The sequence below is a fragment of the Amycolatopsis jiangsuensis genome, assembly GCF_014204865.1.
GTDB lineage: Bacteria > Actinomycetota > Actinomycetes > Mycobacteriales > Pseudonocardiaceae > Amycolatopsis > Amycolatopsis jiangsuensis.
This window is the reverse complement of the sequence record NZ_JACHMG010000001.1, coordinates 3,516,178-3,628,532: the sequence shown is the minus strand read 5'-3', so window position 1 is coordinate 3,628,532 and position 112,355 is coordinate 3,516,178. Positions and strand designations below refer to the sequence as shown.

The window sequence follows — 112,355 nt, the reverse complement described above, 5'->3', positions numbered from 1 at the left end:
TCTCCGCCACCACCGGGCGACGGCGGTCGCCACCGGTCTCGTCGCGGTGGCCGGCATGGCGCTGGTGGTCGCCATGGCCGCGTTGCTCGGCACCGGGCGCTCCCGCGGCACCGCCGCCGCGGACCGTGACTTCCTCACGCAGTTCCCGCTGATCCTGGGTGGCTGGGTGGTCGCGATCGTCGTGTTCGCGATGGTGTCCACGATCAGCGTCACCCTCGACGGCCGCGCCGGTGAGCTCGGCGGCCTCCGGCTGATCGGTGCCGGGCCCCGGCAGGTGCGGGTCCTCGTCTCGGCGGAGACGTTCGTGATCTGTGCCGTGGCCGCGCTGCCGGGACTCGGCCTCGGTCACCTCCTCGGCTGGTCGCTGCTGCGGGGAGTGCGCGGCGCCGGGCTGACCGATCCGGCCACGGTCTACGCGCCGGGTTTCGTCCTGCCCGTCGCCGGGATCGTCGTGGTGCTCGGCGCCGGCGTGCTGGCGGGGTGGATCGGCAGCCGCGGGACGGCCCGGCGCAGCCCGGTCGACGCGGGAGAACCGGCACGGCGCGGGTCGCGACCGGTCGTCCGGCGGCGGATGGTCGCGGCCGTGCTGATCCTCGCGGGCCTCGGCTCGGCCTCCGCCGTGCTGGCGCTGCCCGGCGACAGCATCGCGACCACGGCGACGACCGGTCCGGCCACGGTCCTGACGGCGATCGGACTCGCGGTACTGGCCCCGGAACTGGTGGCCTCGGCCCACCGGCTGCTGCGGCTGGCCGCCCCGCGCGACCGCGGCGCCGGAGCCCACCTCGCCACGGTGAACCTGGCCGCAGCACCCGAGCGGATGCGTCCGGCCGTCACCTTCCTGACGCTGCTGGTGGGAGTCTCGGCCGGAACGCTGGCCATGCAGGGGATCGAGAACCGGCACGTCACGGCCGACAGCACCGCGCGGGTCCTGGCATCGATCAACTACCTCGTGGTCGTCCTCATCGGAGTGTTCATGGCGATCGCCCTGACGAACAACCTGGTCGCCGCGATCGGCCGCCGCCGAGGCGAGTTCGCCGTGCTCGCCCTGATCGGTTCGACCGGCAGGCAGGTTCGTGGCGTGCTGCTGCGTGAAACGGCGGCGGCCACCGTCACCGCGGTCGTGACCGCGACAGTCGGGGCGATCGGGTGCGTGGTGCCCTTCGCCGTGGTGAAGACGGGCAGCCCGGCGGCGGCGTTCGCTGTCGGCCCGTACCTGCTCAGCATGGTGTTCGGCGCAGCTGTCGCGCTGCTCGTGACGGCGTTCTCGGGTGCCCGCGCTGTCCGCGCGGTGGCGGTGCCGGCGTGAAGGCCGTGGTGCCCTCGAGTACTCCGTCGGGATGACCAGTGGGCATGATCATGCCCGAGTCGGGGGACGCGCGTGCGACGATGAAAAGGATACGGTGGTCCGCCTTTACTCGCGCTTTGCATGGGGGAGCGACGTCATGCCTGGTCCGTCTGTGCCGGCACCCGAGGAACCTGGCCGCGCACCATGGTGAATCCGCTGATCGCCGAGCGCGAGGACTCCACCACGGCCTACTCCGGCATTTCGCTGGCGGAGTCGGCGAACGATCTGAAGCAGGGGATCGAGAAGGGCGACTGGGCCGCGGTCGCGATGGGTGCCGTCGGTACGGCGCTCGACGCGCTGTCGATGGCCATGGACCCGTTCGGCGCGGTCCTCGCCGCCGGGGTGGGCTGGTTGATGGAGCACGTCGGCCCGCTCTCCGACGCGCTCGACGGACTGACCGGTGACGCGGACCAGATCAAGTCGCAGGCCGAGACCTGGGCCAACGCCGCCAAGGAACTCGGCGCCATCGGCACGGATCTGTCCGCTCTGGTGGAGGCGGACCTGCAGTCGTGGACCGGGGAAGCGGCCGACGCGTACCGGCAGCGGACCAAGGACATGGTCGATCTCCTGACCGCCGCGCAGAAGGGCTGTGAAGGAGCCTCCAGCGGGGTGCAGACCGCGGGCGAGGTCGTCGCCGCCGTCCGCAGCCTCGTCCGCGACATCATCGCCGAGCTCATCGGTCACCTGATCAGCTGGGCGCTGCAGGTCCTGTTCACCCTCGGCATCGGCATGACCTGGGTGGTGCCGCAGGTCGCGGCCGCGGTCGCGAAGACGGCATCGCAGATCGCCAGTATCACCACCAAGCTCGTCAAGGCGCTCAAAGGCCTGATGCCGCTGCTCAAGCGGGCCGGTTCGCTGTTCGACGAGGCGGGCGCGGCGATGCGCAAGATCAAGGGCGGCAAGGCCGACGCGCCGCCCCCGCCCAGGGACATCAACGGCAAGGGCGGCAACGACCGCGGGCTGGACACCAAGAAGGACGACGACGGAACCGACATCTCCAGTGCCGGCAACGACGGCAACCACAACTCCGGCAACGGCAACAACTCCGGCAACAACTCCGGCGGCGGCAACCCGAGGAACGACGACCAGACCGACGTCAGCGGCACCGGCGACCGGGGCGGCGACCGCGACCGGGGTGGCGGCGGCAACGACACCACCGGCAAGGACGGCAAAGACGGCAAGGACGACCGTTCGACGTCGGGCGATGCGAAGAACACCTGCGGTGACCCCATCGACGTGGCCACCGGCGAGGTCGTCATGACGCAGGTCGACGTGACGTTGCCCGGTGACGGCGGGGACCTGCAGCTCTCCCGCACACATCTGTCGTCCTACACCGGCGGCCGGTGGTTCGGTCCGTCGTGGACGTCCACTGTGGACCAGCGGCTGGAACTCGACGGCAGCCGCGTCCGGTTCTACTCCGAGGACGGGATGGTGCTGACCTACCCCGTTCCGGCCGGCGAACCAGTGCTGCCCGAGCAGGGGCCGCGGCACCGGCTGGCCCGTACACCGGAGGGGTACCGGCTTTCGTTCGGCGATCGTGAGCTGCACTTCGCCGGCAGCGGCGCCGTCCTGCCGCTGGTGGCCATCGAGCAGGGCGGCAGCCGTACCGAGTTCGGCTACGCCGCCGACGGCACGCCCGCGAAGCTCCGTCGTGACGACGGCGTCGAGCTCACGATCAGCACCGAGCAGGGGCGGATCGTCGCGTTCGGGGCTCCGGAGCAGGCGCCGCTGGTGCGCTTCTCCTACAACCGGCTCGGCCAGCTGAGCACCATCGCGGACTTCGCCGGCCGCCCCCAGCGGCTCGACTACGACTTCGGTCACCGGCTCGTCGGCTGGCAGGACCGCACCGGCACCTGGTACCGCTACGTCTACGACGGTGCCGGTCGCTGCGTCCGGGCAGTGGGGGCGAACGGCTACTACAACGCGACGTTCGTCTACGAGCCCGGCACGACCCGGCACACCGACGCCACCGGGCACACCTGGAGCTACCGGTTCAACGACGCCAAGCAACTGATCGAGCGCGTCGATCCGCTCGGCAACTCCCGGCGCTATCAGTGGAACCGGCGTGACGAGCTGCTGTCCCAAGTGGACGAAATCGGCCGGGAGACCGGTTACGAGTACGACGACGGCGAACTGGTGGCCGTGCACCATCCGGGAGGATCCACGGTACGGGTGGCGCCGGCCGAGGGCGGCGAGACACTTCTCCGGGCCGGCGAAGGCACGGACGAGATCCAGCGGGTGGTCCCGGCCTCGGATCCGGCGGCCACTCTCGTCGAAGCCGGGATCGCCGCGGACCTTCCCGGGGCTCCCGACCCGTTCGAGGACGACCCCGTCACCGGCCGTTCCGCTCGCCCCGGCGATCGCGACCTGTTCGGCCGGCCTCGCCTCGTGCACACGGCTTCCGGTGGTGCGGCGAGGCTCGGCTGGACGGCCGACGGCCGCCGCGCCTGGCGGCTCGGCCCGCACGGTGCCCGCGAGACCTGGGTGCACGACGCCGAAGGCCAGGTCGTGGAGTACCGCGACGCGGGCGGGGCCGCGCGCCGCCGCAAGTACGGTCCGTTCGGACTCGTGCTGGAGGAGACCGACACCGCGGGTGCGCGCACGCTGTTCACCTACGACGGCGAGCTGCGGCTCACCTCGGTGACCAACCCGAGCGGACTCGTCTGGCAGTACGTCTACGACGCCGCCGGCAGGCTCGTCGAGGAGATCGACTACGACGGCCGCAGGCTCGCCTACACCTACGACGCGGCGGGTCAGCTGCGCCGGATGACCAACGGCATGGGTGTTCCGACCGAGTACGACTACGACGTCCACGGCAACGTGGTGGTGCGGCGCACCCCGGACGACCTCACGCTCTACGAGTACGACGCGCTCGGCAGGTTGACGGTCGCCGAGAACACCGAATCGCGGGTCGAGATCGTCCGTGACGGCAGCGACCGGGTCATCACCGACACGATCAACGGGATCGGGGTGTGCTGGCGTCACGACGGCGAGAAGCTCGTCCGCCGGACCTCGTCCGGTGTGGACAGTGAGTGGCGGTTCGGCGAGTCGGGGCTGCCGCGGTCGCTGCGGATCGCCGGTCACGACGTCGAATTCGCCTACGACGACGTGGAACGGGAGAGCACGCGCAGCGTCGACGGAACCGTGGTGCTCCAGCGGCGGTTCGACGCGGAGGACCGGCTCGCCGAGGAGGACGTCGCGGGCGTCGGCCTGCGCACCTACAGTTACCGCCCGGACGGCAGGCTCGCCGCGGTCGGCGACGCGATCCGGCCGTGGCAGCTCTCGTTCGACAACGCCGGCCGCGTCAGCGAGGCGCGCGGGCCGGCCGGCGTCGAACAGTTCACCTACGACGCGGCGGGCACCATGACCTCGGCGGTGACGCCGTCGTTGCCGGGGCCGCGGACGTACGCGGGCAACTGGATCGTCTCCGCCGGCGACACCTACTACAGCGCCGACGCGCAGGGCCGGGTCACCGGACGGTACGACACCAGCCGGCAGGGCGGGCCGTCCTGCACCTACGCGTGGGACCACCTCGACCGTCTCCGCTCCGCGGTCACCCCCGACGGCGCGCTCTGGACCTACCACTACGACCCGCTCGGACGGCGCTTCGCGAAGCGCCGCTTCGCCGCCGGGGAAGGCGGCGAGGCCGAACTCACCGACGACTTCCGGTTCCTGTGGAACGAGATGACCCTCGTCGAACGAGTCGAGTACCGGCCCGCGGACAACTCCTACCGGATCCTCACGTGGGAGCACCTCTACGACGACGATCGCCCGGTCGTCCAGGTCGAGACCGCGGGTCCCGGTTCTCCCGCCCGGTTCCGTGCGGTGATCACCTCACCGGCCGGAAAGCCGACCGAGCTGCTGGACGAGCACGGCGCGCTGGTGTGGCAGGACCGCAGCAGCTTCTGGGGCGCGCCGCTGCCCGGCGCCGACTCCGCGGCGATCCCGCTGGCGTTTCCCGGTCAGCACCGTGACGAGGAGACCGGGCTGCACTACAACGTGTACCGGTACTACGACCCGCAGACCACGCGCTACCTCAGCCAGGATCCGATCGGCCTCGCGGCCGCGCCCAACCCGGTCGGCTATGTCGACCAGCCGCTGCTCGTCGGTGATCCGCTCGGGCTCGTGGGCACCTGTGGTGCCACCGGTCCGCAGGGCGGGACGCGTTCCCTTCCGGGACCACCGCCGCGACGTAGGGAGTTCCGGGAGCGCACCGACTTCCGGCACGACGTGGACAGCATGACGAAGGAGGAGTTCGAGCGGTTCAAACCCCAGCTCGACGAAATGCTGAAGGCGGACAAGCACTTCTTCTGGTCCGGTGGCTTCCTCGACCGGCGGCGGGCTCCCGGCGACACCAGCGACCCGTATCTCGGCCCGCTGCAGGACCGGGCCACCCAGATCGCGAGGCAGCACGGCGGCAACACCCTCGAAGGCACGTTGTACGACAACAAGATCAAAATGCCCGGCTGGGTCAACGATCCCAACGACCCGAGGAAAGCGCTCGTCGAGGAGAAGTGGAAGTACGTCTCGGAGCGGTGGGCCAACAACAGCCCGGGAAGCGCCCATGTCGTGTTCCCCGGCAGGCCCGACGCGCATTCACGCATCGACCTGTCCTCCAAAGAGAGCGGCCCGGACGACATCTATTCCCACCGCCGCGAAGGCAACGTGTGGGACACCATCGAGTACCCGCGGCTGCGGGACAACGGGATCACGGACATCACCAAGTACGACTCCGAGACCGGCAACGCCCGGCCCTACCGGCATCGCGCCTGAGGCGTGCCCGGCCTCAGCGGAAGCGCGCGATCCGAAGTGGACGGAGCCGGGCGAGCGCGGCGGCGACCTCGTAGCGGCGTGGGACGACGTAGTCGCCGAGGTAGCCGTGGCCGATCGCGTCGGCGCCGTTCGCGAGGTCGTCCTCCAGCCGGTCGAGGAATTCGGCGACCGTGCGCTCGCCGTCGAACAGACCCGTTTCGACGCCGTGGGCCAGGGCGAGCCCGATGCCCATGACCTGGCCGGGGTCCACGAGCTGTTCGACGGCGCGCAGGTCGATGTCGGCCTCGCCGTAGGTGAGCGTGTCGATGCCGCGCTGCTTCACCTTGCGGCGTCCCTTCACCTCCGGGGACAGCGACCTCGGCGCGCACACCCTGTGCCGCACAGCGGGGAAGCCTTTCGCCTCAACGGTTCTGGTCTCCACACGCAGCTGCGCGGCGCGTGCGGTGACGTCCTCCGGCTCGTACGCGGCCATCATGAGCACGCGGTCGGCGACGTCGAGGTAGTCGCCGGAGCCGCCCATCACGAGCACCGTCGACACGCCGTGCTCGGCGTGCAGCGGACGCACGAGGTCGACGAACGGCGTGAGCGGCTCGTTGCCCTTCGCGACGAGCTCCTGCATGCGGCCGTCCCGGATCATCAGGTTGGTCGCGGCGGTGTCCTCGTCGATCAGCAGCACCTCGGCACCCGCTTCGAGTGCCTCGACGGTGGTGGCCGCCTGTGAGGTCGAACCGGAGGCGTTGGACGTGGAGAAGTCCCGCGTGTCCGCGCCGGTCGGCAGCTCGCCGACGAAGGCACTGACGTCGACGCGCTGCACGCTGCGTCCGTCCTCGGCACGGACCTTCACGGTCGCGGCCCGGCTGGCCACAAGCTCGCGGCCGTCGCCGGGGACGTGGTCGTACACCCCCCGTTCGAGCGCGCGCAGCAGTGTCGACTTGCCGTGGAATCCGCCGCCGACGATGAGCGTGATGCCCTCCGCGATGCCCATGCCGGTGACCGTGCCGCGATTCGGCAGCTCCACCGTGACGCGCATCGACTCGGGTGAACGGAACGCGACGCCGTCGGTGAGCGGCCGGTCGTCGGTTCCGCTGCGGCGCGCGAGCATGGCGCCGTCGGCCACGAACGCGACCAGTCCCAGCTCGGGCAGCGCGCGGCGCAGCGCATCGCTGTCCTCGACCGAGTCGACGAACGCTGCGAGCAGCTCCGGGTCGAGCGCGGCGTAGCGCAGTGTCTCGACGGCGCGAGGCAGCTGCTCGCACAACGCTTTACGCGCGCTGTGCCCGTCGATGCGACGGCGCGGGCCGGGCAGGTCGATGCCGAGGTGGATCGTCAGCGCACCGTCGTGGACGCGCAGCGCGCTGCGGTCGAGCACCTGCTGCCCGCCGACGTCGGCCCTCAGCAACGTGCCGCGCAGGCTCGCGCCCAGTGTGCGCAACAGCTGGTCGGCGAGCGCCCGCGCTCGAACCGGCGTGTCCCACAGCTCGCGGGGGAAGCCCGCGTGCGCGGCGGGCACGCGTACCTCGACGCGGCTCGCCGGTGCGAACGGGTCCGTCTGCGCCTTGCGGATGTCGACGGTGTAGCCGTCGCCGCGCCAGGCGCCCTGCAGGCTCTTGTACCGGCCGTAGCTCTGCCCGTCGAGCGAGGTGAGCCGCCGGGCGAGGTCGGAGAGCGTGGTGCGTGAGGACTGTGCGTGTGTCATCGCTGCCCACGGTACGTGACGCCGGCTGCCGGGCTCAGACGAACAGCGACAGCACCAGCGTGCCGGCCAGTCCGATCACCGACTGGAGGGACAGCATCAGCGTCCAGGTGCGGAAGGTCTGCTTGACCGTCAGCTGGAAGTACTCCTTGAACAGCCAGAACCCGGAGTCGTTGACGTGCGACAGCATGACCGCTCCGGACGCGGTCGCGAGCACCAGCAGTTCCGGGGACAGCCCCGGGGTCGCCGCGGCGATGGGCGCGACGATGCCCGCCGCGGTGACCGTGGCGACGGTCGCCGAGCCGAGGCAGATCCGCAGCAGCGCCGCGATGATCCAGGCGAGCACCAGTGCGGGGATGTGCCAGCCCTTGGCGAACGACACGATCACGTCGCTCACCCCGGTCTTGGCCAGCATTTCCGCGAGCCCGCCGCCGGCGCCGACGATGAGCAGCACCGGCCCGACGGTCTTCAGCCCGCTCGCCGCGATGCCCTGCAGCTGCCCGGCACGCAGGCCGGACGACCGGCCGAGGCCGATCATCGCGGCCACGACCGACAGCAGCAGCGCCACCACCGGATCGTCGCAGAAGGAGAAGATCGTGTGCGCGACGCTGCCCTCGGCGGTGTTGTCGACGCCGAACGCGCCGACCACCAGCAGCACCGGCGGCAGCAGCACGACACCGAGTGCGAGCCACAGCGGCGGCCGCCGTTCGGCCTTCTCCTCGGTGCCCGCGGCCGGTCCCGCGTCCAGGTCCGGTGTGGGACCGAACCAGCGGCGCGTGAACCGGGTCAGCAGCGGGCCGCACAGGATCAGCGTCGGCACGGCGATGATCAGCCCGAAAGCCAGCGTGAGACCGAAGCTCGCGTGGTAGGCGCTGACCGCGGCGGTCGGCGCCGGGTGCGGCGGCAGCAGGCCGTGCGCGGTGTACAGCCCGGCGGCCAGCGGCATGCCGATGAACAGCAGGTGGCTGCCGGTGCGGCGGGCCAGCGCGTACGCCAGCGGCACGAGCATCACGAAGCTGACGTCGAAGATGTTGGGCAGCCCGATGATCAGCGCCGCGACCCCGATGCTGATCGGGATCCACTTCACCGGGCGGTGACCGATGAACGCGTCCGCGATCCGGCTCGCGCCGCCGGTGCCGGTGATGATCGCGCCCAGCAACGAGCCGAGCCCGATCACCGGTGCAGTGTCCGACAGCGTGTCGCCGAAACCGGATTCGAATGCCCCGACCGTGCCGTCGACCCCTAGGCCGCTCGCGAACCCGAGCAGCACGGCGCCGAGCAGCAGCGCGAGGAACGGGTTCATCTTCAGCTTCGCGATCGCGACCACGACCAGCACGATCGCGATCCCGGCGAAGACCAGGTGCAGTTCCCCGGCGGTCATCGGCCCTCACCCGCCGCGTGGAAGAGAGCGGCCGCCGTCTCGTCGTAGCCGGTCACGTCGGCGAAGCCGAGCAGGTGCCCGGCGGGCACGTCGCGGACCAGCCGGGCGCCGCCGAGCAGGTAGAACGGCAGCGTGTCGCCCGGTTCGGCGGGCCGGATCACCGGATCGATCCCGGCGACCTCGTGGTGGTGGCCCTCGACCGCGAAGGTGTCTCCGGCCTGGAAGGCGCGCCCGGTGCGGCCGGCGAGGACCGCGTGCCGCGCCGGCGGGGCCGGGTCGGGTCCGTGGGCCGCGGCGAGGATGGTGAGCGGGGTTTCGACGCCCATCAGGTGGTAGGGCCAGTAGATGCAGGCGTACCGGCCGTCGCGGCTGACCACGTGGCCCTTGCCCGCGAGCAGTTGCCACGTCTCGGGGTCGTTGGTGCGCACCACGGCGAACACGCCACCGGCGAAGCTCGCTTCACCGGGCAGCCGCAGGGCGGAGAAAACGTCGACCGAACGCGGGGTGCCGATCAGGCCGCCGTGCTCGCGCTCGGCGTAGACGTCGGCCAGTTCGGCGGGCCGCGCGACCGGGTAATGCAGGCTCTCGGTGTCCGGCAGCGCCCCGGTGTACTGGGACACCACGGTCATCTCGCAGTAGTCGGCAGCCGCGCGGCGTTTGAGACCGGCGACCAGTTCGGCCCGGCGTTCGAGGGTGTTTTCGCTCAGCTCCAGCAGCTCCGCCATGCCGGGGGCGTCGATCGTCGTATCCAGCTGGGTGAGCTTGCCGGTGGCGGGGTCGAAGACGAGGTCGTACTCGCTGGACTTGCCCAGCGCGACGACCTCCAGGCCGACGCGTTCGACCCAGGCCAGCAGGCGGATGAGGTTCGCGGGCTGGTCGCCGTCGCCGGGCAGGTAACGGACGCCGGCCGCGGCGGCCTCCCGTGCCAGCGCGACACCCGCGACCGTCTCGATCTCCTTGCTCACCATGACGACGTGGCATCCGGCGGCGATCGCGGCCCGCGCGTACCCGACTCCCGCGGTGACGCGCCCGGTCGCCTCGACGAGAACGTCCACTTCGGACCAGTCCACTCCCGACCCGCCGGGCACCACGGCGACGCCGGTCAGCCCCAGCTCGGCGAGCATCGTGTGCACGCCTGCGGTGTCCGGGTCCACCAGCACGGCCGGGGTCAGCCCGGGAACCGCTTTCAGCTGGGCCAGAAGCGTGCGGCCGTAGCCGCCGTGCGCCCCGGTGAGGGCGACCCGGAGGGGTGCGCCACGGGTGTCGGTCTCGTGCTGGATCACCATCGGTCCTCGCTGTACTCGCTGTGTGCCGCCACTGTAACATCGGTCGTATAAATTATTCAAAGAAGTTCACATGGCGTCACGTATGCTGTCGGGAACAGTGGCAGAGCGGAGGGAAACCGTGGTCAGGATCGGCGTGGTGGCCGACGACTTCACCGGCGCGACGGACATCGCGGCGGCCTACGCGTCGCGCGGCAGACGGTCCGTCGTGCTCACGGGCCCGGGCGAACCGCCGGAGGGCAACGACGTCGTCGTGGCCGCGCTGAAGACCCGGACAGCGCCGGTCGCCGAGGCCGTCGAAGCGTCGCTGGCCGCCTGCGAACGCCTGCGCGCGCTGGGCTGCGAGCGGTTCGTGTTCAAGTACTGCTCCACGTTCGACTCCACCGACCGCGGCAACATCGGCCCGGTGCTCGACGCGCTGGCCGAGCGCACCGGCGCGGAGCACGTGGTCGTCGCGCCGGCTTTCCCCGGCAACGGCCGCACGATCCGGGACGGCTTGCTGTACGTCGGCGACGTCCTGCTCGAGGACTCGCCCATGCGGCACCACCCGCTCACGCCGATGACCCGTTCGCGCGTCGCCGAGCTGCTGCGTCCGCAGACACGGTACGACGTCGGCGAAATCCACGCGGACATCGTGCGCGCCGGCGCCGCGCAGCTGGCCGGAACACTCGCCGCAGCCGCGGAAAAGTACCTGGTCGTGGACACTCTCACCGACGACGACCTCGTGACGATCGCCGAAGCGACTTCCGGCGACGTGCTCGTGTCCGGCGCGGCGGGACTCGCCTTGGGCAGCGCTCGCGGTGACGCGGACCCGTCCGAGGCTTGGCCGACACCGGCCGGACGACGACTCGTCGTGTGCGGCAGCGCCTCCGCGCGCACTCGTGAGCAGGTCCGTCACGCGGCGGAGAACGGCCAGCCGACGTTGCGTCTCGACGTCGGCGGGCTCGCTTCGGATCCGGGCGGGGTGGTGCGGGACGCCCTCGCATGGTTCACCGCGCAGGACCCGGCGAGCGCGCCGGTGATCTACTCCGTCGGCGACCTGGACGATGTGCGGTCCGGACCGGAAGCCGCTGCGCGGACCGAAGAAGCGCTGTCTCGTATCGTCGAAGCGGCCATCGCTTCGGGGGTCACGCAGTGCGTCGTCGCGGGCGGGGAGACGTCGGGTGCGGTCGTCAACCGGCTCGGCGTGCACGCGCTGCGCATCGGCGGGCTGATCGCTCCCGGAGTCTGCTGGGCCGAGGGCGTCACCGCTGCGGGAGACCGGGTCGCGCTGGCGTTGAAGTCGGGCAACTTCGGTACGCCGGACATGTTCGTCACGGCGTGGGAGGTGCTGCGGTGATCGACGCACTGGTGGCCGCCGGACGACGGCTGGCCGACGCCGGGATCAGCCCGGGCAGCAGCGGAAACCTCAGCGTGCGCGACGGTGAGCACATCCTCGTCACCGGCACCGGCGCGGATCTCGGCCGGCTGGGCGAGGACAGCGTCGCCGTGCTCGACGCCGAGGGTGCGCACGTCGGCGGACCGCGACCGTCCAAAGAGGTCGCCGTGCACCTCGCGATGTACGCGCGCAACCGGGACCATACGGCGGTGGTGCACGTCCACTCGCCGCACGCGGTCGCCGTGGCGTGCCTGCCGCCGTGGTCGGAGACGAGCGCCGTACCGCCGCTGACGCCGTACTTCCTGATGCGTGTCGGCCAGGCGCCGCTGATCGCGTATCGCGCGCCGGGCGATCCCGGACTCGGCGCGCTGCTGGCCGCACCGCCGTTTTCCTTCCGCGCGGCGCTTCTGGCCAACCATGGCCAGGTCACCAGCGGCGCGGACCTCGGCGACGCGCTCACCGCGGCCGTCGAACTGGAGGAGACGTGCCGGATCGTGCTGCTGACCGACGGCCGCCGCCCCCGGCTGCTGGACGCCGGCGCGATCGGCGACCTGACTCGGCGCAACGGAACCGCGTGGGACGCTCGCTAGACTCGACGAGGCGTTAAGGAGGTCGGAGATGACGGACGCACCGCCGCTCATCCCGGAGCAGCGACGGGACCTCATCCTCGGCCACCTGCGCCGCGACTCCGTGCTCAGCTACCGGCAGCTCGCGGCACTCGTGGGCGTGAGCCACATGACGGTCCGCCGCGACGTGGCCGAGCTGGAGCGACAGGGGCGGGTCGTGGCCACCCAGGGCGGCGCGAAGATCGTGGCGCGGCTGGCCGCGGAGCCGCCGCGCACCGAAAAGGCCGGGGCCGACGTCGCGCAGAAGGACGCCATGGCCCGGTACGCGGCCACTCTGGTGCGTGAGTCGATGACGATCTACCTCGACGCGGGCACCACCCTGCAGGCGCTGCGTCCGCACCTGGACGGCTTCGGTGACCTGACCGTGGTCACCAACGATCTCGTCATCGCGGCGTCCTACGTGGACCACCCGTCGATCGAGATCATCACGCTGGGCGGCCGGGTGGAGAAGCGCAACCAGTCCACCGTCGGCCGGTTGCCGGCACTCGCGTTGCGCGAGCTGTCCCTGGACATCGCGTTTCTCAGCACCAGCTCGTGGGACCTGCGCCGCGGGGTCACCATTCCCGCCGAGTCCAAAGTGGATCCCAAACAGGCCGCCGTCGCCGCGGCCGAGACGTCGGTGCTGGTCGCGGCCAGCTCCAAGTACGGAAGCTTCGCCCGGTACCGCATCCTCGGCCTGGCCGAGCTGGACCTGGTGATCACTGACGGCGGTCTGCTGGACGCACAACTGGCGGAGATCGAGGCGGAAAGCGGCGTCGAGGTGCATCGGGCCGGTTGAGCCCGGAGCACGACCCCCGACGCGACGGACAGCTGTTCGTCGCGTCGCGGGCGCCCCTGCGGCCTGGCGTCCCCCTCGCATCGTCCCCGACTTGTGAATCGCTGAAAGCTGTCCTTGCTCGATCCTTGCCTGTTGACAACAGTACGTCAGCCATTAACCTCGTCTATGTGAACGGACACTAGGCCAGGGTGGGCTGATGATCCAACGAGTGCTGGTGGCGGGCGTGGGGATGGTTCCCTTCGCCACGCCCAGGAAGAGCGATCCCTACGACGCGCTGGCGGAGGCCGCCGTCCGGGCCGCGCTCGCCGATGCGGGCACCGAACTGGCGATGGTGCAGCAGGCCTACGCCGGCTATGTGTACGGCGACTCGACCTGTGGGCAGCGGGCGCTGTACCGCGTGGGCATGACCGGCGTGCCGGTGCTCAACGTGAACAACAACTGTTCGACCGGTTCGTCCGCGCTGTTCCTGGCCCGGCAGGCGGTGGCCTCCGGCGCGGCCGACTGTGTGCTCGCGGTCGGGTTCGAACAGATGCAGCGCGGCGCGTTGACCTCGCACTGGGACGACCGTCCGAGCCCCTTCGAGCGCTTCGACACCGTGCTCGACCAGGTCGGGGACCCGGTCGAGGGCGTACCGATGGCGCCCCGCTACTTCGGCAGCGCGGGTGCCGCGTACGCCGATCGCTACGGCGCCCGGCCGGAGACGTTCGCCGCGATCTCGGTCAAGGCGCGCAGGCACGCGGCGAACAACCCCTACGCGGTGTTCCGGGACAGCGTGACGATCGAGCAGGTGCTGGGCGCACCCCACATCTACGGGCCGTTGACCCGGCTGCAGTGCTGCCCGCCGACCTGCGGTGCCGCGGCCGCGGTCGTCACCAGCGAAGAGTTCGCCCGCGCCCATGGTCTCCGCACCGACGTCGCGATTGCGGCGCAGGCGATGACCACCGACACTTCGAGCTCGTTCGAGGGCGACCCGCTGAAACTGGTCGGCTATGACATGAGCGCGGCCGCCGCTCGGCAGGTGTACCAGTCCGCGGGCATCGGCCCGGAGGACATCCCGGTGGTCGAACTGCATGACTGCTTCACCACCAACGAGGTGATCAGCTACGAGGCGCTCGGCCTGACCCCGGAGGGCACCGCGGAGAAGTTCATCGCCGACGGTGACAACACCTACGGCGGCCGCGTGGTGACCAACCCGTCCGGAGGGCTGCTGTCCAAGGGACATCCACTCGGCGCGACCGGCCTGGCGCAGTGCGCCGAGCTGACCTGGCAGCTGCGCGGTGAGGCGGGGCCGCGGCAGGTCGAGGACGTGAACGTGGCGCTGCAGCACAACATCGGCCTCGGTGGCGCGGCCGTCGTGACCCTGTACGAGAAGCTGCGCTGACCATGCCCATCGACGACTCCGTCAAAGGCACGAGGCTCCCGTCGGTCACCATGACGCTGGAAGCCGGGCGGCTGGCGTCCTTCGCCGGGGCGACCGGCCAGCCCGACCCGGTCTACCGCGATCCACTCGCCGCGCGGAATGCGGGCCTGCCCGGCCTTCCGGTGCCGCCGACGTTTCTGTTCGCGATCGAGCTGGAGCAGCCGGACCCGTTCGCCTGGCTCACCGGCCTGGGGGTGGACCTGCGCTGGGTGTTGCACGGCGAGCAGGCGTTCACTTACCACGCCATGGCCTACTCCGGGAACACGCTCGTCGCCTCCCCGCAGATCGCCGACGTTTACCGCAAGAAGGGTGGCGCGTTGCAGTTCGTCGTCAAGCGCACGGCTGTCACCCACGTCGATGGTAGCCCGGTCGCGGATCTGGACAGCGTCATTGTGGTGCGTGAACCGGAGGTGACCTCATGAGCGTCCTCAGCGAAGTCCGGGTCGGCACCGAACTGCCGCCGTTGCGGCTGCCGGCGATCTCCCGGACGACGCTGGCACTGTTCGCCGGTGCTTCCGGCGACCACAATCCCATCCACATCGACCTCGACGTCGCCCGCTCCGCCGGCCTCGACGACGTGTTCGCCCACGGCATGCTCTCCATGGCCTACCTCGGCGGGCTGCTCACCGGCTGGGCCCCGCAGGAACGCATCCGCTCGCTGCGCGTGCGTTTCGCCGCGGTCACCCCGGTACACGGCGAGCCCACCTGTACCGGACGTGTGGTCGCGCTCGCCGGGACCGTGGCCACCGTCGAACTGGCCGTCACGCTGGCCGACGGCACCGTGACCCTCACCGGGGAAGCCACTGTCGACCTCGCACCGGAAAGCTGAAAGGCGTACCGCACATGGGAAAGCTGGACGGGAAGACCGCCATCGTCTCCGGCTCCGGCCGCGGGATCGGCAGGGAGATCGCGCTCAAGCTCGCCGGCGACGGCGCCGCGGTCGTGGTCAACGACCTCGACGAAGCCCCGGCCGAGCAGACAGTCGCCGATATCCGCGACGCCGGTGGGCGGGCCGTCGCCTGCACCGGCAGCGTCACCGACGACGACTTCGCCGACCGGTTCGTCGGCACCGCCACCGAGACCTTCGGCGGGCTGGACATCATCGTCAACAACGCCGGCTACACGTGGGACAGCGTCATCCAGAAGATGTCCGACGAGCAGTGGGACGCCATACTGGACGTGCATCTCAAGGCTCCGTTCCGGATCCTGCGCGCGGCCCAGCCGGTGATCTCCGCGGCGGTGAAACAAGCCCGCCGCGACGGTGAGCCGGTGCCCTGCCGCAAGGTCGTCACCATCTCCTCGATCGCCGGGCTCGGCGGCAACGCCGGACAGGTCAACTACGCCGCCGCCAAGGCCGGGGTCACCGGCCTGACCAAGACACTGGCCAAGGAATGGGGCCGCTACAACGTCACCGTCAACACTGTCGCGTTCGGACTGATCAGGACCCGGCTCACCGAGGCGCCCGCGACCGGCGAGAGCACCATCGACGTGGCCGGCCGGGAGATCCATGTCGGGGTCAACCCCGATCTGCTCGAGACGATGGAGCAGATGATCCCGCTGGGCCGGGCCGGCACCCCCGCCGAGGCCGCGGGCGCGGTGTATCTGCTGTGCCTGCCCGAATCCGACTACGTCAGCGCGCAAACCCTGGTCTGCGGCGGCGGCTTCTTCTTGTGAACGGCGGTCAGCGAGTGAACCCGGGGAGCCGGCGACGGCCGAGCAGCGGGCCGAGGCCGGAGCGCCACCACGGCAGCCAGTAGCCCGGGTGCTGAACGACTCGCTGGGTGAACGGCTGCGGGTCGAAGTACGCGTGGCGGCGTGCGATCAGGCCTGCTTCGGTGAGCCACAGCTTGTCCACGGCCGGCACGCGCACCGACCCACTGCCGATGGTGGCTTCCAGCCGGTGTTCGATGAACAGGATCTCCGCCCGGCCGGACCAGCTCAGCACCGTACTGCGCAGGTCGGGCACGAAGTCCAGCAGCCGCTCGAGTTCGCCCTGCCACCGCCGTTTGCCGGTGCAGGCCGCCAGCAGCGGCTGGACGAGTTCGACGTCCTCGGCGAGGAGGGCGTCGAACGCGCGCGGGTCCGGTTCGGCCCAGGCTGCGGCGAAATCCCGGACGACGGACTCGTGCAGGCTCGGCCAGTCGCTCATCAGAGTGCGCCCAGCTGCGTCATGGCGTCCGCGATGTCCAGGTACGTTTCCTTCTGGTGCACCAGGTTCGCGTTCGTCGTGATCAGGTCGATGCCGCTGAACCGGACGGGCTCGCCGGTCGGCTCGACGGTGACGCCACCGAAAGCCAGGGGAGCGGCCAGGGTGGCGGTGAGCAAGTACCGGTGGGCGAAGAAGCCGTCGCCGTAGTGCAGGCTCTCGGTGGCGAAGTCGATGTCGGGCCAGGCAGTGAGCAGGCCGGCGAAGGCGCCGCGCACGGCTTCGTGTCCGGTGACCTGAGGGGCGCCGAGCAGATGGAGGCGGAACGCGGTGTCCTGGGTGTGCATCGCCATGATGTCGTCGAGGGCATGGGCGTTCCACGCCTTGCCGTAGTCTCGGGCGAGCTGGTGCAGGTCACTGTGGACGGTGGTCACGGGATCCTCCTCGGGCGCTGAGCAGCGCGAGCGTGGTGAACAGTGCGCTGGCGAAGACCAGCAGGGCGGCCTCGAGCGGGCCGACGAAGAACGGGTGTGCCTCGGTGATGTCCACGATGTGGATGACCGCGTGTGCTCCGTTCCAGATCGCGGCCAAGGTCAGCGCAGGCGTCCGCCAGGTGTAGCGCCGGGAGGCGATGAGCAGGCCCAGCCCGAACGTCGCCGCGCAGGCGGCGAAATCGCGGACCAGGTGCGGGTTGGCAGCGCCGAACGGGGCCACGACGGTGCCGAAGGACGACGCGTCGACCGCGGCCCAGCCACCCAGCGCCAGATAGACGATCGCCAAACCGGACAGGACGATCCGCCAGCTTCGTCTGGTCATGACGCGCTCACGCCGGCCGGTGCCGCGGCGAGCACTTCGGCCGCGGCGCGCTCGCCGGAGGTGACCGCGGCGTCCATCGAGCCGTACCAGCGGACGCCGGTTTCCGAGCCGGCCCAGTGCACGCGGCCGTGGGGCTCGCGGATCCAGGGGCCGAACGACGTCCAGGCCCCGGGGACGAGGTTGCTGCAGTAGCAGCCCCTCGTCCACTCGTCCTCGGTCCAGGATGCCTCCAGCAGCTGCCGCGGTGCGCCCGCCCGCGGACCGAACCAGCCGCTGAGACAGTCCTTGACCGCGCTTTCCCGATCCGCCGCCGCCAGGTTCAGCATCTGCTTGGCGTGCCGCCCGACGACGAAACCGAGCAGGACGCCCGGCCGCCCGTCGGGTGGCGAGTTGTCGAACGTCGCGCTGACGGGGAACCGGTCACTCGCGAGCTGCCCGGAAAGCCCGTCGTGACGCCAGAACGGTTCGTCGTAGACCGCGAGGTACTTCAGCGTCGTGCCCTGCGGCATCCGGGCCAGCAGCTGTTCACGGCCCGCGGGCATGGCTGGGGTGAAGTCGATGCGCGCGGCCAGCATCGGGGGCACGGCCACGATCGCCTGCCCGGCCCGGACGGTTCGGCCGTCGGCGTGGACGACGACACCGGAATCGTCCTGGACGATCCGGCGCACCGGCGTCGCCAGCACCGGCGACCGCGGCAGCTGCTCAGCCAGCCGCTGCGCGATCAGCTGGGACCCGCCGGTGAAACGGTCCTGCTGCGCGCCGTTGCGCGTGCCCGCCAGCCGTTGCAGGCTCTCGCCTGCGCTGATGTAGGCCAGCACGTGCAGCAGCGACATCTCGTCCGGCTCCGCCGCCCAGACCACCCGCACCGCGGTCGTCAGCAGTGCGCGAGCCCGGGCGGACCGCAGCCGTCGGTCCATCCATCCGGCCAGCGTCACGGCGTCCCACTCCTGAGCCCGCGGTGCGAGCCACGGCGCTTCGGACGGCACCTGTCGTGCCATCCGGTTCAGTTCCCGTTGGGCCCGAAGGAAACCCAGAGAAGCCAGCGCGCCGGCCGAAGGAGTGAAGTCGCGCCTGCGTCGCAGCCTGCCGTCCAGGTCGAGCAGATGCGCGCCGGTGTTGTGCGTGGCGAACGTGCCGACCCCGACCTCCGCGGCCACGCGCTGGATGGCGTCCTGCCCCGGGCCGGTGAACTGGCCGCCGAGCTCGACGAACCTGCCGTCGCCGACCTCGGCGTTGTGCGTGCGGCCGCCGACCCGGTCGCGGGCTTCCAGCACGCACACCGAACGTCCCGCCCGGGTCAGCTGCCGCGCGGCGGCCAATCCGGCGAGTCCCGCTCCGATCACCACGACATCGGTATCCATGTCACCTCCGGTCCAGGGGATTGACCGACGCGGGCAGCCGCATCCCGAGCCGCCACAGCACCGCGGCGCGGGAGTGCGGCCGCTGCGCCGCCTCGGTGCGCATCAAGTCCAGGAAGCAGGCGGTGAACCCGTCCCGGGGATGACGCGCGACGACTCGTTCGATCGCCGCGCGGGGCAGCTCACGCGCGCGGGTGCCACCGACGTCGAGATGCGCTGCGGCCTGCAGCGCCACAGCTTCGGGTCCCAGGCCGGAGGAGACCCGGACGTTCATGTGCGCGGTGACCGCCTCGGCGGCCCGCTCGGCGAACGCCGTCGGCGCGCCGTAACCGGCCAAGGTGGCGAAGGCGATATCCCCGCCGTGCACGGCGAAGCAGTGCGCTTCGCCGACCCGATACCGTTCGGTGAGCGCGAAGTCGTGCAGCAGGCAGGACACGTACAGCAACTCGTCGTCGACCGCCAGCTCGTCCATTGTGGACAGGATGCTGCCCCACCACCAGCAGCGCAGACAGTGCTCGAACAGTGCTCGCGGGTAGGCCGACTCGGCGAGCGCCACCACGTCCCGTACGAGCGGCGTGTCCGGTGGTTCCCGACCGGCGACGCCCGCCGCCCGGGCGCGAGGGCCGGTCAGCGCGGACAGTTGGCCGACCACCGCGTCCCTGGCGAAGGCCAGGCGGTCCCGCAGGCTGAGTTCTCCCCGGGTGGTGGCAGCCCACTTCCGGCTGCCCAGCGTCGTCCGGCCCGCGGTCATCGGGTTTCGCCGAGCCACGTCGTGAGCGCGGCGGTCACCTCGTCCGGGCGTTCCTCCATGACGTAGTGATCGGCGCCGCGGATCCGGACGAGCGTGGCGCCGGGGATCCGGCGCGCGAGGTCCTCGCCGATCGCGAAGGGGGTCGCCGGGTCCTGGTCGCCCCAGATCACCGTTGTGGGACAACGGATCGAGGAGAGTCCCGCATCGAGTTCCGGACGGGGCCGCACGTCGTAACCGGCGAAGTAGTGCGCGAACCACCGGCGCCCTTCGCGGGTGTCGAGCCAGCCGAGGTAGTGCCCGAGCGTGGCGTGGTCGAAGCAGTCCTTGCGGACGTAGCGGGCCAGCGCGATCCGGTTCATCCCGCCGATCGGCAGCCGGGCGAGGAGTTCCCGGAGCACCGGGCGGCGGCCGAGGATGCCCAGCAGCCCGAACAACTGGTAGTACGGCGCCGGAAAAGTACGGTGCGCCCGGGAGTTCAGGATCGCGAACCGGCCGATCCGCTCGGGATGCCCGAGCACGAAGCCGAGACCGAGGAAGCCGCCGTAGTCGTGGCCGGCGAGATCGACCCGGTCCAGCCCGAGCGCGTCGAGGAGCCTGCCGAGCCGGGCGACCTCGACGTCGTACTCGCAGCCGAGGGCACGGGAACGGCCGGAGGCACCCCAGCCCGGCCAGTCCGGCGCGATCACCCGGCGGCGCGCGGCGAGCGAGCCGATCTGGTGGCGCCAGGTGAGGTGGCTCTGCGGGTAGCCGTGCAGCAGGAGCAGCGGCTCGCCCCGGCCGGCCTCGCGGTAGCGCAGCCGGCATCCGTCGAGGGTCAGTTCTCGCGTGGTCCCGCTGTCGACGGTCATGCCGATCCTCCGTGAATCCACACTTCTTATAGTGATTACAACAACTGTGCCGGTACGGTAGCATCGACACCGGAGTCCTGCAACGATTACAAGAGAGGCCTGATGGACCCTCGCAAGCAACGCACCCTCGACCGCCTGCTCAGTGCCGCGGAGCAGCTGTTCCGCGACCGGTCGGTGGACGAGGTCACCGTCGAGGAGATCGCCGAACGGGCCGGGGTCGCCGTCGGCTCGCTCTACAACAACTTCGGCTCGAAGGCGGGCCTGCACGCCGCGCTCGTCGAGCGTGCGCTCGAGGCCGACCGGCAGCACATGGACCGCGCCTACACCGGGACCCGCACCCCGCTCGCGCAGATCTACGCCGCGGCCGAGGAGTACCTGCAGCTGTACCTCGACCATCCGGAGTACTTCCGGATGCTGGCCTTCCCACGGGATCCGGGCCACTATCCGGCGGGAAGGGAACTCGCCGAACGCCTCGCCGTGACGGTCGACGAGCAGAACCGGCGTCTCGTCGACGCGCTGGTCCGCGGAATCGACTCCGGGCAGCTCCGGCGCGTCGACCCCCGCGAAACCGCCACGGTGCTCTGGGCGGCATGGAACGGCATCATCAGCCTCGGCTGGCGCCCGGACGGTCTCCGCCAGGACGAGCCGCAGCTGCGCAAGCTGCTCGCCGCCGCGACCGACGTCGTCGCGCACGGCCTGCTTCACCGTCCGGAGCCCGCCGCCGACGACCCCGCGAACTGAACGGACCCGGAGACCGGCTATCCGGGACATTCCTGATGTGCGGCGGGTTTCCGGAAACTACCGTCTGTCCGGTGCAGGTGTATGACATCGTCGTCCCGGGTGGCGACGAACTGAAGGAGTCCATCGCGCGGGAACTGTGCCCTGACGAGAACCATGCGCCGCCGTGTCCGGTGCCATGGAGCCTGAGCAGTGCCGAAAACGGTCTGCTGCTCACAGTCTGCGCGGACCAGTCGACAGCCGAGGACGTCGCCCGGCGCGTCGGCGGCCGGCTGCCGGTCCTGGCTGACCCGGACGACTACCCCGAGCTGATCGAGCAGTACCGGATCGAACGAGAATCGCGGAAGTAGCGGCACGACCGGCCACTCCGGGTGTGGTGTGGCCGCTCAGCCCAGGTCCAGCAGGACCTTGCCGATCGTCCCCCGTTCGACGGCGTCGTGGGCGTCCGCAGTGTTGGCCAGGTTGTAGTGGTGCAGCGGAAGTCCGGCCGCTTCTCCCACCCGTAGAGCGTCGTCGGCGAGGGCGGCGGTGAGGTCTTCGACGGCGGCCTGCACCAGTGCTTCGTCCAAGGTGTACAGCACGGCGAACGCGAAGCGCAGGTTCTTGCCCATCGCCGCCTGCGCCGGCAGCATCACCTCGTTGCCACCGTTTTCGGCGTAGATCGCGACCGTGCCGTGGTTTCCGGCCACCGCCAGATCGAGCGCGATGTTGGCAGCCGGGGCGACCTCGGCGATCAGGTCGACCCCGGCCGGTGCGGCGGCCAGGATCTCGGCCGCGGGATCGCCCTCGCGGTAGTTCACCACGTGGTGCGCCCCGGCAGCTCGCGCCAGTGCGGCCTTCTCCGCGGAACTGACGGTGGTGATGACGGTCGCCCCGGCCCAGCGGGCCAGCTGGATCGCGGCGTTGCCGACGGCGCCCGCACCGCCGGCGACGAGCACGGTCTGCCCCGCCAGTGCACCGGCCGCGAGCCGGGGCACGGTGCCGGAGGTCAGCGACCGGTGCGCGGTGATGAACGGGACACCCAAGGCGGCTCCCAGGTCGAAGGACGCGCCATCCGGAAGCGGCACAACACGATTCGCCGGTTGCACGGTCAGTTCCGCGGCGGTGCCGTGCACCGGGCCGGTCCCGGCGAGCAGCAGCCATACGCGGTCGCCGGTACCGACGTGGTCGACGCCCGGCCCGACCGCCTCGACGACGCCCGCGCCGTCGTGCCCCGGCCCGACCTCACCGCCGGGCGTGCTCAGCCCTGTTCCCGCACGGTGTTTCCAGTCCGTCGGGTTCACCCCCGAACGAACGACGCGCACCACCACCTCGCCTGGACCCGCGGTGGGCTCGGGCCGTTCGACAAGCCGCAGAACGGAGGACGGGCCGGTCTCGGAATAAACGATCGCTCGCATATTCCGAACATAGCAGCGCCGGGACCGCTTTCCCCGTCGTTCCCCAGTGCTGTTTCATCCTGGCGAATGAGGCGGACACGCCGCACAACCGCATGCCATGATGACGATCGTGAACGTCGACTGGAGGGAATATCGATGAAACGCGTTCTGACAACGGCAGCGGTGGCTTCGGCCGCGTTCGGCATGCTGCTGGCCGGCGCGGGAACAGCGTCCGCACAGGACCCGTACGCCAAGTACTCCTCGGAATCCGCCTGCCGGACCGCGGGGTTGCAGTACGTGAAGTCCGGTAAGGCGAGCCGGTACGACTGCACCGGCCCGCACTCCGGCAGCGCGGCCGGCCAGAAGTGGTGGCTCTACCTGATCTGAGCACATCTCGAACCCGTGCCGCGGCCCATCACGATGGGCCGCGGCACCTTCGGTTCTGCTGGCTCAGGGAGTGTCGTCGAGCCACGCGACGACGTCGAGTTCGACGCGAAAGGGCGGGACCAGCTGCGCGCCGATCGTCGTGCGGGCGGGACGCAGCTCGGGGAACTCCTCGGTCCAGACCTCGTTGTAGCGCGCGAAGTTCCCGAAATCGGTCAGGTAGGCGGTGACTTTGAGGATCTGGTCCGGTTGCGCGCCGGCCTCGGCCAGCACCCGCCGGACGTTCGCGAAGGCCGCGCGAGCCTCGTCCTGGAAGGCGCCGGTCACCGGCCGCCAGCTCTCGTCCACGCCGACCTGGCCCGACAGCAGCAGGAGATTGCCCTGCCGGCGAAACGACGGCGCGGGCGGCGGGGTGATCGCGTCTTGACTCATCGAAACTCTCCTCGTGCGTGGGAAGGAAGCAGCGTCCCCGGACGGGTCGCTGGTTGATCGTTGCGGCGCCGAGCGGGCAACTGAGCATTCGCGCCGAACCGGCAGACGGCGCCGGCCGGAACCGGCGATGCCGTCCCCGGATTCACCCGCGGCGCAGCGGGTCGAACGGGGCCATCCCGGGTGCGCGGGTCCCGTTCATGATCTGCCCGGCCAGCAGTTTCCCGGTGACCGGTCCCAGCGTCACCCCCCACATGCCGTGGCCGCCCGCGACGTGGACGCCGGCGATCTTCGTCGCACCGATCACCGGCAGGCCGTCGGGCGTCAGCGGCCGGGACCCGACCCACGGTTCGCGCACGTCGTCCCAGTCGGCGTCGAGCAGCGGGCGGATCGAGCGCAGGATGGAGTCCAGGCGCCTGCCGTCGAAGGGCGCGTCCCGGTCGGTGATCTCCATGGTGCCGGTGACGCGGACCCGGTCTCCGTACGGGGTGAGCGTCGCACGGGCACCGGGCAGGTAGACCGGGCCGGTGAGCGGTTCGGCGAGCCGGACGCTGCACGAGTAGCCACGCCCGGCCTGCACCGGCACCCGCACCCCCAGCCGTCGTCCCAGCTGCGGCAACCACGCACCTGTCGCGAGCACGACAGCGTCGGCGCGGTGCGGCGGCCCGGCCCAGGTGTCCACCTGCAGCCCGTCCGGACCGAATCCGATCGACTGCACGTGGGCACCCGTGACGATCTCGCCACCTCGCTCCCGCACCGACCCGGCGAGCGCGTCGAGGAACCGGCCCGGCGCGATGAACCGCTGCCCGTCCAGATGCAGCACCTGCGCGACCCGGCCGGAGAACGGAGCTTCGTGCCCCGCCGAGATCCGGTAGGACACCTCCTGCCCGCCGGCGCGGGCGGCGGCGAGTTCGTGCTCCAATCCCGCGGTGTCCTGGCCCGCCGTGAACCCGATCCGGATGCTCCGCTCGTGGACCTCCGCCGGGACACCGCCCTTGGCCAGTTCGTCGAAGGCGCCGAGGCTTTCCACCGCCAGCGGCGCGAGCGCGGCCATTCCCCGCTGCCACCGGGACGCTGTCGCGTTCCGGGCGAAGCCGGCCAGGAACGCCACCGTGGCCGCGGACAGCCGCCGGTCCACCGCGAGCGGCGAACCCGGGGTGAACAGGCTCCGCACGCCCTCGCGCAGCATCGCCGGCTCCGCGAGCGGCGCCACCATGGCCGGTACGAGGTAGCCGGCGTTGCCCCACGACGCGCCCGCCGCCACCCCCGACCGGTCGAGAACCGTGACTTCCGCGCCGTGCTCCTGCAGGAACCACGCACACGAGAGCCCGACCACCCCGGCTCCCACGACGACAACGCGCCGTGGTGAAGATGTTCCGTTCATATCGACTCCTGAAATGGGTTGCCAGCCGGCAATCGGCGGCAGGGGCTGTTCGGGGACCGCGCCTTCGCCGATCAGCGCCACACGTTTTCCGCCACGCGCAGGAAATTCCCGCCCAAGATCCCGTGGACGGCTTCCGGCGCGTACCCGCGGCCGGCCAGGGCGGCCGTGATCGCGGGCAGGCGCTCCGGCTCGATGAACTCCATGCGGTCCCACTGCGCGTAGCTCGACGGGAACAGGTCGGGGTTCTCGGCGAGCTCGGCATCGGCACTGCCGAAGCAGAAGTCCAGGCCCAGTCCCACGTGCTCCCACCCGACCAGCTCGACGGCATGGTCGAGGTGACGGACGAGCGCCTCGGTGCTCGCGTCGTTGTCGCCGAGGAAGATGCCGACGCCGTCGATGCCGACGACGCCACCGGTGGCCGCACACGCCAGCATCTGGTCGTCCCACACGTTGCGCTCGTGATCGTGCACCGCACGCGCCGCCGTGTGGGAGAGCACGACCGGCGCGGACGACGCCGCGAAGACGTCCATCGACGTGCGGTAGGAACAGTGCGCGGCGTCGACCACCATTCCCACCCGGTTCATCTCGGCCACCACCTCCCGGCCGAACTCCGTCACGCCACCATCGGTCTCGTCGTGGCAGCCCGAACCGGCGGCGTTGCGCTGGTTGTAGGTCAGCAGCATGGTGCGCACACCGAGGTCGTAGTAGGTCTGGACCAGGTCGACGCTGCCACCCAACGGGCGGGTGTCTTCCAGGTCGAACGCGACCGCGAGCCGTCCGGTGGCCTTCGCCGTGCGCACGTCCTCGGTCGTACGCGCCAGGACGTAGCGGTCGGGCTCGGCGAGCAGCTGACGCCGGAATCCCGACAGCACCCGGATGGTGTCCGCGATGTCGTGCGGCGCGTAGCCGGCGTTCACCGACACGAACGACGCCCCCGACTCGGCGTACCGCCACAGCTCGTCGACGTCGGTGTCCGGGTCGAGCGGAAGACAGCAGTGCTGCTCCCACACCAGCGCCTGCGCGTGGAGCGTGGCGGAGTCCGGCTGGGTCGTTCGCGTCATCAGTGATGTCCGTTCATACAGGAGGGGCAGCCCGGCAGGCGTTCGCCGTGATGGAGGAATTCCTTGTAGTGGGCCTCTTCCTCCAGCGCGGGAGGAAGGTCCGCGGTCAACAGCGCCTGTTCCGGCAGCGCGTCGAGATCCACCACGGCGCCGTCCTTGATCACGGCGTGGATGCTTTGGTAGTTCTTCGCGCTCTGCAACGGATCCTCGTCGAGCACGACCATGTCGGCGACCTTGCCGGCCTCGAGTGTCCCGAGGTCGTCGTCGACCTGGTAGGCCTCGGCGATGTTGCGGGTCGCCGCGTGCAGCAACGCCATCGGCGACATGCCCTTCTCCTCCATGGCCCTGAGCCAGACGAAGTGACCCGTCGCCAGGCGACCCAGACCCTCGTCCTCGGGCAGTCCGTTCCAGGTCCCCTTGATCATCGGCTCTTTCATGACTTCCGGCGCGAGGATGCCGCCGTCATTGGCGAGGAGAATGGTCGCGCCGGAGCTGATGAGATTGCGGACGTTGGTGTCCGAGGCCTTCCATATCGTCCACTCGTAGTCCGAAATGGACTCCTTCAGGATGTTCAGGCCGTTGTCGGTCAACGGAAAGACGACGGCGCCGCAGTTTCCCTGCGCGAAGAGCTCGAGGGTTTCGCGGGGGATCTCGGTGGGTCCCGTCATGTTGCAGTGCTGGATCAGGTCGCAGCCGGCCTCGATCGCCATCCGCAAGCCCTCGACCGATTGCGCGTGGGCCTGCGCGGTCACGCCGGCACGATGCGCTTCCTCGACGATGACGCGCTGCGTGCGCTCGGAGAATTGGATGAAGGCGCCTGCCGAGGAGCCACCGTGCTCGTTCGAAGCGTATTTGACGAAGTCGATCCCGCGCCCGAGGTACGTGCGAACCTCTTCGCCGACTGCTTCGGGGGTCAGCCACATCAGATGCCGGCCGGTGTTCTCGACCCACGTCGCATTCACCCGGTCCACGAAATGAGTGCTGCCCACACCGGGAATGCGCTTGTTGAAGTCGTCGGAGAACGGGCCCTCGAATCCGATGATGTTACCGGCGCAACGGATACGACTGCCCGGGACCAGCCCCCGGTCGATCCGGTCACGGACCGCCATGAGCGGACCTCGCGGCCCCCAGGTGTCGAAGACTGTCGTCATGCCGCTCTTCAGAGCGACCTGGGCGGCCTCGGTGATCAGCTCCTCGTAGCGCCCCTCGTACCGGATCAGCGTCTCGAGCAGGGCGCTGACCAGCAGATGCACATTGGCGTTCAGCAGCCCGGGAATGATGAACTTCCCGCTGAAGTCGATGGTTTCGGTGTCCGCCGGAATCGACAGGTCAGCCGCGCGACCGATGGCCACGATGCGGCCGTTCTCGGTCAGGATCGCTCGATCGCTGACACCCTCTTCGGAAACGCCGTCGATGACGGTCGCACCGGTCAACAGCAGTGCCATTTCCTTCCTTCCTGATCGACTGCATCCGGTCGCCCGGACGCAGTACGTCGAATAGTCACTTGCCAGTCATTCTCAGCTCGTCACCGCGGCGCCGGCCAGACGGCGGGGGAGAGCCAGGCTGGTGGCGATCGCCCCGAGGCCGACCACCGTCGATATCCAGAAGATCGCGCCGAAGGACGACCACGTGGGCAACGGTGTCCCCTCGATGAGACCGCCGGCCAGGACACTGCCCGACACCTGCGCCCCCAGCGTCCCGCCGACCTGGCGCAGGACCAGGAGGAAGCCGCTCGCGCTGGCCAGCCGCTCCACGGGCACCGAGGACGACACGATGTTCATCGCCTGGGTCAGCCCGATGCCGATGCCGAGCCCGGCCAGTCCCGAGGCGAGCGCGAGCACCGCTGCGTCGTGCCGGGCCAGGAACAGGATCGCCGAGGAGGCCACCACCGGAAGGCAGGACAGGATCATCAACGTCTTGCTCCCGAAGATCCGCTCCAGCCGGCCGGTCAGTGCCGCCGAGACGGCGCCGAGCACTCCCAGTGGCAGCAGCAGCAATCCGGCCGTGGTCGGTGTCCCGCCGAGTCCGTATCCGACGGACGGGGGCGCCGCCACGATGGTCGGGAGCGCGACGTAGACCGCGTAGGTCGCCCAGCCGACGGCGAAGGCGACCACGCAGGTGATGATCACCGCTTTGCCACCGGCGCGAAGATCGACCAGTGGTTGCTCCATTTTCAGCTCTGCCGTCGTGAACGCGGCCAGCAGCACCACGCCCAGCGCGGCGAGCAGGAGGAACTGCGCCGACGACCATCCCCATGCCGGAGCCTCGGTGAGAGCGATCAGCACCGCGAACAACCCGGCGCTGAGCAGGACCGCGCCCACCCAGTCGATCCTGCCCTCGCCGCCGGCCGGGGTGGCGGGGAACACCGGCACGGCCACGATCCCGAGGAGCACCAGCGCGGCCAGCGGGAGCCAGTAGAGCCAATGGTAGGACAGCACCGTCAGCAGCGGGCCGGACAACAGCAGCCCGGCGACCGAGCCCAGCGCGGACATGCCGATGAGCAGGCCGGTACTGGTCTTGGCCTTCTCGGCGGATTGCGTCTCCCGCACCAGGCCGATCGCCAGCGGGGCGAAACCGAGCCCGGCGCCCTGGAGGACCTGACCGATCGCGAGCGGGACGATCGAGGTGGCGAGGGCGCTGAGCAGCACGCCGGCCACGACCACTCCCCACACGACGAAGAAGACCGTCTTCTTGTTGTGGAGTTCGGCCAGTCGTCCGATCAGCGGCGTACTGACCGCGCCGGACAGCAGCAGCCCGGTGAAGACCCAGGTGATCGAAGCGGTCGAAGCGCCCACGCCGGCTTGGATCAGGGGCAGCGCCGGCACGAGCATCGATTCGAGCAGGTTGAGGACGAGGATGACGGTGCCGAGGATCGCCGTGGCGAGAGCCCCGGTTCTCGGGTGCGTTTCGGTGGTGAGCGGGGGTGTCGACATTGACAGCCTCCTCCAGGAGAGCGCGAACGTGGTGGGGTGGCGGATCCGTTCCGGTCAGGCCGTTCTCCGAGCGGAGGGGCGGGTTCGGTCGTCGATCAGCTGGTCTTGGGTATGAAGCGGAGTCCGGTGTGGATGCCGCGTGGTCGTCCGGGCGCCGGAGGGAGGTCGGCGAGGATGCTGAACCGGCCGTAGAAACCGGCGGTGGTGCGCGGGTCGGAGTCCTCGGGCAGGAAGAGGCCGGGGGCGGCCGGCACGTAGGTGACGGTGGACGAGCCGGACGTCCCGTAGCCGTCCAAAGTGCGCTCCAGCTCCTCGTCGTGGAACGGGAAAGCCGTCCGCACGAGCAGGGTGCCGTCGTGGACGCTGATGTTCTTGTCGACGTGGAAGGCGGTGTACCCGCCGGCCATGGAGGGGTCGGCGTCTGCCGGGTCTCCGCCGAACGGCGCGGTCGCCTGCTGCCCGGTGAGGTGCTCGAGCACGGCGGTGTGCAGCTTGTCGTTCAGCAAAGCGTTGGGGCCGCTGACAAAGCTGACGATGACGGCGTCGTGTTCGGGCACGATGCAGAAGCTCGACGCGCCCCCCGGCGAACCGCCACCGTGCCAGGCCGCCGTCGTCCCGGCGATCGGAGTCAGCCACCAGCCGAGGCCCATCGACGGCACCGAGGGGAGTCCGAGGTCGAAGGTCGGGGTCAGCATCGCCGCCGCGAGCTCCTGCGACAGCACCCGCCCGCCGTCCGGCGCGAGGCCACCGGCCAGGTGCATCCGGCCGAAGGCCATCATGTCGGCGACCGTCACGATCGGTGTCCCGCCGGCTCCGGCGGCGGACTCGGGCAGGCTGAACAGCGACGTCGCCCGCAGCTTCCCCGGCTCGTCGGAGGCGTGCGCGCCGATCGCGGTGCGGCGTAAGAACGCCTGGGTCTGGACCGCGGTCGCGTCACGCATGCCGCACGGCTCGAAGAGCTCGGTCTGGATCGCCCTCTCGAACGGAAGCCCGGTCTGCTCCTCGAGGATCCGCGCGGCGAGCACGAATCCGGGGTTGGAGTAGTGAATGCCTGTGCCAGGCTCGAACAGGCAGCCGAAGTCGGGCAGCTGGTCGACGTAGGATCGCGTCGCGTCGCGGCCCCGTACGGCGGCGGGCATCAGGTCATCGGCGTCGATGCCGTTGGTGTGGTTGATCAGCATCCGCACCGTGATGGCCTCGGCCGCATCGGTATCGGCGAGGGTGAACTCGGGAAGGTACCGGCGCGCCGGCGCGTCGAGGTCGACGGTGCCGGCATCCACCAGCCGCAGCAGGGCGGTCGCCGTCAGCACCTTGGTGACCGAGCCGAGCAGCCATCCGGTGTCCGTCGTGAACTCCTGGCCGGTGTTGAGGTTCGCACTGCCGTGGGCGAGCGAGAACTGATCGCCGCCCACCGCGACGCCGACCACTGCCCCGGCGACCCCGGTCGCCGCGGACTGGGCGTCGAGGACTTCGGTGAGATGCGCGCGCAGCGAGTCCAGGTCGACCATGGTCACTTCCTTGGGTCGGGGAGAGCGGACGAGGAGCGCGGGCCATCACTCGGAGCGCACAGCGCGGGTGCGCGCCGGGCAGCATTGCCACCCACGGTGACTGGTCGCGCACTGAATGGCATAGCGTTCCTGGTGGTTCATAGTTATCGTTGATATTTCTTCATTGTGTTGACTATGCCTCGGCTCGTCAAGTCCCTCCCCGCGCGCGTCAGAAGGCCATGGACGGCGAGGCCACGCAGTGGATCACCACTTCGGCGATCTCCGGTCCACCGGAGCGTTCGTGCGCCCGTGTACTGCTGGATTTCGCCTCGCCTGTAAGGAAACTGCGGATATGAGGACCGCAGGGCGTGGCCGGCTCGCTGCTACCATGGCCGAGGCCGTCATCGATCGAGTCGGAGTGTTGAGTCCCATGGCGCGCAAGATCGAAGAGGAACTCGCCGCGGCCCCTCCCGGCCCTCCCGGCGAGGAACGGCAGCAACGCCTCGGGGAGCGGCTTCGCCGGCTGCGTCATCTTCGCAAACTGACGATCGAGCAGGTGGCCGGCGAGGTCGGCCTGTCCATGTCCTTTCTCAGCATGCTCGAACGCGGGCAGGCGGACATTTCGCTCTCGCGATTCTCCCGGCTGGCGGATTTCTACAAGATCAGCGCGAGCGAACTGCTCGTCGAGGACGAGACCACTGCCGGCCCCGCCATCGTCGCCCCCGAGAGCTTGCAGCAGATCGACCGCGGCGCGGGAGTGACCTACCGGCTCCTGAAAAGCGACTACTCCGGTGCGCAGGCCGTGCTCGTCACGTTCGAGCCGGGTGCGTCATTCAGCGAGGTCCTGGCCCACAAGGGCCGCGACTTCGGATGGGTGATCTCCGGCGAGCTGGTCCTGCTCTACAGCGACCGGGAGTACCTCCTCGAGGAACGGCAGTTCGTGGAGTACGACGCCAGCAAGCCGCATGCGCTCCGCAATGACGGTGACCGGCCCGCGGAAATGATCGCGTTCATGAATTCCCCTTACTGGTAGCCGTATCCGCCGGGGAATCAAGGGTGGGGCTTGCTCATGCGCAGGACGAAGGCGACCGCGTCCTCCGGGTGGGTGCCTGGATTCAGGACTTCCCGCAGGAGCAGGCCGCGGATGGCGGCGATCGTGACGGTCGCCAGAGTCAGCGCTTCCTCGGCGCCGGCGCCTTCGCGTTCCGCGAGCGAGGCCAGCATCGTCGTCAGGTCGTCGAGGGAGTCGATGAATTCACCGAAATCTTCCGGGCGGTACGCGGCCAGCCCGGCGACGTGGAAGAAGCCGCGGGAACGGGAGAGCTGCTTCGGGCGGGTGTAGGTCCGCCAGATCGCCACGACGAAATCGTCGAAGGTGCCCTGCCGGGCGGTCTTGAACAGCACCGCGTTGTCACGGGATCGGTGTGCCTTGAGCATGGCTGCCAGAACGCCCGAGTGTGACCCGAAGTGGTACCGCAGGAGGGCGTGACTGGTCTGGGCCCGGGCGGCGACCTCGCGCAGCGACACCTCCGGCGGGGGCAGATCCTCGCCGAACGCGTCGAGAAGCCGAGCCAGGAGACGCTCGCGCGCGTCAGCCTTGCGTTCCGAGCTTGACACGATCACTCCCACAGTTTATCCATTGGAAAAGAATGACTGACGGCGCCCTGGCGCTTCGCCCATCGTCGCGGTCGGCCCGCACCAGTGGAGGACGTCCGATGAGTGCCATGTGGCAGGGTTGCCTTGCCGATACCGACTACTTCGAGATGCGTTCCAGCGGCGGGTCTGAGTACGGCATCTGGGTCACCATGAGGTTCCCCCGCTTTCACGGAGAGCTCCAAGCCATGGTCCGATAGGGCCGGAAGGAGGACATCAGTGGCGGCACCGAAGAAGTACTCCGACGAGTTGCGGGCCCGGGCGGTCCGGCTGTACCGGGAGTCTGACCCGAAGCCGGTGATCCGGAAGCTGGCCGAGCAGCTCGGCGTGCATCACGAGGCGTTGCGGAACTGGATTCGCCAGGACGAGGCCGATTGTGGTGAGCGAGCCGACCGGCCGACCAGTGAGATGGTCGAGGAGAACAAGCAGCTGCGCAAGCGGGTCGCGGACCTGGAGCGGGTCAACGCCGTGCTGCGTGATGCGAGCGCGTATTTCGCCTCCGAGATCGGCCCGACCCGGAGGTGATGATGCGGTTCGTGCGTGAGCATCCGCAGCACCCGGTCGATCTCGTATTGCGGGTTTTGGGTATCGCGTCCTCGACCTTCTACGGATGGCTCAAGCAGGCGAAACAGCCCTCGGCGCGGCGGGTAGCCGACGATGGTCTGGTGGCTGAGATCGTCGATATTCACACCTGCTCGGGCGGTACCTATGGCTCGCCGCGGGTGCACGCGATGTTGCGCCGCCGAGGCATCCAGGTGGGTCGTAAACGTGTCGAGCGGCTGATGCGGCGTGCCGGGTTGCAAGGCGCGTTCCTGCGCAAGAAGTGGCGAACCGGGTCTACTCGGCAGGATCCGCGGGCCACGCCGGCGCCGGACCTGGTCAACCGGGACTTCACCGCGGTCGAGCCGAACCGGTTGTGGGTAGCTGACGCTACCCGGATTGTGACTGGTCAGGGCGTGTTGTGGCTCGCTGCGGTCCGCGATGCGTTCTCCAACCGGATCGTGGGCTGGAAGTGCTCGGATCGCTGCGACACCGAGCTGGTGCTGGGCGCGTTGGAGTATGCGGTGTGGTCGCGGCAGGTCCGGGAAGGCCAGCTGATCCATCATTCGGACAGGGGATCGACCTACACGGCGTTTCGGTTCTCGAACCGGTTGGCGGACAACGGGATCGTACAATCGATGGGCTCGGTCGGTGACAGTTACGACAATGCGTTGATGGAGAACTTCTTCTCCACGCTCAAGACCGAGCTGGTCTACCGGAACAGTTGGCGGACAAGGGAAGAAGCCGAGAACGCCCTGTTCGCCTACATTGATGGCTGGTACAACACCCAGCGGATCCAGAAGAAGCTGGACTGGCACTCGCCCACCGAGTACGAGGCCAGCTACCATCAACCGGCCCCCGCCGGAACCAGATAATCCGCTCTCCGGCCAAGCGGGGGAACCTCACCACGCCACCAGGCTACGACCGCGCCACGACGCGAGTGCCTGCTGTGTATGTGCTCGACGGTAACTGGGCCGTGGGTATGACAGCTCCGCTGATCGTCAGTCAGGCCGACCCCATGCACAAGATTGAGCCGTACCTGCAAGTCAGCGTCGGCTACGCGGGCGAGGAGGCGCAGCACTGGGCGCGGCTGCGCAATCGAGATCTCGTTCCTCCCGGCGAGCCCGTCGCCAAGAAGTTCCTTGATGCGGTGGAGACGGGAGTTCAGGCGGGCAGGATGACGCGGGCAACGCGTTCTTCGAAAGCATCGGCGCGGGCAGTCCTGGTATTGCCAGCGAAGACAGCCAGGTCTTCGCTCAGCTCAAGGAGATGAGTGACAACGCCACCAAACTTCACGTCACGTTCAACGACCGAGAGCTTCTCGGAGACCTGGGCATCTACCAGAACACCGCCACAAACACCGCCGCCATCCTGCACGGCCTCACCTCTCGCGGCGCAGCCGTCACCAGTGCGATCCTGAACGAAACACACCTGACCGGCCTGCAGGCCTCCTTCCTCAGCTACCTCCGAACCTGCCGAGCCTGGGATCGTCCAGTTCGGTGTGGTGCCGAGTGAGGGTGCGGGCGAGTTCGACGGCCAGCAGCAGCCCGTGTTGCGGTCGGCCGCGGTGAAGCTCCCGTGCCGGCGGCGGTAGACGTTCAGTGCGCCGGAGTCCCACCACGAGATGGCAGCCGTCGCTGCGCTCGGTGACCTCGGCGGCCACATCACGCGGTACCTGTGCGCCCTGCGTTGACAGCGTCCGGACAGGGAGACCAGATGTGCCTGCCGTGCCGAGACGGACTCGGCCTCCGTGCGTGCCGGCACCATGGGCGGCCCCCGATTGTCGTGTGCAGTGGCCCGGCTTCGCCGCACCACCCCCCCGGCCGGCCGAGTGGGCACCGGCAGCGGTCCTTGGTGTTCCACGCGGTCACAGCGTGATCGGTTCCGTAGCCGAGCGGATCGCAGTTGACGTATGCCGATATGGGAATATGATGACCGTCATGGCACGAGCAGCGACCACGTCGGACGTCTTCAACGCGATCGCCGAGCCGCGGCGGCGGGAGATTCTGGTGCTGCTGCGGGCAGGCGAGCGGCCGGTGACCGAGGTGGCCGGCGAGCTCGGGATGTCCCAGCCGGGCGCGTCCAAGCACCTGCGGGTGCTGCGGGATGTCGGGCTGGTGCGGGACCGCAAGGCAGGCAAGCAGCGCCTGTACGGCATCGACGCCCGCGGGCTGCGTCCGGTTCACGAGTGGACCGGTGGGTTCGAGCGGTTCTGGAACGAGAGCTTCGACCGGTTGGACGCGTACGTGCAGGACCTCAAGCAGGCAAGGCAGGAGGACTAGGTGATGGGCACGACAGGACCGGGAGCGCCGACGGCCGACCGCGAGATCGTCCTTTCCCGGGTGATCGAGGCCCCGCGAGAGCTGGTGTTCGAGGCGTTCACCGAGGTGCGGCACCTCTCGCGGTGGTGGGGGCCGGACGGATTCACCACCACGACGCGGGCGTTCGAGTTCCGTGTCGGCGGGGAGTGGGACTTCGCGATGCGGGGACCGGACGGGACGGACTATCCCGAGTGGATCCGTTGGACCGAGATCGTCCCGCCGGAGCGGATCTCGTTGCTGCACGGTGAATTCCGCGACGACCCGAACGCCTTCGAGTCGGTGCTGACGTTCGCGCTGCACGGCGCGGCGACCCGGATCGAGATGCGCACGGTGTTCCCCACCGCGGAACTGCGTGACGAGGCGGTCGAGAAGTACCACGCGGTCGAGGGCGGCCAGCAGACCCTGGGCAACCTGGCTGCTTACGTCACCGAGATCGTTTCGAACGGAGCGCAGGGCTGATGGCCGGCAAGGTGTTCTTCAGCGTGTCGATGTCGCTGGACGGGTTCATCGCACCTGAGTCCATTGAGGACTTGATGGGGCAGCAGTGGATGGAACTGCAGCAGTGGATCTTCCCGCAGCGGTTCTTCCGGGAGAACGGCAGGCTGGGCGAGGGCGGGGAGGAGGGCCGCGACAACGACATCGTGCGGGAGCTGTTCGAGCGCACCGGCGCGAGTGTGATGGGCAAGCGCATGTTCGACGCCGGCGCGCAGGCGTGGCCGGAGGATGCGCCGTTCCACACGCAGGTTTTCGTGGTGACGCACGAGAAGCGTGACTCCTGGGAGCGTCCCGGTGGGACCACGTTCCATTTCGTGAACGACGGCATCGAGACCGCGCTCGAGCAGGCCCGCGAGGCAGCGGGCGACCGGGACGTCCGCGTCGCGGGCGGAGGCGCGACGATCCTGCAGTACGTGAATGCCGGCCTGATCGACGAGTTCTCGATCGCGCTGTCACCCGTGCTGTTCGGCACCGGAATCCGCCTGTTCGAAGGCATCGACGCGAGCCGCGTGGCCCTGGAGCCGGTCCGGACGGAGCTTTCCCCGAGGGTGACGCACCTGACCTACACAGTCCGGAAGCGATAGCCACAGCCCGTCCGTCTCGCTGAAAACTACTGGATCCCGAAGCGTCAGCGAGCCGGACGGACCGGGTCAGATCGAAGCCTGTTCCTCCACCGGCAGGCAGATCTCGAATCGCGTGTCGCCAGGTGCCGAGGTCACCTTGATGTCACCCGAATGCCGGTCCACGATGATGCGCCACGAGATGTCCAGTCCGAGTCCGGTTCCCTCACCCACGCCTTTCGTGGTGAAGAACGGCTCGAAGATCCGGTGCCGCGTCTCCTCCGGGATACCCGGACCCGTGTCGCCGATCTCCACCCGGATCTGCTTGTCGACCTGCCACGTGCGCAGGGTCAACGTGCCCCGGCCGCCCATCGCGCACACCGCGTTGTCGATGATGTTGGTCCACACCTGGTTCAGTTCCGCTGCGTATGCCGGGACGCGATCGATCGCACGGTCGTACTCCTTGACCACGCGGATGCCTTCGCCGAGTTTGCCGGACATCATCACCAGCGTGGAGTCGAGTCCTTCGTGGACATCGATGAACTGGTGCGGTGCGCGATCCATCTGCGAGTACTGCTTCGCGGCACCGACGAGGGTGGAAACCCGATGGGTGGAATCCTCGATCTCCCCCATCAGCATCTCCGTCTCGAGCGCGTACGCGAGCCAGCGGATCGCGCCGTCGAGCAGTCCTTCCCCGACCGATTCCAGGACGTGTTCCAAGCTTTCCGTCGTGAGGCCCGCGGCGACGAAAATGCTCGCGAGGTCCCAACCCTGGTCGATCCCACGTGCATCGAACCAGTCACCGATCTCGTCCTCGCGGTCGGCTTGCTGCATCGCGCTGAGTTTCGGCGCGTCACCGACCTGCCGCACGAGCCGCTCCTGCACGTCGAGCAGGAGCTCGAGCAGAGTCGGGTCGATGTCCTTCTTGGCGAGGACCGCCAGCTTGTGCCGCATTCCCGCGACCCGCTCACGCAGGGCTGCCGTGGCCCGCACAGCGGCCGCGGCCGGATTGTTCAGCTCGTGCATGAGCCCGGCCGACAGTTCTCCGAGCGCGACCAGCCGTCGGCGCGAGGACACCAGAGCGTCGTTGTTGCGCCAGCCGAGGTACATCCCCTCCAGCAAGTGCGCGGCCATCGGGAACCACCGGCGGAACTCCACCGCGAACTCGGTCGCGGGCAGGGTGAGGAACGTCAGATCGCTCACCGCGTAAATCGTGGCGCTGTAGGCGGCCTCGCTGTCCTGGTGGGCCAGGAACTGCGTGGCTCCACAATACGAGCCACGCTGATCGGACCGTTTGGTCTCGACCTCGGCGCCGGCCACCTGGCGGGTCATCCGCAGCGCACCGCCGAGCAGCACGTAGAAGCAGGTCGCCGGATCACCCTCGCGGATGACCACGGAGTCACCCTTGAACTCCTCGACCGCGGCGTGCTCTTCGATCCACCCGAGCTGCTCTTCGGAGAGATGTTCGAACAGGAACAAGCTGCGCAGTTCCTCACGCGACAGAGCGGATCCGGTCACTGTTCCTCCAGGTAGCGGTGGACCAGGGTCACGGCCATGGCTCCCTCGCCGACGGCGGAGGCCACCCGTTTCACCGACTGCGAACGGACATCGCCCGCCACGAACACCCCGGGAACGGACGATTCCAGGTAGTGCGGGTCACGGTCCAGGAGCCAGCCCGCCGGCCGCCGGCCGTCCTCGAGCAGGTCCGGCCCGGTACGGATGAAGCCGTGTCCGTCGCGCAGGATCGCTTCCCCGAGCCACCCGGTGCGCGGGGCGGCTCCGATGAAGATGAACAGGTGCCCGGTGCCGAGTGTTTCAGTCACACCGTTTTCGCAGACCGTGATGGATTCGAGGTGATCACTGCCATGAGCTTTGACCACGGTGGTGTGGGTGCGCACGTGGACGTTGTCGATCGCGGTGATCTGCTCGATGAGGTAGTGCGACATCGACGCCTCCAGGGAGGCGCCGCGGACGAGCAGCGTGACGTCGGCGGCATGCCGGGAGAAGAACACCGCGGCCTGTCCGGCGGAATTCGCACCGCCGACGATGTAGATGTGCTCACCCTGGCATTCAGGTGCCTCGGTGGCCGCGGATCCGTAATAGACGCCGCGACCGGTCAGGTCCTCGATGCCTTCGGCCTCGAGCGCGCGGTAGGTGACACCGCTGGCGAGGATCACCGAATGGGCGGCGATCTCGGAGCCGTCGCCGAACGTGACCACGCGGCTCGAGCCGCGTACTTCCAGGCCGGTGACGTCGCGTGCGGTGAGCACCTCGGCGCCGAACTTCTGCGCCTGGCGCCGGGCTCGATCGGTGAGCTGGGCACCGGAGACTCCGTCCGGGAAGCCCAGGTAGTTCTCGATCCGCGAACTGGTGCCAGCCTGGCCGCCGGTGGCCTTCCGCTCGACCAGGACCGTGCGGAGGCCTTCCGAGGCGCCGTACACGGCGGCGCCCAGGCCTGCCGGGCCGCCGCCGATCACTACGAGGTCGTAGAAATCCTGCGCGGGCCGGGTGGACAAACCCACTGCATCGGCGATTTCGCCGCCGGAAGGCTGTTTCAGCACTGTTCCGCCGGGAGTGACCACGACCGGAATGTCGGTCTCGCAGGCGCCGGCGGCCTGCAGGATGCGACCGCCCTCCTCGTCGTCCACGGAGTACCACCGGTAGGGCACCGCGTTGCGGGCGAGGAAGTCCCGGATCCGGAACGACGGCGCCGAGTACCGGTGGCCGACCAGCTTCGTCTGCTCCACCGGACGGTCGCCGACCGCCAGCCAGGCCTCCACGAGGGAATCGATCACCGGGTACAGCTTCTCCTCCGGTGGATCCCACGGCTTGAGCAGGTAGTGGTCGACGTCGACCACGTTGATGGCCTGGATCGCCGCGTCGGTGTCCGCGTAGGCGGTCAGCAGCGCGCGGCGGGCGTGGGGGAACAGGTCCATCGCCTTCTCCAGGAAGACGATGCCGTCCATTTGCGGCATGCGATAGTCGGCGAGGATGGCCGCGACGGAGTCCCCACGCAGCTTGATCTCGCGAAGCGCGTCGAGAGCGTCCGCGCCCGAATCAGCGCGGATCACCCGGTAATCCCTGCCGTAGCGGCGGCGCAGGTCCCGCGCGACCGACCGCGACACAGCGGGGTCGTCGTCCACGGTCATCAGGATCGGCTGGCTCACGGACGACAGCCTACGGCGTGGTGGCGTCTCCGGCGGAGACCGGCGAAAGTGAGGACCGGTGCACGCCGCGGCCGCCACCGCGGCGTGCACCGGTTGTCCGGGTGGTGGCTACGGGTAGCTCACCAGGTTCACCGGCTTCGTCCCGTCCGGAGTCGGGTCGCCGGCGTCGTTGATCACGTGCTGGATGGCGCCTTGGTGGTTCAGCGACACGGTCACCATGCCGTGGAATCGGACGTACGGAGTTTCCGGTGCCTCGAACGCCCGCGCGGCGACCACGGAGGGGTTGCTGCTGAAAAAGCAGTAGCTGCCCAGTCCCCAGGCCTCGTGGCTGGTCACTTCCGGGCTCACCCGGTAGGCGGAATAACCCTTCGCCGAACCGTCCATCCAGCCGGCCTGATCCGGCACGTCATAAGGCATTTCGTTCTGGAAGAAGTAGGTACGGCCGCCCTCTCCGTTCCACACGACCTGGGTCTTCTGGTAGTGCTCGACGAAAAGGCCGTAAGTGGTCACGTCGGCGCCGTTCACCACCAGTCCCGTGTCGGCGGTGTTGATGTCCCATCCGACGTAGCCGCCGTCCGCGGCGTGGTCGGCGCGCCAGATCCACATGTGGTCGCCGATCACGTTGTTGCTGTTGACGACCAGGCTCGTGGTGGCCTTGCCCGCCACCGCGCCGCCGACCCGGAAGTACAGGTCGTGCAGCGAGGTCGGATCCGCCGCATGGTCGGCGCGCGAGCCCGGTTGCCCGACTCGCATGAGTGTGTCCGAGTTCGTGGTACCGGCGTCGATCAGCAGTCCGGCGACCTTCACACCGTCCACGTCGGCGACGTCCATCGCGGTGATTCCCCGGTCGGGGACCAACGTGGCGATGCCGAGGCCGAGCACCACCGTGCCCGGCCGGGTCACCTGCACCGTCTGGTCGAGGTGGTACACGCCGGGAGTGACCAGCAAGTTCTTGCCGGCAGCGAGTGCTGCGTTCATTTCGGCCGCGGTCGTGCCCGGCTTCGTGACGTGGAACTGGCCGATCGGCAACGAGGTCCCGGGTGCCGGGCCGTTCGCCCACGTCACGCCGGCGGTCGCGGTGCGCAGCGCCGGCACGAAGATCCGGTAGTCCCCGTCGTCGACGTAGAGGAACGGCTTCTCCCGCACCACCGGAGTGCCGTCGATCGTGGTGTAGGGCGGGGAAGGGAAGGTCCCGGTCGGCGCTCCGTGCACGCCCAGGAACACCATGTTCCAGTTGGAGCCGCACCAGCTGCCGAACTCCGAATCCCGCGAGATCCACTGCTGCTGCGATCCGGAGCGGACCTGGCCGTCGATCTTCGTGTCCGAGATCCACCCGCCGCTGGACCAGCCGCCGTCATCGAGCTGGAGATCCCCGCGGACGTGCATCCGGCGGTAGGGGCTGGCCTGCGAGACCGCCCAGCGGTCCGCGCCCTCCGCCGGGTTCACCGACAGGTTCTCCGCCCCGCGCCAGAAGTTCTGGGTGGCATTGTTCGGCGGGAACCAGTCGGCCTCCACGTGGACCGCGCCGTTGATGGTGACCGCGTCGGGCGTGCTGCCGAGTCCGAGGACCTGGGTGTAGAAGCCGACGTTGACGTCGTTGAAGTAGGTGCCCGGGGTGAACAGCACGGCGTACCGCTCGTCGCCGAACTGGTTCTTCTCCTGCTGCGCGAAGATGCTGTCCAGTCTGTTCTGGATGCTCTCGCTCGGCATCGACGGATCGAAGATCACGACGTTCGGTCCCAGATCCGGCTGCGTCGCCTTCGGAGAAGTAGTGCCACCCACAGAGGTAAGTGTGAACGATCGAGCGCTGGAGGAATGACAGGCGTACCGCCATGGAGAAGCATCACCGGCCCGCCGTCTCCCCGCACCAGCCCGGTGCCCCGCTCACGAACCAGCCAACGCCGAACGACCCGGGAACGCCCCGCCCCCGCTGGTCACGCCACCATGGCCCGGGCGAGCGCCGCACCGCATCAGGACCTCTCGCCTCCTCCCCGGAGCGAATCCCGCCCCCGTCTCGCGCGCCCGCCTGCAACCGCCACCGTTCTCGCGGAATCGCCAGCTCTGCGCGTTTGTCCCGACGCAGGTGTACAGCTGGACTACCACGTTGGCCACCCCGCCGAGCTATCGCACTCAAGCTTCGGCTGCCCGCACCGAGCGCCCAACGGCACACGCCGGTGGCGTCACCGCCGGCGAATGCACCGTGCATCGTAAGCGCAGAGAGTTATGTGACGAGCACTCTGCGCTCTTGCGTGTCACGCCCACATCTCCTGGCACCGTCGCCGCTGCCGAGCTACCGACCCCCATCGGAACCGGGCCGACCCGGGGTGTAGTCTCTTCCCTACGAGATGCGGAGTACACCTTCGCTTCGGGGCTATGGCGCAGCTGGTAGCGCACCTCACTGGCAGTGAGGGGGTCAGGGGTTCGAGTCCCCTTAGCTCCACCGTGACGAACGCCGCCCTACCTGGTTCAAAGCCGCAGGTAGGGCGTTTTCTTGATGTCATCGAACATTGAGTTTTACAGCGTTGGACTTCCGGCCAGTAGCTGGAGCAAGCCTGGAGCACGGCCTGACCAAGAGCGTGCACGACCAGGAGGGTTTTGCGCTACGCGGGCTGTGCGGTGACGCTGGTGTGCATGACGCCTTGATGGAGTTCGCTACCCGGTGGAGCGATGGTCTCGACCTCCTGACCGAGGATGCCTCGGCTATCGGTGACGTGCTGACGCGCGCGTCCTGCGCGGGCGTGCTGGGCGCGAACCAGGCAGCGGAAGGGTTGCAGTCCATCGACGCGGGTTCTTGGCAGGGCCTGCACGCGGCAACGCTGCGATGGGCTCAGGAGCAGGCGGGCGAGGCGATCGAACGCTGAAACCAGGCTGAGGCGGATACTGAGAAGGTCAAGAGTGACCATGAGACGGCATCCCAGCGTGCCGCAGCCCAAGGCCAGCCTCCGCCCAGTTTCCACGACCCTGGTGGCGCGGGCCGGCAAGCTGCACACGATGTAGTGATGCGCCCCGGGTCTGGTGCAGGTCTCGTTGCCTGTTACCCAGCCCGGGCGGGCTGGGAGGGTTGATCGTAGCGTGACGCCTGGTAGGTGACTTCGATGGCGGCGGGAGTGCGCTGACCGAGCTCGCCGTGGAGACGACGATGGTTGTACCAGTCGACGTATTCTGCGACGGCGATCTCGACATCGCGGACGGATTGCCAGCCGCGGCCGCGGGCGATAGGGTTATGAATCAATTCGCCCTTGAACAGCGAGTTGAATGCCTCGGCCATCGCATTATCGTAGGAATCCCCGCGTGAACCGACCGAGGCGACGACTTCAGCTTCCGCCAAGCGCTCGGTATAGCGGATGGCTCGATATTGAACTCCGCGGTCGGAATGGTGGACGAGGCCGGTGACGTCTTGTCCGGCTCGTTTTCGCGCCCAGATTCCCATCTCCAGAGCGTCGAGGGCGAGGTTTGTGTGCAGGGAAGTCGATACCTGCCAGCCCACGACCATTCGGGAGAAAACATCGATGACGAACGCGGCATACACCCACCCCGAAAACGTCCGGATATAGGTGATGTCCGCGACCCAGAGCTGGTTCGGCCGATCGGCGGTGAAGCGGCGGTCGACCAGGTCCGCTGACGAAGGCGAGGCTGCAGCGATGGTGGTCCTGGGCCGCTTGCCTCGCCGTAGTCCCTGCAGGCCCTTCTGGCGCATCAGCCGCTCGACCGTGCAGCGGGCCACGCGGATTCCCTCTCGGTTGAGCTGGGCATGAATTTTCCGCGCCCCGTAGACGCCGTAATTCTCGCGGAACACGCGCTCAATCTCAGTGAGCAGTTCCGCGTCCCGCGCAGCACGTTTCGACGGTGCACGCTTCTTGGCTGCCCAATACGTTCTCGGGGCGATCTGCACGCCCGCGTCGTTCAAGACCGCGCAGATCGACTCGACCCCGAGCTTCTTCCCCTCAACAACCCGCTCGCGATGGCCGTCGACATAATCGACGACCACCGCGAGCGGAACCTCCCGCCAATGCGCGGAATCGTCCGGAGTTACGTGATTGTGCGGTCGAGCTCCGCAGCGGCGAAAAACGCCGAAGCCGTCTTCAAGATCTCGTTTGCCCGCCGCAGCCCACGCACCTCGCGCTCCAGCTCGGCGATCCGCGCCGCATCGTCGCTGGTGCGACCGGGCACCGCGCCGGCGTCGATCTCGGCGCGCTTGACCCACGTCCGCAAGGCCTCCGGGTGCACGTCCAACTGGCCCGCGACCCGACGGACCGCCGCCATCCGCTGACCCTCGGCCGCGATCGCGTCCAACGCCATCCGCGTCGCCCGCTCACGCAGCTCGTCGCTGTACTTCTTCGGTGCCGGCATCCTCTGCATCCTCCCTGAGATCAGAGCCTGCACAAAACCCGGGGCGCATCAACGAGCACTACTACCGACACGTGTACGCCACGAAGGCGGAACTCGTTGCAGCGATTGACAAGTGGGTCACGTTCTACAACAGTGTGCGGAGGCACTCCGCGATCGGAATGCTCAGTCCCGACACCTACGAGCGGTCGCTGACAGCGGCTGCTTGAACTGCATAAGTCCCTGTCCACTGTTCGCGGTGAACCTCAAACCTCGTCGACGCTGCGGAAGCGCTGACCCGAGCCCATCGTGTGCTCGTACTGGTCTCGGCGTCGCCGCACCCGTCGCTGCTCATCTCGGTTCTTCGCTACGGCTGCTGGGCGTCGCGGCCGACCAGCCGGTGGACGTCGTCTCGACGGTTCAGCAACTCGGCTTGCTCGGGCCGGAGGATGCGATGGGCGTCATCGACTTCCAACGCTACTACCGGGCGACTGTCGACGCTGCCGCGGCCGCCGCTTCAGCCGGTGTCCAGGTGATCGCACTGACCGACACCGAGGTCTCGCCCCTCGCGGCGTCTGCGCAACACACGCTCATCGCACCGTCGGAGAGCCCGACTCCCCGGGCCTCGCTCGCTCCGGCTCTGACACTCGTGGAAGCGCTCATCGCTCTGACCGCGCGCGCCGATCGCGCCCGAGCAGAGGACGCGATGCGGCGCATCGACGCGTCATACGAGGGCCTGCGGACTTTGTCGGTGAGCGGTGATTTCCAGTCAGGCCGCGGAAACGCTCCTGGCAGCCGCGGGACTGTCCCCGCCGCGTGGGGCACCGGTGCGGTGCCGGTTCAGGGATGCAGGACGTACTTGCCGATCGCGCGGCGCTCGCCGAACAGCTGGAGCACCTGGCCGGCGTCGTCGAGGGGCGCGGTCGACGGCGGTCCGGGATGCAGCTCGCCGCGCCACCTTGGCGAGGATGCCTTCCAGCAGCTTTGCGTTGCCCCGGGGTCCGCCGGCTTCGCGCGACCAGTGACCCCAGTCGACGCCCACGACGGAACGATTGCGCAGCAAGACGATGTTCGACGGCAACCGCGGAATGTCCCCGGAGGCGAAGCCGAGTACGCAGAAACGCCCGTCGGTCGCCAGCGCACGTAGGGCGCTTTCCGCCGCGGAACCGCCGACCGGGTCGATGACGACATTCGCGCCGCCACCGGTGGCGGCGCGAATGTCGTCCTTCAGGTTGTCGTAGCCCAGGACCACTTCGGCCCCGGCATCCTTGGCCGCGGCGCGTTTGTCGTCGGTCGAGGCAACCGCGACGACGTGGGCGCCGAGACTGCGCGCCGTATCGATTGCGGCCTGCCCGATGCCGCCACTCGCGCCGAGGACGACGACGTGCTCGCCCGTCGCGATCGTCACGCGGTGCGTGGTCGCGAAGGCCGGCGTCAGGTAGCTCTCCATGGCCGCGGCGACATCGACGGACACCGCGTCCGGCACCGGGACGGCGACCTCGGCAGGCACGACGCTGTGGGACGCGTAGCCGCCGAAGTGGCTGAGCACCGTCGCCACCGTAGTGCCGACAGGCGGGCCTTCGACGCCTTCGCCCGCCGCGACCACCCGCCCCGACACGCAGCTACCTGGCGTGAACGGCAGGGATGGCCTGACCTGGTAATCCCCGCGGACGATCAAGCCGTCCACGAAGCTGGCGCTGACGGCTGTCGCCTCGATGAGGACTTCGCCAGGCCGGTCGCGCTGTCGGTTCCTCGACCACCCGCAGTGCCAGTGGGTCGCCGAATGCCTCGCAGACCACGCGTCGCATGTGTTCCTCCGAATTCGATGGTGCCGGCGGCTACACCTGAGCCATACCGCCGTCGATGCAAAGCTCCGCACCTGTCATGAAACTGCTTTCGTCCGAGGCGAGGAACAGCGCCGCATTGGCGAGCTCCTCCGGGCGCCCGAGGCGGCCAAGAGGAACGTGTGTGGCCATCTGGGCGCGCAGGGCTGTCGGGTCCTGTCCGAAGTACTCGGCCTGCCCGTCGATGATGGGTGTGTCGAACGGGCCCGGGCTCAGCACGTTCACCCGCAGCCCCCGGCCGCCGAACTCGGCCGCCCATACGCGCGCGTAGGAGCGCACCGCCGCCTTCGCCGCGCTGTAGGTGGTCGATCCGGGAAGCCCCTTGAACCCCTGGATCGAGCCCACCAGGATGATCGAGCCGCCGACCGGCATGAGCGGCAGCGCCGTCTGGACGGTGAACATTGTGCCGCGTGCGTTGACATCGAACGTGCGGTCGAAATGGTCCTCGGTCACCTCGCCGAAGGCCGCCCGCTCGATCATGCCCGCATTGGCGACGAGCACGTCGAGACGCCCGCTTTCCCTTCTGATGATCTCGGCCAGACCGTCGAGATCACTCGACGACGTGGCGTCCGCGGCGACCGCCGTGACCCGGCCCTCGATGGAAGCCGTTGCGTCGTCGAGAACTTCCTTCCGGCGGCCGGTGAGGTAGACGTGGGCTCCCTCGGCCGCGAACCTCTCGGCAATCGCCAGGCCGAGGCCCGCGCCGCCACCCGTGACCAGAGCGACCTTGTCGGCGAGACGCATTATTTCTCCTTTTCCCGGCACGAACTGGTACGTGCAGTCCACAAGGTACGCACGCGCCGGGCATAGGAGCAAAGAGTTGGATAGTATGCTCCACATAGGGCACTTCTATGCATCGAGGCGGCTCCGAATGAACCTGCGGCAGTACGAGTACGCGCTGACTGTGGCCGAGGAAGGCAGCATCACGGCGGCGGCCGAGCGGCTGGGGCTGGCCCAGCCGTCCCTGTCCCAGCAGATCGGCACGTTGGAGAAGCAGGTCGGGGTGCGCCTTTTCACGCGGACCCCGCAGGGCATGACGCCGACCGTGGCGGGGCGGGCCTTCCTGGTGGAGGCGGAGGCTGCCGCCACCGCCTCCCGGCGTGCGTTCACCGCCGCTCGCGCGGCCGACGGCGACCTGGCGGGCGAGCTGATCATCGCTGTCTACTTGGGACTCGGGGCCCGCCAGCTCCCACGTGCGCTCGGCGAGCTGCGTCGCCGTCATCCCCATCTGCAGGTCACCATCCACGAGGAGCCCGATCCCACGGACATGGAGCGGCTCGCGCGCCAGGGCACGCTCGACATGGTCCTGGTGCACGAGATCCCGCCGGGCTGCATGTTCGACATTCATGCGCTGGGGAAGGAGTCGTACGTCGCAGTGCTGCCCCAGGACCATCCGCTTCTGCGTCGCGACAAGCCGCTCCCGCTCCAGGAACTCGCGGCCGAAGGGTGGGTGCGCTTTCGCCGCACCAGCAAACACGACGAGTACCTGGCGCGCCTGCTCGCCGACCGCGGCCTCGCCCCGCGGACGGTCGGCCGGGCCTCGCAGATCTCCACCGCGGTGCGGCTCGCCGCGGAAGGCCTCGGCGTCACCATCGCGCCGTCTTCCGCGGTACCCGACGGCTTCCAACACCTGACCCGCCCGCTTCGCCCCGCCCTGTCGGAACCGGTGATCGCGGGCTTGCGCCGCGCTCCGGGCCGGGCGGAGACCGCGTTGCTGGACGAGCTGAAGCGGCAGGACTGGTCGGGCACGGGCGTCAGCGCGTCGAAGCGGTGAGCGTTGCCGCGACGGTCTCGTTGAAGGCCGAGGATCCCATGAGCGCCTGCCCGCCGTCGACGACGATGTGAGCGCCGGTGGCGAAGGCTCCGAGTCGGGCACTCGCCGTGGCTGAGCAAGCCGGCCGGGTTCGCCGCTCTGCTGGTCGAGGTGACGAAGACCGCGCCCATCCCGGCCGCTCGTTCCCACCTCCTTGCACGTGACGCCGGAGCATGCCGGCTGAGGTGGCTGCGGTATCCACCTCGATTCTCTCTGCTGGCACTCGCTCCACAACCGAGGATACGCGAGCTACATGGTCAGTCGGTTTTGTTTTGACGCAACGGCTTTGCCTTGAGTGCGCCTTCGACGCCGAACTCGGGCGAACACGTGGTTGCCATGAGTGCTGCGGGCGGTGCCGGAAGTTATTGCCTTCTCGCCGCCGAGGTTCCCCTTGCTGACTTTCCTTTCTATATCGGTGAAATCGCGGCTTTGCGATCGTCCGGGAGTGGGCCTGGGCGATTGAACCCCAAAGAGTGATGCGGTTCGAACGTGCGTTCGGGCATCCTGGGGTGGTCGGACGGCGTGCGCCGTGTCCGGTCCGAGGCGCGGCCGGGTGAGCGCGCCAGTGCTGAATCAGGGGAGGGAACGTGCGAATCCGGGCAGGGTCAAGGTCATTGCTGCGGTGGTCAGCCAGTTCACTATGTCGACAAAGGGGATCCGGGCCAGCCGGCCAGGCCATTCGTCGGCTGCTGTCGTCAGCACGAGTTCGTCTTCGGCGGTCCGGACTCCGGTCAACCGCAAGCCTTCCGGCAGGTCCGGGAGGGGAAGCACGATCGGTCGGAGCCGGTGGGGAACGGGTTTCGTCCAGCGTCCGATGTGGAGGGTGGTGGGCGTCAGCACCACACCGGATTCGTCGACTTTGGCGGACAGCGTCAGGTATCCCCAACGTGGATGTTTTCGCCACCGCACCCGGAACCCGTTCGTATGCGGGGTTGCGTGCATGGCTGGCCGGGCTCTGGCCACTCGTTCCTGCAGCACGCTTCCGCTCACTGCGATGTGCAACTCCACGGCTGACGGCACGATTGCCGGCGAAGGCAGTCCGCGCAGTCGCACGTCTCTGGCCAGCACGGTCACGCGGCGCAGCGGAATACGGTTCACCGCGGGCTTTTCTTCCGGTTCGGCTGGTGCAGTGGCTCCACTCGGGTGGCCACCGGATTGCCGGGCGGCTCCCGGCGATGCGCCTGTGGTGGCTCCGGCTCGTCGATCGGATGCAGGCGCGTCGCCGGAGGAGCGGCCGTGCCGGGTTCCGGGTTTGGGTGGGTCGCCGGTGGAGTGCTTCGGCCGGGCGCGAGATGTGGCCGTGTCGCTTTCCGGCTGGTCGGCCTGGCTTCGCGCAGGTGTGGCCGGTTCGTGTCCTCGAGACGAGCTGGCCGCGGGCTTCTTGCGCCGAGTGCGGATGTCCGAGTCGTGGCTCCGTCCGGCAACGGGGTCCGCCGGATCGGTGTGCTCCGGCCAGTCGACGTCCTCGGCGACGATGCGCACGTCGCCGATGCGTCCGGTCGCCAGCCGGAGTGAGTCGGCCGGGTAGTCGAGTTCGGTCAGGGTCAGGCCGACCTCGTGGCCTGCCACAGCCGTGGTCAGGCGGCGGCCGACGAGCTGTTCGGTGACCGTGCGAGCGAGCGCGGCCGGCGTCGCGGGCACCTGGGGCAGCAAAGCCCGGCCCGCGGCGGCCAGGCCCGAAAGCTCGGGCCAGGACACCCAGGCGTCGAACCATCGGCCTTCGCTCATCGGGTCATGGTAGGTCCGCCGGCATTCGCTCGCTCTCGGCTGTGGTGCTCGCCGCGTCGCGGAGTGCGTTGTGCCGGTTACAGGCTGCAGAAGAACGGAGGTGATTGCGAGGTGGACTGGCCGGCCGGCGAGGTTAGCCTTGCGGGGTGACTGAGCAACCTGCGGAGCCGTCCGACATCGAGACAGTCGAGGAACGCGCCTACCGCCGGGAGGACTGGTACGCGGAGGAAATCGTCGCACGGCGATTTGTGCGATGCGAGTTTCACGAGCTCGACTTCACCGAGGGCGTCACGCGCGGGACCACGTTCACCGATTGTGTATTCGGGAATGTGCAGTTCAACGCGTCGCGGCACGTGGACTCGGCTTTCACCGGGTGCGTGTTCACCCGGTGCAACCTGTTCGACGCCGAATTCACCGGGTGCAAGCTGATGGGCAGCCGGTTTCGCGAGTGTGATCTTCGGCCGCTGCGCGTGGTCGGTGGCGATTGGTCGTTCGTGGACCTGCATGGCGCCGATCTGCGTGGTGTCACGTTCCACGGCGTGCGGCTGCGTGAGGCGGACCTGGCAGCGGCGAACTGCGCCGGAGCGGTCTTCGCTGACGCCGATCTGTCCGGGGCTGAGCTCCACGAGGTCGATTTCACCCGTGCCGAGCTGCGCGGGAGTGACCTCTCGGCGCTCGATCCGGTACACGCGAAGCTGGCCCGCGCGATCGTGTCGCCGGATCAGGCCACGGTGCTCGTCAGATCGCTCGGCATGCACGTGCGCGGGTAGGATCGCGGCAGTTGCCGGGACGCGGCCACCGGGAGGAGCGCGATGGGAGTCGTCACGCCGGGCTTCACCGGGCGGGCGCGGGGTGACAATCCGAGGGTGCCACCTGGGCAGTACCTCACCGAGGACTTCCCGGTGCTGTCGGTGGGGCCGACTCCGCGGGTGACCACGCGGCAGTGGGAATTCGCCGTGGTGACCGAGCACGGGGAGCGGCGCTCGTGGTCGTGGCCGGAGCTGCTGGCGCTGCCCAGCGAAAAGTTCACTGTGGACATTCACTGCGTGACGCAGTGGTCCAAGCTCGACACCCGGTGGCGGGGTGTGCGTGTGGAGACGCTCATCGGCGACCTCGACACAGCGGCCGACTACGCCATGGCGCATTGCTACGGTGGCTACACCACGAACCTTCCGCTCGCTGACCTTCTCGACGGGCAGGCCTGGATCGCCTACGAGTACGGCGGCAAGCCGCTGACCCCCGAACACGGCGGACCAGCACGGCTGGTGGTGCCGCACCTGTACTTCTGGAAGTCCGCGAAATGGGTGCGCGAGCTGCGGCTGACCGGCAAGGACGATCCGGGGTTCTGGGAAACCGCCGGCTATCACGACTACGGAGATCCATGGCGGGAACAGCGGTATCAGGGCGACTAGCGTGGCAGGTCGCCAGGCTTGCCGCGATCCGGCAGGAGACGGCGACGGCACGCACCCTGGTGTTCGACATTCCCGGCTGGCCAGGGCATCTCGCGGGGCAGCACGTCGACGTGCGGCTCACCGCGGCCGACGGGTACACCGCCCAGCGCAGCTACTCGCTCGCCGCGCCGGCCGAGGGTGGCCGGGTCGAGCTGACCGTGCAACGGGTGCCGGGCGGGGAGGTGTCCGAGCACCTCACCGGTCCCTATGCGATCGGTGACCCGGTGGAGATCCGGGGGCCGATCGGTGGCTGGTTCGTGTGGCGTCCCGCCGATCGGGCACCGGTGCTGCTCGTCGCGGGAGGCGCAGGCATCGTGCCGTTGATGGCGATGGTCCGGGCACGGCGCGCGGCCGGGAGCCGGGCGTTGTTCCGGCTCGTGTACTCGTTGCGGACCCCGGACGAGCTGTACTACGCCGACGAGCTCCGCAAGCCGTACGCCGGGCTCGACATCACCTACGTGTACACGCGCGAGATGCCCGAAGGGCGTGCCGGCATCCCGCGCCGGCTCGACGTCGCCACGCTCAACAGTGCCGCGTGGCCCGCGGACTTCGAGGCCACCAGCTATATCTGCGGTCCGACCGGCTTCGTCGAGACGGCGGCCGACATCCTGCTCTCGCTCGGACGGGATCCACGATCGATCCGGACGGAGCGGTTCGGGCCGAGTCGCGACTGAGGCCGGCCGATCGTCAGGACTGGGCGGGCTTCACGAGCAGTTCGCGCAGGGTGGCGAGCAGTTCCCGGCGGTCGGAGGCGCCGAGCTTGCCGCGGATGCGGGCCATGTGGTGTTCCACGGTCTTGCCGGAGATGAAGAGTTTGCTGCCCGCCTGCTTGTAGGTCAGGCCGTCGACCACCAGGCGCGCGACCTCCAGCTCTCGTTCGCTCAGGACACTGAGCCCAGGGACGGTGCCGGCGGCCGGGGCAGGAGACTCGAGACGACCGGTGGTGCCCTGGAACTGGCGGGCTGCTTCCAGGAGCTGGACCATCGCCTTGCGGTCGGAGGTGCGGATCGCGGCCTGTCCGGCCAGCCGGGCGGCGTCCCAGCAAAGATCGAGCTCGTGCAGCTCCGCGGCGGCTGCGGAGATCTCGTCCGGATCGAAGGCGCCGCCGACCACCGAAAGCCAGCATTTCGCGGCGCGGGCGAGCGCGGCCGGATAGCGTCCACAGTCCGCGAACCCGGCCAGTGCGGAGAGCTGCCGTTCGGCAGCCGCGCGATCCTCCGAAGTGATCGAGGCGTGGAGTTCGTGCCAGCACAGCGAGACCGTCCACAATGGAGGGTAACCGAGCTGGCCGAGCATCGCGTGGGCTCGCTCCAGACGACGGGAGAGTTTCGCGTGCGCGCCGGTTCGCGCGGCGGCGATCGCCAGCTCTCCCAGCGGGAGCAGGGTGAAAAGGTCCACTTGCTGGCGCATGGACGCCTGGTAAGCGCGGTCCCACGACTGCTGGAGGCCGACGAGGTCGCTCGTCCGCCGGGCGATGCCCAGTTCGAGCGTGGCGAAGAACAGCTCGTCGCGGGCTTCCAGCTTGGTGCCGGCCACGGCGTCCCGGTGTTCGGCCGCCGTGGCGAGGTGGCCACCGGTCATGGCGACCCAGCCGAGCAGCAGCCGGTGGCGAGGGACGAGCAGGTCGCCGCCGACTCCGTTGGCCAGCGCGCGCTGCAGTACCGACTCCGCGAGAGCCAGCTCCCCCGAGTGCAGACCGGCGAGCGCGGCGAGCGCGGCCGGGCTGTCCGGCAGCGGCGCTCCGGCGAAGGCCGGTTCGAGCATCGCCGCGGCTCCGACGAGTTCCGGCAGCGCCTCGGTGCCGTGACCGGTCACCGATTCCACTATGCCGTTCGCGGTCCGCGTCACCGCGCCGGTGAACAACGTCGGCGCCACCCCGGGGACAGGAGCTTCCGCGAGCGCGCGTCCACCAGCGACCTGTCCGGTGCCGACGAGCGTGATCGCGGCGAAGGCATCGACCGCGCCGGGCCCGGCCCACCGATAGCTCTCCCCGACGGCGTGACTTCCGGGAAAAGCACGCGGAGAGCGTGAACCGTCGCCGAGGACGCCCTGATCGAGGTAGTGCGGTCCGCCGGAGGCGAGGTCGTCATGCCCGGCGACGAGGCCGACGGTGTGGTGATCGGGGGCCGCGGACAACGAAGTGTCCGGTTGGATCGGAGTCTCGCCGATCGAGGACGCCACCGGCACCTGCGACGGATCAAAGCCCGCCGGTGACGTGGGGTCGGCCGATGCGGCGTGCGCGGATGCTGCGGAATGCGGGACCGAGGGCGCGTGATCGGGCGGCGTCGAGTAGGGCACCGGGGTATCGGCTTGCACTGTGGCATCCGGCGCCGAAGCGTGGGTTGGCGGTGTGGGATAGCTCGCTGAGGCGCGCGCTGGGGGTGGGGGATAGGGCCCCGGAGCTTGGGCGGGCGACGTGGAGTACGTCGCTGGGGTGGGCGCTGCGGAGGAGGGTGCCGCGGCATGGGCTGGTGACGTTGCGCACGGCTGAGGCGGGGTGTGGGTTTCGGTAGGCGCGTGGGGCGCCGACGGGTGGGGTTGCGGCTGGCGCGGTGCGTACGTCGGTGCGGTGATGGAGCGTTGGGTGTTGTCGGTGGCAGCTGCCCAGCGGTAGAGCTCGGCGCTTCGGGCCAGTTCGCCCCGGTGGGCCAGGACGGTGGCGGCTATCTCCGCTCCTGCGGCACGGGACTCCGGGTTCTCGTCGGACAGCATGCCGTCGCCCAGGCGCAGGGCTGTGTCCAAGTCTCCGGACAGTGCCGCGGCTCGGGCCCAGCCGGTGGTGGTCGCTGCGTCATGGGCGCCTGCGTCGGTGGCTGCTTCGAAGAGGCGGGCGGCGAGTTTCAGGTCGTTGGGCAGCGCTTCGTGGGCCGCGGTGGCGAACGCGGTCGCTGCGGAGGCGCCGGAGCTGCCCGCGTCCAGCAGCGCGCACGCGAGGTCGAGTATCGGCAGGCCTCGGCGTAGCTGGGTTTCCACGAGCTGCTGTACGACAGCCAAGCGCCGAGCGGGAGGGGCGTAGGTGCGTACGACTTGCGCGGCGACGGGCAGCAGCGCGTCTTCGGGATCCAGCAGGCCGGTCGCGCGGGCACCGTCCACGACCACGGACAGCGCGTGCGGCGTGCGTTTCAGCAATGCGCACAGCAGGTCCAGATTGCGGCTTGCTCCGGCTTCGGACGCGATGAGGTAACGCAGCACGTCGTCGTCCAGTGCGGCCAAGTCGGTGCGGAAGTCGTCCCATCGATTCGTCACGACGCGTTCGACCAGCCGTGGGACCCCGCCGGTACGGGTATGCAGCGCGGCGGCTTCGGTGGGGTTCACGGTGTGGCCGGTCAGATGGCGGGCGAGTTCGGCGACCTCGTCCACCTCCAGTGCGGGCAGCAGGAACGTTTCGCCCAGGCCACGCAGGGCGTCGGCGCGCGGGTTCGGGCGGTGCGCCACCACGAGCGGGCCGTCGGTGGAGGCGGCCAGCATCGTGAGCTTCGCCAGGTTTTCGTCGTCGAGCTGGTCTGCGTCGTCGATCAGGGTGGCATCGACGCCCGCTGCTCGGTAACCGCGGTCCAGCGCGTCCAGGAGGGCGGTTTTGCCGTAGCCACCGGGAGCGACGACGACCAGCCGGACTGGGGTCGCGGAGGCGTTGTGTCCCGCGAACAGCCGGCGGGCCGCGGGGTGCACGGTGTCGGTTTTCGCCAGCAGTGCGTTCAACAGTGACCTTCACCGGAGGGAGCCGTGGCCGGGCGGCTGCACGAGCTCGGGGCAGGGGGAGGGACGGGATTTCGGTCGGCTGTCGCCGGATGCGACGACAGGGTGGCGATCAGGACGGACGCGGCGATCGCGAGCACGGCGGCCGCGGCGGCGAGCGGACGCCACCGGCGGAACAGTTTCGCGACACCTTCGGGCTCGGGCAGTTCGAACGGGGTGATCTCGACCGGCGGCCGTTCGGGCCGCTCGGGCAGGTCGGCAAGCTCGTCGACGCGCGGCAGCAAAACGGTCTCCGCGCCGGGCCGGACGGACTGGTCGAGGACGTCGTGGCGGCGTGGATCGCGGCCGTGAGGCTGCCGGGCGCGGGAGCCGGTTCGGGACGCTGCGCAAGTGCCGGTACGCCGCTCGGACCGAGTGAGCGCACCGGAACGCTGGTCCGACGGTGCGAGCGCGCCGCCCGGCTCCGCAACGGCGTCGGGCGAGCGCCGGGTTCGGGCGTCGGCGCCGTGCGCGTCGCGGCGCTCCACGTCTGCGCCCTGTGCGTTGCGCCCGCGCGGGTCGGGGCCGTGTACGTCGGCGCCGGGTGCGTTGCGCCCCTGTGTATCGCGGTCGTGTGTGTCTGCGCCGTGTGCGTTGCGGCCTTGCGTGTTGCGACCCGGTGTGTCGGCGCCGCGGTGAGTGTCGCGGCCTTGCGTGTTGCGTCCCCGCGCGTCGGGGCCGTGTGTGTCTGCGCCGTGTGCGTTGCGACCTTGCGCGTTGCGGCCCTGTGTGTCGGTGTCGTGCGCGCCCGGGCCGTGTGCGTCGGGACGATGTGGTGTCCGGGCATCGGGGTCTTGCAGTAGGGCGTCGTCGGTTTCGCGTGGGGCGGCGGGGGCTCGGGTGGCGTCGGGGTGTCGTGGGATGCCCGGGCGCTGGGAGGGTAGGGCGCCGGTTCGTTGCGAGGCCAGGACGGCTGCGCCGGTGGCGGCGGTCAGGGCGGGGTGCGGGTCGGCGAACACCGGGCACGGTAGGCGACTGGGCAGTGTGCCGGGGCCGGGTTCTCCGCAGAAGACGATGCCGGCCAGTGCTTCCGGGGTGACGGCGGCGGCGTGGGCCAGGGCGAACGCGTTGCTCACCGCGGCTGCGGGCGCCACCCCCTCGGTGCTGGTGCGGGAAATCCAGCCACCCGCGCCGGACGAGGTCGCCAGCGTGATCGTGACGCCGTCCGGGCCGAATTCACACACCGCGGCTGTCCGGTCGTCCGGGCCCGGGTGTGGAAGGTGCGCGTACAGCGCGGCGACCGCGCTGGGTACGAGCGTCGCCGCGCGGAAGCCGGCGTCGGCCAGTGCTTGGCGCAGGAGTTCGCGACGGTAACCGCCCCAGTCACCGGGGTGGGTGACGACGAGGTGCTGGGGTGCCGGGCTCGTGCCGTCGTTCGCGAGGTCCGCGACGCCTTCGACGACGACGGTGGTCAGTGATTCCGGGGTGAACGGTTCGCCGCCCACGAACATCGGGACGTCGTCGCCGATGCGACGGTGGAACCCGGTGATCAAGCGGGACGGCTCGCCGGCGCCCGCTCCCGCGGCGGCATCGCCGGTGAGCAGGTAACCCTCGTCGTCGAGGAAGAGCGCGGTCGCGGCGGCGGGGCCGGTGTCACCCAGCCACAGGGGTTCCGGATCGGCCCACCGCTCGCCGTTTCCGTGACGGGTCGCGGCGTGGGTCCGGGCCGGTCCGACATCGATGCCGAGCACGTGGGGCACCGCCGCTTCCTCCCTTCGTCGCAGCAGGGCTGGGCCAGGTGGCGCAATCACGGAACGAGTACGCATCCTCACCCGTTTGAGTTAATCGGGCAAGAGTGGGGTCGGATTTAACCCAACCGGGTTCCGCGTGTCCTATCCCCTAACTCCCTAACGATCTCATATCGACCCCCTAACGGCTGAGCGAGGCGCGACTGGGTGTAAACCCCGATGTGAGCGGGGGTGCCCCCTCCCTACCTTGATCGCCAGCCCGGCCGGGGAGGGTCGGGCTTTCCCCGTAAGACGACAAGTGGAGATCCCCCCCATGGACCCGGTGCAGACTCTGCACGACTTCACGCTCACCCTGCTCAGCGACCCGGCCGCGCTGGCTTCGTTCGGCCAGGACCCGCAGTCGGCGCTCGCCGCCGCCGGGCTCGGTGACATCAGCGCCGCCGATGTGCACGACGTCCTCCCGCTGGTACTCGACTACATCCCGGTGGACAACGCGGCCGCGCTCGGCCAGCTGCCGCAGGCGGGCGACCTGACCGGTGCCGTCTCGGACGGTCCCCAGGGTGCCATCGACCAGCTCCAGGCCCTCACCGCGTCCCTCGGCCTCCCCGCGGTCGGCGCCCCGTCCGTGCCGGGCCTGCCGTCGTTGCCTTCGACCGGCGACCTGGCGAACGTGACCGGCGCCGGTGAGCCTTCGCCGGTGCCGGGGCTTCCGGGTGTCGGTGAGCTGCCTTCGGTGCCGGGGCTGCCGTCGCTGCCCTCGGCCGGTGACGTGCCTGGGCTGCCTGACGTTGGTGGGCTGCCTTCGGTGCCGGGGCTGCCCTCGGCCGGTGACGTGCCTGGGCTGCCTGACGTTGGTGGGCTGCCTTCGGTGCCGGGGCTGCCCTCGGCCGGTGACGTGCCTGGGCTGCCTGATGTCGGTGGGCTTCCTTCGGTGCCCGGGTTGCCGGCTGTCGGCGAGCTGCCCTCGGTGCCCGGCCTGCCCGGTGTTCCGGCCGGCTCGGGTGCGCCGTCCGTGCCGGGTGTGCCGGTCGGTTCGGGTGCGCCCGGGGTGCCGGCGGTGCCGGGGATCCCCGCGGTTCCCGCGGTGCCCGGTCTGCCCACGGGCGACCTGCCGTCCGTGCCGGGGGCCGGCGAGGTGCAGGACGCCATCGGCTCGGTCAGCGGGATTGCGCAGGACCCGGCCAATGTGTTCTCCCTCGGTGACGACCTGTCCCACGGGCTGGACTCCGCCCCGGTCGCGCAAGCAGCCGGTACGGCCGGTATCGCCGGGGCAGCCGGGCAGGCGCAGGACGTAGCCGGGCAGGCGCAGGACGTGGCTGGGCAGGTCGCCGACGCGTCGCCGGTGTCCACCGGTGACGTCGCGGCTGCCGCGCAGCCGGCCGGCGAGATGGCCGACCACCTGGCCGAGGCCGGTGGCGGCGCGGCGGGTCACGTCAGCGACCTGGTCGGCACCGCCACCGGGCACGTCGGCAGCCTGTCCGGCGCGCTCAGCGCGCAGAGCCTGAACCACGTCGCGGACACCGCGACCGATCAGGTCCAGTCGCTCTCGCACAGCGCGCCGGACCTCGGTGCCGAGCGCGCCGGCGCCGACACCGCGGTGCACCACGGCACCGACGCCGGGGTCAGCGCCGTTCACGACACCGTGTCCTCGGTGTCCGACGCCGCTCACGACGGGCTCGGCCTGGACCTGCACGCAGGTGCCGAGACCTCGCACGGCGGCGGCGAGCTGCACCTTTCCCTCTGAACAGAGGCTGAATAGCGCCGTACCGGAGGTGGCTCCGCGGGCTGGGTGCGCCCGCGGAGCCACCACCCGCTTCCGATACTCCCCGTACCTGGGGGACACTGCATCGTCGTGACGGCTCCTGCTTGGCTCGAAGTGCTCGACGAGACCTTGGATGCCTGCCGGGCGCACGGCCGGGCGGACTTGGCGCAGCGGTTGCACCGGCGCCGGGACCGGCCGGCAAGAGGCCCCCGGATCGCGGTGCTGGGGTTCGCCAAACAAGGCAAGGGTTACCTGGTCAACGCGGTGCTCAACGCACCGGTCTGCCCGGTCGGCGACGCACCCACCCCGGCGGTTCCGGTCGAGATCGGCTATGCCGCCGAACCCGGTGCGACGCTCGTCGGGCGTGCCGAGGAACGCGTCGAGGTGCCCGTCGAACGGCTGACCGGAGAGGTCGGCGCGCGGCCTGCCGGCTCGCTGCGGCGTGTCGAGGTCGGCGTGCCGCGGGACCTGCTCTCCGCGGGCCTGGTGCTCGTCGACACGCCCGCGGTCGGGGATCCGCGGTCCCCGAGGACGATGGCCGCACTGGACGTGCTGGCCGACGCGGACGCGGTCGTCCTCGTCTCCGACGCCACGACGGAGCTCGGCCCTGCCGAGCTCGCCCTGGCGCACCACATCCGCACCTGGTGCCCGCACCTCGTGGTGGCGCTGACCAAGATCGATGTCTGTCCCAGCTGGCGGGCGGTCGCCGAACGAAACCGCGCGGCACTGTCCGAGGCGGGAATCGACGCGGCCGTGCTACCGGTGTCCTCGACCGTCCGGTTCGCCGCGGCGAAGGCGGGGGACCAGGAGCTCAACATCCGGTCCGGCTTCCCGGAGCTGCTCGGCTGGATCGCCGGGCAGGTCTCGCAGCCGCCGGAAACCCGCGCCGCGCTGCTGGCCGCGGTGAGCGTGCGGGCCGCGGCCGCCGAGCTCGTGGAGACGTTACGGCTGCGTGCCGAGGCCGCCGGGCAGGAGGCCGGGGTCGACCAGGCCACGTTGCTGCACCGCACGCAGCGCCGGGCCGACGAACTCCGCCGCCGCAACAGCCGCTGGCAGAACCTGCTGTCCGACGAGATCGCCGATCTGCAGTCGGACGCCGAATACGATCTCCGGGAGCGCACCCGGCGGATCGTCGAGACGATCGATGAGACGTTCGACCGGGGTGATCCGGTGAAGGTGTGGGACGAATTCGGCCCCTGGCTGGACCGCACGCTCGCGGAGGCTGTCGAGACCACCTACACCTTCACCGCCGACCGCGCGGAGTGGATCGCGCAGGCCGTGGCGGCGACCTTCGGCGTGCAGTACGACCTCGCGGAGGTGACGCCGCCCGAGTCCGGCGCCGACCAGATCGCGGAGGTCCGGCAGCCGCGCATCGAACGGTTCAAGATCGGCCAGAAGGCGTTCACCGGGCTCCGCGGTTCCTACGGTGGGGTGCTGATGTTCGGACTGGTGACCGGTCTGGCCGGGCTGCCACTGCTCAACCCGATCTCACTGGGTGCCGGGGTGGCGTTCGCCGCGAAGACGATCAGCGACGAGGGCGGGATGCGGCTGCAACGTCGCCAGGCCGTGGCGAAGATGACCGCGCAACGGCATGTCGACGACGTGTTCCTGCGGTTCAGCAAGGACTGCCGCGACGCGATCCGCCATGTGCAGCGGAGGTTGCGGGACCATTTCACCGCGCTTGCCGACGATCTCGCCGACGAGCTGTCGCGCGAGCGCGAGACGATCATCGCCGGTTCGGCCGAGCGGGAACGCCGTACTGCCCGGCTGCGCCGTGAGATCGACCGGCTCGCCGCGTTGCACCAGCGCGCGGGCGAGCTCGGCTTGCGCGCGGGACGGGCACCGAAGGAGCTTTCCGCGTGACCGAGGACGTCCGTACGCTCCTGGCCGACGCGTGCGCATTTTACCGAGACAGCCGGCGCGCGTCTGCGTTGTTGCGCGAAGCTCTCGACCATCTCGACGAGCCGTTGCGCGTAGGCGTCACCGGCGCCGCCGGCTCCGGGAAAACCACGCTTGCGGCAGCGCTCGGTGATTGGCCGTCGCGCGCGCTTCGCGACCTCGAACTCGTGGACGACCCCTCGCCGTCCACTCTCACCGACGCGTCGGTACAGCTGCTTCGACACCTCGAGCCGGACGAGCTGACCACGCTCCGGCCGACAGCGTCTTCGACTTTCGCGCGACAGACTGCGGTCGACACGGTGCTGGTGCTCGCGCGAGCCGACGAGACGGGCGCCGGTCGGATCGACGCGCTGCTCACCGCGAAGCAGCTAGCGCGTCGCGCGTGGCGCGAAGACCCGGTGTGCAGTGGTTTCCAGGGCGTGATCGCCGTGGCCGCGCAGCTCGGGTACGGTGCGCGCGCGTCCACCGACGACGAGTTCGAACTCCTGGCCGCCTTCGCGGCCGTGCCGCGCGAGGAGCTGGAGCGGTATCTGCTTTCCGTTGACGCGTTCACCGATCCGGCTTTCCCTGGTCCGGTGTCGGCGGAGACACGGCGTTCTCTCGTCACGCGGTTCAGCCTGTTCGGAGTGAAGCTCGCGCTCACGTTGATTCGCACGGGTTGTGACAACAGGCTCAAGCTGTCCGCTGAACTCGTGCGTCGCAGCGGGCTCGGCGAACTGCAGGACACCATCGCCGGCTGTTTCGCCGCACGTGCCGAAGCGCTCCGCGCCCGGACGGCGGTCATCAGTTTGGAGACTGTGCTGCAGGCCGAACCACGGCCGTACAGTGATCGCCTCGCTGCGCGCGTCGAGCGGTTTTCGGCGACCGCGCACGACTTTCGTGAGCTACGGCTGATCGCTGACATCCGTGGTGGCCGCACTGCGTTGTCCGGTGAGCCCGCGGAGGAGGCAGTGCAGCTGCTGGGCGCGCAGGGCACAACACCGGAGGAACGCCTCGGCCTCGAAACCGGCAGCGATCCCCAAGACGTTTACGAAGCCGGTCTCGACGCAGTACTCCGCTGGCGGCACGAAGCGGAGCGTCCTGACCGAGCTCCGGCCGAGCGTGCGGCCGCGCACGTAGTGGTGCGCAGTGTCGAAGGGCTGCTGGTGCAGTTCACCGGTTGACGGCGACGGTCGGCCGACGCACCATAGAGCCCTCTATGGTGCCAGTGCCGGCCGAAGGGACTTCAGCATGTCCGCAGACGTCCGTCCCCGATTCCGTTTGCTCGGCGAGCTCCTTTCGCAGTGGGCCGAGCAGCGTGGGGACGATCCGGCGCTCGTCTTCGGCGATCGCACGCGCACCTGGGCAGAGTTCGACGAACGCGTGCGGCGGCTGTCCGCGGCGCTCGCCGGAGCGGGTATCGGGCGCGGCGACCGGGTCGCGTTCGTGGACAAGAACCACCCGGCCGGTGTGGAGGTCACCTTCGCGGCCGCCGGGCTGGGTGCGGCCACCGCGATCGTCAACTGGCGGCTGTCGGCCGACGAACTGGTCTACGTGCTCAACGATTCCGGCGCGCAGATCGTGTTCGCCGGTGCCGAGCTGTTGCCGGTCGTGGCGAGCATTCGAGACCGGCTTCCCGCGGTCCGCGAGGTGGTCGTGGTCGGTGGGGAGGACGACGAGTTCGAGGCGCTGGTGGCCGGCTCGCAGCCGCGTACCGAAGAGTCCGAAGTAGACGAAGACGACGGCGTGCTCGTCCTATACACGAGTGGTACCACGGGATTTCCCAAGGGTGCCGTTCTCACACATCGAAGCGTGCTCGCGCACGGAACGGCGGTGGGCACCGCGTTCCCGCTGGGGCCGGGAGACCGCAATCTGGTTGCCATGCCGCTGTTCCACGTCGGCGGAAGCTGTTACGCGATCCTCGGTTTCCTCTCCGGTGAGCCGACGATCATGACCCGCGAGCCGGACGCGCCGTCGTTGTTCGGCGCGCTCGCCGCGGGCGCCACGCACGCCTTCCTGGTGCCCGCTGTCGTCGCTGCCGTGGTGCAGGCGGGGGAACAGGCGGTCGCCGCGTTCGCCCGCATCAAGTACCTCGGTTACGGGGCTTCACCGATGCCGTTGCCGGTGCTGCGCACAGCGCTGACTGCGTGGCCGGACACGAAGTTCGTGCAGGTGTACGGCATGACCGAGCTGTCCGGCGCAGTGACCACTTTGGACCCGGAGGCGCATCGCGACGCCGCGCACCCGGAGCGCCTGGCGTCCGCGGGCACGCCGGTGCCCGGGGTGGAACTCCGGATCGCCGGGCCGGACGCGACCGGTGAGGTGTGGATCCGCACCGGCCAGCGGATGGCCGGGTACCTCGGCAAACCGGAGGCGACCGCGGAGACGGTCGTGGACGGCTGGGTGCGCACCGGCGACGTCGGGCACCTCGACGAGGGCGGGTTCCTCTTCCTGTCCGACCGGGTCAAGGACATGATCATCACCGGTGGCGAGAACGTGTACTCGCCCGAGGTGGAACGGGTCGTGGCGGAGTTCCCCGGGGTGGCTGAGGTGGCCGTGATCGGTGTGCCCGACGATCGCTGGGGTGAGCAGGTCAAGGCGGTCGTCGCGGCGTCGCCGGGGGAGCGGGTCGATGCGGACGAGCTGATCGCGTACTGCCGCGAGCGGCTGGCGCACTACAAGTGCCCGCGCACGGTGGACGTGCGGGAAGCCTTGCCGCGCAACGCCACCGGCAAGATCCTCAAGCGGACGCTGCGGGAACCGTACTGGCAGGACCGCAGCCGGGGAATCTGATGCCGTCGGTCACGAAGCAGCAGTACTTCGACACGGCGCTGGCCGTGCTGGCTGCCGACGGGTTCGCCGGGCTCACCGTCGGCCGGTTGTGCCGCGACCTCGGCGTGACCAGTGGTTCGTTCTACCACCACTTCGGCGGCTGGCCCGGATTCGTGGACAGCTTGCTGGAATTCTGGGCGCAGCGGCAGGTCCGGATCCTCGCCGCCGGACATTTCGGCAGCGCCGGTCCGGTCGCCGATTTCGCCGCGTTGATGGAATTGACGCTCGGGTTGCCGCACGAAGCCGAGGCGGCGATCCGGGCGTGGTCGATGAACGACGAAACCGTGCGGGCCGCGCAGAAACGCGTGGACGACGCCCGGGTGCGCACGGTCGGCCGGGCGGTGCGTGGCCTGATCGGCGACCGTGCGCTGGCCCGCACTCTCACCTCGCTGGGGCTGGCAATGCTGGTGGGCCACCAGCAACTGCTCGCCGAAGGCACGGATTCCGACCTGGCCGCGTTGCTGGCCGAGTACACCCGGCTGGTGCATTCACGGCGCGCTCAGTGACGCGGTGATCCATAGCGTGCAGACCGGGCAGCCTGCACCACCCTGACCACGTCCGCGTTTTCAGGGCTATCGGCGCACGTTTGCTTCCGCCCACTCGGCGAAGCCGGTGAGCGGCAGGCCGAACGCCCGGGCGTGCGCCGGACGGGCAGGTTGGCCGACTTCGTTGTGCCACGCGTACGCGAGCCCCATTTCCGGCATTCCGGCGGCGAGGGCTTCTTCCGGCGTCAGATCCGGTGCGGTCAGCGGAACTCCGAAAGCCTCCGAGAGCACCTCGGCGACGCGGGTCATCGGAAGCAGCTCTCCGGCAAGATCGAGTTCGACCCGGTCGAACCGCTCCGGCGAAGCGAAGGCCGCGGCGGCAGCGGTACCGATGTCGGCGACGGCGATGAACGGCAGCTCGATGTGCGGGTTGATGATGGTCAGGATGCCGCCCTCGGGACCGCGCGGGAGCAGCGGTGACGGTGGCAGGAGATTCTCCATGAAGAACGCCGGCTTGAGCAGCGTCCAGTGCTCGAATCCGGCCTCCCGGACCCGGTCCTGGAGCGCTGTCTTCGTCTCGTAGTAGTCCTCCATGGCCGCCCAGCGGCCTTCCGTCCAGCCGGGTGCCTCGCGGTGCTCGCCGGCGCCGGACACCGACGTGTGCACGAACTGCCGCACCCCCGCGGCGCGGGCGGCGTCGATCAGGTTGCGTCCTTGGACCCATTCGGAATCGCCCTCGGGGTCGTGAAGATCGGGCATCTGCACGGAGAAGACGCCGCGGACGCCCTCGGCTGCCCGGCGGACCGAATCGAGGTCGAGCAGGTCGCCGGTGACCAGCTCGGCGCCGAGGGCCGCGACGGCGCGGGCTCGGTCGCTCGCCGGATCTCGGACCAGCGCGCGGACCGGCACATCGGCCTCACGCAGGGCGCGAAGGGTGGCGCCGCCCTGTTTGCCGGTGGCGCCGGTGACCAGAACGGGTGCGGAGTCGGACATCGTGAGCTCCTTACAGGAGGTTAAACGGCGGGGTCCGCCACTTACGTCTGCTACCGTACACCTGAAATGGCGGCCCCCGCCGTTTATGGAGGTGTGGCATGGCCGGTCGTCGTGCGGACGCTCTGCGGAACCAGGCGCGGATCCTCGCCGTGGCCGAGCGTGAGGTCGCCGCTCACGGTGCGGAGATCTCGCTGGAACGCGTCGCCCGGGTGGCCGGGGTCGGGTCGGGCACGGTGCGGCGGCACTTCCCTGGCCGGCAAGCGTTGCTGGAGGCCGTTTTCCGCGACCGCATCGACGCGTTGTGCGCCCGCGCCGGTGAGCTGACCGACGTGGCGGACGCGCGGACCGCGTTGCTCGAGTGGCTGGGACTGATCACCGTCTACGAGGCGGAGGCGCGAGGGATGGCGAAGGCGTTGCTGCCCGATCATGGCTCCGCTGCGGACGACGGTTGTGCGACGAAGCTGACCGAGGCCACCGAGCCGCTGCTGTCGCGTGCAGTGCGCGAGGGCGTGGTGGCGCCGGAGGTGACTGCCAAGGAGTTGCTGACGCTGGTCGCCGGCTTCGTGCTCGCAACCGAGGACGATCCATCGGCGGCACGACGGTTGCTCGCGCTTGCCGTGGACGGGATCAGCCCACGCAGGTGAGCGCTACGCGACGGAGGCTGGTTCGTGGTGCCCGGTCTCTCCACGCGTCACCGCTTCGTGTGCGCGAGCGAGCCGCTGGACTGCCTCGGTCAGCAGATCGGGCTGAAGCGTGTAAGGCAGCCGGAGGTTGCGTTCGAACGCGCCGCCGATGCCGAATCTCGGCCCGGCAGCGATGGTCACACCGTATTCGGGGGCGAGCGCGGCCAGCCGTGAACTGATCGGCTTCGGAAACGTCGTCCACAGGGCGAGCCCGCCGGGTGGCCGGGGCACGGCGAGCTGCGGCAGGTGTTCGGCGAGCGCGGTGCGGAGTATGTCCCGCTGTGCACGCAGTTTCTCGAGCTTCCCGGACTGATGGCGGTCCGGCTCGTCCAGCAGGATCGCGGCGGCGAGCTGTTCGAGGACCGGAGTGCCGAGGTCGAGACCGGACCGGATCTGGGCGACGCGCTCCAGTATCGGCGGCCGCGCGCGAATCCAGCCGATCCGCAGCCCGCCCCAGATGCTCTTGGCGGCCGAGCCGATGCTGATCGCGGACGGGTCGTACCGGGCGAACGGCTCCGGAACGGGCTGGTCCAGCGCGAGTTCGGTCATCGTCTCGTCCACGATCACCGGGCAGCCGGCGGAAAGCCCTTCGCGTACCGCCGAAGGCATGCACTGGCCGGTCGGGTTGTGGAAGTCCGGAATGAGGTAGGCCAGTTCCGCGTTGCGGCTCGCCGACCGGAGCTGCCCGGGGTCCCAGCCGTCCGCGGTGAGCGCCACCGGAACCAGCCGGGCACGGGCTTCGGCGAACGTCCGGATCGCGTGCGGATACGTCGGATGGTCGACCACGATCCGGTCGCGCGGGGAGACGAGGGCCCGGGTCAGCAGGGCCAGCGCGTGCTGGGCGCCGTTGGTGATCAGCACCTGGCCGGGCGAGGTGGGCAGGCCGCGGCGCTCGTACCCGCGGGCGACGGCCTCGCGCAGCACCGTGGTCCCGTGCCGGTCGTAGCCGTGGCGGTCGAAATGCCGGGGCAGCTGCTCGAGCGCGCTCGCGTACGCCGCGTGCAGCACCTCGACCGGCGCCGGCGGCGCGGCCACCGACAAGTCGATCGTGCCGTCCGGGGAAGGAGCCGGCCGCGCCGTCCGCCGTCCAGGAAGCCGCACGGTCGCTCGGGATCGCGGGCTGGTGGCGAGGTAGCCGTGATCGGACAAGGTGCGGTACGCGGTGCTCACGGTGGTGCGGCTCGCCGCGAGTGCGGTGGCCAGGTCACGCTCGCCGGGCAGCGCGGAGCCGAGCGGCAGGCGTCCGTCCAGGACCAGCAGCCGCAGCCGGTCGGACAGCCGCTGATGCGCTGGTCCCGGCCCGTTTCGCCAGGTACCGAGCATCCGGGCCACGGCGTGCGCGCTGATCCACATGAGGCCAGTATTGCCGATCTGGCCCTGGGATCGGTAGCCAGATTTCGGCGAGGCTGACGAGATGACCATTCCGATCGCGCGGCTCGGGCCGCTCGCGCAGCTGCGTGCCGGGCGCACGCCGCGCCGGATCTCGCACCTGCTGCTCGGCCTGATCGGCTACGGGGCGTCGGTGATGCTGCTCGTGCGGTCCGGGCTCGGTGCGGCGAGCTGGAACGTGCTCACCGAAGGGATCGCCCGGAGCACGCACCTGTCGTTCGGCTCGGCAACGAACCTGGTCGCGCTGGCGGTGCTCGTCGCGTGGCTACCGATCCGAGAGCTGCCCGGACTCGGCACGGTGCTGAACGTCGCCCTCGTCGGCTTCTCCGCGGACGCCACGGCCCGGGTGCTGCCGCAGCCGCACGGGTTCGCCGCCCAGCTCGGCTACCTGCTCGGCGGGCTCGTCGCGCTGGCCTTCTTCGACGCGCTCTACCTCGGCGCGCAGTTCGGTTCCGGCCCGCGAGACGGGTTGATGACCGGTCTCGTCCGCCTCACCGGCAAGCCGATCGCCGTCGTGCGCACCGCGATCGAGGTCGTGGTCGCGGTGGCCGGCTGGCTGCTCGGGGGAACGGTGGGCTTCGGCACCGTGCTGATCGCGGTGTGCCTCGGCCCGCTCGTGGGATTCCTCCTGCCCCGGGTGACAGTGTCGTTGTCCACAGCGGAGCGGGGCAAGCCATGACGCGGTGTCACTGGTGGTGCGGCGACAGCTGAGGAATGCTGGGGCGGAGTCCGCCGCCCGATCACGGAGAGCCAGCCATGCACCCCAGCCCACCTCGCGCGGGCGTCAAACCTCGCGACGCAACGCAGGAACGGCTGCGCAAGATCAACATCCGCACCCTTGTCCCGCCGCTGGGCGCGGTCGGGATCCTCCTGGTAGTGCTCGAAAGCAAAGCCTGGTGGCATGCCGTGGTGCTGTCGATCGGAGTGGTGGCCGGGCTCGCGATTTTCGTGCTGTGGTCGAGCGGCCACGTCTCGCGCGGTTCGTGGGCCTGTCTCGCGATCACGGCGGCGGTGTGGCCGGTGGGCGCGCTGGCGATGGGCGCGCCCACGGCGTTCTACGGCCTGACAATCGCCGGCTCGCTGCTCATCCCCGAGCTGCCGCGGCACCGTGGCCTGATGGCGGTGGGCATGGTCTGCTACGTCTCCGCGGTGGGTGCGCTGCGTTATGTCACCGCACCGGACAAGCCCGCCACCCTGCTGGCCGAGTTCGTCGTCGTGCCCACCGGGGTCGCCGCGCTGGTGGCGGCGCTGATGTTCGGCAGCAAGAAGTTCTACGACCTGGTCCAGGAACTGGACCAGGCCCGCGAACGGGCGGCGGAGCTGGCGGTGATGCAGGAACGGATGCGCTTCGCCGGGGACCTGCACGATATCCAGGGCCACACGCTGCACGTGGTGAAGCTGAAGATCACGCTCGCGGAGAAGCTGCTGCACCGGGACCTCGACCGAGTACAGGAGGAACTGCGGGAGGTGCACACCCTGGTTGCCGACACGATCACCCAGACCAAGGAACTCGCCTACGCGCAACGACGGCTGAATCTGTCCACCGAGCTGGAGAACGCGAAGAATCTCTTCGAGGCCGCGAGCATCCACGTGCGCGTCGTCCGCGAAGCCGAGGCCGACCCCGGTGTGGGCGAGCTGCTCGGCCAGGTCCTGCGGGAGACGACGACCAACATCCTGCGGCACGCGCAGGCGCGGCAGGTACACATCGTGCTCTCGGAATCGGGGATTTCCATCGTGAACGACGGTGCCGAGGACGGACCGGCCCCGGGCTTGCGAGGGCTTTCCACGCTCCGGCAACGGCTGGTGGACAACGGAGGAGAACTGAAGGTGGAGCAGAATGCCGGCCGGTTCCTGACCGCTGCCGGGTTCCCGCGGGTCCGCCAGGACGCCGTACCGGCGATGTCCGCAGGGGAGGGCAGCCGATGACCACTGTGGTACTCGCCGACGACGAAGCGTTGCTGCGCAAGGCGCTTGCCTCCCTGCTGCCGCTGGAGGGCGACATCACCGTGCTTGCCGAGGCTGAGGACGGTGCCTCGGCCATCCACGCCACCCTGGAGCACGAGCCGGACGTGCTCGTGATCGACCTGGAGATGCCCGGTGTCGACGGTCTCGGTGCAGTGGCGGAGATCCGTCGAACCCGGCCGCAGCAGGTGATCCTCATGCTGACCCGGCACGCGCGGCCGGGCGTGCTGCGCAAAGCGCTGAAACTCGGGGTACAGGGTTTCGTCAGCAAATCCGCCGAGCCCGTGCACATCACGTCGGTGATCACGGCACTGCACGAGGGCAAACGGTGGATCGACCCGGACGTTTCGGCGCTGGCCGTGGTCGACGACTGTCCGCTGACCGATCGCGAGATCGACGTGCTGCGGGGGACCGCCGACGGGTTCTCGGTCGCCGACATCGCCGCGCAGCTGCACCTGGTCGAGGGCACGGTGCGGAACTACCTGTCGAACGCCCTGCAGAAGACCCAGACCAGGACCCGGCACGAGGCCGCCCGGTACGCCCGCGAGCACGATTGGCTGTAGCCGCTCGTCAGGTCGCCGGCGGGACGGTGACCTCCAGATCCTCGCGGCGAAGCCGTTCCCGCCCCACACGCCGAGTGGGAGGAGGGCTTCGTTGAGCGAGCGTCCCGACTCGGTGAGGGAGTACTCGACCTTCGGCGGTACTTCCGCGTAGACCTCGCGGTGCACGAGGCCGTCGGTTTCCATCTCACGCAGGTGCTGGGTGAGCATCTTCTCGCTCACTCCGGGCAGCGCACGACGTAGTTCGGCGAAGCGGCGGATGCCGTGCGCATGCAGCTCCCAGAGGACGAGACCCTTCCACTTGCCGCTCACGACGTCCAGCGCCGCGTCGATGCCGCAGATGTAGGGACCGGACCGCGGTGCCTTGGCCATGGTCGGCGCTCCGCACTGACGAAAAAGTAAGTACCGCAGCATTTTGTGGGTACTTCCCGGAGTGCCCGGTCCCAGCCAGCATGGCGGCATGCCAATCGAAACCACAAGTCCCGCGGTCACCGTGCTCGGCCTCGGCCCCATGGGCCGGGCGATGACCCGGGCACTGCTGGCCGCCGGGTACTCGGTGACAGTGTGGAACCACACGCCGAACCGTGCCGAAGGGGTGGTCGCGGCCGGTGCCCGGCTCGCCGCGACGCCCGCCGAAGCGGTGACGGCCGGAGACCTGGTGATACTCAGCCTCACCGATTACCGCGCGATGACCGACATCCTCGGCGGTGCGACGGAATCTCTGGCCGGCCGTACCTTGGTCAATCTCAGCTCCCGACGTAACGCGCGAAGCATCGACGTGGGCCGAAACGCACGGCGCCGCGTTCCTCGCCGGTGGAGTGATGGTTCCCCCGCCGATGGTCGGCACGGAACAGTCCTACGTGTACTACAGCGGCGACCCGGCCGCTTACGAAACCTACCGGGCGACGCTCGCGCACCTCGGCGAACCACGGTTCCTCGGGAACGACACCGGACGTTCTTCTCACCACATTGTCCGGATTCCTGCATGCGTCCGCGCTGGTCGGTACCGCGGGTGTCAGTGCGGCGGAGTTCCTGCCTGAAGTCATGCAACTGTTCCGTGCGATTCCCGGCATGATCGCCGCGGACGGAGTCGTCGAGTTCTTGCCGCGTGCCGTCCGGGAGCACTACCGGCGAGCCATCGCCGATGGTCATGGTGCGGACGGATGGACCCGGATCATCGACGGCATCCGGGCCCCTCGGAGGTGATTCAGAGCTTGCCCAGCACCCGGGTCACGGTGAGTTCCAGGACCACCCGCCGCGGGTTCGGCCGGGGAGGGCGGTACCGGCGGGCGAAGCGTTCCTCCGCCTCGCGTACCGCCTCGGCTCCTTCGCGCAGGCGCAGCCGGCCCTCCAAAGTGGACCAGACGCGGCCCTCGAACTGACAGACGGCGGCGGCCAGCCCGGCCTCGCCCGCGGCGCGGACCAGGCGGGCCTTGTGTGAGGTACCCGAGGTGATCACCCGGGCGAGTCCGTGGTCGAAGTCCACCGTGACGCCCACCGCGACCACGTGCGGGGTGCCGTCCGGGCGCACGGTGGTGAGCGACGCGTGCCGGCGTTCGGTCCAGAACTGCCGGAAGTCTTCGCCGCGATCGAGGTCCACGGCGAGCACGCTAGCCGACAAAAAACTTCAACTGGATGTTGACCTCTTCAACTGGCAGTTGTAGCGTTCCGTCCACCACGACGCCCCGGGAGGTCCGCATGTCGTCGCCGCTTCGTGCCCGTACCTGGCAGGCCGCCCTGCTGGGTGGGCTGCTCACGCTGGTCACCGCCGCCTGTGGAGGCGGCCCGGACGGGGCCGGCGGCGGACAGCAGTCCGCCGATTCCGGCGCCATCCCGGACAACCAGGCGCTGCTCACCGCGATCAAGGCGGACGCGCGGCTCACCGCCGCGCTGCCGGCGAAGGTCGCCCGGGCGAAGACGCTGCACGTGGCCTCCAACATCCAGTCCGCGCCGAACAACTTCTACTCGGCCGACGGCAAGACCCCGATCGGCTACGAGGTCGACCTGGCCAAGGCGGTCGGAGCGAAGCTCGGCGTCACGGTCACGCACCAGGATCTCGCGTTCGGCTCGCTGATCACGAGCCTGCAGTCCGGCCGGGTCGATCTCACCATGGCCGCGATGAACGACACCGCGGAGCGTCAGCGGCAGATCGACTTCGTCGACTACTTCTCCTCCGGCATCACGATCATGGTCCGCAAGGGCAATCCGGACGCCGTCACCGGGCCGGACACGTTGTGCGGCAAGAAGGTCGCGGTGGTGCAGGGCACCAGCCACCAGAAGTTCGCCGCCGCGCAGAGCACGAAGTGCACCCAGGCGGGCAAGCCGGCGGTGACCGTCACGGCCACCGACAGCGACACGCAGAACCAGAACCAGCTGCGCACCGGGCGGGTTGCGGCGATCCTCAACGACTTGCCCAGCGCGGTCTACATCTCGCGTACCGCGGGCGAGGGCAAGTTCTTCGAGGTCGTTCCGGGGCAGCCGATCGAGGGCGGTCCGTACGGCATCGGGTTCGCCAAGGACAACACCAAGCTGCGGGACGCGGTGAAGCAGGCCCTGCAGGGGCTGATCGACGACGGCACATACGGCAAGATCCTCCAGTCCTGGGGCGTCGAGCAGGGTGCGCTGAAGGAGGCGGCGGTCAATGGCGGGAGCTGAACCGCTGCCGATCGTCCGGCTGCGGCACTGGGGGCGCTGGGTCGCCGCGGTGGTGATCATCGCCCTGCTCGTGCTGCTGGGCTTCGCGCTCGCGCAGGCGCAGATCGACTGGGCTTCGGTGCCGGACTTCGTGTTCTACCGCGTGATGGCGCTCGGGTTGCTCAACACGGTGGTGCTCGCGGTGATCTCGCAGGCCATCGCCATCGTGCTCGGTATCCTGATCGCACTGCTGCGACGCAGTGCCAACCCGGTCGCCCGGTGGTTCGCGGCGGCCTACATCTGGCTCTTCCGCGGCCTTCCGGTGCTGTTGCAGATCCTGATCTGGTACAACCTCGCGTTGATCTTCCCGACCCTCTCGATCCCGCTGCCCTTCGGCGGGTATCTGGTCCACGAGCAGACGAACGTGCTGATCAGCGCCTTCACCGCGGCGTTGCTGGGGCTGGCGCTCAACGAGAGCGCCTACATGGCCGAAATCGTGCGTGCCGGGCTGAACAGTGTCGACAGTGGACAGACGGAAGCGGCCAAGTCGATCGGCATGACGCCGGGTGCGACGCTGCGCCGCGTGGTGCTGCCGCAGGCCATGCGCGTGATCATTCCGCCGACCGGCAACGACTTCATCAACATGCTCAAGGGCACGTCGATGGCGTCGGTGATCGGGGTGACCGAGCTGATCCACGCGGCCAACAACATCTCGTCCAACAACCTGCTGGTGATGGAGACGCTGATCGCGGCGGCGATCTGGTACATGGTCGTGGTCACCGTCGCGGGGGTCGGCCAGCACTACCTGGAGCGGGCGTTCGACGCCGCGGACCGGGGCCCGGCCGCGCGGGCCGGGAAGGCGCTGCGCGGGATGCCGCTGGTGAGGAGTGCCCGTGTCTGAGCCATTGCTGCGCGCGGTGGGCGTGCGCAAGAGTTACGGTCACACCGAGGTGCTCAAGGGCATCGACCTGGACGTCCACAAAGGACAGGTGGTGTGCCTGCTCGGTCCATCCGGCGCCGGGAAGAGCACGTTCCTGCGGTGCCTGAACCACCTCGAGACGATCGACGGTGGCCAGGTGTGGGTGGACGGCGAGCCGATCGGCTTCCGGCTGCGTGGCGGCAAGCTGTACGAGCTGCGGGAGAAGGACGTGGCCCGGCAGCGGCGGGACATCGGCATGGTGTTCCAGCGGTTCAACCTGTTCGCGCACCGCACGGTGCTGGAGAACGTGGTCGAAGGCCCGGTACGGGTCCTCGGCGTCGAACCGGGCAAGGCCCGGGCCGAAGCGCTGGAGCTGCTCGAACGGGTGGGGCTCGCCGAGCGCGGGGACGCCTATCCGGCGCAGCTGTCCGGCGGGCAGCAGCAGCGCGTGGCGATCGCCCGGTCGCTGGCCATGAAGCCGAAGTTGATGCTGTTCGACGAGCCGACCTCGGCGCTCGACCCGGAGCTGGTGGGTGAGGTCCTCGAGGTGATGCGGACGCTGGCTCAGGAGGGGATGACAATGGTGGTCGTGACTCACGAGATGGCCTTCGCGGCCGAAGCCGCGGACGAGGTGGTGTTCCTCGCCGACGGCGCGGTGGTCGAGACCGGACCGCCGGGCAAGGTGCTGAAGGAACCGGAGCACGAGCGCACCCGCCAATTCCTGGCGCGGGTCCTGCCGTGACCCGGATTTCCCCCCGCTACCTGCTGCAGTTCGACGAGTCCGCCGGGTACCTGGACTTCGCCCGGTTCGGCCCGCCCTCGCACGCGGTGCTGGACACCACGGCGAGCCTGCTGGACGCGTCGACGAAAGCCGGTCCGTCCACAGTGGATGAGCTGATGCGGCAGGAAACCCGGGCCAAGGCGGCGGCCGCACGGCTGTCCGGCAGCGACACCGACCACACCGTCCTCCTGCCGCACACCAGTCTCGGGCTGTTCCAGGCGGCGTTCAACAGCCACGGCGAGGTGCTGGTCTCGGCCGGGGAGTTCCCGGCCAACACCTATCCGTGGGCGCGCGCGGAGCAGGCCGGGCGGGTGCGCGTGCGGCGGCTGGAAGGGGGATACGTCACCCCGGAGCGGGTGGCTGCCGCGCTCACGCCGGAGACCTCGGTGGTTTCGGTGAGTGCGGTGGACTTCCGCACGGGTTACCGTGCGGATCTCGGGGCGCTGCGCGAAGTCGTGGGCGACCGGCTGCTGGTCGTGGACGGAATCCAGGGCTTCGGCGTGACCGAGGCACCCTGGGAGGTCGCCGACGTGCTGGTGGCCGGCGGCCAGAAATGGCTGCGGGCGGGCTGGGGCACCGGCTTCGGCGTGCTGTCGGACCGGGCGCTGGAGCGGATGGACCCGATCCTGTCCGGCTGGACCGGCGCGCGGGACCCGGGGCTGTTCGACGACGAGATCCACCCGGCCGACCCGACCGCGGCGAGCTGGTCGATCTCCAACCTCAGCCCGATCACCTCCGGTGCGTTCGCCGCGGCACTCGAACTGGTCGAGGAGGCCGGGGTCGCCGCGATCGCGGGCCGGATCGGCGAACGTGTCGGGGAACTGGAGGACGTGCTGCGCTCGGCCGGCGCGGAGATCGTGTCGGCGACCGAGCGCAGGGCCGGCATTCTGGCTTTCAGCCTGCCCGGCCATCCGGCCGAGCAGGTGGGCGCGACACTGCACGCGGCCGGGATCGCGGCGACGGTCCGCCCCGAGCACATCCGGCTCTCCCCGCACGCGTCCACCCCGGCCACCGCCGCCGACCACCTGCGTTCGGTACTGGAAACGCTTGCCCGGCCACGGAAACCGCTGCCAGCACCGGCGCAGGCGGCCACCGGTGCCACGCACGAACTCCTGGCCGCGCTGGTCCCGGCGGTGGACGGACTGGCCGCGATGCTCGGTCCTGGCAACGAGGTGCTGCTGCACGACCTGTCACGGCTGCCCGACTCGATCGTCGCCATCGCCGGTGACCTCACCGGCCGCACGGTCGGCGGCCCGATGACGGACCTGCTGCTCGGCCTGGTCCGCCGGGGCACCACCCAGGACCTGACGAACTACCGCACGCACGGCCCCGACGGGCGCGCGATCCGGTCGTCCACCCTGTTCCTGCGGGACGCCGAAGGCGTGGCGATCGGCTGCCTGTGCGTGAACAGCGAGCTGCCCGGCGCCGCGCCGGCGGAGACGCCGGTGGGGGACGAGACGTTCCCGCCGGACGTCGACAGCCTGCAGCGGTTCCTCGTGCACCGCGCGATCGGCAAGGCGGGAATCCCGGTGGAGCTGATGAAGAAGCGCCACAAGGCGGCCGTGGTGCGGGAGCTGGACGAGGCGGGGTACTTCCTGATCAAAGACGCGGTGGACCACCTGGCCGGGCACCTGGACGTGACCCGCTACACGATCTACAACTACCTCAACGAGATCCGAGGCTGATCCGGCGGTTCCGCGATGAGCCGCCGGATCAGCTCGTAGGCCGGCTTCGGCTGGTAGTCGTCGCGCAGCAGGCCGAAACGGTTCATCCGCGGGCCGGTGGTGAGGCCGTCTCGCAGCCCGAAGAGTTCATAGGTGTCGATCCGGAGCTGCGAGGCCAGACTTCGCATCGTTTCGGCGACTGTGCCCAGGACGCGGGCTTGGTCTTCCTCGGTGTGCTCGGGGCCGGTCGGCCAGCCGGTTTCGGTGATGTGGATGGGCACTGTCGCGGGAATGCCGAGGGAAGAGGCGGATTCGCGGAACGAGCGGAGTACGTGCGTCACCGCGCCGGGCAGCACCTCCGGCGGAGCCGGGCGGAAGACGTCCGGGAAGAAGTCGAGGCCCACGTAGTCGATCCGCTCCAGCAGCTCCGGGCCGACGTGTGCTCGCACGGACGGCCAGAACGGGTCGCCGGGTAGCGCGACCGCGGCGTTGAAGCCGACGGCCACCTCGGCGCCGAGGCGGTCCCGCTCGGCCACGGCCGCGGCGAGCCCCGCGGCGAGGGCTTCGTAACAGCCCGGACTTCCGCCGTCCAGCGGTGCACCGACGTTGACCTCTTCGCAGACCTGAAGTTTGCCGCCGCCCAGCTCGGCCACTTCTCGTACCGCGGCTCGGATGGCGGTGGCGAAACCGTGTGGATCCGGCTCGTCGCTGCCGTAGCCGAGCACGAGGTCGAGCACCCGGCCGGCGCCGAGGTACGGCGTGGGATCCGGAGGCGTCGCCGGTCGCCCGCTCCGGTAGCCGCGGTAGGTGCGCACGTAGAACCGGCTGGCGCCGGACGACAGGTGCGCCACGGCGGCCGCGGTGCGTTCTACGTCCTCCGGGGGTGCTGGGATGTAGGTGTCCAGGCGCACGAGATCGCTCTGGACCACGCCGGGCCAGATGCCGAAAGTGAACACGGTCCTCCTTGGTTCAAGGTGTTCGTATACGAGTAATGTAGTCGTATACGAACAGTTCCGCTACCCTGGTCGCGTGCCGCAGAACGCTTTGGACAATCCGCTCGTACTGCCGATGCTCGGGCTGCTCGTGGAGAGCCCGCGTCACCAGTACGCCCTGCTGCGCGAGTTGCGTACGCGGTACGCCTTCCTGCCGGTGAAGACCGCGACGGTCTACACGCTGGTGCAAACGCTTGCGCGGCAGGGGCTTGTCGCCGTTGCGGAGGAAGATGAGCGACCGGAAGTCAGCCTGACCGAGGCCGGGTTCGCCGACTTCCGCGAACGCGTGGAGCGGCAGCTGTCGGAGAGCGATCCGAACGTGGGCGCGCGGTTCGTGATCGCGCTCGCATACGTCGGCGTGCTGCCGCGGGAGCGGGCCGTGCGCCTGCTCCGCGACCGGGCGGACGCTCTGCGCGCCGACCGGCGGGCGCTGGCCGAGACGATCGGCAAAGCCGGGCTGGCGGAACTGCAGATGGTCGAGGCGCACTTCCTCGAGTCCCGCCTCCGGCACGACGCCGGCTGGCTCACCCGGCTGGCCACCCGGCTGGAGGCGGGTGAGCTGGACTGACGGTGTGGGTGTGGGTGTGCCGGACTGGGGGTGCGAGTGTCCTGGACTGGCTGTGGGGGTGTGCCGGGCCGAGGGTGCGGGTGTACTGGACTGACGTTGGTGGCCGTGGCCCCACGCCCGCCGCTGTTCTACTCGCGGCGCTGACTGGACCCCGGCGCCGGCTCGACCCCTGGCGCTGACTGGACTCGTGGCGCTGACTGGACCCCGGCGCCGGCTCGAATTCCTGGCGCTGACTGGGCCCGTGGCGCTCGCCGGATTCGTGCCGGTCGCTGCCGGATCTGCCCGGCAGCGACCGGCACGAACTCACGCCAGGAAGTCCTCGACGGCGTCGGCGGCCGCGTCGATGCCGCCGTGTGCGCGGACTTCCTTGCGCAGCGCGGTCAGCCGCTCGGCGACCGCCGGTGAGCCGGCTACTTCGTCGACCGCTGCCCGCAGGGTTTCCGCGGTCAGCTGCTCCGCGGGCAGGTGCTTGCCGACGCCGAGCTCCTCGAGCTTCGCCGCGTTGCCGAACTGATCGACCGCCTGGGGGACGGCGACCGTGGGTACGCCGTACCACAGCGATTCCGTGCAGCTGCCCATCCCGGCGTGTGTGATGAACGCCGAAGCGGCCTCGAGCACGGCCAGCTGCGGCACCCGCTCGTGCACCTCGAAGAACTCCGGAAGCGGGCCGAGATCCTGGGGTGACACGTGCTTACCGATGGTCAGCACGACGTGCCAGCGTCCGTCCGCGAACGCCGCGGTGCACGCGCGGTAGACGTCGAGCTGGTCGGTGTAGGCGGTGCCGAACGACACCAGGAGCACTGGTTTCCCGTCCGCCGGTGGCGTCCAGGTTTCGGCGAGCCGCTGCGGGTCGAGGCAAGGACCGGCGAACCGGACGTTCGCCGGTACGCGCTCGGCGTTCGGCTGCATCGCGCGCGGGATCAGCGACACGATGTGCGCCGGATGGCCGAGCCAGTCCCAGCCGTCCGCATCGATGCCGTTTTCCCGCAGCCACGCGGTGTTCGCCCTGTTGTAGTCCATTCCGGACGGTGAACTGCGGATCGCCTGCAGCGTCTCGGCCATGTCCTGCTCGTAACCGTCCCAGGCGACGAGCGTGGGGGAGAGCTGGACCGCGGGCACGCCGTACCGGTGGCCGAGCAGCGTCGCGCCGAGGCCGCCGATGTCGTAGAGCACCAGGTCCGGCCGGTCACCGTCGAACCGCGCGGTGAGCTGCGGGTGGATGGTGATCGCCTCGTCGAGGAACACGCGCATGGCCGTGCCCGGGTCTTCCGGCCACTCCGAGGCCGGCCCGAACGGGAAGATCGTCGGATGCGTGACGACGTCCGCCCCGGTCCCCGCGACCAGTTCCGCCAGCGGCTCACCGACGACGTAGCTGACCCGGTTCCCGCGCCGCACGAGCTCGCGGATGAGCCCGAGCGAGGGGTAGACGTGGCTGGGCGCACTGCACCCGACCATGACGATGTGTCTGGGCATGGAGAGTCCTTTCCGGACGGAGACTCGCCCGGCGCGCAGAAGAGGGACCGCCCGAACGGCGAGCGGCCCGAAGAGTCACGCCGGAATCAGCGACGGCGCAAACGCACGAAGATCGTCATGCCGGCGACAGTACCGGCGGGCGACGGGCCGGCCAACCGCTTTTCCGGCGTGTGCCGGGCCTGCCCAACCGGGGCTTGCCCAACCGGGTTTCCCGCGGGCGCCGGGCCGACCCAACCGGGTTTACCGCGTGTGCCGGGCCTGCCCAACCTGGGCCCACCTAATACTCCAGCCGGACTTCGTGATCGGGGCTGGTGGGGGGGGGGTGCCTGGAGATGGGTGCGGCCGACAGTTGATCATGGTTGGTTGTGTGGACTTCCCAAGATCGCCTGACGGCCGCAGGTGTGAGCATAGACCCTGTCCGGTGGCGGGCGATGTTCGATGAGCTCATGGGGCGGATCGCGGGCCGGTTCGGGCGGGTCGAACCGCGTCGTGGGGCGGAGAAGTTGTTGCTGGGGTTGATGTCTGAGTTGCCGCGGAAGAATTGCTGGACCATCGCCGAGTATGTCGGGGACCCGAGCCCGGACAGGTTGCAGCATGTGCTGGCGCGGGCGGTGTGGGACGCCGACGCGGTACGCGACGACCTGCGTGACTACGTGGTCGAGCACCTCGGTGAGACTGACGCGGTCCTGATCGTGGACGAGACCGGGGATGTGAAGAAAGGCAGCCACACGGTCGGGACGCAGCGCCAGTACACGGGCACTGCTGGGCGGATCGAGAACTCCCAGGTCGCGGTCTATCTGACCTACGCCACCACCGCGGGACACGCCTTCGTGGACCGGGCCCTGTATCTGCCGAAGTCCTGGACCAGCGACCCCGAACGCTGCCACGCGGCCGGAATCGACGAGAACATCGCGTTCGCGACCAAACCGGCGCTGGCCACCGAGATGATCGCCCGCACCCTCGACGCCGGAATCACGGCGTCCTGGGTGACCGGCGACGAAGTGTATGGCGCCGACCCGCACCTGCGCACGGAACTGGAACACCGTGGTGCCGGCTACGTGCTGGCCATCGGACGCGACCGCCGCGTCGCGACCGGAGTCGGCACCTTCCGCCCCGACGACCTCGCGGGACGGCTGCCGAAACACGTGTGGCAACGCTTCTCCGCCGGTGCGGGCGCGAAAGGACACCGCTACTACGACTGGGCCCTGATCGACATCGACCCTGACACCACACCGGCGGGACACCGGTGGCTGCTGATCCGGCGCAACCGCCGCACGAAAGAACTCGCGTTCTACCGCTGCTTCGCAGCCACTGCCACCGCGCTGCCCGTTCTGGTGCGGGTGGCCGGAACCCGATGGCGCGTCGAGGAATCCTTCCAAACCAGCAAAGGACTCACCGGACTTGACCAGCACCAAGTCCGCCGCTGGACCTCCTGGCACCGCTGGACCATCCTGGCGATGCTCGCCCACGCCTTCCTCACCATCGTTGCCGCCACCGAGCGCACCCGGCAAGCGACCTCGACCGACTGGATTTCCTTGACCTGCAACGAAGTCCAGCACCTATTCGCCACACTCGCCATCACACCGATCACCGACATCGCGCACCGACTACGCTGCTCGATCTGGCGCAGACAACACCAATACCGAGCACGGCAGGCCCACTACCAGCGACAAGCCACCCGAGAACCATGAACATCACGATCTACGGCTGGAGTACTAACCGCTTTTCCGGCGGTCCATCCGCCGGCCACCGCCCTGAAGATCACCCGCAAAGCACTCCGCGACACCCAACACTTTCCACCTCCGTGCACTTTGTGTTACAAAGTTGAGGCAATCACACACTGGGGAGATGCGATGACGGAGGCGTTCAGGCTGACCGGCCTGGTCAAGCGGTTCGGGCCGGTACTGGCGGTGGACCGGGTTTCGGTGCGGGTTTCGCGCGGGGAGGTGGTGGCCTTGCTCGGCCCGAACGGGGCGGGCAAGTCGACCACCGTGGATCTGCTGCTCGGGCTCACCGCGCCGGACGAGGGGGACGTGCGGGTGTTCGGCGGTACGCCGCGGGCGGCGCTCGACTCCGGGCGGATGGCGGCGATGGTGCAGAACGGCTTCCTGCTGCGGGAGCTCACGCCGGCCGAGCTCGTGGGGCTGCATCGGTCGATGTTCCGGAAACCGTTGCCGGTCAAGGAAATTTACGCGCGTTCGGGGATCGGGGAGTTCGCCGGGCGGCGGTGTGGCAAGTTGTCCGGCGGGCAGCTGCAGCGGGTCCGGCACGCGATCGCGCTCGCCGGCGACCCGGAGCTTCTCGTGCTGGACGAGCCGACTGCGGCGCTGGACGTCGACGCGCGCCGTGCGTTCTGGGCTTCGATGCGCGAGTTCACCGGTGGCGGACGCACCGTGCTGTTCGCCACGCACTACCTCGCCGAGGCCGAGGACTACGCCGACCGCGTGGTGCTGCTGCGCCAGGGGAGCGTCGTGGCGGACGGGCCGGTGGGGGAGATCCGCGCGGACGTCACCGGTCGCGTGTTGCGTGCCGTCGTGCCTGGGGCGAGCGAGCCGGCGCTGAGTGCGCTGGACGGGGTCGCCACGGCTCGGGTGCAGGGGGACCGTGCCGAGCTGGCCTGCACCGACTCCGACCGCACCATCCGTGCGTTGCTTCGCGAGTTCCCCGGGGCGAGCGGCATCGAGATCGCCGCCGCCGGGCTGGAGGAGGCGTTCCTCGCGCTGACCGCCGCGCCGGACGCCGGGACGCGGCTGCAGGAGGTGCGCCGATGAACCGGGTCTACCTGCGCCTGGAAATCCTCCGGATCTTCCGCAGTCCGCAGTTCGCGGTGTTCACCATCGTCGTTCCGCTGGGGATGTTCCTGCTCTTCGGCAGCATGTTCGGCGACGAGACCGGGCCGGACGGGGTGAAGACCGGTGTCACGACCATGATCAACATGGCTGCGTACGGCTCGATGAGCGGCGCGCTGTTCACCGGCACGCGGGTGGCCACCGACCGCACCGACGGCTGGCAACGGCAGCTGCGTCTCACGCCGATGCGCGGACCGGGTTACCTGGCGGTGAAGATCGCGTCGGCGATGGCGATGGCGCTGCCGGTCGTCCTGGTGGTCTTCGCGGCCGGCGCGCTGCGTGGAGCACAGCTCAGCGCGGGGCAGTGGCTGCTCACCGGGCTCGCGCTGTGGCTGGGTGCGCTGCCGTTCGCGGTCCTCGGGCTGCTGCTCGGGCTGTACGGCAAGGGTGACACGGTGGGTGCGATGACGGGTGCGCTGATGCTGCCACTCGGCGTGTTCGGCGGGCTGTGGATGCCGCTGGCGTTCCTGCCGCAGTGGATGTCCACGGTCGCGCACTTCCTGCCGACGTACTGGCTCGGCCGGCTCGCCGCGCTGCCGGTCGGCCACGGCGGTGGGTTCGCGCTCGCGGCCGGGGTGCTGGCGGCCTGGCTGGTGCTGCCCGCCCTCGTGGTGGTGCGCCGGTTCCGGCTGGACCCAGGAAAGGTGGCCTGACGTGCTAGCTTCCGTGCTGTCCATGGGCCGGCACGGGGGGAAGGGCTCGGCGTGAGTGAAGACCAGGTGGACGAGGCCGACGACGGGCAGCCGCTGTCGGCGGCCGAGTCGCTGGACCTGATCGCCCGGCAGCACGACCGGACGCGCCGCGAGCTGCGGAGCAGCCCGGCGCGGCTGCTCGGCGTCTGGGCGGTCGCCTGGCTGGTCGGCTGGGGCCTGGTCTACCTGTCCGACGACCGGGTCGCGGGGTTGATGCCGGGCTGGATCGCCTCGGTCGTCGTGGGGGTGCTGTTCGTCGGCGCCGTCGTCCACACGGCCTGGCACAGCACCCGGCCGGGCCGGGGCATCCGGGGGCCGTCGCGGCGGATCGGGCGGATGTACGGCTGGGCGTGGGCGATCTCGTTCCTCGCGATGTATCTGGTCGACCTGCGGCTCACCCTGCTCCTCGGGGACGCGACGGACGTGATCTCGCTGTTGTGGACCGGCACCTCGCTGCTGCTCACCGGGGTGCTCTACCTCGCGGGCGGGATGCTGTGGCAGGACCCGCTGCCCTACACCTTCGGCGCGTGGATCTGCCTGTGCGGCGGCGCGAGCGTGCTGGTCGGCGTGCCGGGCAACTTCCTGGTGCTCTCGCTCGCCGGTGGTGGTGGCTTCGCGGTGGCCGCGCTCGTCTACGTGCTGCGTGCGCGCAAGGGGCGGGAAGCGCGGTGACCGGTCCCGCGCTGCCCGAACTGGATCCGGTGATCCACGCACAGGCCCGGCTGCGGGTCACGGTCGCGCTCGCCGGGCTGCACCGGGCCGACCAGATCACCTTCCCTCGGCTGCAGCAGCTGCTCGACATGACCGCCGGGAACCTCTCCACGCACCTGCGCAAGCTCGAGGACGCCGGATACGTGGAGATCACCAAGGCCTACGAGCACCGCACCCCGGTCACTCTCGTGCGGCTCACCGAACCGGGCCGGACCGCGTTCGAGCAGTACACCGAGGCACTGCACCGGCTGCTGGACGCCGGGGCCTGACGTGTCCCGTTGGATCGTGCACCTGGATCTCGACGCGTTCTACGCCTCGGCCGAGCAGCTGACCCGGCCCACGCTGCGCGGCCGCGCGGTCGTGGTCGGCGGCACCGGGCCGCGTGGGGTAGTGGCCGGGGCGAGTTACGAATCCCGTGCCTACGGCGTGCGCTCGGCGATGCCGATGTCCCAGGCCCGGCGCCTGCTGCCGCCCGGCGGTGTGATCCTCCCCCCGCGGTTCCGGCTGTACGAGCTGCTCAGCAAGCAGGTCTTCGACGTCGTCGGCGAGGCGGCTCCGGTGCTCGAGCGGATCTCGCTGGACGAGGCGTTCGCCGAGCCGCCGGGGCTGGCCGGGGCGTCCGCGGCGGAGGTGACCGAGTTCGCGGAGAAGCTGCGGGCGCGCATCCGCGAGCGGACCGGGCTGACCGCGTCGATCGGGGCGGGCGCCGGCAAACAGGTCGCGAAGATCGGTTCGGACCGCGCGAAGCCGGACGGCCTGCTGGTCGTCGCACCGGGCACCGAACGGGAGTTCCTGGAGCCGCTGCCGGTGCGTGCGCTGTGGGGGATCGGTCCGGTCGCGGAAGCGAAACTCCGCACGATCGGCGTGCTCACCCTCGGACAGCTGGCGGCGTTGCCCGAACAGGACGCCGTGTCGATGCTCGGCGGCGTCGTCGGCCGGGACCTGCGTCGCCTCGCGAGCGGAGTCGACGATCGTCCGGTCGCTGAGCGGGGTGAAGCCAAGCAGGTGAGCGCGGAGACCACCTTCGACATCGATGTGGTCGACTTGCCGCGGCTGCGCACCGAAGTCCGCAAAATCGCCGCTTCAGCGCACGCGCGTCTCGTTAAGGCGGGCCGTGTCGCGCGCACGGTCGTCATCAAGCTTCGGCACACCGACATGAGCACAGTGACCCGTTCGGAAACCACTGCTTCGCCGACAGATGACCTCGAACAACTGGCTGCCACTGCGGAACGGCTGCTGCTCGACCCCACGGAGTTCGGCGGCGTACGGCTGGCAGGCGTCGCGTACAGCGGACTGTCGGTCCCCCACCAGGACGCGTTGTTCACGCTCGCCGTCCCGGCCACAGCTGCGCCGACGGTCACCGAAGCGCCCTCACCGGGTGGCAGCGCGCGGCCGACGTCCTCGGGCTGGCGACCTGGCGACGACGTGGTGCACACCGAGCACGGTGTCGGCTGGGTGCAGGGTGCGGGACACAACCGCGTCACCGTGCGTTTCGAAACACGCACCACCGGCCCCGGCGTGGCGCGCACGTTCGAACAGGCGGATCCGGCCCTCACGCGTGGTCAACCGGCCGACTGCCTGGCCTGAACCGCGTCACGAGGTCCATGACAGGATGTGCGGCGCAGTCGGGCAAAGGGGATGGATGATGACGTACCGCGCACGTGCGGTCACCAACGCACGCTTCGCAGTCGCGGTCGCCGGGGCCAGCTTGATGCTCGCGGCATGCACCAGCGAACCGGCCGCGCAAACGCCCTCGGCGGCGGCGCCGAGCAGCTCGGCCACGCCGCGCCAGGACGGGTTTTCCGTGGTGGCGACCGGAGATGTGCTGATCCACCCGAGACTGACCGAACAGGCGGAGGAAGACGGCGCCGACCGGATCGACTACCGGCCGCTGTTCGCCGGGGTGAAACCGCTCGTGTCCGCGGCCGATCTGGCGATCTGCCACCTCGAGACGCCGCTCGCCCCGGAAGGCGGTCCCTACAGCGGATACCCGTCGTTCAGTGCGCCGCCGGACATCGCGGACGCGTTGCGGGACACCGGCTACGACACCTGCTCCACCGCGTCCAACCACACCCTCGACCAGGGGACCGCCGGGGTCACCCGCACGCTCGACAAGCTCGATGCCACCGGACTGAAGCACACCGGTTCCGCGCGCTCGGCCGACGAGGCCGGGAAGCCGCTGATCCTGGACGTGCACGGGGTGAAGGTCGCGCAGCTGTCGTACTCCTTCGGTTTCAACGGGATCGAGCGGCCGTCCGGAAAACCGTGGCTGGCCAACGAGATCGACGCCGACGAGGTGCTCGACGCGGCGCACGCGGCCAAGCGGGCCGGCGCCGAGGTGGTCATCGCGAGCCTGCACTGGGGCGTCGAATACGACCACGAGGTGACCGACGATCAGCAGCAGCTGGCGGAGAAGCTGATGGCGTCCCCGGATCTGGACCTGATCGTCGGCCACCACGCGCACGTCGTGCAGCCGTTCGGCAAGGTCGCCGGCAAGTGGGTCGCGTTCGGGCTCGGCAACGAGGTCGCCCGGCACGACGAACCCCGCGGCTCCACCGAGGAGGGCGTGGCGGCGCGGTTCCACTTCGCCCGCGACGGCGGTCACTGGACGGTCGACCGCGCCGAATACGTGCCGACGTTGATCGATCTCGGCCCGCCGATCCGGTTGCGGGACCTGACGACCGCGCCGCCGACACCGCAGGGGCGGAAAGCCTTGTCGGACACCGACGAGGTGGTCCTGTCCCGCGGCGCCGGCGACGAAGGGCTCTCCCGCCCCGGGCGCTGACGCCGGTCAGTGGTCCCGGCGGGTGATCAGGCGGGCCAGCGCGGTCAGTTCCGCCGTCGGCCGCGGAGCGGGGCCGGCCGCGGTGAGCGCGGTGAGGGCGTCGGCGAGCAGGCCGTCCGCCTGCGCCCGGCTCCAGCTCCGCCCACCCGCTCTGTCCACAAGGGACGCGGCACGGGCGAGTTCGCGGTCCGGCAACGGTTCCCGGTAGAGCGCGGCCAGTTCGCGACCGGCCGCGGTGCCGGAGGTGAGCGCGGCGACCACCGGCAGCGACTTCTTGCGGCTGCGCAGGTCCGAGTACACCGGCTTCCCGGTCACCGCCGGGTCGCCCCAGATCCCGAGCAGATCGTCCACGTGCTGGAACGCCAGGCCGAGGGACCGCCCGAAACGGCCGAACCGTTCCGTGTGTTCCCCGTGCCCGCCGACGACCAGCACCCCGAGCGTGCACGCCACACTCAGCAACGCCGCCGTCTTGCCCTGCGCCATCCGCACGCACTCCTCGGTGCCCACCTCGGTGCGCTGCTCGAACGCCAGATCCTCGTTCTGGCCGTGCAGCAGGTCGAGGACCGCGGTGCTGAGCAGCCGCGCCGCGGCCGGGCCGTCCGGGGACAGCACGTCGAAGGCCAGGGTGAGCAGCGCGTCCCCGGCGAGCACGGCCGGGCCGGTGCCGAACACCGTCCACGCGGTGGGGCGGTGCCGCCGCGTTTCGTCGCCGTCCATGACGTCGTCGTGCAGCAGCGAGAAATTGTGCACCAGCTCGACCGCGACCGCGGCGCTGATCGCGTCCGCCGGGTCCCCGCCCGCCGCCTCCGCACACAGCAGCACCAGCGCCGGACGCAGCGCCTTGCCTGCGGAGCCGGCCACCGGTTCGCCGCGGGAATCCCACCAGCCGAAGTGGTAGCCGGCGATCCGCCGCATCGACACCGGCAGCCGGTCGACCGCCGCCCGCATCGCCGGTTCCCACCGGCCCCGGCTCCAGTCCAGCACCTCGGCGACCGCACGGGCCCCGGTGCGCGAGTCCACCGTCGTCATCGATTCTCCCCTCCAGGCACCGTGATCAGCGTCCGATCTCCACGTCGTCGAGCACACCCAGCGCGTCCGGCACCAGTACCGCGACGCTGTGGTACGCGCTGACCAGGTAGGACGTCACGCCGCGGTCGTTCACGCCCATGTACCGCACGTTCAGGCCCGGCCGGTACTCGTCCGGCAGATCCCGCGGCCGCAGCCCGATCACGCCGTGGTCGTCCTCCCCGGTGCGCAGCGCCAGAATCGACGTGGTGCCCTGCGGGGAGACCGGGATCTTGTCGCACGGCAGCAGCGGCACCCCGCGCCAGGTGGTCACCCGGCGGCCGTCCAGCGTGCCGGTCGCCGGGTACAGGCCGCGTGCCGTACATTCCCGACCGAACGCCGCGATCGCCTTGGGGTGCGCCAGGAAGAACCTCGTCTTGCGGCGCCGGCACAGCAGCTCGTCGAGGTCGTCCGGCGCCGGCGGGCCGCCGCGGGTGGTGATCCGCTGGCTCGGATCGGCACTGGGCAGCAGGCCGAATTCGGTGCTGGTGACCAGTTCCTGCTCCTGGCGTTCCCGCAACGCCGCCACGGTCAGCCGCACCTGCTGTTCCAGCTGGTTCATCGGCTCGTTGTACAGGTCGGTCACGCGGGTGTGCGTGCGCAGGATCGTCTGCGCCACCGCCAGGTCGTACTCCCGCGGCGCCGGATCGTAGTCCACGTACGTGCCGGGAAGCGCGCACTCGCCCTCGTGCCCTGCGGCCAGGTCGATACTGGCCTCACCGGCCTTGTTGTGTGACCGGGACGGTTCGGCGAGCCTCGCGCGGACGTGCTCACGCAGGCTTTCGATCCGGCCGTTCAGCACCGCGTACGTCGTGGCCGGCAGCACGAGCACCACGCACCGGGTGGCCGCCCGTGCGGTGAACTTCCAGGTCTCGTCGCTGCTGCCGAGGAGTTCACCGCCGAGGTGATCCCCGCCGGCGAGCGTGCCGAGGTGTGCCTCGTCGCCGTACTGCCCCGGGGTGGTCCGGCGCACCTTGCCGGACGCGATCAGCACGATGCTGTCCAGCGGGGCACCGGCTTCGGCGATGGTGTCGCCTGCCGCGTACTCGCGTTGTTCGAACCCCTCGGCCAGCGCCGACAGTGCGTCGGCGTCCCCGAAACCGCGCAGCAGCGGGAGTTCGGCGAGCTCCGCCGGGATCACCTGCACCCGTGCGCCGGTGGTGAAGAAGGTGATCCGGCCGTCGCCGACGGTGTAGGTGAGCCGCCGGTTCACCCGGTACGACCCGGCCGCCACCTCGACCCACGGCAGCTGCGAGAGCAGCCACCGCGGGGTGATCGACCGCATCTGCGGAAGGGACTTCGTCGTGGTGGCCAGGGTGCGGGCCGCCCGCGTGGACAGCGAGCGCGGTGGCTCTCCGGTGCCGGTCGTGCGGGAGGCAATGGCGGGTCCGGGCATGTCAGTCCCCACGACCGATCTCGGCGTTCTCCAGGACAGCCAGCGCGTCCGGCACCAGTACCGCGGCCGAGTAGTAGGCGCTGACCAGGTACGACATGATCGCCTGCTCGCTGATGCCCATGAAACGCACGTTGAGGCCCGGCTGGTACTCGTCGGGAAGTCCGGTCTGGTGCAGCCCGACCACGCCCTGGTCGGCCTCGCCGGTCCGCATCAGCAGCACCGAGCTGGTGCGGGTGTCGGTCACCGGAATCTTGTTGCACGGCAGGATCGGCACGCCGCGCCAGGCCGGCACCTGGTGCCCGCCCAGGTCGACCGCGTCCGGGTACACCCCGCGGCGGTTGCATTCGCGGCCGAACGCGCCGATCGTCTTCGGATGCGCCAGAAAGAACCCGGGGTCCTTCCACACCAGCGACAGCAGTTCGTCGAAGTCGTCCGGCCCCGGCGGGCCGGTGCGGGTGGAGACGCGCTGGGCGAAGTCGGCGTTGTGCAGCAGCCCGAAGCCGGAGTTGTTGACCAGCTCGTTCTCCTGACGTTCGCGCAACGCCTCGATGGTCAGCCGCAGCTGCTGCTCGAGCTGGTTCATCGGCTGGTTGTAGAGGTCCGCGACCCGGCTGTGCACCCGCAGCACGGTTTGCGCCACGCTCAGTTCGTACTCTCGCGGCGAGGTGTCGTAGTCCACGAACGTGCCCGGCAGCTGCGGTTCGCCGTCGTGGCCGGAGGCGACGTCGATCGCCGCCTCACCGTGGTCGTTGGACGCGAGTGACGCGTTGGCGGTGACCTCGTCCAGGTGCGCGCGCAGTGTGCCGGACCGGTCGAGCACGCCCTGGAACTCGCTGCGCGGCAAGGCGAGCACGGTGCAGGCGGTGATGGCCCTGGCGGTGTACTCCCAGATCCCGTCGGCATTGGTGAGCACCTGCTCGCCGAAGTAGCCGCCGTCGGCCATCGTGCCGAGCACGGTCTGGTCGCCGTAGGCGCCGGTACCGATCTTGCTGATCTTCCCGTGCGCGATCAGGAAGACCTGATCGGCCTGGTGCCCGAACTCGACCAGCGTGTCACCCGGTTCGTACTCGTGCTGGACGAACCGCCCGGCCAGCTCGTTCAGCACCTCCTCGTTGTCGAAGCCGCGCAGCGGGGCGAGTTCGCCCAGCTCCGGCGGGATCACCCGCACCTGCGAGCCGGTGGCGGCGAACGTGACGCGGCCGTCGCCGACGGCGTAGCTCAGCCTGCGGTTCACCCGGTACGTACCGCCCGAGACCTCGACCCACGGCAGCACCTTCAGCAGCCACCGGGAGGAGATGCCCTGCATCTGCGGAACGGATTTCGTCGTGGTCGCGATGGTGCGGGCCGCGGCCCGGCCGAGGCTCAGTTGCGGTTGTTCCCCATTTCCGGAACCAGCGGAGCCGGCGGTGTCTACGGGGTCCGTGACGGTCACAGCGAAAACCACCTAACGTCGAATCGTCCGGCGCGCGGACGGGATTTTCGGTGAGGGAAATTGTTCGGTCTGGTTCGCGGAATGCGATTCGGCAGCAGCGCCGCGAATCAACATAGCAAGCCGGAACGGCGCGACAATCCCACGATCGGGTGCCCGGGTTCCGTTCACCTGTTTGCCGCGTGGCGATTTCGGACATTCGCCGGTTGTTGTCGTCCGGCCAGCGCCGGAACCGTCCACTCGGGTCACCGTGCGTCCGCGGCCGTAACCCGGCCCGGGCGCCCACCGCTGGTAATCGGGGCAGTTTTCCCCGCAGAACACCGCCTTGGTACGGGTCGGCGCGGACCGCGCTGCTCCGATCCGGCGAATTGCGCGGACCGTGCGCGGCCACCCGGCTGAATCGTCCGGCGCCCGGTTGTCCGGTTCCGAATGGGCTGGCTAGCGTCGCCATCGCCGCGGGCAATCGGGCGCCGGATTCGACCGACCCGTGCCGGCCGTAGGGAAAGGGAGCACATGAACGTCTACCTGACCGGTGTGTGCTGGGTGATCGGCGCGGCCGTGCTGGCCGCGGTGATCGGTTATCTGGTGCGGCGCTTCGGCTGGGACGAGGGAAGGCGGGACAACAACGACGCGGCCGGGCAGGTTTTCACCATTGTGGGCGGTTTGCACGCGGTGCTGGTCGCCTTCGTGCTGATCTCCCTGTTCGACGGGGTCACGGACGCGCGCGACGATTCCTACACGGAGGCGGACAGTCTCGTCGCGGCCACCTGGGCCGCTCAGGCGCTCCCCGGCGACACCGGCGAGCAGGTGCGCACCCTCGCTGTCGCCTACTCGAACACCGTGGCGCAGCAGGAATGGCCACGACTGGCTGACGGCGGGTCACTGCCGGCGACAGGCTGGGCGCAGCTCGACCAGATGCGCCGGGCGGTCGCCGCGGCGTCGGCGTCCGACGACTGGGAGACCGACCGCAAGAACGAAGCCAGCGATCGGCTGTGGCAGGTCTACGAATCCCGGCAGACGCGGCTGACCGGCGCGGAGGCACAGGGCGTGGGTTCGGTGATGTGGTTCGCGTTGATTCTCGGCAGCGTGATCTTCGTGTTGCTGCCCAACCTGTTCGGCGGTACCCGGATGGCAGCGCACCTGGTCATCGTGTCCACTTTGGCCGCCACGATCGCGTTGCTGCTGTACGCGATCTTCCAGTTGCAGAACCCGTTCGCCGGTGGTTCGAGCGTGCATCCGGACGCGTTCGTCTACGCTGTCGCCCGGCTCGGCTGATCCGTGCGCCGGTACCTGAGCGTGGTGGCCGTCGCGGCCGCCGTCTCCGGAGTGCTGGTCGCGTCCGGTCTGCTGGACCCGCCCGGGCACCGGTCCGCGGCCGCCCCAGGGACGTGCACCGTGCTGCAGGTGGAGAGCACGCGCCGGCATGCGTCCTCGATCACGGCGCTGACGTTGCCCTCCGGCGCCCGCCGTCCGCTCGCCAACAGCCGGTACTCGCTCAACGCGATTGCTTACTCCGCAGATCAGAACACGACGTACGGGGTCGCCGACGGGTCTTTCCCGGACGGTGCACACGCTGTGCGGATCGAGGCGAACGGACGGGTGCGCGACCTCGGCGCGGTCGGCCGCGGCGCGTGGAGCTGGGTCACCGGCGCGGTCGGCGGTGCGATCGCCGGCAACTCCTGGTACGTGTTGCGGGCGGGCAGTCTGTACACAGTGGACGTCAACCCGCGCAGCCCGGATTACCTGACCGCCTCCCGTCCGCGGCGGCTGCGTCCGTGGCTGCTGGCGTCCGGAGTGGACGATCTCGCCTACAACTCCGCAGACGGTTTGCTGTACGGCGTTTCGGTTTCGTGGCACGGCAGGGGAGTAGTGGTGACGGTGGATCCGAGGACCGGGCAGGTGCGGCAGGTGCCGGGCCGCTGGTTCCCGCCCGCTTCGGCGTATGGCGCGGTGGTGTTCGGACCGGACCACCAGCTGTACGCGACGGCGAACCGGATCGGCCACCGCAGCGTGACCTACCGGCTGCCACCCGGCGGACACCCCTTCGAGGTCAGCACGGGACCCGCCTTGGTGAGCTCGGACGCCGCCGGATGCCTCACCCGGTCCACGCCACCTCCTCCGCCGACCACGACACCCAGCACGCCGCCGCCGACGACACTGCCGCCCACGACGACCCCGCCGCCCACGATTTCGCCGACCACGCCACCGCCCACGACCTCGCCACCGCCCACGACCTCGCCACCGCCCACGACCTCGCCGACCACGCCACCAACCGTGCCGTCGACGACGCCACCCGCGACTTCGTCACCCACATCGACGTCACCTACCTCAACGGCCTCACCCACGCCGCCGCCGAGAACGCCTTCCGCGACTCCGCCGTCGTCTCCCTCGGCATCCCCGCTTCCGCCGCCGGTTCAGCCGCCGATGTCCGTGCCGAGGCCCGCTCCGGATCCGGTCCCACCGCCTTCTCGTGCCTCACGCCCGGTCCGGAAGGCCGCGGAGGACCGGGCTGCCGGCCGTCGCGAGCGGGTCGATAAGCAGCGGCGTTGGGGGCTGGCCGTGGTGCTGCTCGTGGTCGGCGCCGGTGCGGTGGCGGCTCGGGCACGCCGTTCCCGGTGACGCTGGTCAGTACTTGTACTGGTCGACGTTGTCCTGAGTGATCAGCAGCGGGTCGCCGAGCCGGATCGTGTGGGCGCGCTCGTCGTACTTCACCGCGGGCAGCTCGGGGCTCACGTCGTTGCTGGGCCGCAGCGCGGTGCCGGCGGCGAGCTGCTTCGCCGTCCACGCGGTGAGGTAGCCGAGTGACTCGACGTTCCACAGCACCGTCATGGAGCACGAACCGTCGAGCAGATACGGCTTCATCGTCTGTGGCGTGCCCGTGCCGACGGTGTACACGCGGCCGATCTTCTGCTGGTCACGGACGGCCCGCGCGACGCCCGGCGCGGACGTGGTGCACTGGCCGATCAACCCGGTGAGCTGCGGATGCCGGTCGAGCACCTGCTTGGCCAGGTTGGTCGCGGTCGTGACGTCCTCGCCGGCGTACACGGTCTCGACGAGCCGCGCCTGGGGATAACGCTGGGCGGCGTACGCCTTTTCCGCGTCGATCCAGGCGTTGAGGTTCGCCGCGGTCCGCCCGCACGAGACGACGGCGAACTCACCGGCGCCACCGGTCTTATCCATGAGCGCGTCGACCACGGCCTTGCCGATCCCTTCGGCACTGGCCTGGTCGACGAAGACCTCGCGCTGCGAAGTGGCGGCGTCGGTGTCCGTGGTGAGCACGTGGATGCCCTGCGCACGGGCCTCCGCGATCACCGGGGCGAGCGAAGCCGGATCGTTGGGCGCGACGGCGATCGCGTCGACCTGGTCGTCGATCAGGCCCTGCAGGATCGCCACCTGGTCCGCCGGGGCCACCGACGCCGGCGCACGCGTGGACCAGTGGATCCCGAACCGGCGCGCGGCCTGCATGCCACCGGCGTTCATCGCGTCGAAGTAGGCGATCCCGCCGACCTTCGGCACGAACACCACCTGGGCCGGTTCCGCGTCCGACACCGGCCGCCGATCGCCGGAGCAGCTGTCGAGAGTGACCACCACGCCCAGCAGCAGCGCCATGCCTGCCACGAACGTTCTCGTCCGCCCTAGCATCCTCACCGTTCCCGGGTCCCTGATCTGGCAGCCGAACGTAAGGCCGTCGCTCACGGCGGTCAACCGGTTGTACGCAAAGGGTTACGGAAGTGAGTTCAACCGCCGGATGGTCGTATCTCGTATGCCGGGCCGGACCGGCGGGTAGTGCTACCCAGGCGGGGGAAATCCCCACCTTACGAGGGCGCTCCGGGCTGACGAGCATACCCTTAGGGGGTACTGTGAAGTGCATGAACGAATCTCAGCACGGCGCGTCCTGGGCGGCCGCGGTCCAGGCGACCCTGCACTGCCTCACCGGCTGTGCCATCGGTGAGGTTCTGGGCATGGTTCTCGGCACCGCGTTCGGCCTGCACAATGCGGCCACCGTGGTGCTGTCGATCGTGCTCGCGTTCGTCTTCGGCTACGGGCTCACCATGCGCGGGGTGCTCAAGTCGGGGCTCGGTGCCGCGGACGCCTTCAAGGTCGCGCTCGCCGCGGACACGGTGTCGATCGCGGTGATGGAAATCGTGGACAACACCGTGGTCGTCGCGATCCCCGGAGCGATCGACGCGGGGTTGGCGAGTGTGCTGTTCTGGCTGTCGCTGGTGATCTCCCTCGCGATCGCGTTCGTGATCACGGTGCCGGTGAACAAGTGGATGATCGGCCGCGGCCGGGGCCACGCCGTCGTGCACGCCCACCACCATTGACGCGCCGAACCGGCATCTTGCCCGGGACTCGGCAAGGCATATTCACATTCATGAACAATTCGTCGCGTGACTGGTCACTTCGGCGGATAGGAAAATCCGCCGGGATCGGGTAGACCTTTCCCTCGAATGGTTTCCCACGGCGAATGGCGGACACCCGTGAACGTTACCCGGCGGACTCTGCTGACCACCGCGGCCGGTGCCGCGGCGACGGTCACGGCGAGCGGCACCACCCCGGCTGTAGCCAGTGATTCCACTGGTCAGACGGTTGCACTTCGGGCAGCGGCCGACTATGCGGCAGCCAAGCTGCGGGTGGTCGCGCCGGGTGTCACGGCATTCCCCACCGGAACCGAGTTCGAGAAATGGGTCTATTCGCATACCGGCGACTGGGTCGGCGGATTCTGGCCGGGGACGCTCTGGATGGCCTACCTGCACACCGGCGACGAGCAATTCCGCGCGCTCGCGCTCACGTCGGCGGAAAAGCTCGCGCCGCGGCGTTCCGACACGAGTACGCACGATCTCGGCTTTCTCTTCTCCCCTTCCTGGGTGACCGCGTGGCGGATCACCGGCGACGCGAAGTGGCGCGACGGTGCGATCGAGGCCGCGTCCTCGCTGGTCCAGCGGTACAACCCGCGTGGCCACTTCATCCGGGCCTGGGGTGCGCTGCCGGATCCGAAGGACGCCGGCCGGATCATCATGGACACGATCATGAACCTCGACCTGCTGGATTTCGCGACCCGGCAGACCGGGGACAGCCGCTACCGCGACATCGCGGTCGAGCACGCGAAAACGGCGCAGCGGGTTTTCGTACGCCCGGACGGCTCCACCCCGCACGTCTTCGATTTCGACCCGGCCACCGGCAAGGAGATCGGACCGGGCACGGTGCAGGGCTACAGTGCGCAGTCCTGCTGGTCCCGCGGCCAGTCCTGGGGAATCTACGGCTTCACCACGATGTACCGGCGCACCGGCGAGGCCTCGTTCCTCACCACCGCGTGCCGGCTCGCGGACTTCGCGCTCCGCGCGCTCCCTCCGGATTCGGTGCCGGTGTGGGACTACCTCGCGCCACAGGCGCCGTACGACGTCAAGGACGCCTCCGCGGGAGTGGTGATGGCGTGCGGGCTGATCGACCTCGCGGGGGCCACCCGTCAGCCGCGCTACCGCGAGGCCGGGTTGCGGATCCTGTCCGCGACCGCCCGCACCTGCCTCACCACGACGTCGACCCGCGCGCAGGCGGTCGTCGCTCGCTGCACCCGCAACCGCCCGTCCGAGGACGGCGTCGAGATCTCCCTGCCGTACGCCGATTACTACCTGCTCGAAGGCATTCTCCGGGTGCTCAAGCCGAAAGAGCTGGACGCCGCGATCGACCTGTCGTCCGAGCGCTGAGGGCAGGCGGTTTCGAACTCGCGTGGATCAGCAGAAGCGTCAGGCGGCGAGCCGGTCAGCGACAGTGCGGGGCTCGCGTCCGAGGAGGTCGGCCAGCAGGGGGCTGGGTTCGGCGAAATAGCCGGCGCGGGCGGCCTGGTACCAGGTGAGCAGGAACCGGGCCGCCTGCTCGGGGACACCGCTGACGATCTGGTCGGCAACCCACTGTTCGTCGTCCAGGACGGTGCGCTTGATGGTGCGACCGGCGAGGCGGGAGGCGATCGTGGCGAAGTCGTCGAAGGTGACGGCGGTCGGCGCGGCGAAGGTGACCGGGCCGTCGAAGGAGCGGGCACCGGCGAGGAGAACCGCAATGGCCTCGGCTATGTCATCACGGTCGGTGTACGGGACGGGGCCGTCTTCCGGCTGAGCGATCTCGCCGGTCCGCTGCCACGGGCCGAGCAGCTGGTCGAGCGGACCGTAGGCGCCGTTGCGCAGTGCGGTCCAGGCGATTCCGGAGTCGCCGAGGAGCGCCTCGGTGTCGATGTGGAACTCCGACGGCCGGTACGGGTTGCCGGCGATGGCGCCCTGCTGACTCGTGTAGACGATCCGCCGGACACCGGCCGCGACGGCTGCCTCGACGGCGTTTCGGTGCAGGCTGACCAGGTCGGAAGCTGGGTCGTTGCCGGACACCAGGAGGACCTGCTCGGCGCCGGCGAAGGAGTCGCGCAGCGCGGCCGGATCCTCGTACGAGCCCTGCCGCACGCGTACGCCGCGGTCGACGAAGTGCTGCGCCTTGGCGGTATCGCGGACGCTGACGCCGATCTCGCCGGCGGGGACGCGCTGAAGGAGGTGCTCGACGGTCGCGCCGCCCAGACCACCGGTAGCGCCGGTGACAACGATCATCTTCTTGTCCTCTTTGGCGGTGTGCCCCCACCCGTCTCGGGCGTGAGCATAAGTTGACTGCGCTGGCCAGTTTCTCTCCGACGCCGACTGTAGGTAAACTGACCAGGGGAGTCAAATTACGTGGGTGGGCGACTGCGAGAGAGGTGAGGCGGGTGCCTTCGGAATCCCGGCTGCGCGCCGACGCCAAGCGCAATTCCGAGCAGATCCGTGCCGCGGCGATCGGCGCCTTCCAGGGCCGGGGCCTGACGGTCCCGCTGGAGGAGGTCGCCAAGGCCGCGGGGGTGAGCAAGGCGACTGTCTTCAACCGGTTCGGCGGCCGGATCGGCCTCATCGAGGCCGTCATCGAAGAGGTCGTCGCGACGGAACTGTTCGCCGTCATCGACCACACGCGGACCATCGACGACATCGGCGAGCGGATCGTCCACTACCTCACCGCGCTCCGCGATCTGCAGTACCGCCAGCCCGCCGTCAACGACGTCCTGCTGCAGACCTATCCGCATTCGCGCCAACTCATGGAGATCTGCCGGGTCGGGAGCGAGGCCAACGACGAACTCATCGCGGCGGCGCAGCCCTCCGGCGCTCTGCGGCCGGAGTTCACGGCGGGCGACCTCCACGCACTCGTCCTCGACAACGCCCTAGCCCTCAAGCACGGCGAACGGCCTCCGCGGGACGCCTACGACCGCCGCACCGCCTACCTCCTGGACGGGATCCGCGGACAGCTGAGCCGCTAGGGCCTGTATCGAAGTGGGGCAGAGCCAGTCGTTGGTCGCGGAGGGTCCTCGTACCGAACCGCGAGTTCGTCGTAGCGAGTGGCCGCCCGCGGTGGCGTTTGCGCCGGTTGCTGCCGCACTCCACCGCGTGCCGCTGCTGGTAGATCTCCGGGTCGAAGGTCGGCGGCCGACCAACGCCCGGTCGTGGCACCCGGGTCCCGGCCAAGGCCTGCAATGCGGTCAGTATCTGCTGCCAGGCGCCAGCTCGCTGCCACCGTCGGAGCAAGCCATAAACCGCTGCCCACGACCCATACCCACCAGGTCTCCGGTGGTGTTCAGGTTCTTCTTGGTCGACGAACCACCCATGGGGGCCTCACCCAGGTCGGCCACCGACACGTCCAGCAGCTCCAACTCCACCTCAACTTGTTCAAGACGACTTCCATACAAGCCGCTAGTAGTGCTTTGTTAGGTGTGTCGTTTCGGCTGGTCAGGGTGCTGATGTGATCTGCTGTCGGTGTGAAACCGGAGGAGTTAGAGCAGGTCCGTCCGCGGCTGGCGGCGTTCGCCGCGACGATGCTGGGCGGGTTGGCCCGGGCGGATCAACGAGCGAAGGGGGAGCTGTATCTGCGTGGGCTGATGTTGGACGGCAAGCGGAAGTCGATGCAGCCGATGGCCGAGCGGCTCGGGGTGGATCACCAGCAGCTTCAGCAGTTCGTCACCTCCTCCACCTGGGACTTTGTCGATGTCCGGCGGCGGATCGCCTGCTGGGCCGAGGAATTCATCACGCCTGAGGCCTACGTCATCGACGACACCGGATTCCCGAAAGACGGCGTCGATTCTCCCGGCGTCGCGCGCATGTATTGCGGCGCGTTGGGCAAGACCGGGAACTGCCAGGTCGGGGTCAGCGTGCACGCGGTGACCGACTGGGCGTCCGCCGCGATCGACTGGCGACTCTTCCTGCCGCAGTCCTGGGACGAGGACACCACCGCCGATCCTGCTGTGACTGCCGAAATCCGGCGACGTCGCAGCAGGTCCAAGATTCCCGACGACCTGCGGCATCGGGAGAAGTGGCGTCTGGCGTTGGACATGCTTGACGAAATCACGGGCAACGACGATGCCGGCGGCTGGGGTCTGCCCGATCGACCCGTGGTCGCCGACGCCGGCTACGGGGATGCGACCGAGTTCCGGCTAGGACTGACCGAACGGGGCCTGTCCTACGTTCTGGCGGTGAAAGCGACCACCACCGCCTTTCCCGCGGACGCCCTCCCGCAGACCCTGCCGTACACGCCCGGTGTCGGGCGACGGCCGGTGCCGCGTTACCGCGATCAGCCCGTCAACCTGAAAACCCTGGTCATGGCCGCCGGGCGGAAAGCCGGGAAGATGGTGACCTGGCGGCACGGCTCCCGAAAGTCTCCCGGTAATCCCACCGCTGCCCTGCGATCGAGGTTCCTGGCACTGCGCGTGCGCCCCGCCAACCGGGACATCCCCAAGGCCGAGGATGGCAGCCTGCCCGAATGCTGGCTGCTGGCCGAATGGCCGCCCGGGGAACCCGCACCCACCGACTACTGGCTCTCCACCCTGCCCTCCGACACGCGTCTGCGGGAATTGGTGCGGCTGGCGAAGATCCGCTGGCGCATCGAGCACGACTACCGTGAGCTCAAAGACGGCCTGGGTCTTGATCATTTCGAAGGCCGCAGTTTCCTGGGCTGGCATCGTCACGTCACCCTCGCCGCTCTCGCCCAAGCGTTCTGCACCCAGCTGCGCTACGACCCAAAAGCCCCTGCGCCGGCCTGACCCTCTACGCCGTTCTCCGCGAACTCCAGTCCCTGTTCGCAGTCTGGACCGGCGCATGCCACACCTGCCACCAACCCGTTCCTCGGTCACAACAACCGCCCGACCACGAAACCTAACAAAGCACTACTAGTCACACGGCGGCGCGGTGGCTTCGGTGCGCAGGTAGGCCGCGGCGATGTAGTGGCCGGGGCCGATGCGGTACCAGACGGTACTGGTGCCGAACGTGCCGGACACGGATTCGCCGTGCGTCTGGCACTCGATGGGTACTTCCGCGTAGTTCGCCGCGTAGCCGACGGCGGCCGCGGACGTGGTGGGGCCGGCGCGGAGGTTCAGCGGGGCACCGGCGGTGCTCACGGTTCCACTGGCCGGTGCGGAACCGGTCCACAGGAAGGTGACGTTCACGTAGCCGCTGCCGGTCAGGCCGAGTCCGTCCCAGAACGTTCCGTCGGCCAGGTCGATGCCGGCCGGGTTGCGCACCGTGCGGCCGCGGGAGTCCTTGCCGCCGTTGAACCCGTCCAGGTAGGCGGCCTGAGCTTCCGGCACCCCCTGTGGCAGCGACGCGAACTGCGCGCGCCGGTCGGCGGGGTGCCAGTAGTCGTCGTGCTCGTTCCAGGGCCCGACCTCCCACACCGGCGCGTACTCGCAGCGGGCGCCGTCGGTACGGCAGACTCGGGCGGTGTAGCTTCCGGTTCCCTTGGGCGAGACCGACTTCGTCGACGGGAAGGACACGAAGTGATCGCGTTCGACGATCTTGTGCCCGTTCGATGTGGTGCCGCCGACGAGCCCTTCCCTGGTGGCGTGGATCCGGTAGGTCAGCGCTGCCGAGGCGGCGGGGGAGTCCGCCCGCGCGGCGCGGTCCGCGGACAACGTCACCGCGTGCACCGCGGCCGGGCCGGACACCGAAATCCGCGCCTGCACCACCGTCACCGCGTGGCCGAACGTGGTTCCCGCGGGCAGCCATTCCGTCCAGCCACCGCCTGCCCGGCCCCGCACGTCCACCTCGACCCCGCCGGACCGGCCGGCCTCGACCCGCGCGGTCACCCGGTCCGCGGTGGAGGAGAGCAGGTGCTCGGCGGTCACCAGCACTCCCGGTCTGGCCCCGGCCGCGCCGTCCGGTCTCAGTACACCGCTGTCCACCGTGACACCGAAATCGTCACCGTCCACCTTGGACAAATCCACTCGCCAGCTGTCCGCGGCGGCCGTCGGCAGCATCGCTGTCGTGCCCATCAGAACCGCCAGGACTCCATGAAGGATCACCACCGGATCCTCATCCGGAACGCCGCGGGAACGGGGTATTCCGCCCGCGCGTCAGGCGGACACGATCCGGTGCGGTGTGCCGGGCTCGATCGGCGCGGGATCCGGCGGCCGCGCCGACGAGAGCTCCCGCCGGATCGCCAGCGCCCGCTCGGTGTAGCTGCGCGAGCGTTCCGGCTGGCTGAGCGCGGAGTGCAGCTCACCGAGCAGCTGCGACACGGCGGCCTCGGACCGGCGGTCGCCGTTGCGGCGATGCACGCTCAGCGAGTTGACCAGCAGCAGCCGGGCGTGCGCGAGATCGCCGCTGTAGAGGCACAGCTCGCCGAGGTTCTGGTTGGCGTATCCCACGCAGTGGTCGTCACCGAGATCGGTGAACACGGCGATCGCCCTGGTGACGTGCTCACGGGCCGCGGCCAGATTGCCCTGCCGCTGGTGCAGCAGCCCGAGCCGTTGCAGGGCATGGGCTTCCCGGTGCCGGTCGCCGATCTCGCAGGACAGCTGGAGCGCGTCGGTGAACCACCGCCGGGCGGTGGCGAAGCACGTGCGGGCCGCCCAGATCGCGCCGATCGAAATCCGGATCACCGCTTCGCCGTGCCGGTCGCCGGCTGCCTCGAACAGGCGCAGCGCTTCGTGGCAGGGCGCCAGCGCGCCTTCGTGGTCGCTCTGCATCCGCCGGACGGTGCCGAGCCCGGCGTACGCGTTACCGAGGCCCTGCTGGTCGCCGATCCGCCGGTACTGCGCACGCGCGGTCTCGAAAGCGACCAACGCGTCCGCGTCGTTGTCCTGATACAGCAGGATCTGCCCGAGGTTGCGCTGGATGATCGCCTCGCCGTGGGCCGATCCGCAGCGCCGGGCCGCGGCGAGCGCCACCGCGTGCGTGACGTGCCAGTCGTCCTGGTGCCCGCGCAGGTCGAAGTACGGCGTCAGGGCCGCGGTCAGCTGCCAGGCCAGCTCGTCGAAATCCTGTTCGGTGGCCAGCCGCACCGCGGCGACGCACGTTGCCCGCTCCGCGGCGAACCAGGTGGCCGGATCGGCCGGCAGCCGGTCGAGCGGCGAGGGTGGCGGTTCACCGGCCCGGTACTGGCCGAAGAAGTGGATGGGCATCCGTTCCGCGGCCTCGAGCGCGAGCGCGAGATACCCGCGCAGGACCCGCCCGATGGCGTCTCGGGTCTGGCCCGGACCGTCGTGGCCTGCCTGCTCCGCGGCGTACACCCGCAGAAGGTCGTGCAGCCGGTAGCGCGGCTGCCCGGCCTCGTCCGTGGTGACCAGCTCCACGAGGTGGGCGTCCACGAGCACGTCGAGCACGTCGTCGGCGGCCGGGCGGCCCAGCACCGCGGCGACCACCCAGGCCGGGAACAGCACCGGCCCCAGCGCGCCGAGCCGGCGGAACGCGGTCGCCGCGGACATCGGCAGCAGGTCGTAGCTCAGGGTGACGCTCGCGCGGACCGCGAGGTCGCCCACCCGTAGTTCGTCGAGCCGCCGATGCTCGTCGTGCAGCCGTTCGGCGAGGATCCGCAGTGACCAGCTCGGCCGGTGGGTCAGCTTCGCCCCGGCCACCCGGATCGCGAGCGGAAGGTGCCCGCACTGGCGCAGGATCGCGGCAGCGTCGTCCGGTTCGGCGGCCACCCGCTCCCGGCCGACGATGCCCTCCAGCAGCCGCGCGGCCTCGGGTTCGGGCAGCAGGTCGACGTCCACCGCCAGCGCGCCGTCGAGGTCGGGCAGCCGGACTCGGCTGGTCACCAGCACCGCGCAGGCCCCCGCGCCGGGCAGCAGCGGCCGTATCTGCGCGGCGCTGGCGGCGTCGTCGAGCACCACGCACATCCGGCGTCCGGCCAGCTCCGAACGCAGCAATGCGGCACGCTCCGGCAGCTCACGCGGCAACGCGGCGTCCGGGACGCCGAGTGCGTGCAGCAGTTCGGCCAGCACCCCCATCGGCGCCCGCGGCGACGACGACGTGCCGGCCAGATCGACGTGCAGTTGGCCGTCGGCGAATCCGCCGCGGACCGCGTGTGCCACCCGGATCGCGATCGCGGACTTGCCGATGCCGGGTGCACCGGACAGCACCACCACGGTGGGCCGCCCCGCCTCGCAGTGCTCGCGCAGCCGCTCGACCAGGCCCCGGATCACCTCGTCCCGGCCGGTGAAATCGGGTAGGTCGAGCGGCAGCTGGCAGACCGGCCGGCTGCCGTCCGGGTGGGGGAGCGCGGGTGCGGCGGCCAGGGTCGCCCGCAGCTCCCGCAGTCCGTTGCCCGGTTCCGCGCCCAGCTCGTCGGCGAGGACGCGTTCGGCCGTCCGGTAGGCCTCGATCGCCTCGGCGATCCGGCCACTGTCGCGCAGCGCGGTGATCAGCTGCTGCCACAGCTCCTCACGCAGGGGATGCTCGGCGACCAGGCCGCGCAGCTCGGCGGTGACTTCGCTGTGCCGGCCGAGCGCGAGCCGGGCACGCAGGCGCTGGTGCTGGACCGACAGGCGCAGCTCGGCCAGCCGCGCGACGGCCGGCTCCCAGCCCGGATCGTGCGGCAGGCCTTCCAGCACCTCGCCGCGCCAGAGGCCGTTCGCCTCGTCGAAAAGAGCGAGCGCGGCCTCGGCTTCGCCGCCTTCGAGAGCCTCGCGGGCCTGCGCGGCGAGCCGGGTGAACACGAGCTGGTCGAGCTCCTCCCCGGACACCGAGAGCAGGTATCCCGAGGACCGGCTGCCGATCCGGTCACCCAGTCCGGGTGCGAGCCGCCTGCGCAGGGAGTGCACGTAGGTCCGGATGTTCGCCGCCGCCGACCGGGGCGCGGACCCCGGCCAGAGCACCTCCACCAGGGCTTCGGTGGACACCACGACGTTCGGCTGCAGGGCCAGCGCGGCCAGCAGCAGCCTCGGCTTCGGACCGCCCAGCGGCACGGTCCGCCCTTCGGCGATGACCTCCAGCGGCCCCAAGATCCGGAAGGTCAGCGAAGTCATCTCACCCGCCTTGGCGGCAAGGTCCCCATGACCGGGCATGCTAGGAGCGTTCGCCGCGGTTAGCTAGCACCAATCGGTGCCGGATGCCCCGTAAGCAGCGGTTTGTACGGGTTGTGCCGGGTGGTCGCGCCCGCTACGGCACGGAGTTCAGGAACGCGGGAAAACGATCCCGTCGAACAGCTTCCGCGCGGTGCGGATGACGGTCGATCGGCGGACGCGGGGCGCGCCGTCGCCGGTGTCGAACTCGATGCCGACCGCGAGCTTCCCGCTCGGATGCTCGATCTCGATCGGCTCACCCGCGGCCGGTGCGACCAGGAATTCGCGGCCCACCGCGCCGTCGAGCAGCAGCGCGGTCACGACGCTGACGCCGCCGAGGACACCGATCGAGGGATGCGGCTTGACGGGGATGAACGTGCGAGTGCTGATGGCGCCGCCGTCGCGGGGCGGGGAAACCAGGGTCGTCTTGGGTACCGAACTGCCGCTGACATCACCGAGCCCCATCAGCTTCCCTGCCTCGGTCCGCACTGCGTCGATCCGTTCGGCGAGTGCGGTGTCCGCCGCGAGCTCGCCGGCGGATTCGTCGCCGGTGACGCCGAGATCGGCCGCACGGGCGACGACGACCGGCATCCCGTTGTCCACACAGGACACTTCGATTCCGCCGACCTCGTCACGGATCCGCCCGGTGGGCAGGAGACTGCCACAGACCGACCCCTCCGTCTCGGTGAAGTCCAGCTCGACCGGCGCGGCGGTGCCCGGCACGCCGGAAATGGCGGTGCCGCCGCTGTAGTCCACTTCGCCACCGGGGGTGGCGAAGGTGGCGACGGCGATGGTGCCGGTGTTGAGCAGCCGCACGCGCACGGTGGTGCGGTCCTGGTCGGCGGGCACGAGTCCACGCTCGACGGCGAACTGGCCGACGCCGGCGAGCAGGTTCCCGCAGGTCTGCCTGTCGGAGACGGTCGCCTCTTCGACGCCGAGCTGCAGGAAGAGGTAGTCGATGTCGTGCCCGGGATCGCCGGCCGCGGACACGATCGCGACCTTGCTGGTCACCGGCTGGGCGCCGCCGAGGCCGTCGATCTGACGCGGATCGGGGGTGCCCATGATCCGCAGCAGCAGATCGTCGCGCGTGGCGGGATCGACGGGCAGGTCTTCGGTGAGGAAGTAGGCGCCCTTGGACGTGCCCCCGCGCATCAGCATGCAGCGCACGCCGGTCATGCCTGCTCCTTTTCATACTCCTCGGCGCTCAGGTAGCGGACGCCGAGTTGGTCCAGCTTTTCCCGCAGCCCGTAGCGGTCGAGGCCGAGCTGCCCGCCGGCGAACGCTTCGCGCGCTGCGGCTTCCTTCTCCAACCGCGCCTGGGACGCGTCGAGTCCGCTTTGGACCTCCTCGCGGCGCACGCGCAACACGCCGTCGTCGTCGGCCAGGATCGCGTCGCCCGGACGGACGAGCTGACCCCCGACGACGACGGGCACGTTCACCGCGCCCGCGGTCGCCTTGACGGTGCCCTGCGCGCTCACCGCGGCCGACCACACGGGGAAACCCAGCGCGCGCAGGTCGGCAACGTCGCGGACGCCGGTGGTGGTGACCAGCCCGCGTACACCGCGGCGCCGCAGCGCGGTGGCGAACAGCTCGCCGAAAAGCCCGTCACGGCAGGGGGAAGTGGTGGTGACGACCAGAAGGTCGCCTTCCCGGCACTGCTCGACGGCGGCGTGGATCATCAGGTTGTCGCCGGGCCAGCACAACGCGGTGACCGCGGTGCCGCCGACCCGCGTGCCGTCCTGGATCGGCCTGAGGTCCGGGCCGAGCAGCCCGGAACGGCCCAGCGCCTCGTGAACGGTGGCGACCCCGTACCCGGCCAGATGCGTCACCTGCTCGAGGTCAGCGCGCGGCGGATCGGTGACGATGACGTGCTCCATACCCGCCACCGTAATTCTCGGTCGACGAAATTGTCAACAATTTTGGCGCGCAACGATGGTGGTGCGGTGATGGTGTCGCGGGCCTTGGTGACGGTGTTGTGCTCGCGACGAAGGTGTCGTGGTGCCGTGAGCCGTGAGCCGTGAGCCGTGAGCCGTGAGTCGGTGGGCCGTGAGTCGGTGGGCCGTGAGTCGGTGGGCCGTGAGCCGTGAGCCGTGAGCCGTGAGTCGGTGAGCCGTGAGCCGTGGGCGGTGGGCCGTGAGCCGGTGGGCCGGTGAGCCGTGGGGCACGGGCCGTGGGCCGTAGGTCATGGGCCGCGGGTCGTGGCGGTACTGCTGTGGGCTGTGATGGTGCTGCTGCGGGCTGTGGTGGTGCTGCTGTGGCTTGTGGTGGTGCTGCGGTCGTGGTGGTGTCGCACGTCTGGCAATGGTGTTGCGGTTTGTGGCGACGGCGCCGCGCTCATGCCGTAGCGATGGTGTCGCAGGTCGTGGTGATGGTGTTGCGATCGTTCGAAGGTGTCGCGCTCGCGGTGGTGATGCTGCGGTCGGGGTGGTGTCGCAGGTCGCGGTGACGTCGTCTCTCTCGTGGCGTGGGTGATGGTGTCGCCGGGCTCGCGGCCGCGTCCAGACCCGACGCCACGTACGGTGCTCGGGCCGACCCCTCGCGACCGGGTCCCGGACCGAAGCCGGGGTGCGGATTCGCGGCCCGGCGGCACGGTCAGGAGTGCAGGGGTGAGGACTCCGCTGCGTCGGCCGCTTTGAGGGCTTCGATCACGCTCGTCAGGTGGGCTCGCGCGGCCTCTGCGGCCTCTTCGGGCTCGTGTGCGCAGATGGCGTCGATGATGGCCAGGTGTTCGGGCAGGGACACCTGCGGACGTCCCGGCTGCATCGCGAGCCGGAACTGGTGGCGGACGCTCTGGCCGCGCAGCCGCTCCAGGACCTGTGCCGCGGTGCGCTGGCCGCTGATCTCCCGCACGCGGCGGTGCAGCTCCTGGTTGAGCCCCGAATAGCCGACCACGTCGCCGCCGGCCACCGCGTCGCACATCGCACGGCCGAGTTTGTGCAGCTCAACGGCTTCTTCGTGCGCGATGTGCTCCGCCGCCTTCGCCGCGCACAGCGACTCGAGCATCATCCGGACTTCCGAGATTTCGATGGCTTCCTGCAGTGACACCGCGCGCACCCGGGCGCCGCGGTTCTGGACCCGCTCGACGAGACCTTCGTTGGTCAGCTCGATCAACGCCGCACGCACGGTCGCGCGGCTCGCCGTGAACTGGTCGGACAGGTCCGCCTCGACCAGCCGTTGATTGGGTACGAACTCGCCGCGGACGATGGCGTCGCGGATGGCCGCCACCACGGAACGCTCCCCCCGCTGCCGATCCGCAGCACTCTCGGTCATACCTTCGGCTCCGTTTGTTGACAATTTTGTCGAGCACATCGTGTACTCGATCGTAGCGTGCAGGGAGGATTCTGCTATGACCGTAACCATCGCGGTACTGGGACTCGGCGAGGCCGGCGGTGCGCTCGCCCGCGACCTGGTCGCCGCCGGGGCCGCCGTACGAGCCTACGACCCGGCCATCCCGTCCGCCGACGGTGTCGTCACCACGGGCTCCGAGGCCGAAGCAGCCGAGAGCGCCGATCTCGTGCTCAGCGTGAACAGTGCCTCGGCGGGCGTCGGCGCGCTCGAAGCCGGGCTCGCCGGGCTGCGTGAAGGGGCGGTCTGGGTCGACCTCAACACCGCCTCACCCGGGACGAAGCGCCGGCTCGCCGGTATCGCCGCCGAACACGGCGTGCCGTTCGCTGACGTCGCGATCATGGCTCCGGTTCCCGGTCGCGGCCTGCGAGTGCCGATGCTCGCCACCGGCGTCGCCGCGGAGGCGGTGGCCGCCATGCTGAACCCGCTCGGCGCGGCGGTCGAAGTCATGGACGGCGAAGCCGGACTCGCCGCGGAACGCAAACTGCTGCGCAGCGTGTTCTTCAAGGGCATGTCGGCCGCCGTGGTCGAAGCCCTCCGAGCGGCACGCGCCGCAGGCTGCGAGGACTGGCTGCGCGACATCATCGTCGGCGAACTGACCGCGGCCGGAGAGTCGACTGTGGACAGACTGGTGGACGGTTCACGCCGGCACGCCGTCCGCCGCACCAGCGAGATGGCGGCCGCCGCGGAAATGCTCACCGAACTGGGCGTCCGAGCCGACGTCGCCTCGGCGTCCCGTGCGCAACTCGCCGACCTCGCCGGCCGCACCGACGGCGTGGGCGGCGTTGACCGGGTCGGTGGTGGCCGTGCTTGACGGTGTTGGGGGTGCTGAACGTATTGGTGCTGCTTGGCGGTGTGGTCGGCGTTGACTGGCTTGGTGGGGCTGACCGTGCTTGACGGTGTTCGCGCTGCTGAACGTGTTGATGACGCTTGATGGCGTTGGCGGTGCCGATCGTGTTGACGATGCTTGGCGGCGTTGGTGACGTCGACCGTGTTGACTGTGTGGGCGGCCGACGGCGTTGGTGACGTCGACGGTGTGGGCGGCGCCGACCGTGCTTGACGGCGCCAGTCCGAGCGGCGTCGGACCGTCTCGACTGGGCGGCACTGTATTGAGCGGCGCTGTGCAGACCAAGGCGGACCGGGTGGAACCAGGCCGACTGGACTGGCTGGATCATGGTCGCGGGTGCTTGTCCTGGCCCGCCGCGCCGATCGCCCTGGGCTCAGGTGCCTCACCGCCTCACCGCCTCACCGCCTCAAACTCTGAACTCTTCGGCTCCGTGGCCGGCTTCGTGGCTGGGGTCAACGTCGACGGATGCTGGGCGCGCGGGTCACCGAGATCGGTTCGGTCCGGGCGGTCGCCTTCCTTCGTCGACCGCCCCGCCGCGCCCGTCGGCAGGATTCGGGCGTCGGTCTCCAGTGCGGGGAGGGTGCTGGTACCGAAGCGGTCGGAGTGCACTGCTGGCGGAGCGTGCTGGCGAAACAGGTGGGCCGTACGCGCTCCAAGGGGGTGAAGCGGGGCGGACGGTGCTGCTGACGAAGCGGGTGGGTTGCCAGCGGAGCGTGCCAGCGCAGCGTGCTGCTGCGGAGCTGGACGAAGCGTGCTGCCATCGGGGGTGGAGCAACCGGTCGTCCGAACATCTCGTAGCTGGTCGTGGTCGTCGACGATCTGTGGTTGCTCCTCGATCGTTGCTGGCTGGCGAGGCAGGCGAAATCGTCACAGACATTGTCAACAATTTCCGTGACGATTAGGGTGCGGGGGACGAGCGAAGCCGCGTGAAGAGGAACGTCACTTGATCATCGACTGTCACGGCCACTACACCACCGCACCGCCCGCGCTCGCTGCGTGGCGGGAGCAGCAGGTCGGCGCGCTGGAGGGCGGGGTCGCGCCGGTGCGTGCGGACCTGCGGATCAGCGACGACGAGCTGCGCGAGACGATCGAGCCGAACCAGCTCCGGCTGATGGACGAGCGCGGCATCGAGCTGACGATCTTCTCGCCGCGCGCGTCGTTCATGGCTCACCACGTCGGCGGGTTCGCCACCTCCGCCGAATGGGCGGCCATCTGCAACGAACTGTGCCACCGCGTTGCCCGGCTGTACCCGGAGCGCTTCGCTCCGGCCGCCATGCTCCCGCAGTCGCCGGGTGTGGACCCGGCGACGTGCGTTCCGGAGCTCGTCCGCTGCGTCGAGGAGTACGGAGCGGTCGCGCTCAACCTCAACCCCGACCCGAGCGGCGGTCACTGGACCGCGCCACCACTGACCGACCGTTCCTGGTACCCGATCTACGAAAAGATGGCCGAGTACGACCTCCCGGCGATGGTGCACGTCAGCACCAGCGTCAACCCCGCGTTCCACACCACCGGCGCGCACTACCTCAACGCCGACACCACCGCGTTCATGCAGCTGTTGCAGGGCGACCTGTTCCGCGACTTCCCAACGCTCCGGCTGGTCATCCCGCACGGCGGGGGCGCGGTGCCGTACCACTGGGGACGCTTCCGCGGCCTCGCGATGGCGCTCGGCAAGCCGGAGCTGGAGGAACACTTGCTGCACAACGTCTTCTTCGACACCTGCGTGTACCACCAGCCGGGCTCGGACCTGCTGTTCGACGTGATCCCGGCACGCAACATCCTCTTCGCCTCGGAAATGATCGGCGCCGTCCGCAGTGTCGACCCGCGCACCGGCCACCACTTCGACGACACCCGCCGGTACGCCGAAAACGCGAAACTGTCCGAAGAGGACTGGTCCGCGATCCGAGAACACAACGCCCGCCGCGTCTATCCTCGCCTCGACGAACTCCTCACGAGCCAGGGCCGGTGACCGCCATGACCGCACCCACCACCCCCGGCTGGCTCGACTGGTACCCGAATCCGTCCACACCGGACTTCCGGCTGCCACTCGGCACCGTCGACGCGCACTGTCACGTGTTCGGCCCGCAAGCGGAGTTTCCGTTCGCACCCGAGCGCAAGTACACGCCGTGCGACGCGAGCAAGGATCAGCTCTTCGCACTGCGCGACCACTTGGGCGTCTCCCGCAACGTCATCGTGCAGGCCACCTGTCACGGGGCGGACAACTCCGCCATGGTCGACGCCGTCCGTTCTTCCGGTGGCAGGGCGCGCGGTGTCGCGACTGTCCGCCCCGACGTCACCGAGGCCGAACTCCGGGACCTGGATGCCGCGGGCGTGCGTGGCGTGCGGTTCAACTTCGTGCGACGCTTGGTCGACGCCGCTCCGGAGGAGGACCTGCGCACGATCGCGGACAAGATCGCTCCGCTCGGCTGGCACGTGGTGCTCTACTTCGAGGCCGCGGACCTGCCGGAGCTGGCGGGCTTCTTCGCGTCCCTGCCGACGCCGCTCGTGATCGACCACATGGGACGACCAGACGTCACGCAATCCGTGCACGGCAAGGAATTCGCCGAGTTCCTGGAGTTCGTCGACCAGGGCGACGTCTGGGTCAAGGTGAGCTGCCCCGAACGGCTCAGCGTCACCGGCCCGGCGGCGCTGGACGGCGAACGACGCGCCTACACCGACGTCGTCCCGTTCGCCCGCCGCGTGGTCACGGAATTCCCGGACCGGGTGCTCTGGGGCACCGACTGGCCGCATCCCAACCTCACGTCCCACATGCCCGACGACGGGCTGCTCGTCGACTACGTACCGCAGGTGGCCGAAACCGCCGAACTGCGGCGGAAACTGCTCGTCGACAACCCGATGCGCCTCTACTGGCCCGGCGAAACCGCCTGAGCCCCCGTCCCCCGAAGGGCATGCAATGCAGCACGCCAACGCGCTGAACCGGCTGAACCGGCTGCCGATCGCCCGGTTCCACAAGATCACCCTGCTCGCCGTCTCATTCGCCTACTTCTTCGAATTCGCCGACATCAACAGCTTCGCCACCACCGCGCCGAAGCTGATCAAGCTGTGGGGCGTGACGGTCAGCCAGGTCGCGTACGTGACCTCGCTGTCGTTCGTCGGGATGTTCCTCGGCTCGATCGTCGCGAGCACGATCGCCGACCGCTGGGGCCGCAAGAACGCCCTGATCTGGTCCACCCTGTGGTTCGGCGTGTTCTCCCTCGCGGCCGTGTTCTCCTGGGACATCGTGTCACTGGGCGTGGTCCGCGTGCTGACGTCGGCCGGTCTCTCCGCGATGACGGTCATCGCGGTCATCTACGTCAACGAGCTGTACCCGGCGGCGAACCGCGGCAGGTTCCAGGCCTACGCGATCGTGATCGGCATCTGCGGCACGCCGGTGACCAACCTGATCGCAAGCCTGGTGGTGCCGCTGGGCGACTGGGCCTGGCGGCTGGTGTACCTGTGGGGTGCGCTCGGCGTGCTGCTGGTGCTGTTCACCCGGCAGCTGAAGGAATCGCCCCGCTGGTACGAAAGCCGCGGCGAACATGCGAAAGCCGACGCGGTGCTCCGGGAAATCGAGGAAAGCGTCGCCGCGGAGAAGGGGCCGCTGCCGGAGCCCGCGCTGCCCGTCGAAGAGGCCCCAGTGGCCAAGGCCCCGCTACGGCTGTTGCTGCGCAAGAAATATCTCCTGCCGACCTTGCTGCTCACGGTCGTGTGGGTGACCCAGACGATCGGCTTCTTCGGCTACTCGAGCTGGGCGCCGACGCTGCTGGCCAAAGAAGGCTTCAGCGTTGAGAAATCGGTGTTCTACGTCGCGCTCACCACCGTCGGCGCTCCGCTCGGCTCGTATCTGGCGGCTCTGGTCACGGACCGTTTCGAACGGAAGTGGTGCCTGGTCGGCTTCGGCACGGTGATCGCGCTGTGCGGCCTGCTCTACGGTCTCACCTTCAACCCGGTGCTGATCGTGGTGTTCGGCTTCCTGGTCAACATGTTCGAGCGTGGCTACACCGCACTCGGATACGCGTATTCGCCGGAACTGTTCGACACCCGTGGCCGGTCGCTGGGCACCGGCGTGTCCTACGGACTCGGCCGTCTGTCGAACGCGGCGGGCCCGCTGATCGTGGCCGCGCTGTACAACGGCAGCGGCTACCAGAGCGTCTTCCTCTTCATCGCGGGAACCTGGATGGTCGGCGCGGTCGTGCTGGCGGTGTTCGGCCCCCGCACCCGCCAGACGAAGACCAAGGCGGCCGCTCCGAAACCGGCAGGAGTCTGAGCGGAACGCCGTCGCGGCAAGGCGATCACGGTCCGCCCTACGGAAGTGGGAAACCGGACTTCGCGCCGATAGTGCGGCAATCCGCTCGGGCCAGTGCGGACGAACCGGACGTACAGTGCGGAATCGTGGCCGGTCAGATAACGGTTCCGCACCGGAGAGCGGGACGGTTTCCGTGCGGCCGTACGCCGACTTAATCTCTCGGACGGACGTCCGGGCTTCCCGGGCCGCCATTCACGAGGGAGTTGCCTGTGCGAAGAAGTGTCACCGTGTTCCTGTCGCTCGCGGTGGCGGGTGGCCTGACCGCGACGCCCGCCGTGGCGTCGGCCCAGGGGCGGGCGGACATCCCGCAGTCGCACCCGTCGTGGGCCAGTCCGGCGGCGAAGGTCGCCGACACCGCGCCATCGTCCACTGTGGATTTCCGGGTCTACCTCAACCAGCGGGACCAGGCGGGGGCGGAGTCCGTGGCGCAGGCCGTGTCCGATCCGCGGAGCCGCACCTACCGCCAGTTCCTCACCCCCGACCAGGTGCGCGACCGGTTCGCGCCGTCGGGCCAGACGGTGTCCGAGGTGCGAAACTGGCTCACCGGCAGTGGTTTCCGCATCGGTGAAGTGCCGGCCAACCGTGCCTACGTCGAGGCCAGTGGTTCCGCCGACCAGGTGCAGCGGGCGTTCTCCGTCAAGCTCGGCAAGTACGCGGTGAAGGGCCGGACGCTCCGGGCCGCGGACAAGAACCTGTCCGTGCCCGCTTCGCTGTCCGGCGCGGTACTCGGCGTGATCGGTGTGGACCAGGCCACCAGCCTGTTCAAACCGGACCACACCGACGGCGGGGACACGCCGGCGACCCGGCAGGAGCAGGTGAAGGATCCTTCGACCGCGCCGCCGTCGGACGGGTTCCGCAACTCCGGACCGTGCAGCGCTTACTACGGCGAGAAGACCGACACCACGGACCCCGCCTACGAGGGCAAGCAGCTGCCGTACGCGCCGTGCGGCTACACCCCCGCGCAGTTGCGTTCGGCTTACGGGGTGGACCAGGCGGCGAAGCTCGGCGCGGACGGCAAGGGCACCACGATCGCCATCATCGACGCGTTCGCCTCGCCGACCATCTACGCCGACGCCGCCGAGTACGCCAAGCGCAACGATCCCGCGCACCCGCTGACGAAAGCGCAGTTCTCCCAGCACATCTTCCCGGCGAACCCGGACCAGGAGCCGCCGGACCAGTGCGACGCCTCCGGCTGGTACGGCGAAGAAACGCTCGACGTCGAGGCCGCGCACGGGCTCGCACCCGGTGCGGACATCCTCTACGTCGGTGGTGCGGACTGCCAGGACCTGTCGCTGGACACCGCGTTGAACTACGTGGTCGCCGGGCACAAGGCGGACATCATCTCGAACTCGTACGGCAACACGGGCGAGGACATCCCCGCCGACGAGGTCGAGGCGTTCAACCAGATCTCGATCCAGGCCGTGCTCGAGGGCATCGGCGTGTATTTCTCCTCCGGTGACAACGGGGACGAGGTCGCGCGGCTGGGCACGCCGTCGGCCGACTTCTCCGCCTCCGCACCGTGGGTGACCGCGGTCGGCGGTACCTCGCTCGCGGTCGGCAAGGACGGCAAGCGGCAGTTCGAAACCGGGTGGGAGACCGGAAAGTCGACGCTCACCGACGGCGCCTACGACCCGGCGTTCCCGGGCGCGTTCAACGGTGGCGCGGGCGGCGGTACCAGCCGGCTGTTCGAACAACCCTTCTACCAGAAGGGGATCGTCCCGGACGCACTGTCCACGAAGAACCAGACCGGTGGTGCGAAAGGCCGCGTGGTGCCGGACATCTCCGCGGTCGCCGACCCGAACACCGGTTTCCTGGTCGGCCAGACGCAGACCTTCCCGGACGGCGCCTACTACGACCAGTACCGGATCGGCGGCACGAGCCTCGCCTCGCCGGTGTTCGCGGGTGTGATGGCGGTGTCCGACAGTCTCGACCACTTCCACCACGGGTTCATCAACCCGGTGCTGTACCAGCTGACCTCGCGCACGTCGGCGATCAACGACGTACAGCACGTGGACGGCGCGGTGCAGCGGGTGGACTTCGCCAACGGGGTCGACGATGCCGACGGCCTGCTCACCTCCGCCCGGGTGCTCGACTACCCGAACCTCACCATCCACACCACGAAGGGCTACGACGACGTGACCGGGCTCGGTTCGCCGAACGGTCTCGCGTTCCTGCTACTCGTCTGATCGCACCGGCCACGTCCGTGAAGGCCTCCATCCCGTGATGGGGGCCTTCACGGATTTTCGGGGACCGACGCGGGTGGATGGCGCATGCCGCGCACCACGGGGGAGCGCAGCGGGACGAGCGCGGCGCAAGCCA

103 protein-coding genes, 1 tRNA gene and 3 pseudogenes (2 of these 107 only partly in view) are annotated in these 112,355 nt (G+C 69.8%); 63 read left to right on the top strand and 44 right to left on the bottom strand.

Going from position 1 to position 112,355, the window contains the following annotated elements; all coding sequences use genetic code 11:
- Both BJY18_RS15985 and BJY18_RS15980 read left to right on the top strand, forming a co-directional pair.
- Positions 1–1,306, top strand: the 3' portion of a protein-coding gene (locus tag BJY18_RS15985; protein WP_184780736.1) for an FtsX-like permease family protein. 23 nt of this gene lie to the left of the window's left edge; the window shows 1,306 of its 1,329 coding nt (coding positions 24–1,329); its start codon lies beyond the left edge, outside the window; its stop codon occupies positions 1,304–1,306.
- A gap of 183 nt (positions 1,307–1,489) precedes the next feature.
- The gene (locus tag BJY18_RS15980) at positions 1,490–6,118 is read left to right on the top strand and encodes a DUF6531 domain-containing protein (RefSeq protein WP_184780735.1); all 4,629 of its coding nucleotides are present in this window, start codon (positions 1,490–1,492) and stop codon (positions 6,116–6,118) included.
- Positions 6,119–6,131: 13 nt separating this feature from the next.
- On the opposite strand, the gene BJY18_RS15975 is transcribed toward BJY18_RS15980, so the two are convergent.
- Genes BJY18_RS15975 through BJY18_RS15965 form a run of 3 tightly spaced genes read right to left on the bottom strand, consistent with a single transcriptional unit; the run spans position 6,132 to position 10,478 of the window.
- Positions 6,132–7,814, bottom strand: coding sequence for an ABC-ATPase domain-containing protein (locus BJY18_RS15975; RefSeq protein ID WP_184780734.1), 1,683 nt, complete (start codon positions 7,812–7,814; stop codon positions 6,132–6,134).
- 34 nt (positions 7,815–7,848) lie between these two features.
- Positions 7,849–9,192, bottom strand: coding sequence for a GntP family permease (locus tag BJY18_RS15970; protein WP_184780733.1), 1,344 nt, complete (start codon positions 9,190–9,192; stop codon positions 7,849–7,851).
- A complete protein-coding gene (locus BJY18_RS15965; protein WP_184780732.1) occupies positions 9,189–10,478 on the bottom strand; it encodes a homoserine dehydrogenase in 1,290 nt (429 codons plus the stop codon). Before BJY18_RS15965 ends, BJY18_RS15970 begins: the two co-directional genes overlap by 4 nt.
- 70 nt (positions 10,479–10,548) lie before the next feature.
- Between BJY18_RS15965 and otnK the strand changes: the two genes are divergently transcribed.
- From otnK to BJY18_RS15930, 7 genes are all read left to right on the top strand, one after another.
- Entirely contained in the window at positions 10,549–11,814 is a 1,266-nt protein-coding gene (gene otnK, locus BJY18_RS15960) for a 3-oxo-tetronate kinase (RefSeq protein WP_246458883.1), read from the top strand.
- Positions 11,811–12,443: a class II aldolase/adducin family protein gene (locus tag BJY18_RS15955; protein ID WP_312873858.1), complete on the top strand. Its 633-nt coding sequence runs from the start codon at positions 11,811–11,813 to the stop codon at positions 12,441–12,443. Before otnK ends, BJY18_RS15955 begins: the two co-directional genes overlap by 4 nt.
- A gap of 28 nt (positions 12,444–12,471) precedes the next feature.
- Positions 12,472–13,257 (top strand): DeoR/GlpR family DNA-binding transcription regulator, encoded by a 786-nt coding sequence (locus BJY18_RS15950; RefSeq protein WP_184780730.1) that lies wholly within the window; start codon positions 12,472–12,474, stop codon positions 13,255–13,257.
- Positions 13,258–13,453: 196 nt separating this feature from the next.
- On the top strand, positions 13,454–14,638 hold the full coding sequence (locus BJY18_RS15945) for a lipid-transfer protein (protein ID WP_184780729.1): 1,185 nt from the start codon (positions 13,454–13,456) through the stop codon (positions 14,636–14,638).
- A 2-nt stretch (positions 14,639–14,640) separates the two neighbouring features.
- On the top strand, positions 14,641–15,099 hold the full coding sequence (locus BJY18_RS15940) for a MaoC family dehydratase N-terminal domain-containing protein (RefSeq protein WP_184780728.1): 459 nt from the start codon (positions 14,641–14,643) through the stop codon (positions 15,097–15,099).
- On the top strand, positions 15,096–15,506 hold the full coding sequence (locus tag BJY18_RS15935) for a MaoC/PaaZ C-terminal domain-containing protein (RefSeq protein ID WP_184780727.1): 411 nt from the start codon (positions 15,096–15,098) through the stop codon (positions 15,504–15,506). Before BJY18_RS15940 ends, BJY18_RS15935 begins: the two co-directional genes overlap by 4 nt.
- A gap of 14 nt (positions 15,507–15,520) precedes the next feature.
- Entirely contained in the window at positions 15,521–16,351 is an 831-nt protein-coding gene (locus BJY18_RS15930; RefSeq protein WP_184780726.1) for an SDR family NAD(P)-dependent oxidoreductase, read from the top strand.
- 7 nt (positions 16,352–16,358) lie between these two features.
- Here the strand turns inward: BJY18_RS15930 and BJY18_RS15925 are convergent, their stop codons facing one another.
- The 6 genes from BJY18_RS15925 to BJY18_RS15900 are packed head-to-tail and all read right to left on the bottom strand — an operon-like array spanning position 16,359 to position 20,596.
- The gene (locus BJY18_RS15925) at positions 16,359–16,826 is read right to left on the bottom strand and encodes a nuclear transport factor 2 family protein (RefSeq protein ID WP_184780725.1); all 468 of its coding nucleotides are present in this window, start codon (positions 16,824–16,826) and stop codon (positions 16,359–16,361) included.
- Positions 16,826–17,257 (bottom strand): ester cyclase, encoded by a 432-nt coding sequence (locus BJY18_RS15920; RefSeq protein WP_184780724.1) that lies wholly within the window; start codon positions 17,255–17,257, stop codon positions 16,826–16,828. Before BJY18_RS15920 ends, BJY18_RS15925 begins: the two co-directional genes overlap by 1 nt.
- Complete coding sequence (locus tag BJY18_RS15915) at positions 17,238–17,639, bottom strand: hypothetical protein (protein WP_184780723.1); 402 nt, start codon at positions 17,637–17,639, stop codon at positions 17,238–17,240. The genes BJY18_RS15920 and BJY18_RS15915 overlap by 20 nt, the downstream gene beginning before the upstream one ends.
- A complete protein-coding gene (locus BJY18_RS15910; protein WP_184780722.1) occupies positions 17,636–19,000 on the bottom strand; it encodes a flavin monoamine oxidase family protein in 1,365 nt (454 codons plus the stop codon). The genes BJY18_RS15915 and BJY18_RS15910 overlap by 4 nt, the downstream gene beginning before the upstream one ends.
- 1 nt (position 19,001) lies before the next feature.
- Entirely contained in the window at positions 19,002–19,748 is a 747-nt protein-coding gene (locus BJY18_RS15905) for an HD domain-containing protein (protein ID WP_184780721.1), read from the bottom strand.
- Entirely contained in the window at positions 19,745–20,596 is an 852-nt protein-coding gene (locus BJY18_RS15900) for an alpha/beta fold hydrolase (protein ID WP_184780720.1), read from the bottom strand. The genes BJY18_RS15905 and BJY18_RS15900 overlap by 4 nt, the downstream gene beginning before the upstream one ends.
- Before the next feature lie 102 nt (positions 20,597–20,698).
- Here BJY18_RS15900 and BJY18_RS15895 point away from each other — a divergent pair, with 102 nt between their 5' ends.
- Positions 20,699–21,337 (top strand): TetR/AcrR family transcriptional regulator, encoded by a 639-nt coding sequence (locus tag BJY18_RS15895; RefSeq protein WP_184780719.1) that lies wholly within the window; start codon positions 20,699–20,701, stop codon positions 21,335–21,337.
- A gap of 71 nt (positions 21,338–21,408) precedes the next feature.
- Positions 21,409–21,684 (top strand): hypothetical protein, encoded by a 276-nt coding sequence (locus BJY18_RS15890; RefSeq protein ID WP_184780718.1) that lies wholly within the window; start codon positions 21,409–21,411, stop codon positions 21,682–21,684.
- Between the two features lie 36 nt (positions 21,685–21,720).
- Here the strand turns inward: BJY18_RS15890 and BJY18_RS15885 are convergent, their stop codons facing one another.
- A complete protein-coding gene (locus BJY18_RS15885; protein WP_184780717.1) occupies positions 21,721–22,731 on the bottom strand; it encodes an NADPH:quinone reductase in 1,011 nt (336 codons plus the stop codon).
- Positions 22,732–22,866: 135 nt separating this feature from the next.
- Here BJY18_RS15885 and BJY18_RS15880 point away from each other — a divergent pair, with 135 nt between their 5' ends.
- Entirely contained in the window at positions 22,867–23,097 is a 231-nt protein-coding gene (locus tag BJY18_RS15880; protein ID WP_184780716.1) for a hypothetical protein, read from the top strand.
- Positions 23,098–23,160: 63 nt separating this feature from the next.
- Here the strand turns inward: BJY18_RS15880 and BJY18_RS15875 are convergent, their stop codons facing one another.
- The 6 genes from BJY18_RS15875 to BJY18_RS15850 form a co-directional block, all read right to left on the bottom strand.
- A complete protein-coding gene (locus BJY18_RS15875) occupies positions 23,161–23,526 on the bottom strand; it encodes a RidA family protein (RefSeq protein WP_184780715.1) in 366 nt (121 codons plus the stop codon).
- A 142-nt stretch (positions 23,527–23,668) separates the two neighbouring features.
- On the bottom strand, positions 23,669–24,907 hold the full coding sequence (locus BJY18_RS15870; protein ID WP_184780714.1) for an NAD(P)/FAD-dependent oxidoreductase: 1,239 nt from the start codon (positions 24,905–24,907) through the stop codon (positions 23,669–23,671).
- A gap of 71 nt (positions 24,908–24,978) precedes the next feature.
- Positions 24,979–25,968 carry a dipeptidase gene (locus BJY18_RS15865; protein ID WP_184780713.1) on the bottom strand — a complete coding sequence of 330 codons (990 nt, stop codon included), beginning with the start codon at positions 25,966–25,968 and terminating at the stop codon, positions 24,979–24,981.
- Positions 25,968–27,413: an amidohydrolase family protein gene (locus tag BJY18_RS15860; protein ID WP_184780712.1), complete on the bottom strand. Its 1,446-nt coding sequence runs from the start codon at positions 27,411–27,413 to the stop codon at positions 25,968–25,970. The genes BJY18_RS15865 and BJY18_RS15860 overlap by 1 nt, the downstream gene beginning before the upstream one ends.
- A gap of 72 nt (positions 27,414–27,485) precedes the next feature.
- Positions 27,486–28,901 (bottom strand): MFS transporter, encoded by a 1,416-nt coding sequence (locus BJY18_RS15855; protein ID WP_184780711.1) that lies wholly within the window; start codon positions 28,899–28,901, stop codon positions 27,486–27,488.
- A 95-nt stretch (positions 28,902–28,996) separates the two neighbouring features.
- Complete coding sequence (locus tag BJY18_RS15850; RefSeq protein WP_184780710.1) at positions 28,997–30,409, bottom strand: serine hydrolase domain-containing protein; 1,413 nt, start codon at positions 30,407–30,409, stop codon at positions 28,997–28,999.
- A 409-nt stretch (positions 30,410–30,818) separates the two neighbouring features.
- On the opposite strand from BJY18_RS15850, the gene BJY18_RS15845 reads away from it, so the two are divergent.
- On the top strand, positions 30,819–31,421 hold the full coding sequence (locus BJY18_RS15845; protein ID WP_184780709.1) for an XRE family transcriptional regulator: 603 nt from the start codon (positions 30,819–30,821) through the stop codon (positions 31,419–31,421).
- A 17-nt stretch (positions 31,422–31,438) separates the two neighbouring features.
- Here the strand turns inward: BJY18_RS15845 and BJY18_RS15840 are convergent, their stop codons facing one another.
- The gene (locus tag BJY18_RS15840; protein ID WP_184780708.1) at positions 31,439–32,011 is read right to left on the bottom strand and encodes a TetR/AcrR family transcriptional regulator; all 573 of its coding nucleotides are present in this window, start codon (positions 32,009–32,011) and stop codon (positions 31,439–31,441) included.
- Positions 32,012–32,260: 249 nt separating this feature from the next.
- Between BJY18_RS15840 and BJY18_RS15835 the strand changes: the two genes are divergently transcribed.
- The 7 genes from BJY18_RS15835 (at position 32,261) to BJY18_RS15810 (ending at position 35,981) form a co-directional block, all read left to right on the top strand.
- Positions 32,261–32,566, top strand: coding sequence for a transposase (locus BJY18_RS15835; protein ID WP_184780707.1), 306 nt, complete (start codon positions 32,261–32,263; stop codon positions 32,564–32,566).
- A gap of 11 nt (positions 32,567–32,577) precedes the next feature.
- Positions 32,578–33,456 carry an IS3 family transposase gene (locus BJY18_RS15830; protein ID WP_184776787.1) on the top strand — a complete coding sequence of 293 codons (879 nt, stop codon included), beginning with the start codon at positions 32,578–32,580 and terminating at the stop codon, positions 33,454–33,456.
- Between the two features lie 74 nt (positions 33,457–33,530).
- Positions 33,531–33,854, top strand: a complete 324-nt coding sequence (locus BJY18_RS36920) for an alpha/beta hydrolase (protein WP_246458882.1) — start codon at positions 33,531–33,533, stop codon at positions 33,852–33,854.
- Entirely contained in the window at positions 33,851–34,096 is a 246-nt protein-coding gene (locus BJY18_RS36915; protein ID WP_246458881.1) for a hypothetical protein, read from the top strand. Before BJY18_RS36920 ends, BJY18_RS36915 begins: the two co-directional genes overlap by 4 nt.
- 425 nt (positions 34,097–34,521) lie before the next feature.
- On the top strand, positions 34,522–34,863 hold the full coding sequence (locus BJY18_RS15820; protein ID WP_184780706.1) for an ArsR/SmtB family transcription factor: 342 nt from the start codon (positions 34,522–34,524) through the stop codon (positions 34,861–34,863).
- Positions 34,864–34,866: 3 nt separating this feature from the next.
- Complete coding sequence (locus BJY18_RS15815; RefSeq protein WP_184780705.1) at positions 34,867–35,361, top strand: SRPBCC family protein; 495 nt, start codon at positions 34,867–34,869, stop codon at positions 35,359–35,361.
- Positions 35,361–35,981: a dihydrofolate reductase family protein gene (locus BJY18_RS15810; RefSeq protein ID WP_184780704.1), complete on the top strand. Its 621-nt coding sequence runs from the start codon at positions 35,361–35,363 to the stop codon at positions 35,979–35,981. The genes BJY18_RS15815 and BJY18_RS15810 overlap by 1 nt, the downstream gene beginning before the upstream one ends.
- A 66-nt stretch (positions 35,982–36,047) precedes the next feature.
- Here the strand turns inward: BJY18_RS15810 and BJY18_RS15805 are convergent, their stop codons facing one another.
- The 3 genes from BJY18_RS15805 to BJY18_RS15795 all read right to left on the bottom strand — a co-directional run bounded on the left by BJY18_RS15805 (position 36,048) and on the right by BJY18_RS15795 (position 40,906).
- Positions 36,048–37,475, bottom strand: coding sequence for an ATP-binding protein (locus BJY18_RS15805; RefSeq protein WP_184780703.1), 1,428 nt, complete (start codon positions 37,473–37,475; stop codon positions 36,048–36,050).
- Entirely contained in the window at positions 37,472–39,124 is a 1,653-nt protein-coding gene (locus BJY18_RS15800; protein ID WP_184780702.1) for an NAD(P)/FAD-dependent oxidoreductase, read from the bottom strand. Before BJY18_RS15800 ends, BJY18_RS15805 begins: the two co-directional genes overlap by 4 nt.
- A 108-nt stretch (positions 39,125–39,232) precedes the next feature.
- Positions 39,233–40,906 carry a pectate lyase-like domain-containing protein gene (locus tag BJY18_RS15795; RefSeq protein WP_512699129.1) on the bottom strand — a complete coding sequence of 558 codons (1,674 nt, stop codon included), beginning with the start codon at positions 40,904–40,906 and terminating at the stop codon, positions 39,233–39,235.
- Between the two features lie 585 nt (positions 40,907–41,491).
- On the opposite strand from BJY18_RS15795, the gene BJY18_RS15790 reads away from it, so the two are divergent.
- Positions 41,492–41,564, top strand: a tRNA-Ala gene (locus BJY18_RS15790).
- Between the two features lie 82 nt (positions 41,565–41,646).
- Positions 41,647–41,985, top strand: a complete 339-nt coding sequence (locus tag BJY18_RS15785; protein WP_184780701.1) for a hypothetical protein — start codon at positions 41,647–41,649, stop codon at positions 41,983–41,985.
- Between the two features lie 173 nt (positions 41,986–42,158).
- Here the strand turns inward: BJY18_RS15785 and BJY18_RS15780 are convergent.
- A protein-coding gene (locus tag BJY18_RS15780; RefSeq protein WP_376774673.1) for an IS3 family transposase occupies positions 42,159–43,474 on the bottom strand; the annotation gives its coding sequence in 2 pieces (ribosomal slippage) (positions 42,159–43,184 and positions 43,187–43,474; 1,314 coding nt in all).
- Here BJY18_RS15780 and BJY18_RS38035 point away from each other — a divergent pair.
- Positions 43,465–43,680 carry an integrase core domain-containing protein gene (locus BJY18_RS38035; RefSeq protein ID WP_376774672.1) on the top strand — a complete coding sequence of 72 codons (216 nt, stop codon included), beginning with the start codon at positions 43,465–43,467 and terminating at the stop codon, positions 43,678–43,680. The two genes, BJY18_RS15780 and BJY18_RS38035, sit on opposite strands and share 10 nt — an antisense overlap.
- A pseudogene (locus tag BJY18_RS38030) lies at positions 43,587–44,102 on the top strand (MurR/RpiR family transcriptional regulator); the annotation flags it as partial. The gene BJY18_RS38035 and the pseudogene BJY18_RS38030, both read left to right, overlap by 94 nt.
- Positions 44,103–44,219: 117 nt before the next feature.
- Here BJY18_RS38030 and BJY18_RS15770 read toward each other — a convergent pair.
- Both BJY18_RS15770 and BJY18_RS15765 read right to left on the bottom strand, forming a co-directional pair.
- On the bottom strand, positions 44,220–45,137 hold the full coding sequence (locus BJY18_RS15770; protein WP_312873857.1) for a zinc-binding dehydrogenase: 918 nt from the start codon (positions 45,135–45,137) through the stop codon (positions 44,220–44,222).
- 151 nt (positions 45,138–45,288) lie between these two features.
- Positions 45,289–46,038 carry an SDR family NAD(P)-dependent oxidoreductase gene (locus tag BJY18_RS15765; protein WP_184780700.1) on the bottom strand — a complete coding sequence of 250 codons (750 nt, stop codon included), beginning with the start codon at positions 46,036–46,038 and terminating at the stop codon, positions 45,289–45,291.
- A 127-nt stretch (positions 46,039–46,165) separates the two neighbouring features.
- Between BJY18_RS15765 and BJY18_RS15760 the strand changes: the two genes are divergently transcribed.
- A complete protein-coding gene (locus BJY18_RS15760) occupies positions 46,166–47,068 on the top strand; it encodes a LysR family transcriptional regulator (protein ID WP_184780699.1) in 903 nt (300 codons plus the stop codon).
- Positions 47,069–47,680: 612 nt separating this feature from the next.
- Here the strand turns inward: BJY18_RS15760 and BJY18_RS36910 are convergent.
- A complete protein-coding gene (locus BJY18_RS36910) occupies positions 47,681–48,835 on the bottom strand; it encodes a hypothetical protein (protein WP_246458880.1) in 1,155 nt (384 codons plus the stop codon).
- A gap of 146 nt (positions 48,836–48,981) precedes the next feature.
- Here BJY18_RS36910 and BJY18_RS37760 point away from each other — a divergent pair, with 146 nt between their 5' ends.
- From BJY18_RS37760 to BJY18_RS15735, 3 genes are read left to right on the top strand one after another with little or no spacing between them, the layout of a single operon-like run.
- On the top strand, positions 48,982–49,605 hold the full coding sequence (locus BJY18_RS37760; protein ID WP_184780698.1) for a pentapeptide repeat-containing protein: 624 nt from the start codon (positions 48,982–48,984) through the stop codon (positions 49,603–49,605).
- Between the two features lie 42 nt (positions 49,606–49,647).
- Positions 49,648–50,247 (top strand): sulfite oxidase-like oxidoreductase, encoded by a 600-nt coding sequence (locus tag BJY18_RS15740; protein WP_184780697.1) that lies wholly within the window; start codon positions 49,648–49,650, stop codon positions 50,245–50,247.
- Positions 50,217–50,960 (top strand): ferredoxin reductase, encoded by a 744-nt coding sequence (locus BJY18_RS15735; RefSeq protein ID WP_184780696.1) that lies wholly within the window; start codon positions 50,217–50,219, stop codon positions 50,958–50,960. The genes BJY18_RS15740 and BJY18_RS15735 overlap by 31 nt, the downstream gene beginning before the upstream one ends.
- 13 nt (positions 50,961–50,973) lie before the next feature.
- Here the strand turns inward: BJY18_RS15735 and BJY18_RS15730 are convergent, their stop codons facing one another.
- Together BJY18_RS15730 and BJY18_RS36355 are read right to left on the bottom strand one after the other, a co-directional pair.
- Entirely contained in the window at positions 50,974–53,985 is a 3,012-nt protein-coding gene (locus BJY18_RS15730; RefSeq protein ID WP_246458879.1) for a helix-turn-helix transcriptional regulator, read from the bottom strand.
- Positions 53,982–55,721, bottom strand: coding sequence for a hypothetical protein (locus BJY18_RS36355; RefSeq protein ID WP_221457757.1), 1,740 nt, complete (start codon positions 55,719–55,721; stop codon positions 53,982–53,984). The genes BJY18_RS15730 and BJY18_RS36355 overlap by 4 nt, the downstream gene beginning before the upstream one ends.
- 301 nt (positions 55,722–56,022) lie before the next feature.
- Here BJY18_RS36355 and BJY18_RS15720 point away from each other — a divergent pair, with 301 nt between their 5' ends.
- The 5 genes from BJY18_RS15720 (at position 56,023) to BJY18_RS15700 (ending at position 62,687) form a co-directional block, all read left to right on the top strand.
- Positions 56,023–57,453: an IniB N-terminal domain-containing protein gene (locus BJY18_RS15720; RefSeq protein ID WP_184780695.1), complete on the top strand. Its 1,431-nt coding sequence runs from the start codon at positions 56,023–56,025 to the stop codon at positions 57,451–57,453.
- A gap of 108 nt (positions 57,454–57,561) precedes the next feature.
- Positions 57,562–59,334, top strand: a complete 1,773-nt coding sequence (locus BJY18_RS15715) for a dynamin family protein (protein WP_184780694.1) — start codon at positions 57,562–57,564, stop codon at positions 59,332–59,334.
- Positions 59,331–60,533 carry a GTPase gene (locus tag BJY18_RS15710; protein ID WP_184780693.1) on the top strand — a complete coding sequence of 401 codons (1,203 nt, stop codon included), beginning with the start codon at positions 59,331–59,333 and terminating at the stop codon, positions 60,531–60,533. The genes BJY18_RS15715 and BJY18_RS15710 overlap by 4 nt, the downstream gene beginning before the upstream one ends.
- 67 nt (positions 60,534–60,600) lie before the next feature.
- Entirely contained in the window at positions 60,601–62,142 is a 1,542-nt protein-coding gene (locus BJY18_RS15705) for a long-chain-fatty-acid--CoA ligase (RefSeq protein ID WP_184780692.1), read from the top strand.
- The gene (locus BJY18_RS15700) at positions 62,142–62,687 is read left to right on the top strand and encodes a TetR/AcrR family transcriptional regulator (protein WP_184780691.1); all 546 of its coding nucleotides are present in this window, start codon (positions 62,142–62,144) and stop codon (positions 62,685–62,687) included. Before BJY18_RS15705 ends, BJY18_RS15700 begins: the two co-directional genes overlap by 1 nt.
- Before the next feature lie 66 nt (positions 62,688–62,753).
- On the opposite strand, the gene BJY18_RS15695 is transcribed toward BJY18_RS15700, so the two are convergent.
- Entirely contained in the window at positions 62,754–63,659 is a 906-nt protein-coding gene (locus BJY18_RS15695) for an NmrA family NAD(P)-binding protein (protein WP_184780690.1), read from the bottom strand.
- Between the two features lie 98 nt (positions 63,660–63,757).
- On the opposite strand from BJY18_RS15695, the gene BJY18_RS15690 reads away from it, so the two are divergent.
- Positions 63,758–64,303: a TetR/AcrR family transcriptional regulator gene (locus BJY18_RS15690; RefSeq protein WP_184780689.1), complete on the top strand. Its 546-nt coding sequence runs from the start codon at positions 63,758–63,760 to the stop codon at positions 64,301–64,303.
- 3 nt (positions 64,304–64,306) lie between these two features.
- Here the strand turns inward: BJY18_RS15690 and yczR are convergent, their stop codons facing one another.
- Positions 64,307–65,695: a MocR-like transcription factor YczR gene (yczR, locus tag BJY18_RS15685; RefSeq protein ID WP_184780688.1), complete on the bottom strand. Its 1,389-nt coding sequence runs from the start codon at positions 65,693–65,695 to the stop codon at positions 64,307–64,309.
- Positions 65,696–65,756: 61 nt separating this feature from the next.
- Here yczR and yczE point away from each other — a divergent pair, with 61 nt between their 5' ends.
- From yczE to BJY18_RS15670, 3 genes are all read left to right on the top strand, one after another.
- On the top strand, positions 65,757–66,410 hold the full coding sequence (gene yczE / locus BJY18_RS15680) for a membrane protein YczE (RefSeq protein WP_184780687.1): 654 nt from the start codon (positions 65,757–65,759) through the stop codon (positions 66,408–66,410).
- Between the two features lie 77 nt (positions 66,411–66,487).
- Positions 66,488–67,657 carry a sensor histidine kinase gene (locus BJY18_RS15675; protein ID WP_184780686.1) on the top strand — a complete coding sequence of 390 codons (1,170 nt, stop codon included), beginning with the start codon at positions 66,488–66,490 and terminating at the stop codon, positions 67,655–67,657.
- Complete coding sequence (locus BJY18_RS15670) at positions 67,654–68,256, top strand: response regulator transcription factor (protein ID WP_184780685.1); 603 nt, start codon at positions 67,654–67,656, stop codon at positions 68,254–68,256. Before BJY18_RS15675 ends, BJY18_RS15670 begins: the two co-directional genes overlap by 4 nt.
- 60 nt (positions 68,257–68,316) lie before the next feature.
- On the opposite strand, the pseudogene BJY18_RS15665 reads toward BJY18_RS15670, so the two are convergent.
- Positions 68,317–68,625 (bottom strand): annotated as a pseudogene (locus tag BJY18_RS15665) (winged helix-turn-helix transcriptional regulator); the annotation flags it as partial.
- A gap of 88 nt (positions 68,626–68,713) precedes the next feature.
- Between BJY18_RS15665 and BJY18_RS15660 the strand changes: the two are divergent.
- Positions 68,714–69,328, top strand: coding sequence for an NAD(P)-binding domain-containing protein (locus BJY18_RS15660; RefSeq protein ID WP_312874103.1), 615 nt, complete (start codon positions 68,714–68,716; stop codon positions 69,326–69,328).
- Positions 69,223–69,459, top strand: coding sequence for an imine reductase family protein (locus BJY18_RS37755; protein WP_376774671.1), 237 nt, complete (start codon positions 69,223–69,225; stop codon positions 69,457–69,459). Before BJY18_RS15660 ends, BJY18_RS37755 begins: the two co-directional genes overlap by 106 nt.
- A 1-nt stretch (position 69,460) precedes the next feature.
- Here the strand turns inward: BJY18_RS37755 and BJY18_RS15655 are convergent, their stop codons facing one another.
- Positions 69,461–69,853, bottom strand: coding sequence for a pyridoxamine 5'-phosphate oxidase family protein (locus tag BJY18_RS15655; RefSeq protein WP_312873856.1), 393 nt, complete (start codon positions 69,851–69,853; stop codon positions 69,461–69,463).
- Positions 69,854–69,951: 98 nt separating this feature from the next.
- Between BJY18_RS15655 and BJY18_RS15650 the strand changes: the two genes are divergently transcribed.
- From BJY18_RS15650 to BJY18_RS15635, 4 genes are read left to right on the top strand one after another with little or no spacing between them, the layout of a single operon-like run.
- A complete protein-coding gene (locus BJY18_RS15650; RefSeq protein ID WP_184780683.1) occupies positions 69,952–70,908 on the top strand; it encodes an ABC transporter substrate-binding protein in 957 nt (318 codons plus the stop codon).
- Positions 70,895–71,788 carry an amino acid ABC transporter permease gene (locus BJY18_RS15645; protein ID WP_184780682.1) on the top strand — a complete coding sequence of 298 codons (894 nt, stop codon included), beginning with the start codon at positions 70,895–70,897 and terminating at the stop codon, positions 71,786–71,788. The genes BJY18_RS15650 and BJY18_RS15645 overlap by 14 nt, the downstream gene beginning before the upstream one ends.
- Positions 71,781–72,548 (top strand): amino acid ABC transporter ATP-binding protein, encoded by a 768-nt coding sequence (locus BJY18_RS15640; protein WP_312873855.1) that lies wholly within the window; start codon positions 71,781–71,783, stop codon positions 72,546–72,548. The genes BJY18_RS15645 and BJY18_RS15640 overlap by 8 nt, the downstream gene beginning before the upstream one ends.
- A complete protein-coding gene (locus BJY18_RS15635) occupies positions 72,545–74,272 on the top strand; it encodes an aminotransferase class V-fold PLP-dependent enzyme (protein WP_184780681.1) in 1,728 nt (575 codons plus the stop codon). The genes BJY18_RS15640 and BJY18_RS15635 overlap by 4 nt, the downstream gene beginning before the upstream one ends.
- Here the strand turns inward: BJY18_RS15635 and BJY18_RS15630 are convergent.
- Complete coding sequence (locus BJY18_RS15630) at positions 74,248–75,207, bottom strand: hypothetical protein (protein WP_184780680.1); 960 nt, start codon at positions 75,205–75,207, stop codon at positions 74,248–74,250. The two genes, BJY18_RS15635 and BJY18_RS15630, sit on opposite strands and share 25 nt — an antisense overlap.
- A 73-nt stretch (positions 75,208–75,280) precedes the next feature.
- Between BJY18_RS15630 and BJY18_RS15625 the strand changes: the two genes are divergently transcribed.
- Positions 75,281–75,811: a PadR family transcriptional regulator gene (locus BJY18_RS15625; RefSeq protein ID WP_312873854.1), complete on the top strand. Its 531-nt coding sequence runs from the start codon at positions 75,281–75,283 to the stop codon at positions 75,809–75,811.
- Positions 75,812–76,114: 303 nt separating this feature from the next.
- Here the strand turns inward: BJY18_RS15625 and BJY18_RS15620 are convergent, their stop codons facing one another.
- Entirely contained in the window at positions 76,115–77,284 is a 1,170-nt protein-coding gene (locus tag BJY18_RS15620; protein ID WP_184780678.1) for a macrolide family glycosyltransferase, read from the bottom strand.
- 431 nt (positions 77,285–77,715) lie between these two features.
- Here BJY18_RS15620 and BJY18_RS15615 point away from each other — a divergent pair, with 431 nt between their 5' ends.
- The 7 genes from BJY18_RS15615 to BJY18_RS15585 all read left to right on the top strand — a co-directional run bounded on the left by BJY18_RS15615 (position 77,716) and on the right by BJY18_RS15585 (position 84,321).
- The gene (locus BJY18_RS15615; RefSeq protein ID WP_446680338.1) at positions 77,716–78,975 is read left to right on the top strand and encodes an IS701 family transposase; all 1,260 of its coding nucleotides are present in this window, start codon (positions 77,716–77,718) and stop codon (positions 78,973–78,975) included.
- A 162-nt stretch (positions 78,976–79,137) separates the two neighbouring features.
- Positions 79,138–80,055: an ABC transporter ATP-binding protein gene (locus tag BJY18_RS15610; RefSeq protein ID WP_184780677.1), complete on the top strand. Its 918-nt coding sequence runs from the start codon at positions 79,138–79,140 to the stop codon at positions 80,053–80,055.
- The gene (locus tag BJY18_RS15605) at positions 80,052–80,786 is read left to right on the top strand and encodes an ABC transporter permease (RefSeq protein ID WP_184780676.1); all 735 of its coding nucleotides are present in this window, start codon (positions 80,052–80,054) and stop codon (positions 80,784–80,786) included. Before BJY18_RS15610 ends, BJY18_RS15605 begins: the two co-directional genes overlap by 4 nt.
- 51 nt (positions 80,787–80,837) lie before the next feature.
- The gene (locus BJY18_RS15600; RefSeq protein WP_184780675.1) at positions 80,838–81,497 is read left to right on the top strand and encodes a hypothetical protein; all 660 of its coding nucleotides are present in this window, start codon (positions 80,838–80,840) and stop codon (positions 81,495–81,497) included.
- Positions 81,494–81,805 (top strand): winged helix-turn-helix domain-containing protein, encoded by a 312-nt coding sequence (locus tag BJY18_RS15595; RefSeq protein ID WP_184780674.1) that lies wholly within the window; start codon positions 81,494–81,496, stop codon positions 81,803–81,805. Before BJY18_RS15600 ends, BJY18_RS15595 begins: the two co-directional genes overlap by 4 nt.
- A 1-nt stretch (position 81,806) precedes the next feature.
- Positions 81,807–83,123 (top strand): DNA polymerase IV, encoded by a 1,317-nt coding sequence (locus BJY18_RS15590; RefSeq protein WP_184780673.1) that lies wholly within the window; start codon positions 81,807–81,809, stop codon positions 83,121–83,123.
- Positions 83,124–83,181: 58 nt separating this feature from the next.
- Complete coding sequence (locus BJY18_RS15585; RefSeq protein ID WP_184780672.1) at positions 83,182–84,321, top strand: CapA family protein; 1,140 nt, start codon at positions 83,182–83,184, stop codon at positions 84,319–84,321.
- A gap of 6 nt (positions 84,322–84,327) precedes the next feature.
- Here the strand turns inward: BJY18_RS15585 and BJY18_RS15580 are convergent, their stop codons facing one another.
- Genes BJY18_RS15580 through BJY18_RS15570 form a run of 3 tightly spaced genes read right to left on the bottom strand, consistent with a single transcriptional unit; the run spans position 84,328 to position 88,214 of the window.
- Positions 84,328–85,350, bottom strand: a complete 1,023-nt coding sequence (locus tag BJY18_RS15580) for a family 2 encapsulin nanocompartment cargo protein polyprenyl transferase (RefSeq protein ID WP_184780671.1) — start codon at positions 85,348–85,350, stop codon at positions 84,328–84,330.
- Positions 85,351–85,375: 25 nt separating this feature from the next.
- Positions 85,376–86,782 (bottom strand): family 2B encapsulin nanocompartment shell protein, encoded by a 1,407-nt coding sequence (locus BJY18_RS15575; RefSeq protein ID WP_184780670.1) that lies wholly within the window; start codon positions 86,780–86,782, stop codon positions 85,376–85,378.
- Position 86,783: 1 nt separating this feature from the next.
- Positions 86,784–88,214 (bottom strand): family 2B encapsulin nanocompartment shell protein, encoded by a 1,431-nt coding sequence (locus BJY18_RS15570; protein WP_184780669.1) that lies wholly within the window; start codon positions 88,212–88,214, stop codon positions 86,784–86,786.
- Between the two features lie 510 nt (positions 88,215–88,724).
- Between BJY18_RS15570 and BJY18_RS15565 the strand changes: the two genes are divergently transcribed.
- The 3 genes and pseudogenes from BJY18_RS15565 (at position 88,725) to BJY18_RS15560 (ending at position 90,748) form a co-directional block, all read left to right on the top strand.
- Positions 88,725–89,486, top strand: coding sequence for a bestrophin-like domain (locus BJY18_RS15565; RefSeq protein ID WP_184780668.1), 762 nt, complete (start codon positions 88,725–88,727; stop codon positions 89,484–89,486).
- Between the two features lie 3 nt (positions 89,487–89,489).
- A pseudogene (locus BJY18_RS38025) lies at positions 89,490–90,194 on the top strand (DUF6923 family protein); the annotation flags it as partial.
- A 107-nt stretch (positions 90,195–90,301) separates the two neighbouring features.
- A complete protein-coding gene (locus tag BJY18_RS15560) occupies positions 90,302–90,748 on the top strand; it encodes a hypothetical protein (RefSeq protein ID WP_184780667.1) in 447 nt (148 codons plus the stop codon).
- 88 nt (positions 90,749–90,836) lie between these two features.
- On the opposite strand, the gene BJY18_RS15555 is transcribed toward BJY18_RS15560, so the two are convergent.
- The gene (locus tag BJY18_RS15555) at positions 90,837–91,820 is read right to left on the bottom strand and encodes an autoinducer 2 ABC transporter substrate-binding protein (RefSeq protein ID WP_446680361.1); all 984 of its coding nucleotides are present in this window, start codon (positions 91,818–91,820) and stop codon (positions 90,837–90,839) included.
- A gap of 260 nt (positions 91,821–92,080) precedes the next feature.
- On the opposite strand from BJY18_RS15555, the gene BJY18_RS15550 reads away from it, so the two are divergent.
- Together BJY18_RS15550 and BJY18_RS15545 are read left to right on the top strand one after the other, a co-directional pair.
- Positions 92,081–92,536 (top strand): DUF4396 domain-containing protein, encoded by a 456-nt coding sequence (locus tag BJY18_RS15550; protein WP_184780666.1) that lies wholly within the window; start codon positions 92,081–92,083, stop codon positions 92,534–92,536.
- 156 nt (positions 92,537–92,692) lie between these two features.
- Positions 92,693–93,916, top strand: a complete 1,224-nt coding sequence (locus tag BJY18_RS15545; RefSeq protein ID WP_184780665.1) for a glycoside hydrolase family 88 protein — start codon at positions 92,693–92,695, stop codon at positions 93,914–93,916.
- Positions 93,917–93,955: 39 nt separating this feature from the next.
- Here BJY18_RS15545 and BJY18_RS15540 read toward each other — a convergent pair whose 3' ends face one another.
- Positions 93,956–94,798, bottom strand: a complete 843-nt coding sequence (locus BJY18_RS15540; RefSeq protein ID WP_184780664.1) for an NmrA family NAD(P)-binding protein — start codon at positions 94,796–94,798, stop codon at positions 93,956–93,958.
- A gap of 152 nt (positions 94,799–94,950) precedes the next feature.
- On the opposite strand from BJY18_RS15540, the gene BJY18_RS15535 reads away from it, so the two are divergent.
- A complete protein-coding gene (locus tag BJY18_RS15535) occupies positions 94,951–95,529 on the top strand; it encodes a TetR/AcrR family transcriptional regulator (protein WP_312873853.1) in 579 nt (192 codons plus the stop codon).
- 219 nt (positions 95,530–95,748) lie between these two features.
- Here BJY18_RS15535 and BJY18_RS15530 read toward each other — a convergent pair whose 3' ends face one another.
- The gene (locus BJY18_RS15530) at positions 95,749–95,925 is read right to left on the bottom strand and encodes a hypothetical protein (protein WP_184780662.1); all 177 of its coding nucleotides are present in this window, start codon (positions 95,923–95,925) and stop codon (positions 95,749–95,751) included.
- Between the two features lie 99 nt (positions 95,926–96,024).
- Between BJY18_RS15530 and BJY18_RS15525 the strand changes: the two genes are divergently transcribed.
- Positions 96,025–97,302: an IS701 family transposase gene (locus tag BJY18_RS15525; RefSeq protein WP_184780661.1), complete on the top strand. Its 1,278-nt coding sequence runs from the start codon at positions 96,025–96,027 to the stop codon at positions 97,300–97,302.
- 126 nt (positions 97,303–97,428) lie between these two features.
- Here BJY18_RS15525 and BJY18_RS15520 read toward each other — a convergent pair whose 3' ends face one another.
- The 5 genes from BJY18_RS15520 to BJY18_RS15500 form a co-directional block, all read right to left on the bottom strand.
- Positions 97,429–98,529 (bottom strand): DUF8814 domain-containing protein, encoded by a 1,101-nt coding sequence (locus BJY18_RS15520; protein WP_184780660.1) that lies wholly within the window; start codon positions 98,527–98,529, stop codon positions 97,429–97,431.
- Between the two features lie 81 nt (positions 98,530–98,610).
- Positions 98,611–101,505 carry an AfsR/SARP family transcriptional regulator gene (locus BJY18_RS15515; protein WP_184780659.1) on the bottom strand — a complete coding sequence of 965 codons (2,895 nt, stop codon included), beginning with the start codon at positions 101,503–101,505 and terminating at the stop codon, positions 98,611–98,613.
- A gap of 147 nt (positions 101,506–101,652) precedes the next feature.
- Complete coding sequence (locus tag BJY18_RS15510; RefSeq protein WP_184780658.1) at positions 101,653–102,717, bottom strand: 4-oxalomesaconate tautomerase; 1,065 nt, start codon at positions 102,715–102,717, stop codon at positions 101,653–101,655.
- On the bottom strand, positions 102,714–103,418 hold the full coding sequence (locus BJY18_RS15505) for a 4-carboxy-4-hydroxy-2-oxoadipate aldolase/oxaloacetate decarboxylase (protein WP_184780657.1): 705 nt from the start codon (positions 103,416–103,418) through the stop codon (positions 102,714–102,716). The genes BJY18_RS15510 and BJY18_RS15505 overlap by 4 nt, the downstream gene beginning before the upstream one ends.
- A gap of 715 nt (positions 103,419–104,133) precedes the next feature.
- Positions 104,134–104,811: a GntR family transcriptional regulator gene (locus BJY18_RS15500; protein WP_184780656.1), complete on the bottom strand. Its 678-nt coding sequence runs from the start codon at positions 104,809–104,811 to the stop codon at positions 104,134–104,136.
- 76 nt (positions 104,812–104,887) lie between these two features.
- Between BJY18_RS15500 and BJY18_RS15495 the strand changes: the two genes are divergently transcribed.
- The 5 genes from BJY18_RS15495 (at position 104,888) to BJY18_RS15475 (ending at position 112,222) form a co-directional block, all read left to right on the top strand.
- On the top strand, positions 104,888–105,700 hold the full coding sequence (locus BJY18_RS15495; protein ID WP_184780655.1) for an NAD(P)-dependent oxidoreductase: 813 nt from the start codon (positions 104,888–104,890) through the stop codon (positions 105,698–105,700).
- A gap of 976 nt (positions 105,701–106,676) precedes the next feature.
- Positions 106,677–107,699: an amidohydrolase family protein gene (locus BJY18_RS15490; RefSeq protein WP_184780654.1), complete on the top strand. Its 1,023-nt coding sequence runs from the start codon at positions 106,677–106,679 to the stop codon at positions 107,697–107,699.
- A 5-nt stretch (positions 107,700–107,704) separates the two neighbouring features.
- Positions 107,705–108,619, top strand: coding sequence for an amidohydrolase family protein (locus BJY18_RS15485; protein WP_184780653.1), 915 nt, complete (start codon positions 107,705–107,707; stop codon positions 108,617–108,619).
- 25 nt (positions 108,620–108,644) lie between these two features.
- Positions 108,645–109,997: an MFS transporter gene (locus BJY18_RS15480; RefSeq protein ID WP_184780652.1), complete on the top strand. Its 1,353-nt coding sequence runs from the start codon at positions 108,645–108,647 to the stop codon at positions 109,995–109,997.
- A gap of 248 nt (positions 109,998–110,245) precedes the next feature.
- The gene (locus BJY18_RS15475) at positions 110,246–112,222 is read left to right on the top strand and encodes a S53 family peptidase (protein WP_184780651.1); all 1,977 of its coding nucleotides are present in this window, start codon (positions 110,246–110,248) and stop codon (positions 112,220–112,222) included.
- Positions 112,223–112,269: 47 nt separating this feature from the next.
- Here BJY18_RS15475 and BJY18_RS15470 read toward each other — a convergent pair whose 3' ends face one another.
- Positions 112,270–112,355, bottom strand: partial view of an MFS transporter gene (locus BJY18_RS15470; RefSeq protein WP_184780650.1) — the 3' portion only. Its footprint extends 1,147 nt past the window's final position; only the last 86 of its 1,233 coding nucleotides appear in the window; the start codon falls outside the window, past its right edge; the stop codon is at positions 112,270–112,272.

Excerpts from the sequence above, each read along its gene's own strand:
- BJY18_RS15980 (WP_184780735.1), top strand. The coding sequence starts at position 1,490 with ATGGTGAATCCGCTGATCGCCGAGCGCGAGGACTCCACCACGGCCTAC.
- BJY18_RS15975 (WP_184780734.1), bottom strand. The coding sequence starts at position 7,814 with ATGACACACGCACAGTCCTCACGCACCACGCTCTCCGACCTCGCCCGG.
- BJY18_RS15970 (WP_184780733.1), bottom strand. The coding sequence starts at position 9,192 with ATGACCGCCGGGGAACTGCACCTGGTCTTCGCCGGGATCGCGATCGTG.
- BJY18_RS15965 (WP_184780732.1), bottom strand. The coding sequence starts at position 10,478 with ATGGTGATCCAGCACGAGACCGACACCCGTGGCGCACCCCTCCGGGTC.
- otnK (WP_246458883.1), top strand. The coding sequence starts at position 10,549 with ATGGCGTCACGTATGCTGTCGGGAACAGTGGCAGAGCGGAGGGAAACC.
- BJY18_RS15950 (WP_184780730.1), top strand. The coding sequence starts at position 12,472 with ATGACGGACGCACCGCCGCTCATCCCGGAGCAGCGACGGGACCTCATC.
- BJY18_RS15945 (WP_184780729.1), top strand. The coding sequence starts at position 13,454 with ATGATCCAACGAGTGCTGGTGGCGGGCGTGGGGATGGTTCCCTTCGCC.
- BJY18_RS15940 (WP_184780728.1), top strand. The coding sequence starts at position 14,641 with ATGCCCATCGACGACTCCGTCAAAGGCACGAGGCTCCCGTCGGTCACC.
- BJY18_RS15935 (WP_184780727.1), top strand. The coding sequence starts at position 15,096 with ATGAGCGTCCTCAGCGAAGTCCGGGTCGGCACCGAACTGCCGCCGTTG.
- BJY18_RS15930 (WP_184780726.1), top strand. The coding sequence starts at position 15,521 with ATGGGAAAGCTGGACGGGAAGACCGCCATCGTCTCCGGCTCCGGCCGC.
- BJY18_RS15925 (WP_184780725.1), bottom strand. The coding sequence starts at position 16,826 with ATGAGCGACTGGCCGAGCCTGCACGAGTCCGTCGTCCGGGATTTCGCC.
- BJY18_RS15915 (WP_184780723.1), bottom strand. The coding sequence starts at position 17,639 with ATGACCAGACGAAGCTGGCGGATCGTCCTGTCCGGTTTGGCGATCGTC.
- BJY18_RS15910 (WP_184780722.1), bottom strand. The coding sequence starts at position 19,000 with ATGGATACCGATGTCGTGGTGATCGGAGCGGGACTCGCCGGATTGGCC.
- BJY18_RS15905 (WP_184780721.1), bottom strand. The coding sequence starts at position 19,748 with ATGACCGCGGGCCGGACGACGCTGGGCAGCCGGAAGTGGGCTGCCACC.
- BJY18_RS15900 (WP_184780720.1), bottom strand. The coding sequence starts at position 20,596 with ATGACCGTCGACAGCGGGACCACGCGAGAACTGACCCTCGACGGATGC.
- BJY18_RS15895 (WP_184780719.1), top strand. The coding sequence starts at position 20,699 with ATGGACCCTCGCAAGCAACGCACCCTCGACCGCCTGCTCAGTGCCGCG.
- BJY18_RS15885 (WP_184780717.1), bottom strand. The coding sequence starts at position 22,731 with ATGCGAGCGATCGTTTATTCCGAGACCGGCCCGTCCTCCGTTCTGCGG.
- BJY18_RS15880 (WP_184780716.1), top strand. The coding sequence starts at position 22,867 with ATGAAACGCGTTCTGACAACGGCAGCGGTGGCTTCGGCCGCGTTCGGC.
- BJY18_RS15875 (WP_184780715.1), bottom strand. The coding sequence starts at position 23,526 with ATGAGTCAAGACGCGATCACCCCGCCGCCCGCGCCGTCGTTTCGCCGG.
- BJY18_RS15870 (WP_184780714.1), bottom strand. The coding sequence starts at position 24,907 with ATGAACGGAACATCTTCACCACGGCGCGTTGTCGTCGTGGGAGCCGGG.
- BJY18_RS15865 (WP_184780713.1), bottom strand. The coding sequence starts at position 25,968 with ATGACGCGAACGACCCAGCCGGACTCCGCCACGCTCCACGCGCAGGCG.
- BJY18_RS15860 (WP_184780712.1), bottom strand. The coding sequence starts at position 27,413 with ATGGCACTGCTGTTGACCGGTGCGACCGTCATCGACGGCGTTTCCGAA.
- BJY18_RS15855 (WP_184780711.1), bottom strand. The coding sequence starts at position 28,901 with ATGTCGACACCCCCGCTCACCACCGAAACGCACCCGAGAACCGGGGCT.
- BJY18_RS15850 (WP_184780710.1), bottom strand. The coding sequence starts at position 30,409 with ATGGTCGACCTGGACTCGCTGCGCGCGCATCTCACCGAAGTCCTCGAC.
- BJY18_RS15845 (WP_184780709.1), top strand. The coding sequence starts at position 30,819 with ATGGCGCGCAAGATCGAAGAGGAACTCGCCGCGGCCCCTCCCGGCCCT.
- BJY18_RS36915 (WP_246458881.1), top strand. The coding sequence starts at position 33,851 with ATGAGTGACAACGCCACCAAACTTCACGTCACGTTCAACGACCGAGAG.
- BJY18_RS15820 (WP_184780706.1), top strand. The coding sequence starts at position 34,522 with ATGGCACGAGCAGCGACCACGTCGGACGTCTTCAACGCGATCGCCGAG.
- BJY18_RS15815 (WP_184780705.1), top strand. The coding sequence starts at position 34,867 with ATGGGCACGACAGGACCGGGAGCGCCGACGGCCGACCGCGAGATCGTC.
- BJY18_RS15810 (WP_184780704.1), top strand. The coding sequence starts at position 35,361 with ATGGCCGGCAAGGTGTTCTTCAGCGTGTCGATGTCGCTGGACGGGTTC.
- BJY18_RS15765 (WP_184780700.1), bottom strand. The coding sequence starts at position 46,038 with ATGCGTCTCGCCGACAAGGTCGCTCTGGTCACGGGTGGCGGCGCGGGC.
- BJY18_RS15760 (WP_184780699.1), top strand. The coding sequence starts at position 46,166 with ATGAACCTGCGGCAGTACGAGTACGCGCTGACTGTGGCCGAGGAAGGC.
- BJY18_RS36910 (WP_246458880.1), bottom strand. The coding sequence starts at position 48,835 with ATGAGCGAAGGCCGATGGTTCGACGCCTGGGTGTCCTGGCCCGAGCTT.
- BJY18_RS15740 (WP_184780697.1), top strand. The coding sequence starts at position 49,648 with ATGGGAGTCGTCACGCCGGGCTTCACCGGGCGGGCGCGGGGTGACAAT.
- BJY18_RS15735 (WP_184780696.1), top strand. The coding sequence starts at position 50,217 with ATGGCGGGAACAGCGGTATCAGGGCGACTAGCGTGGCAGGTCGCCAGG.
- BJY18_RS15720 (WP_184780695.1), top strand. The coding sequence starts at position 56,023 with ATGGACCCGGTGCAGACTCTGCACGACTTCACGCTCACCCTGCTCAGC.
- BJY18_RS15705 (WP_184780692.1), top strand. The coding sequence starts at position 60,601 with ATGTCCGCAGACGTCCGTCCCCGATTCCGTTTGCTCGGCGAGCTCCTT.
- BJY18_RS15700 (WP_184780691.1), top strand. The coding sequence starts at position 62,142 with ATGCCGTCGGTCACGAAGCAGCAGTACTTCGACACGGCGCTGGCCGTG.
- BJY18_RS15695 (WP_184780690.1), bottom strand. The coding sequence starts at position 63,659 with ATGTCCGACTCCGCACCCGTTCTGGTCACCGGCGCCACCGGCAAACAG.
- BJY18_RS15690 (WP_184780689.1), top strand. The coding sequence starts at position 63,758 with ATGGCCGGTCGTCGTGCGGACGCTCTGCGGAACCAGGCGCGGATCCTC.
- yczR (WP_184780688.1), bottom strand. The coding sequence starts at position 65,695 with ATGTGGATCAGCGCGCACGCCGTGGCCCGGATGCTCGGTACCTGGCGA.
- yczE (WP_184780687.1), top strand. The coding sequence starts at position 65,757 with ATGACCATTCCGATCGCGCGGCTCGGGCCGCTCGCGCAGCTGCGTGCC.
- BJY18_RS15675 (WP_184780686.1), top strand. The coding sequence starts at position 66,488 with ATGCACCCCAGCCCACCTCGCGCGGGCGTCAAACCTCGCGACGCAACG.
- BJY18_RS15670 (WP_184780685.1), top strand. The coding sequence starts at position 67,654 with ATGACCACTGTGGTACTCGCCGACGACGAAGCGTTGCTGCGCAAGGCG.
- BJY18_RS15660 (WP_312874103.1), top strand. The coding sequence starts at position 68,714 with ATGCCAATCGAAACCACAAGTCCCGCGGTCACCGTGCTCGGCCTCGGC.
- BJY18_RS15650 (WP_184780683.1), top strand. The coding sequence starts at position 69,952 with ATGTCGTCGCCGCTTCGTGCCCGTACCTGGCAGGCCGCCCTGCTGGGT.
- BJY18_RS15645 (WP_184780682.1), top strand. The coding sequence starts at position 70,895 with ATGGCGGGAGCTGAACCGCTGCCGATCGTCCGGCTGCGGCACTGGGGG.
- BJY18_RS15620 (WP_184780678.1), bottom strand. The coding sequence starts at position 77,284 with ATGCCCAGACACATCGTCATGGTCGGGTGCAGTGCGCCCAGCCACGTC.
- BJY18_RS15615 (WP_446680338.1), top strand. The coding sequence starts at position 77,716 with ATGTTCGATGAGCTCATGGGGCGGATCGCGGGCCGGTTCGGGCGGGTC.
- BJY18_RS15610 (WP_184780677.1), top strand. The coding sequence starts at position 79,138 with ATGACGGAGGCGTTCAGGCTGACCGGCCTGGTCAAGCGGTTCGGGCCG.
- BJY18_RS15605 (WP_184780676.1), top strand. The coding sequence starts at position 80,052 with ATGAACCGGGTCTACCTGCGCCTGGAAATCCTCCGGATCTTCCGCAGT.
- BJY18_RS15585 (WP_184780672.1), top strand. The coding sequence starts at position 83,182 with ATGACGTACCGCGCACGTGCGGTCACCAACGCACGCTTCGCAGTCGCG.
- BJY18_RS15580 (WP_184780671.1), bottom strand. The coding sequence starts at position 85,350 with ATGACGACGGTGGACTCGCGCACCGGGGCCCGTGCGGTCGCCGAGGTG.
- BJY18_RS15575 (WP_184780670.1), bottom strand. The coding sequence starts at position 86,782 with ATGCCCGGACCCGCCATTGCCTCCCGCACGACCGGCACCGGAGAGCCA.
- BJY18_RS15565 (WP_184780668.1), top strand. The coding sequence starts at position 88,725 with ATGAACGTCTACCTGACCGGTGTGTGCTGGGTGATCGGCGCGGCCGTG.
- BJY18_RS15560 (WP_184780667.1), top strand. The coding sequence starts at position 90,302 with ATGCCTCACCCGGTCCACGCCACCTCCTCCGCCGACCACGACACCCAG.
- BJY18_RS15555 (WP_446680361.1), bottom strand. The coding sequence starts at position 91,820 with ATGGCGCTGCTGCTGGGCGTGGTGGTCACTCTCGACAGCTGCTCCGGC.
- BJY18_RS15550 (WP_184780666.1), top strand. The coding sequence starts at position 92,081 with ATGAACGAATCTCAGCACGGCGCGTCCTGGGCGGCCGCGGTCCAGGCG.
- BJY18_RS15540 (WP_184780664.1), bottom strand. The coding sequence starts at position 94,798 with ATGATCGTTGTCACCGGCGCTACCGGTGGTCTGGGCGGCGCGACCGTC.
- BJY18_RS15520 (WP_184780660.1), bottom strand. The coding sequence starts at position 98,529 with ATGGGCACGACAGCGATGCTGCCGACGGCCGCCGCGGACAGCTGGCGA.
- BJY18_RS15515 (WP_184780659.1), bottom strand. The coding sequence starts at position 101,505 with ATGACTTCGCTGACCTTCCGGATCTTGGGGCCGCTGGAGGTCATCGCC.
- BJY18_RS15510 (WP_184780658.1), bottom strand. The coding sequence starts at position 102,717 with ATGACCGGCGTGCGCTGCATGCTGATGCGCGGGGGCACGTCCAAGGGC.
- BJY18_RS15505 (WP_184780657.1), bottom strand. The coding sequence starts at position 103,418 with ATGGAGCACGTCATCGTCACCGATCCGCCGCGCGCTGACCTCGAGCAG.
- BJY18_RS15500 (WP_184780656.1), bottom strand. The coding sequence starts at position 104,811 with ATGACCGAGAGTGCTGCGGATCGGCAGCGGGGGGAGCGTTCCGTGGTG.
- BJY18_RS15495 (WP_184780655.1), top strand. The coding sequence starts at position 104,888 with ATGACCGTAACCATCGCGGTACTGGGACTCGGCGAGGCCGGCGGTGCG.
- BJY18_RS15485 (WP_184780653.1), top strand. The coding sequence starts at position 107,705 with ATGACCGCACCCACCACCCCCGGCTGGCTCGACTGGTACCCGAATCCG.
- BJY18_RS15480 (WP_184780652.1), top strand. The coding sequence starts at position 108,645 with ATGCAGCACGCCAACGCGCTGAACCGGCTGAACCGGCTGCCGATCGCC.